This window comes from Enterobacter sp. PGRG2, assembly GCF_030291195.1.
In the GTDB taxonomy this organism is placed as follows: domain Bacteria; phylum Pseudomonadota; class Gammaproteobacteria; order Enterobacterales; family Enterobacteriaceae; genus Enterobacter_D.
The window spans coordinates 3,849,594-3,951,581 of sequence record NZ_CP127837.1; the positions used below are offsets into that span (position 1 = coordinate 3,849,594).

85 protein-coding genes, 2 pseudogenes and 1 other annotated feature are annotated in these 101,988 nt (G+C 55.0%); of the genes and pseudogenes, 24 read left to right on the forward strand and 63 right to left on the reverse strand.

All coding sequences use genetic code 11. The features are described 5' to 3' along the window. Nucleotides 1–3: 3 nt before the first annotated feature. Nucleotides 4–2,103: an elongation factor G gene (gene fusA / locus QRD42_RS17205; RefSeq protein WP_321987705.1), complete on the reverse strand. Its 2,100-nt coding sequence runs from the start codon at nt 2,101–2,103 to the stop codon at nt 4–6. Between the two features lie 210 nt (nt 2,104–2,313). Here fusA and QRD42_RS17210 point away from each other — a divergent pair, with 210 nt between their 5' ends. Further along, on the forward strand, nt 2,314–2,619 hold the full coding sequence (locus QRD42_RS17210; RefSeq protein WP_072568998.1) for an ArsR/SmtB family transcription factor: 306 nt from the start codon (nt 2,314–2,316) through the stop codon (nt 2,617–2,619). A gap of 41 nt (nt 2,620–2,660) precedes the next feature. On the opposite strand, the gene QRD42_RS17215 is transcribed toward QRD42_RS17210, so the two are convergent. From QRD42_RS17215 to dacD, 11 genes are all read right to left on the reverse strand, one after another. After that, the gene (locus tag QRD42_RS17215) at nt 2,661–2,963 is read right to left on the reverse strand and encodes a helix-turn-helix domain-containing protein (protein WP_321987706.1); all 303 of its coding nucleotides are present in this window, start codon (nt 2,961–2,963) and stop codon (nt 2,661–2,663) included. A gap of 4 nt (nt 2,964–2,967) precedes the next feature. After that, complete coding sequence (locus QRD42_RS17220) at nt 2,968–3,321, reverse strand: type II toxin-antitoxin system RelE/ParE family toxin (RefSeq protein ID WP_318363950.1); 354 nt, start codon at nt 3,319–3,321, stop codon at nt 2,968–2,970. Between the two features lie 209 nt (nt 3,322–3,530). After that, nucleotides 3,531–4,586 (reverse strand): nicotinate-nucleotide--dimethylbenzimidazole phosphoribosyltransferase, encoded by a 1,056-nt coding sequence (cobT, locus tag QRD42_RS17225; protein WP_321987707.1) that lies wholly within the window; start codon nt 4,584–4,586, stop codon nt 3,531–3,533. 20 nt (nt 4,587–4,606) lie between these two features. After that, the gene (gene cobS, locus QRD42_RS17230) at nt 4,607–5,347 is read right to left on the reverse strand and encodes an adenosylcobinamide-GDP ribazoletransferase (protein ID WP_321987708.1); all 741 of its coding nucleotides are present in this window, start codon (nt 5,345–5,347) and stop codon (nt 4,607–4,609) included. After that, complete coding sequence (gene cobU, locus QRD42_RS17235) at nt 5,344–5,889, reverse strand: bifunctional adenosylcobinamide kinase/adenosylcobinamide-phosphate guanylyltransferase (protein ID WP_321987709.1); 546 nt, start codon at nt 5,887–5,889, stop codon at nt 5,344–5,346. The genes cobS and cobU overlap by 4 nt, the downstream gene beginning before the upstream one ends. Then, complete coding sequence (locus QRD42_RS17240) at nt 5,886–7,421, reverse strand: cobyric acid synthase (RefSeq protein WP_321987710.1); 1,536 nt, start codon at nt 7,419–7,421, stop codon at nt 5,886–5,888. The genes cobU and QRD42_RS17240 overlap by 4 nt, the downstream gene beginning before the upstream one ends. Further along, the gene (gene cbiB, locus QRD42_RS17245) at nt 7,418–8,380 is read right to left on the reverse strand and encodes an adenosylcobinamide-phosphate synthase CbiB (protein ID WP_321987711.1); all 963 of its coding nucleotides are present in this window, start codon (nt 8,378–8,380) and stop codon (nt 7,418–7,420) included. The genes QRD42_RS17240 and cbiB overlap by 4 nt, the downstream gene beginning before the upstream one ends. Nucleotides 8,381–8,512: 132 nt before the next feature. Continuing rightward, nucleotides 8,513–8,848 carry a DUF496 family protein gene (locus tag QRD42_RS17250; protein ID WP_072569006.1) on the reverse strand — a complete coding sequence of 112 codons (336 nt, stop codon included), beginning with the start codon at nt 8,846–8,848 and terminating at the stop codon, nt 8,513–8,515. Between the two features lie 166 nt (nt 8,849–9,014). Further along, on the reverse strand, nt 9,015–10,073 hold the full coding sequence (locus tag QRD42_RS17255; RefSeq protein WP_072569007.1) for an FUSC family protein: 1,059 nt from the start codon (nt 10,071–10,073) through the stop codon (nt 9,015–9,017). A gap of 159 nt (nt 10,074–10,232) precedes the next feature. Then, nucleotides 10,233–10,706, reverse strand: coding sequence for a DNA gyrase inhibitor SbmC (gene sbmC / locus QRD42_RS17260; protein ID WP_321987712.1), 474 nt, complete (start codon nt 10,704–10,706; stop codon nt 10,233–10,235). Between the two features lie 123 nt (nt 10,707–10,829). After that, on the reverse strand, nt 10,830–11,993 hold the full coding sequence (dacD, locus tag QRD42_RS17265) for a serine-type D-Ala-D-Ala carboxypeptidase DacD (protein ID WP_321987713.1): 1,164 nt from the start codon (nt 11,991–11,993) through the stop codon (nt 10,830–10,832). Nucleotides 11,994–12,189: 196 nt separating this feature from the next. On the opposite strand from dacD, the gene sbcB reads away from it, so the two are divergent. Then, the gene (gene sbcB, locus QRD42_RS17270) at nt 12,190–13,626 is read left to right on the forward strand and encodes an exodeoxyribonuclease I (protein ID WP_415877722.1); all 1,437 of its coding nucleotides are present in this window, start codon (nt 12,190–12,192) and stop codon (nt 13,624–13,626) included. A gap of 88 nt (nt 13,627–13,714) precedes the next feature. Here sbcB and QRD42_RS17275 read toward each other — a convergent pair whose 3' ends face one another. The 3 genes and pseudogenes from QRD42_RS17275 to QRD42_RS17285 all read right to left on the reverse strand — a co-directional run bounded on the left by QRD42_RS17275 (nt 13,715) and on the right by QRD42_RS17285 (nt 17,123). Continuing rightward, on the reverse strand, nt 13,715–15,076 hold the full coding sequence (locus QRD42_RS17275) for an APC family permease (RefSeq protein WP_072569010.1): 1,362 nt from the start codon (nt 15,074–15,076) through the stop codon (nt 13,715–13,717). A 289-nt stretch (nt 15,077–15,365) separates the two neighbouring features. Further along, nucleotides 15,366–16,253, reverse strand: a pseudogene (locus QRD42_RS17280) (LysR substrate-binding domain-containing protein); the annotation flags it as partial. Between the two features lie 27 nt (nt 16,254–16,280). Continuing rightward, nucleotides 16,281–17,123 carry an SDR family oxidoreductase gene (locus QRD42_RS17285; RefSeq protein WP_321987714.1) on the reverse strand — a complete coding sequence of 281 codons (843 nt, stop codon included), beginning with the start codon at nt 17,121–17,123 and terminating at the stop codon, nt 16,281–16,283. Nucleotides 17,124–17,297: 174 nt separating this feature from the next. Here QRD42_RS17285 and hisL point away from each other — a divergent pair, with 174 nt between their 5' ends. From hisL to hisIE, 9 genes are all read left to right on the forward strand, one after another. Then, entirely contained in the window at nt 17,298–17,345 is a 48-nt protein-coding gene (hisL, locus tag QRD42_RS17290) for a his operon leader peptide (protein WP_100396937.1), read from the forward strand. Then, nucleotides 17,321–17,444: a sequence feature (His leader region), on the forward strand. (Overlaps the previous gene by 25 nt.) 35 nt (nt 17,445–17,479) lie before the next feature. Beyond that, nucleotides 17,480–18,379 (forward strand): ATP phosphoribosyltransferase, encoded by a 900-nt coding sequence (hisG, locus tag QRD42_RS17295; protein WP_072569013.1) that lies wholly within the window; start codon nt 17,480–17,482, stop codon nt 18,377–18,379. A gap of 5 nt (nt 18,380–18,384) precedes the next feature. After that, the gene (gene hisD / locus QRD42_RS17300) at nt 18,385–19,689 is read left to right on the forward strand and encodes a histidinol dehydrogenase (RefSeq protein WP_321987715.1); all 1,305 of its coding nucleotides are present in this window, start codon (nt 18,385–18,387) and stop codon (nt 19,687–19,689) included. Continuing rightward, nucleotides 19,686–20,747: a histidinol-phosphate transaminase gene (hisC, locus tag QRD42_RS17305; protein WP_321987716.1), complete on the forward strand. Its 1,062-nt coding sequence runs from the start codon at nt 19,686–19,688 to the stop codon at nt 20,745–20,747. Before hisD ends, hisC begins: the two co-directional genes overlap by 4 nt. Further along, entirely contained in the window at nt 20,744–21,811 is a 1,068-nt protein-coding gene (gene hisB, locus QRD42_RS17310; RefSeq protein WP_321987717.1) for a bifunctional histidinol-phosphatase/imidazoleglycerol-phosphate dehydratase HisB, read from the forward strand. The genes hisC and hisB overlap by 4 nt, the downstream gene beginning before the upstream one ends. After that, nucleotides 21,811–22,401 (forward strand): imidazole glycerol phosphate synthase subunit HisH, encoded by a 591-nt coding sequence (hisH, locus tag QRD42_RS17315; protein WP_072569017.1) that lies wholly within the window; start codon nt 21,811–21,813, stop codon nt 22,399–22,401. Before hisB ends, hisH begins: the two co-directional genes overlap by 1 nt. Beyond that, the gene (gene hisA / locus QRD42_RS17320) at nt 22,401–23,138 is read left to right on the forward strand and encodes a 1-(5-phosphoribosyl)-5-[(5-phosphoribosylamino)methylideneamino]imidazole-4-carboxamide isomerase (protein ID WP_321987718.1); all 738 of its coding nucleotides are present in this window, start codon (nt 22,401–22,403) and stop codon (nt 23,136–23,138) included. The genes hisH and hisA overlap by 1 nt, the downstream gene beginning before the upstream one ends. Continuing rightward, the gene (hisF, locus tag QRD42_RS17325) at nt 23,120–23,896 is read left to right on the forward strand and encodes an imidazole glycerol phosphate synthase subunit HisF (protein WP_072569019.1); all 777 of its coding nucleotides are present in this window, start codon (nt 23,120–23,122) and stop codon (nt 23,894–23,896) included. Before hisA ends, hisF begins: the two co-directional genes overlap by 19 nt. Next, entirely contained in the window at nt 23,890–24,501 is a 612-nt protein-coding gene (gene hisIE / locus QRD42_RS17330; RefSeq protein ID WP_321987719.1) for a bifunctional phosphoribosyl-AMP cyclohydrolase/phosphoribosyl-ATP diphosphatase HisIE, read from the forward strand. Before hisF ends, hisIE begins: the two co-directional genes overlap by 7 nt. A gap of 50 nt (nt 24,502–24,551) precedes the next feature. Here the strand turns inward: hisIE and wzzB are convergent, their stop codons facing one another. Then, nucleotides 24,552–25,532 carry an LPS O-antigen chain length determinant protein WzzB gene (wzzB, locus tag QRD42_RS17335; protein WP_321988788.1) on the reverse strand — a complete coding sequence of 327 codons (981 nt, stop codon included), beginning with the start codon at nt 25,530–25,532 and terminating at the stop codon, nt 24,552–24,554. Between the two features lie 199 nt (nt 25,533–25,731). Here wzzB and QRD42_RS17340 point away from each other — a divergent pair, with 199 nt between their 5' ends. Further along, nucleotides 25,732–26,736, forward strand: a complete 1,005-nt coding sequence (locus QRD42_RS17340; protein ID WP_321987720.1) for an NAD-dependent epimerase — start codon at nt 25,732–25,734, stop codon at nt 26,734–26,736. A gap of 31 nt (nt 26,737–26,767) precedes the next feature. Here the strand turns inward: QRD42_RS17340 and ugd are convergent, their stop codons facing one another. The 36 genes and pseudogenes from ugd to QRD42_RS17520 all read right to left on the reverse strand — a co-directional run bounded on the left by ugd (nt 26,768) and on the right by QRD42_RS17520 (nt 67,007). Then, a complete protein-coding gene (ugd, locus tag QRD42_RS17345; RefSeq protein WP_321987721.1) occupies nt 26,768–27,934 on the reverse strand; it encodes a UDP-glucose 6-dehydrogenase in 1,167 nt (388 codons plus the stop codon). Nucleotides 27,935–28,193: 259 nt separating this feature from the next. Next, a complete protein-coding gene (gndA, locus tag QRD42_RS17350; protein WP_072569024.1) occupies nt 28,194–29,600 on the reverse strand; it encodes an NADP-dependent phosphogluconate dehydrogenase in 1,407 nt (468 codons plus the stop codon). Nucleotides 29,601–29,818: 218 nt separating this feature from the next. Next, complete coding sequence (locus QRD42_RS17355; protein WP_321987722.1) at nt 29,819–30,709, reverse strand: glycosyltransferase; 891 nt, start codon at nt 30,707–30,709, stop codon at nt 29,819–29,821. Continuing rightward, entirely contained in the window at nt 30,699–31,517 is an 819-nt protein-coding gene (locus QRD42_RS17360; protein ID WP_321987723.1) for a glycosyltransferase family 2 protein, read from the reverse strand. Before QRD42_RS17360 ends, QRD42_RS17355 begins: the two co-directional genes overlap by 11 nt. Before the next feature lie 53 nt (nt 31,518–31,570). After that, the gene (locus tag QRD42_RS17365; protein WP_321987724.1) at nt 31,571–32,608 is read right to left on the reverse strand and encodes a glycosyltransferase; all 1,038 of its coding nucleotides are present in this window, start codon (nt 32,606–32,608) and stop codon (nt 31,571–31,573) included. A gap of 56 nt (nt 32,609–32,664) precedes the next feature. Next, on the reverse strand, nt 32,665–33,693 hold the full coding sequence (locus tag QRD42_RS17370) for an EpsG family protein (RefSeq protein ID WP_318372603.1): 1,029 nt from the start codon (nt 33,691–33,693) through the stop codon (nt 32,665–32,667). A 57-nt stretch (nt 33,694–33,750) separates the two neighbouring features. Beyond that, nucleotides 33,751–34,803 carry a glycoside hydrolase family 99-like domain-containing protein gene (locus QRD42_RS17375; protein WP_321987725.1) on the reverse strand — a complete coding sequence of 351 codons (1,053 nt, stop codon included), beginning with the start codon at nt 34,801–34,803 and terminating at the stop codon, nt 33,751–33,753. A 212-nt stretch (nt 34,804–35,015) separates the two neighbouring features. Beyond that, a pseudogene (locus QRD42_RS19635) lies at nt 35,016–35,157 on the reverse strand (DapH/DapD/GlmU-related protein); the annotation flags it as partial. 366 nt (nt 35,158–35,523) lie between these two features. Then, nucleotides 35,524–36,792 (reverse strand): glycosyltransferase, encoded by a 1,269-nt coding sequence (locus QRD42_RS17385; RefSeq protein WP_321987727.1) that lies wholly within the window; start codon nt 36,790–36,792, stop codon nt 35,524–35,526. Nucleotides 36,793–36,799: 7 nt separating this feature from the next. Beyond that, nucleotides 36,800–38,317 carry a lipopolysaccharide biosynthesis protein gene (locus tag QRD42_RS17390; protein ID WP_321987728.1) on the reverse strand — a complete coding sequence of 506 codons (1,518 nt, stop codon included), beginning with the start codon at nt 38,315–38,317 and terminating at the stop codon, nt 36,800–36,802. A gap of 34 nt (nt 38,318–38,351) precedes the next feature. Beyond that, nucleotides 38,352–39,482 (reverse strand): dTDP-4-amino-4,6-dideoxygalactose transaminase, encoded by a 1,131-nt coding sequence (gene rffA / locus QRD42_RS17395; RefSeq protein ID WP_321987729.1) that lies wholly within the window; start codon nt 39,480–39,482, stop codon nt 38,352–38,354. A 9-nt stretch (nt 39,483–39,491) separates the two neighbouring features. After that, a complete protein-coding gene (gene rfbC, locus QRD42_RS17400) occupies nt 39,492–40,034 on the reverse strand; it encodes a dTDP-4-dehydrorhamnose 3,5-epimerase (protein WP_072569034.1) in 543 nt (180 codons plus the stop codon). Between the two features lie 2 nt (nt 40,035–40,036). Then, on the reverse strand, nt 40,037–40,915 hold the full coding sequence (gene rfbA, locus QRD42_RS17405) for a glucose-1-phosphate thymidylyltransferase RfbA (RefSeq protein ID WP_072569035.1): 879 nt from the start codon (nt 40,913–40,915) through the stop codon (nt 40,037–40,039). A 21-nt stretch (nt 40,916–40,936) separates the two neighbouring features. Continuing rightward, nucleotides 40,937–41,836 carry a dTDP-4-dehydrorhamnose reductase gene (gene rfbD, locus QRD42_RS17410; RefSeq protein ID WP_072569036.1) on the reverse strand — a complete coding sequence of 300 codons (900 nt, stop codon included), beginning with the start codon at nt 41,834–41,836 and terminating at the stop codon, nt 40,937–40,939. 2 nt (nt 41,837–41,838) lie between these two features. Beyond that, nucleotides 41,839–42,921 carry a dTDP-glucose 4,6-dehydratase gene (gene rfbB, locus QRD42_RS17415; RefSeq protein WP_321987730.1) on the reverse strand — a complete coding sequence of 361 codons (1,083 nt, stop codon included), beginning with the start codon at nt 42,919–42,921 and terminating at the stop codon, nt 41,839–41,841. Nucleotides 42,922–43,300: 379 nt separating this feature from the next. Further along, nucleotides 43,301–44,191: a UTP--glucose-1-phosphate uridylyltransferase GalF gene (gene galF / locus QRD42_RS17420; protein ID WP_072569038.1), complete on the reverse strand. Its 891-nt coding sequence runs from the start codon at nt 44,189–44,191 to the stop codon at nt 43,301–43,303. A gap of 172 nt (nt 44,192–44,363) precedes the next feature. Further along, a complete protein-coding gene (gene wcaM / locus QRD42_RS17425) occupies nt 44,364–45,758 on the reverse strand; it encodes a colanic acid biosynthesis protein WcaM (protein WP_321987731.1) in 1,395 nt (464 codons plus the stop codon). Between the two features lie 11 nt (nt 45,759–45,769). After that, a complete protein-coding gene (wcaL, locus tag QRD42_RS17430; protein WP_072569040.1) occupies nt 45,770–46,990 on the reverse strand; it encodes a colanic acid biosynthesis glycosyltransferase WcaL in 1,221 nt (406 codons plus the stop codon). Next, nucleotides 46,987–48,267, reverse strand: coding sequence for a colanic acid biosynthesis pyruvyl transferase WcaK (wcaK, locus tag QRD42_RS17435; protein ID WP_321987732.1), 1,281 nt, complete (start codon nt 48,265–48,267; stop codon nt 46,987–46,989). Before wcaK ends, wcaL begins: the two co-directional genes overlap by 4 nt. Before the next feature lie 45 nt (nt 48,268–48,312). Then, nucleotides 48,313–49,791, reverse strand: a complete 1,479-nt coding sequence (locus tag QRD42_RS17440; RefSeq protein WP_072569042.1) for an MOP flippase family protein — start codon at nt 49,789–49,791, stop codon at nt 48,313–48,315. A gap of 11 nt (nt 49,792–49,802) precedes the next feature. After that, nucleotides 49,803–51,197 (reverse strand): undecaprenyl-phosphate glucose phosphotransferase, encoded by a 1,395-nt coding sequence (gene wcaJ, locus QRD42_RS17445; RefSeq protein WP_072569043.1) that lies wholly within the window; start codon nt 51,195–51,197, stop codon nt 49,803–49,805. Nucleotides 51,198–51,258: 61 nt separating this feature from the next. Then, the gene (gene cpsG, locus QRD42_RS17450) at nt 51,259–52,629 is read right to left on the reverse strand and encodes a colanic acid biosynthesis phosphomannomutase CpsG (RefSeq protein ID WP_321987733.1); all 1,371 of its coding nucleotides are present in this window, start codon (nt 52,627–52,629) and stop codon (nt 51,259–51,261) included. 195 nt (nt 52,630–52,824) lie between these two features. Continuing rightward, nucleotides 52,825–54,261 (reverse strand): mannose-1-phosphate guanyltransferase, encoded by a 1,437-nt coding sequence (gene cpsB, locus QRD42_RS17455; RefSeq protein WP_318363985.1) that lies wholly within the window; start codon nt 54,259–54,261, stop codon nt 52,825–52,827. A gap of 3 nt (nt 54,262–54,264) precedes the next feature. Then, nucleotides 54,265–55,488, reverse strand: coding sequence for a colanic acid biosynthesis fucosyltransferase WcaI (wcaI, locus tag QRD42_RS17460; RefSeq protein WP_321987734.1), 1,224 nt, complete (start codon nt 55,486–55,488; stop codon nt 54,265–54,267). Then, nucleotides 55,485–55,961 carry a GDP-mannose mannosyl hydrolase gene (locus QRD42_RS17465; protein ID WP_072569047.1) on the reverse strand — a complete coding sequence of 159 codons (477 nt, stop codon included), beginning with the start codon at nt 55,959–55,961 and terminating at the stop codon, nt 55,485–55,487. The genes wcaI and QRD42_RS17465 overlap by 4 nt, the downstream gene beginning before the upstream one ends. 2 nt (nt 55,962–55,963) lie before the next feature. Continuing rightward, a complete protein-coding gene (gene fcl / locus QRD42_RS17470) occupies nt 55,964–56,929 on the reverse strand; it encodes a GDP-L-fucose synthase (RefSeq protein WP_072569048.1) in 966 nt (321 codons plus the stop codon). A 2-nt stretch (nt 56,930–56,931) separates the two neighbouring features. Next, nucleotides 56,932–58,053, reverse strand: a complete 1,122-nt coding sequence (gene gmd, locus QRD42_RS17475; RefSeq protein WP_321987735.1) for a GDP-mannose 4,6-dehydratase — start codon at nt 58,051–58,053, stop codon at nt 56,932–56,934. Further along, nucleotides 58,050–58,619: a colanic acid biosynthesis acetyltransferase WcaF gene (gene wcaF, locus QRD42_RS17480; protein ID WP_318363990.1), complete on the reverse strand. Its 570-nt coding sequence runs from the start codon at nt 58,617–58,619 to the stop codon at nt 58,050–58,052. Before wcaF ends, gmd begins: the two co-directional genes overlap by 4 nt. Nucleotides 58,620–58,634: 15 nt before the next feature. Next, nucleotides 58,635–59,381, reverse strand: a complete 747-nt coding sequence (wcaE, locus tag QRD42_RS17485; protein ID WP_072569051.1) for a colanic acid biosynthesis glycosyltransferase WcaE — start codon at nt 59,379–59,381, stop codon at nt 58,635–58,637. A gap of 10 nt (nt 59,382–59,391) precedes the next feature. Beyond that, nucleotides 59,392–60,615: a colanic acid polymerase WcaD gene (gene wcaD / locus QRD42_RS17490; RefSeq protein ID WP_072569052.1), complete on the reverse strand. Its 1,224-nt coding sequence runs from the start codon at nt 60,613–60,615 to the stop codon at nt 59,392–59,394. Beyond that, nucleotides 60,590–61,807 (reverse strand): colanic acid biosynthesis glycosyltransferase WcaC, encoded by a 1,218-nt coding sequence (gene wcaC / locus QRD42_RS17495; protein WP_321987736.1) that lies wholly within the window; start codon nt 61,805–61,807, stop codon nt 60,590–60,592. Before wcaC ends, wcaD begins: the two co-directional genes overlap by 26 nt. Further along, nucleotides 61,804–62,295 (reverse strand): colanic acid biosynthesis acetyltransferase WcaB, encoded by a 492-nt coding sequence (gene wcaB, locus QRD42_RS17500; RefSeq protein ID WP_072569054.1) that lies wholly within the window; start codon nt 62,293–62,295, stop codon nt 61,804–61,806. Before wcaB ends, wcaC begins: the two co-directional genes overlap by 4 nt. Then, entirely contained in the window at nt 62,295–63,137 is an 843-nt protein-coding gene (wcaA, locus tag QRD42_RS17505; RefSeq protein ID WP_072569055.1) for a colanic acid biosynthesis glycosyltransferase WcaA, read from the reverse strand. The genes wcaB and wcaA overlap by 1 nt, the downstream gene beginning before the upstream one ends. Nucleotides 63,138–63,252: 115 nt before the next feature. Further along, entirely contained in the window at nt 63,253–65,415 is a 2,163-nt protein-coding gene (wzc, locus tag QRD42_RS17510) for a tyrosine-protein kinase Wzc (protein WP_321987737.1), read from the reverse strand. A gap of 2 nt (nt 65,416–65,417) precedes the next feature. After that, a complete protein-coding gene (wzb, locus tag QRD42_RS17515) occupies nt 65,418–65,861 on the reverse strand; it encodes a low molecular weight protein-tyrosine-phosphatase Wzb (RefSeq protein ID WP_072569057.1) in 444 nt (147 codons plus the stop codon). Nucleotides 65,862–65,864: 3 nt separating this feature from the next. Further along, nucleotides 65,865–67,007 carry a polysaccharide export protein gene (locus QRD42_RS17520; RefSeq protein ID WP_072569058.1) on the reverse strand — a complete coding sequence of 381 codons (1,143 nt, stop codon included), beginning with the start codon at nt 67,005–67,007 and terminating at the stop codon, nt 65,865–65,867. 701 nt (nt 67,008–67,708) lie between these two features. Between QRD42_RS17520 and QRD42_RS17525 the strand changes: the two genes are divergently transcribed. Beyond that, the gene (locus QRD42_RS17525) at nt 67,709–69,292 is read left to right on the forward strand and encodes a TerC family protein (protein ID WP_072569059.1); all 1,584 of its coding nucleotides are present in this window, start codon (nt 67,709–67,711) and stop codon (nt 69,290–69,292) included. A gap of 47 nt (nt 69,293–69,339) precedes the next feature. Here the strand turns inward: QRD42_RS17525 and asmA are convergent, their stop codons facing one another. The 3 genes from asmA to udk form a co-directional block, all read right to left on the reverse strand. After that, nucleotides 69,340–71,196, reverse strand: a complete 1,857-nt coding sequence (asmA, locus tag QRD42_RS17530) for an outer membrane assembly protein AsmA (protein ID WP_321987738.1) — start codon at nt 71,194–71,196, stop codon at nt 69,340–69,342. A gap of 25 nt (nt 71,197–71,221) precedes the next feature. Beyond that, a complete protein-coding gene (dcd, locus tag QRD42_RS17535; RefSeq protein ID WP_072569061.1) occupies nt 71,222–71,803 on the reverse strand; it encodes a dCTP deaminase in 582 nt (193 codons plus the stop codon). Between the two features lie 104 nt (nt 71,804–71,907). Next, complete coding sequence (gene udk / locus QRD42_RS17540) at nt 71,908–72,549, reverse strand: uridine kinase (RefSeq protein ID WP_072569062.1); 642 nt, start codon at nt 72,547–72,549, stop codon at nt 71,908–71,910. Nucleotides 72,550–72,893: 344 nt separating this feature from the next. On the opposite strand from udk, the gene QRD42_RS17545 reads away from it, so the two are divergent. Next, entirely contained in the window at nt 72,894–76,223 is a 3,330-nt protein-coding gene (locus tag QRD42_RS17545; RefSeq protein WP_321987739.1) for a diguanylate cyclase, read from the forward strand. Here the strand turns inward: QRD42_RS17545 and alkA are convergent. Beyond that, nucleotides 76,194–77,060, reverse strand: coding sequence for a DNA-3-methyladenine glycosylase 2 (alkA, locus tag QRD42_RS17550; protein ID WP_072569064.1), 867 nt, complete (start codon nt 77,058–77,060; stop codon nt 76,194–76,196). The genes QRD42_RS17545 and alkA overlap by 30 nt on opposite strands. Nucleotides 77,061–77,183: 123 nt before the next feature. On the opposite strand from alkA, the gene yegD reads away from it, so the two are divergent. Next, complete coding sequence (gene yegD, locus QRD42_RS17555) at nt 77,184–78,548, forward strand: molecular chaperone (protein ID WP_321987740.1); 1,365 nt, start codon at nt 77,184–77,186, stop codon at nt 78,546–78,548. 4 nt (nt 78,549–78,552) lie between these two features. Then, nucleotides 78,553–79,407: a class A beta-lactamase gene (gene bla, locus QRD42_RS17560; RefSeq protein WP_321987741.1), complete on the forward strand. Its 855-nt coding sequence runs from the start codon at nt 78,553–78,555 to the stop codon at nt 79,405–79,407. A gap of 94 nt (nt 79,408–79,501) precedes the next feature. Here bla and QRD42_RS17565 read toward each other — a convergent pair whose 3' ends face one another. After that, a complete protein-coding gene (locus QRD42_RS17565) occupies nt 79,502–81,475 on the reverse strand; it encodes a PhoX family protein (protein ID WP_321987742.1) in 1,974 nt (657 codons plus the stop codon). Between the two features lie 215 nt (nt 81,476–81,690). Between QRD42_RS17565 and QRD42_RS17570 the strand changes: the two genes are divergently transcribed. From QRD42_RS17570 to yegS, 8 genes are all read left to right on the forward strand, one after another. Then, nucleotides 81,691–82,908 (forward strand): MdtA/MuxA family multidrug efflux RND transporter periplasmic adaptor subunit, encoded by a 1,218-nt coding sequence (locus QRD42_RS17570; RefSeq protein ID WP_158684901.1) that lies wholly within the window; start codon nt 81,691–81,693, stop codon nt 82,906–82,908. After that, nucleotides 82,908–86,030: an MdtB/MuxB family multidrug efflux RND transporter permease subunit gene (locus tag QRD42_RS17575; protein ID WP_321987743.1), complete on the forward strand. Its 3,123-nt coding sequence runs from the start codon at nt 82,908–82,910 to the stop codon at nt 86,028–86,030. The genes QRD42_RS17570 and QRD42_RS17575 overlap by 1 nt, the downstream gene beginning before the upstream one ends. Further along, nucleotides 86,031–89,108 (forward strand): multidrug efflux RND transporter permease subunit MdtC, encoded by a 3,078-nt coding sequence (gene mdtC / locus QRD42_RS17580; protein WP_321987744.1) that lies wholly within the window; start codon nt 86,031–86,033, stop codon nt 89,106–89,108. It begins immediately after the preceding gene. Then, nucleotides 89,109–90,518 (forward strand): MFS transporter, encoded by a 1,410-nt coding sequence (locus QRD42_RS17585; protein ID WP_321987745.1) that lies wholly within the window; start codon nt 89,109–89,111, stop codon nt 90,516–90,518. Nucleotides 90,519–90,520: 2 nt separating this feature from the next. Beyond that, nucleotides 90,521–91,924: a two-component system sensor histidine kinase BaeS gene (gene baeS, locus QRD42_RS17590; RefSeq protein WP_321987746.1), complete on the forward strand. Its 1,404-nt coding sequence runs from the start codon at nt 90,521–90,523 to the stop codon at nt 91,922–91,924. Further along, complete coding sequence (gene baeR, locus QRD42_RS17595; RefSeq protein ID WP_321987747.1) at nt 91,921–92,643, forward strand: two-component system response regulator BaeR; 723 nt, start codon at nt 91,921–91,923, stop codon at nt 92,641–92,643. The genes baeS and baeR overlap by 4 nt, the downstream gene beginning before the upstream one ends. A gap of 136 nt (nt 92,644–92,779) precedes the next feature. Next, on the forward strand, nt 92,780–94,141 hold the full coding sequence (gene yegQ / locus QRD42_RS17600; RefSeq protein WP_072569073.1) for a tRNA 5-hydroxyuridine modification protein YegQ: 1,362 nt from the start codon (nt 92,780–92,782) through the stop codon (nt 94,139–94,141). Between the two features lie 243 nt (nt 94,142–94,384). Continuing rightward, complete coding sequence (yegS, locus tag QRD42_RS17605) at nt 94,385–95,284, forward strand: lipid kinase YegS (RefSeq protein ID WP_321987748.1); 900 nt, start codon at nt 94,385–94,387, stop codon at nt 95,282–95,284. Nucleotides 95,285–95,393: 109 nt separating this feature from the next. Here the strand turns inward: yegS and QRD42_RS17610 are convergent, their stop codons facing one another. From QRD42_RS17610 to QRD42_RS17635, 6 genes are read right to left on the reverse strand one after another with little or no spacing between them, the layout of a single operon-like run. Then, nucleotides 95,394–96,167 carry an ABC transporter ATP-binding protein gene (locus tag QRD42_RS17610; RefSeq protein WP_321987749.1) on the reverse strand — a complete coding sequence of 258 codons (774 nt, stop codon included), beginning with the start codon at nt 96,165–96,167 and terminating at the stop codon, nt 95,394–95,396. 10 nt (nt 96,168–96,177) lie between these two features. Next, nucleotides 96,178–97,041, reverse strand: a complete 864-nt coding sequence (locus QRD42_RS17615; RefSeq protein WP_072569485.1) for an ABC transporter ATP-binding protein — start codon at nt 97,039–97,041, stop codon at nt 96,178–96,180. Next, nucleotides 97,013–97,918 carry an ABC transporter permease gene (locus tag QRD42_RS17620; RefSeq protein ID WP_072569076.1) on the reverse strand — a complete coding sequence of 302 codons (906 nt, stop codon included), beginning with the start codon at nt 97,916–97,918 and terminating at the stop codon, nt 97,013–97,015. The genes QRD42_RS17615 and QRD42_RS17620 overlap by 29 nt, the downstream gene beginning before the upstream one ends. Beyond that, the gene (locus QRD42_RS17625) at nt 97,915–98,952 is read right to left on the reverse strand and encodes an ABC transporter permease (protein ID WP_318364004.1); all 1,038 of its coding nucleotides are present in this window, start codon (nt 98,950–98,952) and stop codon (nt 97,915–97,917) included. Before QRD42_RS17625 ends, QRD42_RS17620 begins: the two co-directional genes overlap by 4 nt. Further along, complete coding sequence (locus QRD42_RS17630; RefSeq protein WP_321987750.1) at nt 98,949–100,580, reverse strand: ABC transporter substrate-binding protein; 1,632 nt, start codon at nt 100,578–100,580, stop codon at nt 98,949–98,951. Before QRD42_RS17630 ends, QRD42_RS17625 begins: the two co-directional genes overlap by 4 nt. 36 nt (nt 100,581–100,616) lie before the next feature. Continuing rightward, nucleotides 100,617–101,771, reverse strand: a complete 1,155-nt coding sequence (locus QRD42_RS17635; protein ID WP_318374749.1) for a mandelate racemase family protein — start codon at nt 101,769–101,771, stop codon at nt 100,617–100,619. Nucleotides 101,772–101,988: the final 217 nt, after the last annotated feature.

Consider the following 101,988-nt stretch of genomic DNA (forward strand, 5'->3'; position numbering starts at 1 on the left):
CCATCACTTCGCGCGGCTGGCGATGATCGCCTCCGCCACGTTGCGCGGCGCTTCAGCATAGTGGTGGAACTCCATGCTGTAAGTCGCCCGTCCCTGTGACATCGAGCGCAGCGTGGTGGCGTAGCCGAACATTTCCGCCAGCGGCACATCGGCGCGGATGATCTGGCTGCCGAAACGCTCTTCCAAGCCCTGCACCAGACCGCGCCGGGAGCTGAGATCGCCCATGATATTACCGGCGTACTCTTCCGGCGTTTCCACCTCGACATGCATCATGGGTTCGAGGATCGCCGGATCAGCGCGTTTCGCCCCCTCCTTAAAGCCGAAAATCGCCGCCATGCGGAACGCCATCTCCGAAGAGTCGACGTCGTGATAGGAGCCAAAGGTCAGCGTCACTTTCACGTCCACCACCGGATAGCCCGCCAGCACCCCATTATTCAGCGCTTCACGGATGCCCTTTTCCACCGACGGAATGTATTCCCGCGGTACCACGCCGCCTTTGGTGGCGTCTTCAAAAACGAAGCCCTTGCCCGCTTCCTGCGGCTCGAGCGTCAGCACCACATGACCGTACTGGCCTTTGCCGCCGGACTGGCGCACGAATTTGCCTTCCACCTCTTTAACCGTTTTGCGCAGCGTTTCGCGGTAGGTCACCTGCGGGCGACCGATGTTCGCCTCAACGCCGAATTCACGTTTCATGCGGTCAACAATGATCTCGAGATGCAGCTCGCCCATACCGGAAATAATGGTCTGCCCGGACTCTTCGTCGGTGTGCAGACGGAACGACGGATCTTCCGAAGCCAGTCGTTGCAGGGCAATACCCATTTTTTCCTGATCCGCTTTGGTCTTCGGCTCAATGGCCAGCGAGATCACCGGGTCCGGGAACTCCATGCGCTCAAGAGTGATCACCGCCGCCGGATCGGTCAGGGTATCGCCGGTGGTCACGTCTTTAAGCCCGACGCAGGCGGCGATATCGCCTGCCCGCAGCTCGTCCACTTCCAGCCGGTCATTGGCCTGCATCTGCACGATGCGGCCGATGCGCTCTTTTTTGCCTTTCACCGGGTTGTACACCGCGTCGCCTTTTTTCAGCACGCCGGAATAGACGCGGATAAAGGTCAACTGCCCGACGTAGGGGTCAGTCATCAGCTTGAACGCCAGCGCCGAGAAGGGTTCATTGTCGTCCGCATGACGTTCGATGGTGTCGCCCTTCTCATCCACGCCTTTGATAGCAGGAATATCCAGCGGCGATGGCATCAGCTCAACCACCGCATCAAGCATGCGCTGTACACCTTTGTTTTTAAAGGCGCTGCCGCAGAGCATCGGCTGGATCTCACCTGCGACGGTGCGGGCGCGCAACCCGGCGATGATCTCCGCTTCGCTGAGATCGCCGGTTTCCAGGTAGCGATCCATCAGGGTTTCAGTGGCTTCCGCCGCCGCCGAAACCATTTTTTCCCGCCACTGCTGCGCGGTTGCCAGTAAATCGTCCGGCACCGGCGCATAGCTGAAGGTCATGCCCTGGGTGGCGTCGTCCCACACAATGGCGCGCATTTTGATCAGATCGACCACACCGCTGAAGTGCTCTTCGCTGCCGATGGGGATAACAATGGGCACCGGATTGGCTTTCAGGCGGTCGATCATCATCTGCACCACGCGGAAGAAATCCGCGCCGGGGCGGTCCATTTTGTTGACGAAGGCCAGCCGCGGCACATGGTATTTGTTGGCCTGCCGCCAGACGGTTTCCGATTGCGGCTGTACGCCGCCCACCGAGTCATAGACCATAACCGCACCGTCGAGCACGCGCATGGAGCGTTCCACTTCTATGGTGAAATCAACGTGCCCCGGGGTGTCGATAATATTGATGCGATGCGGTTCAAAGCTGTGATCCATGCCAGGCCAGAAACAGCTGACCGCCGCTGAGGTAATGGTGATCCCGCGCTCCTGCTCCTGCGCCATCCAGTCCGTAACTGCAGCGCCATCGTGAACCTCACCCAGTTTGTGGCTCACGCCGGTGTAAAACAGGATACGTTCGGTAGTGGTGGTTTTCCCCGCATCGATATGGGCAGAAATACCAATATTACGATAGCGTTCAAGGGGGATGGGTCGGGGCATGATGCGTCCTTAGTCAGTTTGACAGTAAGCGACCGGCATGGTCGCGGGAGTTAACCAGGATCATCATAGTCCAACTGTACGAGTATATTCGAACTATTTTAGCTATAGTTATAGTTGATAATCTGGTGCGCCTGGCGCGTGGTATTGCCCGCAGCCTTCCAGTATATTACCCGGCCTGCTGTACCCTTTGTCTGACCATTACGGAGCCCTATGATCGCCAATCACCCTGAACGTGAACAAATCCGCCTTGAAAATGTGCTTTTCGCGCTGGGCAATCCCCTGCGGCTGGACATTGTGAAAACCCTGGCTGATGAGGGCGAACAGGCGTGCGGCGCGCTGCGCAGGGATGTGGCCAAGTCCACCATGACTCACCACTGGCGCGTACTGCGCGACAGCGGCGTGATCTGGCAGCGCCCGCAGGGGCGGGAGAATTTAATTTCCCTGCGCCGCGAGGATCTGGATGCGCGCTTTCCCGGCCTGATGGATATTTTGCTGAACGTGATGCATACGGAATAAACAATCATGACGGGCACAGACGCCCGTCGGCAGGCCGGTAATCAGAGACTGAAGCCATAATGAGAACCGTCGGGCAGCTCAATATCCAGACGCAGCTTACCGCCCGCCGCCTCAACATAGCGTTTTAACGATGAAAGTTTTAAATCGCGACCTGGTTTTTCCATGCCCGCCACCGTTGGCTGTTTGACGCCCAACGCCTGTGCCATGTCATTCTGGGTTTTGCGCACTTTTTCACGCAGCTCAGCAAGATGAATATTAAGCAGAATGTCCGCCGCCTGCGCTTCGGCGTTTGCCACGACGGCAGGATTTTCTTGCGCCAGAATTTGCGTCAGCGTTCTTCCCATCAGATTACCCCTTACGGTTAATTTTTTTCAGATGTTCGGCATACTCTTGTTCGGCAAGCGGCAGCATCACATCATAAAAGCGTTTCTCATTGCCCACCTTACTGCCTGCGCACAGGACGATCCCGGTGCGCATAACATCGAAGGCAAAAAAAGCACGGATCGGATCGCCGCGACTCTGGATACGCAGCTCCTTCATATTGGCGTAGCGTGAACCTCTGATGGTGTCTGCATAAGGCCTGGGCAGATGCGGACCTTTGGCCCTCAATACCAGCAGCGACGCCAGAATGCATTCCCGATCGGTATCATTTTGCATGCTGTACCAGGTATCGAATCTGTCCGTTGTTTCAATTACCCACATCTGCGCCCCTCAATAATATAGGTCAAAAGTTATATAGGTGCAAACCTATAAAAGAGAATGTGCACAATAAAATGCCGCATTACAGCCAGACAGTTGTCACGCCGGAAGGCGCCTTCAGAAAAATCGATGGTTGTTGCAGAGCATGCGGAATAAATGCGGTGAGGATCGGAAAGACGGATGCCGGGCGGCATATGCCCGGCGCTCGTATATCAGGTTTCCGGCAGCTCAATATGGCTGTCAGCGAGCGTACCCATCTGGTGATGCATGGCACAGGCGGCGTCGATAAGGGGCATCGCCAGCGCCGCGCCGCTGCCTTCGCCGAGCCGCATTCCCATATTCAGATACGGCTCCAGCCCCAGCTGCGCGAGGGCGATTTTCGCGCCCTTCTCCGCCGATAAATGCGAGGGTATGAGATAGGGCTTCACCGCTGGTGCGATACGGCAGGCCGCCAGCGCCGAGGCGTAAGAGAGATAACCGTCGAGCACCACCGGCAGGCCGCAGGAGGCCGCGCCGAGCATGACGCCGGTCATGCCCAGCAGATCGTAGCCCCCCAGTTTCGCCAGCACGTCCAGTCCGTCCTGCGCATCAGGCTGATTCACTGCTATTGCCCGCCTGACCACCTCCGCTTTATGGGGCAACTGCGGGGGCGGCAGATTCGCGCCTATGCCGACCACGTCTTCAGGCTGCGCGCCGGTAAATACGCTGACCATCGCCGCGGCTGGGGTGGTATTCGCCATACCCAGCTCGCCGACGCCGAACACCGTCACGCCCCGGGCCGCCAGTTCGCGGGTATAACGGATGATGTCAAGCAGCAGCGCCTGCGCCTGTTCGCGGGGCATTGCCGGGCCAACCGCGATGTTGCCGCTGCCGCGCGCCATTTTCATATTGAGGATGCCGGGAATGGGATCGCTGTCGATCCCCACGTCCACCACCAGCACTTGTGCCCCCGCCTGCGCTGCCAGTACGCAGACGCCGGTATTGTTGCGTGTCATGTTGGCGGTCTGGATTGCGGTGACAAACTGCGGCGAGACGGTCACCCCTTCCTGCCAGACCCCGTGATCGGCGCACATCACCACAATGGCTTTATCCGGCAGCGCGGTTTTGCCTTTCAGCCCCGGCAGACCGGCGAGCTGTACCGCCAGCGCTTCCAGCCGCCCGAGGCTGCCCGGTGGTTTAAGCAGCCCGTCGATATGCCGTTGTGCGGCGACCATGGCCGCGTCATCAGGAGCCGGGATCGGCGGGAATAGATCGATCAGTGTCTGCATGATGGTTCTCAGTGTGCGGGCTAGCGAAGCAGCGCCAGCATAAAAATGACTTCACCCAGTTCGATGGCGGCACCGAGCGTGTCCCCGGTCTGCCCGCCAAGCGTGCGTTTGAGCATCAGGCCGAGCAGGTAAATGGCGACGAGCGTTATCGCCAGCGCCAGCAGTCCCGTTATGCCCAACAGCATCGCCGCCAGTAAAGCGGTGATACCCAGCGTGATCAACGTCTGCGCCAGACTGATTTTGCCGATAAACAGGTTGCCGAGTCCCTCCTCGCGGGCATAGCGATGCCCGTACATCAGCAGCACGGAACCACCGCGTCCGGCGGCGCAGGCGGCGATCAGCACCGTCAGCACCGGCATATCGCGCAGGGCCAGTTCGGCGATGACCAGCACTTTCGCCAGCAGCACGACGATCAGCGCCAGGCCGCCGTGGGTGCCCAGCCGACTGTCGCGCATGATCGCCAGCATCCGCTCCCGCGTACGGGCGGAAAATACGCCGTCACAGGTGTCCGCCAGCCCGTCGAGATGGAAACCGCCGGTGAGCAGCGCCAGCGCCAGCACGCTGAACAGCGCCGCCAGCGGGATGCCGCACCAGCCGTCGAGCAGGATAAACACCAACCCGCCGAGCGCGCCGAGCACCACGCCCACCAGCGGAAAGGTGACGATGCCGCGTACGTACTGCTCTACCGCCAGTCCCTGCAGAAAGCGTTCCGGCACCGGGATGCGGCTCATAAAAGCAAGAGTGGCGAGAAAGAGTTTCATTTGATTTTGACTCCAATACCGGACACCACCAGCCAGACGTCATCGGCGGCCTGCGCCAGCCGCTGATTCACCCGCCCGGCGATATCACGAAAATGCCGCGCCAGCCGGTTTTCCGGCACAATTCCCATCCCCACTTCGTTAGTGACCAGTACCACCGACGACGGGCAGCGCTGACAGGCGACAATCAGCGCCTCGATCTGCTGCTGCACGCTGGCTTCCAGCGCCTGAAAATCCCAGCTGTCGGGATCGCTGTCGCCGCCCAGGGCAAACAGCTGGTTGGTGATGAGCGTGGTGATGCACTCCAGCAAGATCGCCTCCTGCGGATCGTTATCCGGGGTGATGATGTCGTCCAGCTGCTGCCAGCGCTCCTCGGTGCGCCAGTGCGCCGGGCGGCTATCACGGTGATGCTGGATCCGGGCGGCCATTTCCTCATCAAAAATCTGCGAAGTGGCGATATACAGCACCCGTGGTGATGCGCTGACCAGCGTTTCCGCATGACGGCTCTTGCCGCTGCGCGCGCCGCCGGTGACAAGGGTGATCATGCTGGCTCCTTATGCTCGCGCATAATCTGGTAGATTTTTTCGATGTCGATATGGCTGCGCATGGCGTCCGCCAGCCGGTCAAACTGCTGCGCTTTGTGATCCTGCCAGCTGAAGCCTGACGCCAGCGGCGGCAGATTTTTGCGCTGGCGCAGGCCGTTGATCACCGCGCGGGTAAAGGCATCGCTGTCGAACAGGCCGTGCAGGTAGGTGCCAAACACCAGACCGTCGTCGCTCACCGCGCCATCTGCCACGCGTTGCCCCTGTTTTTCCAGCCACAGCGCCGGGCGGCAGCCTTCGTGCCGCGTGGTGTCGCCCATATGGATTTCATAGCCGCTGAGCGGAATATCGCGGGCTCCCGCCAGCCAGCCGGGAAGCGCTGTGCCGCTGCGCGCCGTCACTTTTGTGGTGGTTTTCTGCGGCGCAAAGATCGTCTCCACCGGCAGGAAGCCTAAGCCCGGTTGCCTGCCCATGTGTGACTCCACGTCATCGGTGATGGTTTCGCCGAGCATCTGATAGCCGCCGCAGATGCCGAACACCGGCACCCCGGCGTGATGTAACTGCACCACCGCCTGCGCCAGCCCGCTCTCCCGCAGCCAGTGCAGATCGCCCAGGGTATTTTTACTGCCCGGCAGGATCAGCAGATCGCAGTGTTCCAGCTCATCGGAATGACGCACGTACCGCAGCCGCACGTCCGGCTGTGCCGCCAGCGCGTTAAAATCAGTGAAGTTAGAGATATGCGGCAGTTGCACCACGGCGATGGTGATCTCCCGTTCGCCGGTATGCCGGTATTTGCCGCGTTGCAGGGCCACGCCGTCTTCATCTTCCAGATCGATGTCCAGCCACGGCATCACGCCCAGCACAGGCACGCCGGTTAAGGCTTCGATTTGCCGCAGGCCGGAGGTCAGCAGCGCCACGTCGCCGCGAAATTTATTGATGATCACCCCTTTCACGCGCCAGCGTTCGTGCTCCTGCAACAGCGCGAGGGTGCCGTAGATGGCGGCAAAGACGCCGCCGCGATCGATGTCCGCCACCAGGATCACCGGGCATGCGGCCATTTCCGCCATACCCATGTTGACGATATCACGGTCGCGCAGGTTGATCTCCGCCGGGCTGCCCGCGCCTTCCAGCACCAGCACCTCGTACTCCTGCGCCAGGCTCCGGTAAACCTCGATAATCTGCTCACGCAGTTGCGGCTTGAAGTCGTGATAGCTGACGGCGTCCATGTGGCTGGCGACTTTACCCATCAGCACGATCTGCGCATGGCGGTCGCCGGTGGGTTTTAACAGCACCGGGTTCATGCGCACATCAGGCTCGATACCTGCCGCCTCCGCCTGAAAAATCTGCGCGCGGCCCATTTCGTGGCCGTCCGGCGTGATGCCGGAATTAAGCGCCATGTTCTGCGATTTGAACGGCGCGGTGCGCAAGCCGTCCTGCCAGAAAATCCGGCACAGCCCGGCGACCAGCATACTTTTACCCACATCCGAGGCGGTGCCCTGCACCATAATGGCTAAGGGTTGCGGTGATTGATTCATGATAGCCATCCGGAAAACGCCAGATGCACCAGCGCGAAAAGCACCAGCGCCAGGGTGGAGGCGACCCACATCAGTTGTACGGTGCGGGGAATGTCATCGACATGGATCTCACGGCGCGCGTCGCCAATCCAGGGTTTATCCACCCGCTGTCCAAAATAGTTATTCGGACCGCCCAGGCGAATGCCCAGCGCACCGGCGACCGTGGCTTCCGGCCAGGCGCAGTTGGGGCTGCTGTGATTACGGCGATCGCGGAAACCGATCCGCAGGGCGCGGGCGGCATCCTGACGACACAGCCAGGCCGCGACGCTGAACAGCAGCCAGCTGAGCCTGGCGGGAATAAAATTCGCCACATCGTCCATGCGCGCGCTGACCATGCCGATGGCACGGTATTTTTCGTGCTTGTAGCCGACCATCGAATCCAGGGTGTTCACCGCTTTATAGGCCATCGCCAGCGGCGCGCCGCCGAGCAGTAAAAAGAACAGCGGGGCTATCACGCCATCGACGGTATTTTCCGCCACGGTTTCCACCACCGCGCGCTGGATTTGCGCAGGCTGGAGTGCGGAGGTGTCGCGCCCGACGATCCATGACAGTTTTTCCCGGCTTTCTTCCAGCGTGCCGTGACGGAGGGCCTTTTCCACGGCGCGGGCGCTGTCGTCGAGGCAACGCGTCGCCAGAATGGTGTAGATCATCCACACCTCCACCAGCCAGCCGACCCACGGGTGCAGCGCCGTTGCCAGCGTGATGACGCCAGAGGCAACGCCCCAACTTATCCCCACCACCAGCAGCCACATGATGCCGCCGCCGATGCGCAGGGTAATATCCTGCCTGCAAAGGCGGCGCACCTGCCGCTGGACGATCGTAATGAGCGTGCCGATCCAGCGTACCGGATGCGGCCAGTGCGGCGGATCGCCAAGCCAGCGGTCAAGCAGCCAGGCGGCGCACCAGGCAAGCAGCGTCATGGCCTTTGCCTTAGGGAAAGGGAAAACTGAACGATCATAGATAGCCGGTAAAAGTGGAGGTTTGTCATCACTTTACACGGATGCGCGACGGGGGAACAGAACGGTGAGGGAGAGTCCCTCACCGCAAAGGAATTACTCGGCTTTAGGTTCGTGGGTTTTCATTTCACCCATGGTCTTGAGCTTTTTGGAGATCTCGCGACGCTCTTTGGAGATCTCGGCGTTTTTGATGATGTAGTCATCAACGCGATCTTCGTAATCGCTTTTCATGCTGGCGATGATGCCCTGGATGGCTTCAACGCTCATGCCCGGCTTGATGTAATCGCTCAGGTTATCCAGCAGCAGCACGCGTTTCTGGTTATCACGGATCTTTTTCTCAACGTCCTGGATTTCACGCTGGAGTTTGTTTTTACGACGGAACAGACGAACAAATTCCAGAACATCCTGAAACGAAGGCTTAGTAGTTTCCATTTTTACACCCCTGCTAATATAAGATTCGGATTCGTAAAAGCACCCACCCCGGCTCAACACTACTTTCAGCGGCTGCTAATGACAATGCTTTTGTGCCTGCGGGTATCATAACCCTAATTTATGCTGAATCGAAACAACACGCACGCATCCCCTGCACAGGTGGAGCTTATTTGCGCAGTGCGCGACAAATCAAATGCGACAGCAGTTCAAGCTGACGCGCCAGTTCCATACTTAACCATACATAGCCGTGCATCGGCGTTTCCGCCAGGGTTTCCCCCTGATGCGCCTGAATAAGCTCCCGCAGTTCACGGGTGATGTCGTTAAGCTTTTCGCTGTTCGCCACTATCGGCTGCGGGTTACCCTCGTAGAGCGCATGGGCAATGGTCAGCAGAGTCTGCTGCGTCATGTTTTGCATGTCACGCAGGGTATGGGCATTCAGCATCACCATATGGCTGGCGCGCGAGGCCCAGTGGGCATTGATTTGCAGCTCCAGTATGCACACCATATTGCGGCTCACCGTCTGGATCGCCTCAAAGATGGATTTTTGAATACGCGTCTCTTTGCTGGCGGGCGTGATAAGCCCGCGCATTTTCACCACGTCGTTAAGGATGGTTTGCAGGTGCTTTTCCAGCCGCGGACGTTCCACCAGGTTCGGTGAAAACCCCGCCTGATAGACGCGGTTAAAGGCGGTGACATAATTCGCCATCTGAATGCGCCAGTGGATAAAGGCGCGCTGCGGCCAGATACTGGTAAAAAGCATCGCCAGCAGGGAACCGAGAATGACATCGCCCCCGCGCCACAGCGCCGTATGCATATCCCCCGCGGGGGCACCCACCACCACCGCCAGGGTGATGCCGATCAGCAGCGCCTGATAGGGCTTTTTGCCGAGCGCCAGCCAGCCGCAGAGGAACATGGCCGCTGCGCACCACAGCAACATCACCGGCAGCGAAATCAACTCCAGCTTTAACGCCACCAGCCCCAGCGCCGAGCCAAAAATAGTGCCGCCGATGCGCTCCCAGGCGCGCGGTACCACGTTGCCCAGAAAAGAGATCGGCCCCATGATCACCACCAGCGTGATCAGCGGCCATGTGCCTTCGGGAACCTGAAGTAAGCGCACCAGTAAGAACGTCAGAATAAACGCCAGCGCGATCCGCACCCCGTGGACAATACGATAGTGACGGTAGAGACGAATTTCAAAAGGGCTGAGTGATTTGTCGGGGCGCACACCCGTTCTCCGGCTAAAACAACAAAGGCGCAATTGTAGCGGCTTTTTACCAGGCGATTTCCGCGTTATGGCCTGAATGATGGCAAAAATGACGATTTACTCGCCAGTCGCGCCATAAACGCCTCCAGGATCAATTCTGAAGGCTGGGCCAAAACGCCGTCAGAGCACTTTTGGCTCGACGGGGATATGCATGTCGATCTCCCAGTGCCCTTCGCCGCTGTCGGCATTGAGATAGATCTCAAAGCACGGACCCCGTGCAATCTGGTAATTCTGATCCGCTAACAGCGTGTCGAAGAATCCGTCCCAGGCCTGCTGGAAATCCTCGTTTTCAACGCGTGCGCGGGCTACCGCATAAGCGCCGCCGGGCAGTTCGGTGAGCATCACGCCTTCGCTGTTTTCCGGCAGGGCAAAGTCTTCATCCACCGCGATCACCACATCAGCACGCAGCTTTTCCGCCGGTACTTCATCGGGGTTGTCGTAATAGGCCGCGATCCACGCCCGCGGCAGCAGCTGCTTACTCTTAACCCACAGGGTCAGCTGTTCGAAGCCCTGCTTTACGGTTTTTTCCCACGGCCCCACCAGATGAAAACCGGCAATCTTACGCGAATCAACGTCTTTGATTTGATAGTCCATTGCTGCCTCCGACGAATTTAACTGTATGGATATACACTATAAATGACGCAAAATCACTATACACCCACTAGTTTGTCAGTATGCGAGCAGGCTCGCATACTCGCCACTCAGGCAGCAAAATGCTCAGGCTTTATGATGGAACCAGTCGTTGAGGCGCGAGAATACACCGCCCTTGCCGACGCTCTCCAGCGTGTACAGCGGCCAGTGGGCGATGACTTTGTCGCGATCGTAAAGCGCGATCTCCCCCACCTGCTGATGCGCCGCTATCGGCGCCTGTAAATCTTTGTTGGTCAGGGTGTATTTTGCCTTAATATAAGGCACTTCTGATTTGGGCAGCGCCAGCCAGAAATCCTGCCCGGTGCCAACCGCCACCTGTTTTTTATCGCCGAACCAGATGCGCTCGCTGCCGACCTTCTGACCCTGGCGCAGCACCTGCACCGTATCAAAATTCTGCTGGCCCCAGTGCAGCAGTTTACGCGCCTGGTCTTCGCGTCCTTTCGGACTGTCGGCACCCATGATCACTGAAATCAGGCGGCGCTGGCCGTCGACGGCAGAAGCGACAATGTTGAAGCCTGCGCCGGAAGTGTGGCCGGTTTTCAGCCCGTCCACATTGAGCGTTTTATCCCACAACAGGCCATTGCGGTTCTGCTGGGTAATCCCGTTCCACGTCAGGCTTTTCTCACTGTACATATGATAAAACTGCGGTTCCCCGTGGATAATAGCGCGGGAGAGCACCGCCAGATCCCAGGCGGAGCTGTGCTGCCCCGGCGCATCGAGGCCGTGCACGGTTTCAAAATGGGTGTCGCGCAGGTGCAGCTTCTGCACGTAATCGTTCATCATCTTCACAAACTGCGGCTGGCCGCCCGCCACATGATCCGCCAGCGCCACGCAGGCGTCATTGCCGGAATCGACGATCAGCCCGCGGCTGAGATCGCGCACCGTGACGCGGTCGCCCGGTTTGATAAACATCAGCGAGGAGCCGTCAAACACCGGATTGCCTTTCGCCCAGGCGTCCGGACCGACCGTTACCACCTCGTCCGGGGTGATGCGGTGGCTGTCAATGGCGCGATCGACAACGTAGCCGGTCATCAGCTTGGTCAGGCTGGCCGGGTTGCGCTGTTGATGTTCATTGCCCGCGGTTAATACCTGGCCGGTGGTGTAATCCATTAAAACCCAGGACGCGGCCTGGATTTGCGGTGGCTGAGGGGTGACGGGTAAATCGGCAGCCAGCGCAGAATTCACGCAAACAGCAATACATGATGCGGCAATAAACAAACGGCGTTTCAACGGGAGATCCTCTGATTCAGGTAAATGGCTGACCTTTTTACGGAATTTCTTATGTCGTTACTCCGTTTAATTGCAAAGAAATGTGACAGTGGCGCGCGGAGTCTGGATGATTGCTCGCAAAATCAGCAGCCGGATGGCATTTATGTCGGAAGAAGCGGCGGGATGGTTTACCATAGACAGGTCACTTCAAAACAGGATGAACTCACTGGTGTCTGATTCCGCTCCGCAGCCAACTTTTTTATTTCACGATTACGAAACCTTCGGCACCAGCCCGGCGCTGGATCGCCCCGCGCAGTTCGCCGCTTTGCGAACCGATGCGGATTTTAACGTTATCGGCGAGCCGGAGGTCTTTTACTGCAAGCCGGCTGATGATTACCTGCCCCAGCCGCAGGCGGTGCTGATCACCGGGATCACACCGCAGATCGCGCTGGCGAAAGGCGATAACGAAGCCACCTTCGCCAGGCGTATCCACGCCCTTTTTACGGTGCCGGAAACCTGTGTGGTGGGCTACAACAATGTGCGCTTCGACGATGAAGTGACGCGCAATATTTTCTATCGCAACTTTTACGATCCCTATGCCTGGAGCTGGCAGAATCACAATTCCCGCTGGGATCTGCTGGATGTGATGCGCGCCTGCTATGCCCTGCGTCCCGACGGCATCAACTGGCCGGAAAACGACGACGGGCTGCCGAGCTTCCGCCTGGAGCACCTGACCCGCGCCAACGGCATTGAGCACAGTAATGCCCATGACGCGATGGCGGACGTCTACGCGACCATCGCCATGGCGCAGCTGGTGAAGGCGAAGCAGCCGAAGCTGTTCCAGTATCTTTATGAGCATCGCAGTAAACATAAACTGACGGCGCTGATTGATGTGCCGCAGATGACGCCGCTGGTGCATGTCTCCGGGATGTTTGGCGCGTGGCGCGGCAATACCAGCTGGGTGGCCCCGCTGGCCTGGCATCCTGAGAACCGCAATGCGGTGATTATGGTTGATCTCGCCGGGGATATGTCGCCGCTGTTAACCCTTGAGGCCGATGCGCTGCGTGAGCGGCTTTACACCGCGAAAGACGATCTTGGCGATGACGCCGCCGTGCCGGTGAAGCTGGTGCATCTGAATAAGTGCCCGGTGCTGGCGCAGGCCAATACGCTGCGCGCCGCCGACGCTGACCGACTGGGGATTAACCGCCAGCACTGTCTCGACAACCTTAAACTACTGCGTGAAAACCCGCAGGTGCGGGAAAAAGTGGTGGCGATCTTCGCCGACGCCGAGCCTTTTGTGCCGTCGGAAAACGTCGATACCCAGTTGTATAACGGGTTTTTCAGCGATGCCGATCGCGCCGCGATGAAGATTGTGCTGGAAACCGATCCGCGTAATCTGCCGGCGCTGGATATTACTTTTGCTGATAAACGCATCGAAAAGCTGCTGTTTAACTACCGGGCGCGTAACTACCCCGGCACGCTGGATGAGGCGGAGCAGCAGCGCTGGCATGCGCACCGGCAGAGTATCTTCACAGAGGAATTTTTGCAGGCGTGGGTGCAGGAGCTGGAAATGCTCTACAGCCAGCATGAAGGAGACGCTGAGAAGCAGGCGTTACTGAAAGCGCTGTTCCAGTATGTGCAGGACATTGTCTGACCTCCCTCTTCTGAGGGCGGTACAGAAAGCAAAAAACCGGAGGCGTTAACCTCCGGTTTTTTTATACGTCATTTAGCGGGTGCTGCTTTTACTGCGGGATATCTTCGTACTGCGGAACCGGATTGCGGAAGCTTTTAGTCACGCAGGCCAGATACAGCAGACCGATAGCGCCCCAGATGAGGCCAAGGATCATGGAGCTTTCTTCCAGATTCAGCCACAGTGCGCCTACCGTCAGCGCGCCACACATTGGCAGCACCAGGTAGTTGAAGTGATCTTTCAGCGTTTTGTTACGCTTTTCACGGATCCAGAACTGGGAGATCACCGACAGGTTAACGAAGGTGAAGGCCACCAGCGCACCAAAGTTAATCAGCGCCGTCGCGGTCACCAGGTCGAAGTTAATCGCCAGCAGCGCAATCGCGCCCACCAGCAGCACGTTCCATGCCGGAGTACGCCATTTCGGGTGCACGTAACCGAAGAAACGGGTCGGGAACACGCCGTCACGGCCCATCACGTACATCAGACGGGATACGCCAGCATGCGCTGCCATACCGGATGCCAGTACGGTGATGGTGGAGAAAATCAGCACGCCGAACTGGAAGGTTTTACCCGCCACGTAGAGCATGATTTCCGGCTGTGACGCATCCGGATCTTTAAAGCGCGAGATGTCCGGGAAGTACAGCTGCAGGAAGTAAGAGGCCACGATAAACACCAGGCCGCCAATCAGCGCGGTCAGGAAGATGGCACGCGGGATCACGCGCTCGGCGTCTTTCGTTTCTTCAGACAGCGAAGAGATACCATCGAAGCCCAGGAACGAGAAGCACAGGATGGTTGCGCCGGTGATCATCGGCACCACGTGCGCGCCTTCGGACCAGAACGGACGGGTGCTGGTCAGCGTACCTGCGCCTTCACCGTGCGCCACGCCATAGACGATCAGGCCAATGATAGCCGCCACAATCCCCATCTGCAGGATCACGATCAGGGTGTTGAAGTTCGCCACTGATTTGATGCTGCGCAGGTTGGAGATGGTCATAAAGGCTACCAGCGCGACCACAAAAATCCAGGATGGCACGCTCGGCACCAGCGCTTCGAAATAGATTTTCGCCAGCAGGATGTTGATCATCGGCATGAACAGGTAGTCCAGCAGCGATGACCAGCCCACCATAAAGCCAACAGCCGGGCTGATGGATTTCTGGGCGTAAGTATAAGCAGAGCCCGCAGACGGGAAACGGCGAACCAGTTTGCCGTAGCTGAGCGCAGTGAACAGGATCGCCACCAGCGCAAAGGCGTAAGCCGTCGCGACGTGACCATCAGTCAATCCAGAGACAATGCCGAACGTATCGAACAGCGTCATCGGCTGCATATAGGCAAGACCCATCATAACAACCGGAATCAGCGTAAGGGTTTTACGCAATTCCACGCGAGAGGTTTTTGGAGTAACGTTATGCGACATGGTGAACCCCCATTACGGCAGATGCCATCGCAAATGCAAAAAATTGCCCCATCTGTTTTCTTTCCTCAGCGACAACGACTGTCGTTTTTTAAATGTGTATCTATCCGGTACGAAGCCCGGCCTCTTTGATTAAATGACGTTTTTATTGCAAAAAAAATAACCGACGCGTTTAACGTCGGTTAGTCTCATTTTTTGCAGGCGGCGTATTTTGCCCCAAATCCGGGCGCGATGACAAGACTGTGAAAGGCCTGTCATGCGAATATTTTTACGATTGCCCGCCGTGACGGGCATCAGCAAAATTGTAAACGCCGGTAATAGCACTATTTGCCACTATTTCCCTGCACCACCACGCGCTGGCGAGGCCTGCGGTTTGCTCATTCCAGCCCAGCCAGACGGGTTCCGCAGACACCTCGTCAGTGACGCGCTTTTCAATCAGCGCGCCGCTGTCGAGAAAGCGCTGCGCCAGATAGCGCGGTACCCAGCCACAGCCGAGACCGCCCCGTAATAACTCAAGTTTAGTCTTAAAATCGAAAACCGCGATCGCTTCATGATCGTCCGGCATGGCCTGCCTGCCGCTGCTCACCACAATGGCGCGATGGCGTTTGATGTCATGACGGGGTATGGGCTCTGCTGCTTTCGCCAGCGGATGATGCGGGGCAACGGCGAAAACCTGTTCAAGGCTGCCCAGTCGGGTAAAGCCAAAGCCGCTGAGATGAGGAGGTTCATGCAGCGCGCCGACGATGATATCGGCCTCGCCGTTAATGAGCGCCTGCCAGGAGCCTGACAGCACGCCATTGATAAACTTCAGACGGGTGACACTATGATCCCGATAAAAGGCGTCAATAAGCGGTAACAACAAGGAAAACGGGAAGGTGTCGTCAACGCCTATCACCAGCTGGCTTTCCCAGCCCTGATGAAGCTTCACCGCCTGCTTTTCCAGCTCCCGGACGGCGTGCAGCACGTCGCGCCCTTTCTCCAGCAGCATCTGTCCGGTGCGGGTGAATTTCGCCCGATGCCCGCTGCGATCGAGCAACTGAATATTCAGATCGCTCTCCAGCTTATGCACGGTGTAACTCAGCGCAGAGGGCGTTTTATAGAGCTTTGCGGAGGCTGCTGCAAAGCTGCCCTCTTTTTCCAGCGCATCCAGGATCACCAGCACATCCAGCAATGGTTTCATGCTCGCCCCCTCAGGGTGTGCGACCAGTCAATCCCTGCCAGTCGCCGTGTCCATCGGCATGAGCAGCGGATCGGGGTATTGATAGTCAAATCCCAGCTCTTTGGTGATGCGGCTGCCGTCAACGATTTTGCCTTTGTCAGCAGTCGGCGCATCATGAAACTGCGGCACCGGCAGATCCAGCTGCCGCGCCATGGCGGGATAAAATGTCGATCGCGCCGGGTGGGCAGGCGCACAGATATTATAGATGTGCCCGCCTTTTGGAGCCTGCAACAAAAGGGTGATTGCGGCCACGACATCATCCAGATGGGCGAGATTGACGCCATGCTGACCGTTTGGCGCGGTTTTACCGGCAAAGAAGCGGCCAGGATGACGCCCCGGCCCCACCAGCCCCGCCAGACGAAGGATGTCCACCGAGGTGCCCGGCAGATTATGCAGCCAGTCCTCCAGATCTTTGAGAACGCGCCCGCTGGCGGTCACCGGCTGGCGAGGACTGTCCTCTTTTACCGTACCGGCAACGTCGCCGTAGACCGAGGTGGAGCTGGTAAAGATAATACGCGGGATGCGGTGCGCCAGCGCGCTGTCGACAATTTCCTGCATCGCCTGCATATAGAATTCGTCCCCTGGCCCGCTGCGGCGGGCAGGTAGTGTAATAACCAGTGCGTCGACGTTCATCAGGGCGTCGAGATCGTCGGTGTCGCATATCAGCTCCGGGGTGAGTTGCAGCAGATAGCTGTCAATGCCGCACATGCGCGCGGCCTCAACGCCGTCCTGAGTTGTTTTACTGCCGGTTACCTGCCAGCCCCGCGCCGACAGCGCTAATGCCAGCGGCATCCCCAGCCAGCCCAGTCCGACAATTGCCACCTTCTTCATGCCTTTCTCCTGACGTTCACGCATCTGCAGTAAGGCTACGCCAGCGTGAGAGAACTGACAATTCATAGAATCAATATGAAATGATTTAATGATGGAAAAAAGCCCTTGCCTTACAGGGCTAAACTGGTTTAGGTTAATCGCAAGCAGTTGAATATTCATTCATCGAGAAAATTTATGACACGCGTTCAATTTAACCACCACCATCACCATCATCCTGACTAGTCTTTCAGGCGATGTGTGCTGGAAGACATTCAGATCTTCCAGTGGTGCATGAACGTATGAAAAAGCCCCCGGAAGATCATCTTCCGGGGGCTTTTTTTTGAACCAAATTCAGGCAGGAACAGAGGATAATCCGAATGTTAGACAATACCCGTTTACGCATAGCTATTCAGAAGTCCGGGCGCTTAAGTGATGATTCACGCGAACTGCTCGCCCGCTGCGGCATTAAAATTAACCTGCACACGCAGCGTCTGATCGCGCTGGCAGAAAACATGCCGATCGATATTCTGCGTGTGCGTGACGACGACATTCCGGGCCTGGTAATGGACGGCGTGGTCGATCTGGGCATTATCGGCGAGAACGTGCTGGAAGAAGAGCTGCTCACCCGCCGCGCCCAGGGCGAAGATCCGCGTTACTTCACCCTGCGTCGTCTGGATTTCGGCGGCTGTCGTCTGTCGCTGGCGACCGCGGTGGATGAGGTCTGGGACGGCCCGGCGGCGCTCAACGGTAAACGCATCGCCACCTCTTATCCGCACCTGCTGAAGCGCTATCTGGATCAGAAAGGCGTTTCTTTTAAATCCTGTCTGCTCAATGGTTCTGTTGAAGTGGCGCCGCGCGCCGGTCTGGCCGATGCCATTTGTGACCTGGTCTCCACCGGCGCCACCCTGGAAGCTAACGGCCTGCGCGAAGTGGAAGTGATTTACCGCTCCAAAGCCTGTCTCATCCAGCGTGATGGTGAGATGGACGATGCCAAACAGCAGTTGATCGACAAACTGCTGACCCGTATTCAGGGCGTGATCCAGGCCCGTGAATCCAAGTACATCATGATGCACGCGCCAACCGAGCGTCTTGATGAAGTGATCGCCCTGCTGCCCGGCGCGGAACGCCCGACCATTTTACCGCTGGCAGGCGATCAGCAGCGCGTGGCGATGCACATGGTGAGCAGTGAGACGCTGTTCTGGGAAACCATGGAAAAACTGAAAGCGCTGGGCGCCAGTTCGATCCTGGTGCTGCCGATTGAGAAGATGATGGAGTGACGGCGATGAGCTTCAATACTGTAATCGACTGGAACAGCTGTAGCCCGGAACAGCAACGTGAACTGTTGCAGCGCCCGGCGATCTCCGCATCAGAAAGCATCAGCCGTACGGTTGCCGGGATCCTGGATAACGTGAAAGCCCGGGGTGACGACGCGCTGCGCGAGTACAGCGCGAAGTTTGATAAAACCGAGGTTGGCGCGCTGAAAGTCACCGCGCAGGAAATTGACGACGCCAGCGCCCGTCTGGGAGAGACTCTTAAACATGCTATGGCCGTAGCGGTCAAAAATATCGACACCTTTCACATGGCGCAGCAGCTGCAAACCGTGGATGTCGAAACCCTGCCGGGCGTGCGCTGCCAGCAGGTGACCCGTCCGATCGATTCGGTCGGCCTGTATATTCCGGGCGGCTCCGCTCCGCTGTTCTCGACAGTATTGATGCTGGCGACACCGGCGCGCATCGCCGGTTGCCGGAAAGTGGTGCTCTGCTCACCGCCGCCGATTGCCGATGAGATCCTTTATGCGGCGAAGCTGTGCGGTGTGCAGGACGTCTATAAAGTGGGCGGCGCGCAGGCGATTGCGGCCATGGCTTTCGGCACCGATTCCATCCCGCAAGTGGATAAAATTTTCGGCCCCGGCAACGCGTATGTGACCGAGGCCAAGCGTCAGGTCAGCCAGCGTCTTGATGGCGCGGCCATAGATATGCCTGCCGGGCCTTCTGAAGTGCTGGTGATCGCCGACAGCGGCGCGACGCCGGATTTCGTGGCCTCCGATCTTCTTTCCCAGGCCGAACACGGCCCGGACTCGCAGGTTATTCTGCTGACGCCGGACAACGCCATGGCGGAAGCGGTGGCGCAGGCCGTTGAGCGTCAGCTGGCGGATTTACCGCGTGCTGATACCGCCCGCCAGGCGCTGGCGGCCAGCCGTCTGATTGTGGCGCGGGATCTGGCGCAGTGCGTGGCGATTTCAAATGCCTATGGCCCGGAACACCTGATCATCCAGACCCGCGAAGCGCGTGCGCTGGTTGACGACATCACCAGCGCCGGTTCGGTATTTCTGGGTGACTGGTCGCCGGAATCGGCGGGGGATTACGCCTCCGGCACCAATCACGTGCTGCCGACCTACGGTTATACCGCCACCTGTTCCAGCCTCGGGCTGGCGGATTTCCAGAAACGCATGACCGTGCAGGAGTTGTCCCGCGACGGCTTCGCCGCCCTCGCCTCCACCATTGAAACCCTGGCCGCCGCCGAACGCCTGCACGCGCACAAAAATGCCGTGACGCTGCGCGTTAACGCCCTTAAGGAGCAAGCATGAGCATCACCGAACTCGCGCGTGAAAATGTGCGCAACCTGACGCCCTATCAGTCTGCGCGCCGTCTGGGCGGTAAGGGCGATGTCTGGCTGAATGCCAATGAATTCCCGACGCCGGTGGCGTTTCAGTTTACACAGCAGACGCTGAACCGTTACCCGGAGTGTCAGCCGAAAGCGGTGATTGACGGCTATGCCGCTTATGCCGGACTCAAACCGGAGCAGGTGCTGGTCAGCCGGGGCGCTGATGAAGGTATTGAACTGTTGATCCGCGCCTTTTGCGAGCCGGGCAAGGATGCGGTGCTGTTCTGCCCCCCAACCTACGGTATGTACAGCGTCAGCGCCGAAACCTTCGGCGTGGAAACGCGTACCGTACAGGCGCTGGACGACTGGCAGCTCAACGTGCCCGCCATTGCTGAAAAGCTCGACGGCGTGAAGCTGCTATACGTATGCAGCCCGAACAACCCGACCGGGCAGATCGTCAACCCGGCGGATCTGCGGGCGCTGCTGGAGATGACCCGCGGTAAAGCGCTGGTTGTCGCTGATGAAGCCTATATTGAGTTTTGCCCGCAGGCGACGCTCACCGGCTGGCTGGCGGAATATCCGCATCTGGTGGTGCTGCGTACCCTGTCTAAAGCCTTTGCGCTGGCGGGTCTGCGCTGTGGCTTTACGCTGGCCAATGAAGAAGTCATTAGCCTGTTGATGAAGGTGATCGCCCCCTATCCGCTTTCCACGCCGGTGGCGGACATCGCCGCGCAGGCGCTGACCCCGCAGGGCATTGCCGCAATGCGCGAGCGCGTGGCGCAGATCCTGGCGGAACGTCAGTATCTGGTGGAGAATCTGCGCGATATTCCCTGCGTCGAACAGGTTTTTGATTCGGAAACCAACTATATTCTGGTGCGCCTCACCGCCTCCAGCGCGGTATTTAAATCGCTCTGGGATCAGGGCATTATCTTACGCGATCAAAATAAACAACCCACTTTGAGCGGCTGCCTGCGCATCACTATTGGCACCCGGGAAGAAAGCCAGCGCGTCATTGACGCCTTACGTGCGGAGCAAGTATGAGCCAGAAGTACCTCTTTATTGACCGTGATGGCACGCTGATTAGCGAGCCGCCGAGCGACTTTCAGGTCGATCGTTTTGACAAGCTGGCCTTCGAGCCGGATGCCATTCCGGTTTTGCTAGCCTTACAAAAAGCCGGTTTCAAACTGGTGATGATCACCAATCAGGACGGACTGGGCACGGCGAGCTTCCCGCAGGCCGATTTCGATGGCCCGCACAATCTGATGATGCAGATTTTTACCTCTCAGGGCGTGGTCTTTGACGAGGTGCTGATTTGCCCGCACCTGCCGGCGGACGAGTGCGACTGCCGTAAACCGAAAACCCGCCTTGTGGAAAACTATCTGGCGGAACAGGCGCTGGATAAAGCCAACAGCTATGTTATTGGCGATCGCGAGACAGATATTCAGCTTGCCGACAATATGGGCATCACCGGCCTGCGCTATAACCGCGAGACGCTGAACTGGACGATGATCGGCGAGCAGCTGACCAAACGCGATCGCTACGCGCACATTGAACGCAATACCAAAGAGACGCAGATCGACGTTAAGGTGTGGCTGGATCGCGAAGGCAGCAGCAAGATTAATACCGGCGTCGGCTTCTTCGACCACATGCTGGATCAGATCGCCACCCATGGCGGCTTCCGCATGGAAATCGCCGTGAAAGGCGATCTCTATATTGACGATCACCACACGGTGGAAGATACCGGCCTCGCGCTGGGCGAAGCGCTGAAGCTGGCGCTGGGGGACAAGCGCGGCATCAACCGTTTCGGCTTTGTGCTGCCGATGGACGAATGCCTGGCGCGCTGCGCGCTGGATATTTCCGGCCGCCCGCACCTCGAATACCGCGCGGACTTTACCTATCAGCGCGTGGGCGATCTGAGCACTGAGATGGTCGAGCACTTCTTCCGCTCCCTCTCCTATACCATGGCGGTGACGCTGCACCTGAAAACCAAAGGCAAGAACGATCACCACCGCGTGGAGAGCCTGTTCAAAGCCTTTGGCCGCACGCTGCGCCAGGCGATCCGTGTGGAAGGCGATACCCTTCCCTCCTCTAAAGGGGTGCTGTGATGAACGTGGTGATCCTTGATACCGGCTGCGCCAACCTGAATTCGGTGAAATCCGCAGTGATGCGCCACGGTTATACGCCGCTGGTGAGCCGCGATCCGGATGTGGTTCTGCGCGCCGACAAACTGTTTCTGCCAGGCGTGGGCACCGCCCAGGCAGCGATGGATCAGATCCACGAACGCGAGCTGAGCGATTTGATCAAAGCCTGTACCCAGCCGGTGCTGGGGATCTGTCTGGGCATGCAGCTGCTTGGCAGCCGCAGCGAGGAGAATAACGGCGTCGATCTGCTGGGCATCATTGAGCAGGACGTGCCGAAAATGAAAGATGTCGGGCTGCCGCTGCCGCATATGGGCTGGAACCGCATCTACCCGAAAGCGGGCAATCGCCTGTTCCAGGGCATTGAAGACGGATCTTATTTCTACTTCGTGCACAGCTATGCCATGCCGGTGAATACCTGGACTATTGCCCAGTGCCATTATGGCGAGGCCTTTACCGCCGCGGTGCAGAAAGATAACTTTTATGGCGTGCAGTTCCACCCGGAACGCTCCGGTGCCGCAGGCGCGCAGCTGCTGAAAAACTTCCTGGAGATGTAATGATTATTCCGGCATTAGATTTGATCGACGGCACGGTAGTGCGTCTGCATCAGGGTGATTACGGCCAGCAGCGCGACTACGGTAACGATCCGCTGCCTCGTTTGCAGGAGTATGCCGCGCAGGGGGCAGAGGTGCTGCATCTGGTGGATTTAACCGGCGCAAAAGATCCGCAAAAAAGACAGATCCCGCTGATTAAATCGCTGGTGGCGGGCGTGAACGTCCCTGTGCAGGTGGGCGGCGGCGTGCGAAGCGAAGATGACGTGGCGGCGCTGCTGGAGGCTGGCGTGGCGCGGGTGGTGGTGGGCTCCACGGCGGTAAAATCCCCGCAGCTGGTTAAACAGTGGTTCAGCCGTTTTGGCGCTGATGCGCTGGTGCTGGCGCTGGATGTGCGCATTGACGAGGCGGGCAACAAACAGGTGGCGGTCAGCGGCTGGCAGGAAGACTCCGGCGTGTCGCTGGAAGCGCTGGTGGAGATGTATCTGCCGTCAGGCCTTAAGCATGTGCTGTGCACTGATATTTCCCGTGACGGTACGCTGGCAGGCTCGAACGTCTCTTTATATAAAGAAGTCTGCGCCCGTTATCCGCAGGTGGCGTTCCAGTCATCCGGCGGCATTGGCGATCTGGAAGATATTGCCGCCCTGCGCGGCACGGGCGTGCGCGGCGTGATTGTCGGGCGTGCGCTGCTGGAAGGTAAATTTAACGTAACGGAGGCCATCCAATGCTGGCAAAACGGATAATACCCTGCCTGGACGTACGTGACGGCCAGGTGGTGAAGGGCGTGCAGTTCCGTAATCATGAGATTATCGGCGACATCGTCCCGCTGGCAAAACGCTATGCCGAGGAAGGCGCGGATGAGCTGGTGTTCTACGATATTACCGCCTCCAGCGATGGCCGCGTGGTGGATAAAAGCTGGGTGACGCGCGTGGCGGAAGTGATCGACATCCCCTTCTGCGTGGCGGGCGGGATTAAATCCGCAGAAGATGCGGCGCGCATTCTCACCTTCGGCGCGGATAAGATTTCCATCAACTCCCCGGCGCTGGCGGATCCGGAGCTGATCACCCGTCTGGCGGATCGCTTTGGCGTGCAGTGTATTGTGGTGGGTATTGATACCTGGTTTGATGACGCCAGCGGCAAATATCACGTTAATCAGTATACCGGCGATGAAAGCCGCACGCGCGTGACGCAGTGGGAAACCCTCGACTGGGTGCAGGAAGTGCAGAAGCGCGGCGCGGGAGAAATCGTCCTTAATATGATGAACCAGGACGGCGTGCGTAACGGCTACGATCTTGCGCAGCTGAAAAAAGTCCGCGAGGTCTGCCACGTACCGCTCATTGCCTCGGGCGGCGCGGGCACCATGGAACATTTCCTCGAAGCCTTCCGCGACGCCGATGTGGATGGCGCGCTGGCAGCCTCGGTGTTCCACAAACAGATTATTAATATTGGTGAATTAAAAGCGTACCTGGCAGCCCAGGGCGTGGAGATCAGGGTATGTTAACAGAGCAACAACTGGCCCGACTGAACTGGGAAAAAACCGACGGACTGCTGCCCGCCGTGGTGCAACATGCGGTATCCGGCGAAGTGCTGATGCTGGGCTATATGGATAAAGCGGCGCTGGCGAAAACGCAGGAGAGCGGCAAAGTGACGTTTTATTCACGCACTAAGCAGCGCTTATGGACCAAAGGTGAAACTTCAGGACACTTCCTGAACGTGGTCAGCATCACCCCTGACTGTGATAACGATACCCTGCTGGTGCTGGCCAATCCCATCGGCCCTACCTGTCATAAGGGCACCTCAAGCTGCTTCGGCGAAGCGAGCCATCAGTGGCTATTTCTGTACCAGCTGGAACAATTGCTGGCGGAGCGTAAGACAGCGGATCCTGAAAGTTCATATACCGCGAAGCTGTACGCCAGCGGCACCAAGCGCATCGCGCAAAAAGTCGGTGAAGAAGGTGTGGAAACAGCGCTTGCCGCCACGGTTAACGATCGTGAAGAACTGACCAACGAAGCGTCGGATCTGATGTATCACCTGATGGTGCTGCTGCAGGATCAGGAACTGGATATGACGGCGGTGATTGAGAACCTGCGTAAGCGGCATAAATAAGACGAAAAAAAACCGGGCTGCTGAGTGCCCGGTTTTTTTGTGCCTGAATTTTAGTATTTAGGCTGGTAGTTACGGATGGCGTTGCGGGCCAGGACGGCGCCAGCGCCAACCATGGCACCCAACAATGCCGCGATCAATACCGTCAGAGAGCGTTTTGGGCTGTCGCGGAACAGTGGTTCCGTTGGTTTCATGACATAACGATAGGCATGCATATTTGCCGGATCGGGTTTGATACGCTGAATATCTAACAGATTTTGTCGTGTACGGTAATAATCCCCGGAAAACACCAGCGGTCGTGAGGCTTCATTCTTGATCATGGACTCCAGCGCATCACTCCCCAGCAGGAATAACGTATCCTGTGTGACATCCTGGGTTTGCTGCACCTGAGGTTGGTTAACACCAGCATCTTTAGCAAAAGTCAGCGCCTGCGTGATCTGCTTGATGCGCAGATTTTTTTGCTCCTGAGCCACTTTTTCCTGAGTCGCCAGCGAGTCCTGCAGCTCTGTAAGACGTGATTTGATGTTGATTGCCAGATCCTGATCCAGCTCATCAGCTATTTGCTCATCAACCTGTTGAATATATTTCGCCAGTTGCTGCTGCGCATGTTTGGCTGAATCGCCCTGATAGGTGACCTTAAGCGGTAAGGGCTGACCTTTTACCGCAGAGTCAATGGTCAGGGCCTCAGGCGCCGACTGATTTTTAAGCGTTTCAGCCAGTGCAGAAAACGCCCCGCTAAAACGAGTGATCACTCGCTGTTGAATGTCAGGATTGTCGACTTTTCCATCACCATAAATCAGCGCCATTGCATTGGTGTAACCTGCTATCTGACCGGCATCTGGCATAGTGATAACAGCCGTTGAAGTCCATTTCTCTTTTACTAAGGACACATAGATTCCGGCGACCACAACTGCAATCATAATGAAAATGGCAATAAGCCACTTCCCACGCCACAGCTGCATAAAAATATCAATTAGATCAATTTGTTCAGAATTATTATTACTTCTGACAAAATTATTATCGTTGTGCGTCATAGCAACCTTAAGAAGAAGATTCCAGTCTAAGATTAAAAATTCAGTGTAGTGTACACTTTCCATAAAATCCTGGAATCAGAATCCGTTTAATTTTGTTACTGTCTGAAACTACAGATAAAGGTCACCTGCACCGGTAGCCTTGCTGATGGCATCAGCATACAATAGCGGGCATGTTGCACCGCAGGTGAAAAGGACAAGTATGAAATTTTTAGTGACTGGCGCTGCCGGTTTTATTGGTTATCACGTTAGCGAGCGCCTGTTGCAGGCGGGTCATCAGGTTGTCGGTATTGATAACCTCAATGATTATTACGATGTCAGCCTCAAGCAGGCACGTCTGGATCGACTACAGTTGCCAGGCTTCCAGTTTAAAAAGCTGGATCTTGCCGATCGGGAAGGTATGGCGCAACTCTTTGCCGACGAGAAATTCGATCGCGTGATCCATCTCGGCGCCCAGGCTGGCGTACGTTACTCGCTGGATAATCCCCTCGCCTACGCTGATTCTAATTTGATCGGTCATGTCAACGTGCTGGAAGGTTGTCGTCATAACAAGGTGAAACATTTGTTATATGCATCCTCAAGCTCAGTATATGGCCTGAACCGCAAGATGCCATTTTCAACGGACGATTCCGTGGATCATCCGGTGTCGCTCTACGCCGCGACGAAAAAAGCCAATGAGCTGATGTCTCATACTTATTCACACCTGTATGGTTTGCCGACTACCGGCCTGCGCTTCTTTACGGTATATGGCCCATGGGGTCGTCCGGATATGGCGCTGTTTAAATTCACCAAAGCGATGGTGGAAGGTAAAAGCATCGACGTTTATAACTACGGCAAGATGAAGCGTGATTTCACTTATATTGACGATATCGCCGAAGCCATCATCCGTTTACAGGACGTGATCCCGGAAGCTGATACCAGCTGGACAGTGGAATCAGGTTCACCGGCGACCAGTTCTGCGCCGTATCGCGTTTATAATATCGGCAACAGCTCACCTGTAGAACTGATGGATTACATCACTGCTCTGGAAGAGGCTCTTGGCATCGAAGCGCAAAAAAATATGCTGCCGATCCAGCCGGGTGACGTACTGGAAACCAGCGCGGATACCAAAGCGTTATATGATGTTATCGGCTTCCGTCCGCAAACCTCAGTTAAACAGGGCGTGAAGAACTTTGTTGACTGGTATAAAGCATTTTATAAAGTGTAAAAATAAGGCCCTCATCTGAGGGCCTTATTTATCAGTCGCTGCCGAACAGGTCGCGGGTATAAACTTTATCCGCCACATCCGCCAGTTCTTCCGCCATGCGGTTTGAAATGATGACATCCGCTTCTTTCTTGAACGCATCCAGATCGCGCACAACGTGGGAATGGAAGAATTCATCTTCTTTCATGACCGGTTCGTAAATAATAACCTGCACGCCTTTCGCTTTAATACGCTTCATGATCCCCTGAATAGAAGAGGCGCGGAAATTATCTGAGCCGCTCTTCATAATCAGACGATAGACACCGACGACTTTAGGCTTGCGGGAAAGAATGGAATCCGCGATGAAATCTTTACGCGTACGGTTTGCATCAACGATGGCTGAGATCAGGTTGTTGGGAACGGACTGATAGTTTGCCAGCAATTGTTTGGTATCTTTCGGCAGGCAATAACCGCCATAGCCAAAGGACGGATTGTTGTAATGGCTGCCGATACGCGGATCGAGGCAGACACCTTCAATGATCTGACGGGAATCCAGACCAAGGCTTTCGGCATAGCTGTCCAGTTCGTTGAAATAGGCCACGCGCATTGCCAGATAGGTATTAGCGAAAAGCTTAATGGCTTCGGCTTCAGTCGAGTCCGTAAACAGCACTTTAATATCTTTTTTGATGGCGCCTTCCTGCAACAGGGACGCAAAACGCTCCGCGCGTTCTGAACGCTCGCCAATGACAATACGTGACGGGTGCAGATTGTCGTAAAGTGCCTTCCCTTCACGGAGGAACTCCGGAGAGAAAATAACGTTGTCAATACCCAGTTCATCCCGGATTGACTGCGTAAAGCCAACCGGCACCGTGGATTTAATGATCATCACGGCCTGCGGGTTGATTTCCAGCACGTCGCGGATCACCGCTTCCACGCTTGAGGTATTGAAGTAGTTCGTTTTTGGATCATAGTCAGTTGGCGTGGCAATAATCACAAAATCCGCATCGCGATAGGCATCCTGCTTGTCGGTGGTTGCACGAAAATTAAGCGGTTTTGTCTGCAGATATTCCTGAATCTCTTTATCAACGATAGGAGAGATTTTCTGGTTAAGCATATCGACTTTGGCCTGGATGATATCCAGCGCAACCACTTCGTGATGTTGGGCGATCAAAATACCGTTCGAAAGACCAACGTAACCTGTACCGGAGATTGTTATTTTCATTCGCTAAGTAACTTCTTCAAGTTTGAGTGTCTGGAGATGGCAAGACCACCACCACTGAAATTTGTTAACTGAGGGGGTTTTACCTCTTACCTTTATCGCCTGTCAAGACGACCACCGGAACCTGGTTTTGTCCGGAAAAAAGCTTTTAGGAAATTACTTACCCCTTCAAACGGGACTATGCCCGTAACAGGTGCATTCCGCATAAAAAAACGCCCGGTGTTGCAGACCGGGCGTTTAGTAGTTTTCAGGTTAAATCAGATTAATCCAGCCATTCCGTATGGAAAACGCCGTCTTTATCGGTGCGCTTATATGTATGCGCACCGAAGTAATCACGCTGTGCCTGAATCAGGTTAGCTGGCAGGACGGCAGCACGGTAGCTGTCGTAATAAGCCACAGCCGCGCCGAACGTCGGCACCGGAATACCGTTCTGTACGGCATAAGCAACCACATCACGCAGTGCCTGCTGATAGTCATCGGCGATTTGTTTGAAATACGGTGCCAGCAGCAGGTTTGCGATGGCCGGGGTTTCCGCATAAGCATCGGTAATCTTCTGCAGGAACTGTGCGCGAATAATGCAGCCTGCACGGAAAATCTTCGCGATTTCACCGTAGTTCAGATCCCAGTTGTACTCTTCGGAAGCCGCGCGCAGCTGTGAGAAGCCCTGAGCATAAGAGACGATTTTACCGAGATACAGTGCACGACGTACTTTCTCAATAAATTCTGCTTTATCGCCAGCCGGTTTAGCCTGCGGGCCAGACAGCACTTTCGATGCTGCAACACGCTGCTCTTTCAGAGAGGAAATATAACGCGCGAACACGGATTCAGTGATCAGTGACAGCGGCTCGCCAAGATCCAGCGAGCTCTGGCTGGTCCATTTCCCGGTGCCTTTGTTGGCTGCTTCGTCCAGAATCACATCAACCAGGTATTTACCCTCTTCATCTTTTTTCGTGAAGATGTCTTTAGTGATGTCGATCAGGTAGCTGCTCAGTTCACCTTTGTTCCATTCGGTAAAGGTCTGCGCCAGCTCTTCGTTGGACAGATTCAGACCGCCTTTTAACAGCGAGTAAGCTTCAGCGATAAGCTGCATGTCGCCGTATTCAATGCCGTTATGAACCATCTTAACGTAGTGACCTGCGCCATCGGCGCCGATGTAAGTCACACAAGGCTCGCCATCTTCAGCAACGGCAGCGATTTTAGTCAGGATCGGCGCAACCAGCTCATACGCTTCTTTTTGACCACCAGGCATGATTGACGGGCCTTTAAGTGCGCCCTCTTCGCCGCCAGACACACCGGTACCGATGAAGTTGAAACCTTCTGCAGAAAGTTCGCGGTTACGACGAATAGTGTCGTGGAAGAAGGTATTACCGCCATCAATAATGATGTCGCCTTTGTCCAGATACGGTTTCAGGGAGTTGATAGCAGCATCTGTACCCGCGCCTGCTTGCACCATTAACAGGATACGACGAGGCGTTTCAAGGGATTCAACAAACTCCTCAACGCTGTAAAAAGGAACCAGATTTTTGCCCGGATTTTCAGCAATGACTTCCTCAGTCTTTTCGCGGGAGCGGTTGAAAACGGAAACGGTATAGCCACGGCTTTCGATGTTCAGCGCCAGGTTGCGCCCCATCACGGCCATACCAACAACGCCGATCTGCTGTTTGGACATTACATACTCCTGTCAGGTGTGGTCACCGCGTCATGTGCGCGGCTTGAAAATGTGTCTTAGATGTTAACTCAAAAATATTAAAAACAATAGTTCATGAATTGTCAGGTCTTTACACAGCAAATAAGCATTTTTTGATAAAATCTCATAAACCTGAAAATAGTTTCTATTTATGAAAAAATAACTACTAACAAAAGTATTTTTAACGACTATAACGTCTATTAAAAGAAATTAAGCGCCAGCGCCATGGCTAAGAGCACCCGGTCCCGGGAGCGTCTTCTTAACCTGCAAACATGGAACATTAATTTCAAGTTACCGACATAACCTGAATGGATATTTTTGTGTAAAAATCTGTCATTACTTAAAGGGAATAGCTCAATTATTTTTTCGATTTCAGCCCGATACCATTTGTTTTTCACCAGGCTAAGTCTTTTGAATATTGAGCGTAAGCTATTGTTAGCACCAACCTGGTTACTTGCATGCTGACGATAAAGCATCCCAGAATTGTTGTCGATGTACCATTTGTAATTTCCGGAACGAGCGAAAGCATATATAAACCAATCATGCAAAGCAATATTACAAACCGGCCCCTGGTTATCTATTATAAACTTTCTAAGTTCAAGATAGGCCGCTTTTTTTATAACATAAGTACATCCAGGGCCAGCAGCCTCGAAATAATAATCGTAATCAACAAAAGGCTGTGATTTGACAATTTCACATTGCATGCCATTTTCCCAGAATGCTGTCACATTACTGGAATAAAAATCATTCTTGTCCAGGTTAGCAATAGCGCGACATAACTTGTCATTTTTCCAGATATCATCCTGATCTGACAACGCGATATACTCGTCGTCTTTAATATCGGCATCCATAATGAGACGATAAAAGTTTCTGGCCGCGCCACCAAACTTCTTACCCATTGGTAAAAATTCAACATTGGGGTGTTTAGCGGCCATGGACTGAACAAGTTCTTCAGTACCATCGGTTGAAACGTCAACGCTGATAACAATTCTTACATCGACGTTAGACTGTTTTAATATTGACTCAACCTGCTCTTCAATCCATTGTTTGCCATTGTAAGCAGCTAACAAGACGAGAACTTTATCTTTCATTACGGTCACCATTCTTCATGCGTAACTTGTATATTTTTGAAATGAATAAACGCCTAAAGAACTTTAATAGTGAAAAAGCTACCAGAAAGAAATACTTTGGCATTGTTATAAGCTTTTTATCCATTAATTCAGTATAGTTACTTAATTCGCCTGATTCCATTTTCCATAGCTTTGAGCCAAGTCCTGCACCAGAGGCATATGGATGTTTATCATCTGCATAATTTATTACATTATCACGTAATACAGCGCTTTTAAATTGATGTGTTACGTAATAAAAAAAGAGGGCATCCTCACTGTACCTTCGACCTTCAGAAAAACCATCAATGTGGCTGAATACTTCTTTTCGCAGAATCACAGTCGAAGGCTGGAAGTACTGTTTCATTAACTGCATTTGATACGTGACATGTATATGTTCGTCACGACCATCAGCACTAATAAATCTATTCTGATACCCGCCACCAACAACAAAATAGTCACTGTTTGCCAGAAAAACCATTTGCTTACGAGTTTTATCACTACGCCACTCGTCATCAGCATCCAGAAAAGCAATATATTGCCCGCTACTACGCCTGATGCCGGCATTTCTTGCCGACGCTACGCCTGCATTCGCTTGCCTGACCAGGTCAATATCGATATTCTGTTCATGAGCAAATCTCGAAACTTTATCGGCTGTGCTATCAGATGAGCCATCATCAATGACAATTATTTCAAAATTGAATGCACCTTCTTGTCGGATAACGGAAAGTAAGGCTCGTTCAATAGTACCCTCCGCATTATAAGCCGGAATGATGACGCTTATTTTATTCATAATGATATATTCTTATAATAACCAGGCCATGCATAATAAATACAATTCAAATTTTATGAGTGCATGGAGAATACTTTTTTCCAGGAACTTACCACTGCATCTGGATAATATTTTTTACTGCTAGCGACAGCGTTCTTCGAAATAGACTCGCAAAGCTGCTCATCATCTAATAACGCCAGACATTTTTCCTGAAGCGCCTCTAGATTTCCATTTTCAATCAAAAATCCATTCACAGCATTCTCAATAAGTTCAGCAGGACCAGTAGGACAGTCATAACTCACTACTACACACCCGGCTGCCATGGCCTCTATAATAACCATTGAAAAACTTTCACGCTCAGACGTCACAATAAGAAATTTTGACTTTTGAAAATCCTTGAAAATATCACTTGATTTACCGCACAATATCTCTGTGGCAGACGGAGAAGATGATAATAAACTCTCATATTCTTCGCCGTGGCCAAATAATTTTGACGTAATGTTTCGGTGACTCTTGATATAATCGTGCAACTTCAAAAAATGGGTAAATCTTTTGATTTCGTGTAGTCTGCCGGCTGCAACAAAGTCAACAGGACGGGTTGCAATTGGTTCATTAACTGCGCCCGTTGCAAAATTAACATCTAAAATGTTAGGGATTGTATATACCTTAGTAAACCATTTTCTGTAGTATTCATTATCTTGTTTTGTCAGACAGACTATGGCGTCACATCCTAAACGGTAAGAGTATTTACGTAACAATCTTACTCGTGGTCTATGGGCATAATAATCAGCGTGCTGATGAGCAATTAGCATGAATTTCTTTTTACTGAATTTCCTTAGCAGCGAAAGGAAAAACGAAATGCGATCATAAGCTGATATAAGTACGGCATCAGGGGGAAGTGATTTCAAGAAGTTCCATAACTTATGAATTTCATTTTTACCCGTCAGTAATCGATACTGCTCATTTGCATCAATATGAATTTCAGCATTTTCATGTAATGAAACAATTTCAGCATCATAGCCAGAATGCTTGAGAGTATTCACTAAGGTAAAAGAACTTCTTTCTATTCCACCTAAATCACAAGCATTAAGTACCAGTACATATATTTTCATAGATCGCAGAATCTCTTTGCATACTAAATTTTAATGATCAACTTTTATGACCAGCACTAAAGTATGTTATGGTAGATATAACCTTCCATGGTCGTATAACCATTAATCTTATAAGCTGTCACCAGGAGTAACACACTGAAGAACGCTATTTTCTGTATTAAATGTTTGCAGTTATAAAGGATTAGCCCATAAATAATCATATCATAGACTAAAAAGTATAAACTTAACCGAACAGCGATATCCGGGAAAGAGGGATAAAGTGCAAGGTAGCAAAACATACCTACTAAATAAAGTTTCAAGAAAATGTTATCGCGTACTTGTCGTAATGGAACAACCATTAGCAAAAGTATTACTGGCAATACCCTTTTTATACACCCAAGCAGATAGTCCATAGCTGAGTATGTTGAGTTGTACGCACTGTCAGTATAAAGCTCAACATTACGGAAATATCCCAAACCACTCAAATACTCTGACAATGTTAAAAATGAGCCAGCAATGATAAATGAACAAAGAGAAGCAATTAATATATTTCTGTATCCAACTTTGAAATAGTTAACTATATATGCTAAAGAAAATACAATCGCGGTTTTATGGAATAAGCAGGCGATGAATATAGTAATGGCAAAGAAAAAAAGTTGTTTTCTTACAACAAAGAATATTGAAATCAGCGAGATTGATAAAGCAATACTTTGACGCATCCCACTTAAATTCAGATAAAAAAACAAATCCGAAAAGAAGACTAATAAGGCGACATTCTTATAATATGAAAACTTATCAAGAAAGCATATCAATAAAGTAAAATTAAGGATATTAATTATCATTAATACCCAAGGATAACTTAATCCATCCAATAGTCGATAGATACTCGCAAATCCAATTTCAATATTTTGACTAACAAGTTCATACTGGTTGATATACATATTTTCATAAGCATACCAATCAAGGCCTACATTGCTGCGTGTTGCCGCAAAAATCACAAGCACTACTACAATAAAGAAGGTCAGAAGATCTTGGTAGGCTTTTCGGTGATAAAAAGCATCTGAAAAAGCTATTATCGCCAGCAAAAGATATAGTAAAAAATACATTTAGCACCTTAATCAGGTTATTACGCAATATACCAATTGCCGTAGCACTTGTGAAAACTACTTAGTAGTAAAATACTTAGAGATTATTTTTAAATATGAATCACCATTCACATTGCAAGGCTCAATATAATTACCTTCAGCCCATTCGTTCCATGATTTTACCATCAACATTTTTCTTTTCATTTTACTAACTATGTTAGCAGTATTTTTAACATGTTCTTCAAATAATTCAGGGGAGTTATTTTTCAGTATGACCCCTTTTTTACCATGCCTGATACTCGAATCCCATCCCGGAAAAATAACAGGTATTTGTAACGAATTAGGATCAATATCCATGTTCATTTTTCTTGCACATCGTTCGTATTTGTAGATGCGAGGTATAAAAATATTATACCGTTGAAGTTTAACGATCAGCAAATCGAAACATTTCCTTATAAAGGTTCTATGTTTCATAAAATCACAACTATTCAAATACTGGTTTACCAATTTAGTTTCTGGATCCCCAGGCAACATGTTTTCGCCAATAAAGTAGATGCCATCAAAACCTTCTGCCTGCGCCCTTGCAGTAAAATACTCGATAAGCTCTTTGCCATTTAATGCATTTTTAAGATCATAAATAAAGAACACTGGCTTGTTATCGATTTTGGTATATCGCTTATCTTTAAAAAATGGCAGCAAATAATTAAAATATGACTCCAAAGAAAAATCATAATGTTGTTCTTTGAGGAGTTTATTTTCTGTTTTATTCCACCAGGTGTGGTTTGCCCACGCAAAACAGAATTTAACGTCAATATCACTTTTTAACAATAACTCTGCTGGTTTCTCAAGCAACATATCATGATCGTTAAACCAGTAATGCCAAAAACAAAAGGACGTAATGCCATTTTCTTTAGCAATTTTATATTGTTTCTCAATCACCGAAACGTCATTCAAATCATAGTAACCCAAAGGCTCTATGGGTTGGGGGATTACGTGGTCCTTATAAATTTTCTTAGCACTTTTGAGCTTGACCCATTCAGTAAAACCCTTTCCCCACCACTGATCGTTTTCGGGAATAGCATGGAACTGTGGTAAATAGTAAGTAAAAATCTCTTCAACTTCAGTTTTCATAAAAATCCAGGAATAAAATGAATGACTTGGAAACGGCCAAAATTGTTTTTAATTTTTGAACACACGCTGATTAATGGCGGAAAGCACTTCTTCGTCCGGACGTGTATAAAATAAACTGACATCATCATCAGCGATGTTATTTAAATCAAGTTTGGAAAAATCAATTTGTTTAGCATATTCAATTTCTTGAGGTGATAATCTCATACTAATTGTCTTTGCCGGATTTCCCCCTGCGACCGCATAAGGAGCTACATCTTTTGTTACCACAGAACCAGCAGCGATGACCGCTCCACGGCCAATCTCGACTCCTGAAAGAATGGTTACATTGCACCCTATCCACACATCATCGTTGATGATTATGGGTCCCTTGGTACCAGCATCAATATTTTTATTTAAATTCTTTTTTGCTGATACAGGGAATGAAGTGATTCCTATAGTCGAATGGTTACCACCTAAAACAAAAGTGACATTTCCTGCAATTGAAACATAATGACCAATTTCAAGCCGTTCAAGCGGATTACCCCATTCCAGTACATATAGGGAACCATAGGTCATTTTACCGACCTGAACTTTATCAAAATCAAAATCGTTTATAATGGCTGTATCATTGTGTTTATTTCTTTTTCGCCATGCATGCTTACGCATTAATAATTTCAGATTTCTTTTTACAAAAGCTACTAGCATTTCTTTTTCCTGACGGTTGGAATCTTTTCATTTATATTATGCTAAAGGAGATTGATTGCTTACCAGTGACTCGATAGCTTTAACCTGGCATTGTGAAGTACATCGCTGTAAAGCCATTTGACGGCTACTTTCTTTTAGAGCGGCTAAAGAAGGATCGTCCAATTTTAAAAATTCCATGATGGAATTGGCTAAAGCTTTTGTAGTAATACTATCCGCAAGGAAACCGCTGATTCTGTCGACGATGAGATCCTCTGCAACTCCGACTTTGAAAGCCATGACTGGAACACCTGACATCAGTGCTTCGTTTATCATCATAGGCCCGGCATCCTCTATCGAAGGGCAAATAAAACCATCTGCCAGATTGTAGAGATAAGGATACTTATCTTTGTCATGAATAAAACCAATATTCACAAAGGAAATCCCTTCAGGGAGAGTAGCCTGGGCTTGATCACCGACCGTTAAAATCGATACGCCTGTTAGCAGATTGGGAAAGTTCTTTCTGATAAACGCCAAAGCATCAAGTACATACTTTACACCTTTCCTCGGGTCACTTAAGGATTGCGCGCCTAAGAAGATAACCCTATTCCCGGCAGGTATTTGCACATCAATAATATCGTTGGCAACTACCTTTGTACGGGGTTTGAAAATCTGCTCATCAATACCGATTATAGCTTTCTTGATGCCCAGTTTCGCTTTAATCCCACTTGACTCGCAACGGTCATCTAACCATTTACTTGCCGAAAGAAAAAAACAATCCATTTGCATGTAATACTTCTTACGCTTATGGAAAATATTTTTCGGTAGTTTGATCAGCTCAGGGTATTTCATTGCAGGGCAGTTGTCACAATCAACCTTATAACCCTCACAATGCCATGGATAATGACAACCGCCGGTAAACATAGCTGCATCCATTAAATAGAACGCAACAGGACATCCATAATGCTTTTGTATTTTTAGAATATCATGATCAGAAAGATAATCGGCAACGAAATAAACTATAATCAGATCAGGTTTAGTTCTGTATTTTTTAAAAATTTCACTGACACTGAAAGTAGTATTGTAAATTAAATAAATTTTATCTTCCGGGCCACCTCGACGCACAAAAAATCGTCGCATCAGTCTTCCAAAAATACTAAATATCTTTCGCTTATTTTGTGAAAGCTCAATTACATCTTTATCGTGTGATGTTTTTTCCACTACACACATGCTTGATTCGTGTCCGTACTTTTTAAGATTAGTGTGTGTACGATACGCACCAAAGAAAGCACCCTTACTATCACCAGTGGACAAATGTAAAATTTTCATATTTTTTCTACCATTTTTTTATTTTAAAATTATGGATGGCTGTTAAGAATTGATTTTTGAACATATATATAAAACCACAAATAATCACCAGGTTAATTATTGGCGGGCATAAAATATAAAGTAATTTATTGCCTGAAAATAATTCATAGCTTTGCGTGATTTTGAAAGCCACATAAGAAACCATGAGGATCAGCATCGTCAATAAGGGGATGATGCGGACATAGCCTGTCATCTCCTTATGTACACAGTGACCGCCCCATAACAACATAAACATAAGCGTCTGAATAAAATAGAATATGCAGGACCAGTGTGGCCCAAAATACTTGGCAATAAGCACTGTTAAGGGAATTGTTAATGCGGAATATAATGCATAGGCGTAAAAGTGAAACTTCAACTGGCCAGTAGAATACAAAAGGATAAAGACAAAATTCATCATCCCAGCAAAAAAGGCAGCGGAAACCAGCCATTTAGCATATTCATTAACAGTGAAGCCAAGTTCTCTGTTTTTTAGCCACAATGAAATTAAATCACCTCCGTATAAATACATATACGGAACCAGAGGCGCGAGACATACTATATAACCTATTGAACTAAGGCTAAATAGTTCAACAAATTTGGTATGATCTTTCTCTTTAACCAGCGCGCTCATTCTTGGCAAAAGCAACTGTGATAAAGGCGCAGCTAATGTAAGCACTACTGTACTCAGCTGTGCACCAATCTGATAGTGCGTATAGCTTGTGAGATCGGTATAGGTTGAGAGAGATATCTTATCTACCTGGCTGGCTATAACCCATATCATTGACAGGCCAGATAATTGCAGGGAAAACTTAATTACGCTTCTGAAAGAAATAATCTCATGAACCGCTTGATCATTATTATCATGATATTCATTCAAGGTTTTTCGCTGCATCATGATGACGTATGCGACACCTCCCGCAGTGGCAATAATATCAACAATTGCTAAAGCCAGAAGAGAAGTAAAGAAAGCAATCAATGTATTAGAATAATAAACTAATACGAGATACGAACCGCCATAAAAGAACGTAGTATAGAACATACTCCATATGGCTATTAAATCCTGACGCTCCATGCCATTAACAAAACTCTGGAGGTACGAGCGTAGATATAATAATGCTAGTATTACGCCAGTAAGTTTAATACATATTATTGTTTCATCGTTCGACAGGTTGGTCTTCAACCAGTCATTAGCTATATAGTCTGCATAGTTGTTAAAGATGAAAACAAGAATACCGGCGACTACAACAAAACCACAAAAAACCTTGAGAAATAAATTTACAACTCTTGTGAAATTAACAAGCTGATTTTTATTGGTTGCAATTAATTTAATGAACGTACCGCTAATGCCTGCATCTAACAGACCCATTAGCATGATAAGCATAGTAAAGAATGATACTAATCCATAACGTTCCGTTCCCAGCATGCCAATAATTAACGGTACTAATAGCAGTGGAAATGCGGCTCTGTACAACTGCGAGGCATATAATACTATTACTTTCTTAAACATAACCGCTCACAATAAAAACCAGCCAATCCTGACATTACATGTTTTTGAAGAAGTCAGATATTTTGGAGCAAATTGAGTCTACCTGTTCCAGACTGAGCTCATAATACATAGGTAGTCTGAGTAAACAATCTGTAAAGCGGTCACTGTATTCAAGATCTACAGGCTCATTTTTCTCAAGGAAAAAATCACTCTTATTAAGTGATAAATAATGGAATACAGAGTGGATACCATTTTCTTTCAGATAAGCAATAAGCGATGAACGGGTTTCTATGTCGTTACAAACAATATAATACATATGAGCATTGTTTGTAGCATAAGACGGAACATCTGGTAATTTAATAATGTTTGCAGCCGCTAAGCTGGCAAGATTCGCATTATAACGATTCCACAGCGCCTTACGTTTACCCTGAATGTCATCTAAGCTTTCAAGCTGTGCATACAAGTAAGCTGCAATAATGTCTGAAGGTAAGAAAGAAGAACCGATGTCAACCCAACCGTATTTATTTACTTCACCTCTAAAGAATGAAGCGCGGTTAGTACCCTTTTCACGAATGATCTCTGCGCGTTGAATATATTGCTCATCATTTATGACAAGCATTCCGCCTTCACCAGAAATAATATTTTTTGTTTCATGAAATGAAAACGTGCCAAAAGTGCCAATACTACCTAATGGTTTATCTTTGTAGTATGAGTCAATTGCCTGAGCAGCATCTTCTACAACCGGTATATTATACTCCCTGGATATAGACATAATCTCATCCATATCACAGGCAATACCCGCATAATGCACAATTACAATAGCTCTGGTTTTATCTGTAATGCTGTTACGGATAGCAACTGGATCAATATTTGGATTGTCGCTGCAACTATCGACAAATACTAATTTTGCACCGCGTAATGAAAATGCATTAACAGTAGAAACAAAAGTATAGGATGGAGCAATCACCTCATCCCCTGGCTGGATATCAAGTAAAATAGCAGCCATTTCGAGAGCATCCGTGCACGACGTAGTCAGAAGGACTTTTTTGAAACCGTATTTTTTCTCAAAAAACTCATGGCACTTTTTAGTAAATGCACCATCACCTGAAATTTTACCGTTACTCACTGCCTGGGCAATATAATTTAGCTCATTTCCCTGCATATACGGTTTATTAAACGGAATCATTTTGCTGCCTTATTTAAGATCATTAAAATAGTTAGCATCCGCATCCTTCGCGGAAAGGATCACTTTTTCTGCCGATATTGGCCAGGTAATGTTGAGCGTTGGATCATTCCAGACGATGCTACGCTCCGCTGAGGGGTTATAGTAATTTGTCGTTTTGTATAAAAACTCTGCTGTTTCGCTTAGCACTACGAAACCGTGAGCAAAACCCTCGGGGATCCATAACTGACGTTTATTTTCGGCTGAAAGCGTGACGCCCACCCATTTACCAAAAGTGGCAGAGTCACGTCGTATATCCACCGCAACATCAAATACTTCTCCTACTGCACAGCGTACTAACTTACCTTGCGCATAGGGTTCGGCCTGGTAATGTAATCCACGCAATACGCCTTGCGTAGATTTTGAATGATTATCCTGAACAAATGACAGCGTTGTACCAACATGCTCCTCAAGTGCTTTCTGGTTAAAGCTCTCGAAGAAAAAACCCCGCTCATCGCTGAAAACTTTAGGTTCAATAATTAAGACATCAGGGATTTCAGTTTTAATTATATTCATCATTAATAACCTTTAATCATTTTCAGCAAATATTGCCCATAAGCATTTTTCGACAGCGGCGCAGCCAGTTTTTTCACTTGTTCTGCATCGATAAAACCTTTGCGGAAAGCAATTTCTTCAGGGCAAGATACTTTCAGACCCTGTCGTTCTTCTATTGTTTCGATAAAATTACTGGCTTCAATAAGGCTCTGATGCGTTCCTGTATCCAGCCACGCGAACCCACGTCCCATCATGGCGACAGAAAGTTTGCCTTTTTCCAGATAGAGGCGGTTAATATCTGTAATCTCCAGCTCACCACGTGCTGATGGCTTAAGATTTTTAGCCATTTCTATGACATCGTTGTCATAAAAATATAACCCGGTAACCGCATAATTACTTTTTGGTTCAGCAGGTTTTTCTTCAAGGCTAATTGCGGTGCCTTGTGAATCAAATTCTACAACGCCGTAACGTTCAGGGTCGTTGACATGATAAGCGAAGACAGTTGCACCGTTTTCCCTGGAAACTGCGCCATCAAGCAGTTTCGGTAAATCGTGACCATAGAAAATATTATCGCCCAGAACCAGCGCGCAGTTATCATCGCCGATGAAATCTTCACCAATAATGAAAGCCTGTGCTAATCCATCAGGGCTTGGCTGCACTTTATACTGCAGGTTTAATCCCCACTGGCTGCCGTCGCCGAGTAACTGCTCGAAGCGCGGGGTATCTTGTGGCGTGCTGATGATCAGAATATCGCGGATACCCGCCAGCATTAACGTTGACAATGGATAATAAATCATCGGCTTGTCATAGATTGGTAACAGCTGTTTACTCACTACCATCGTTACGGGATAAAGACGTGTCCCGGAACCGCCAGCTAAAATAATGCCTTTCCGTGTTTTCATTTTACTATCTCAGACAATGAGTTAATGTGCAGTTGTGGTAAACAACTCTGCGAGCATACGCTTAACGCCCTCTTCCCATTTCGGAAGCACCAGACTAAAGGTGTGCTGAAATTTTTCGGTATTTAGTCGCGAATTCAGAGGACGCTTTGCCGGTGTGGGGAAACTCTCGGTGGATACCGCAGCCAGTTCATTAAGAGAAAGCTCGATGCCCGCTTTACGCGCCTCTTCAAACACAAGCGCCGCATAGTCATGCCAGGTCGTGGTGCCTGAAGCCACCAGATGATACAAGCCCGCGACTTCCGGCTTTTGCAGCGCAACGCGAATGGCATGTGCCGTGCAATCGGCCAGCAATTCAGCGCCGGTCGGCGCACCAAACTGATCGTTAATTACCGACAGCGTCTCACGCTCTTTCGCCAGTCGCAGCATGGTTTTCGCGAAGTTGTTGCCTTTGCCGGCATATACCCAGCTGGTGCGGAAGATAAGATGTTTTTCGCAGTTCTCTGCAACAGCCTTCTCCCCTGCCAGCTTGGTTTCGCCATAAACATTCAGCGGCGCCGTTTCGTCAGTCTCTTTCCACGGCGTCTCGCCGGTGCCCGGGAAGACATAATCGGTGGAATAATGGACTACCCATGCGCCCAGTGCCTGCGCTTCTTTAGCAATAGCGGCTACGCTGGTCGCATTCAGTAATTCGGCGAAATCGCGTTCGGATTCCGCTTTATCGACGGCAGTATGCGCCGCCGCGTTAACGATCACATCCGGACGCACACGGCGCACGGTTTCAGCCACGCCTTCAGGATTACTGAAATCGCCGCAATACTCCTGCGAATGCACATCGACTGCCGTAAGTTTGCCCAGCGGCGCCAGCGCGCGTTGCAGTTCCCAGCCCACCTGACCTGTTTTACCGAACAGAAGAATATTCATGATTAACGGTTCTCGTAGTTCTGTTCAATCCAGCTCTGATAAGCGCCGCTTTTGACGTTGGCCACCCACTGCTGGTTATCCAGATACCATTGAACGGTTTTACGGATCCCGGATTCAAAGGTTTCCTGCGGTTTCCAGCCCAGCTCGCGGCTGATTTTATCCGCATCGATAGCATAACGGCGATCGTGTCCCGGACGGTCAGCCACGTAAGTGATCTGATCGCGGTAAGAGGAGTCTTTTGGCACGATTTCATCTAACAGATCGCAGATGGTGTGCACCACATCGAGGTTCTGTTTTTCGTTATGACCGCCGATGTTGTAGGTTTCGCCCGGCTGACCTTGTGTTACCACGGTGTAGAGCGCGCGAGCATGATCTTCAACATACAGCCAGTCGCGGATCTGATCGCCTTTGCCATAAACCGGTAAGTTTTTACCTTCCAGCGCATTGAGGATCACCAACGGGATCAGCTTCTCGGGGAAGTGATAAGGACCGTAGTTGTTGGAGCAGTTAGTCACCAGCGTCGGCATACCATAGGTACGACGCCACGCACGCACCAGATGATCGCTGGAGGCTTTGGACGCGGAGTACGGGCTGCTTGGCGCATAGGCCGTTTGCTCGGTAAAGAGCGGCAATGCCTCGCCTTGTGGATGCTCGTCCGGATGCGGCAGGTCGCCATAGACTTCATCAGTTGAAATGTGATGGAAGCGAAACGCGGATTTTGCCGCGTCCGAAAGAGCTGACCAGTACGCGCGGGCAGCTTCCAGCAGCACATAGGTGCCAACAATATTGGTTTCGATAAAAGCGGCAGGGCCAGTGATTGAACGATCTACATGGCTTTCGGCCGCCAGATGCATGACGGCATCCGGCTTATGCTGATCAAAAATACGCGCCATCGCTGCGGCATCGCAAATATCAGCATGTTCAAAATGATAGCGCTCGCTGTCAGCGACATCACTGAGCGATTCAAGATTACCGGCGTACGTTAATTTATCAACATTCACAACTGAATCTTGAGTGTTTTTAATAATATGTCGGACAACTGCAGAGCCAATAAAGCCAGCGCCACCGGTAACAAGAATTTTCACGCTATCCATTCCGTTTAGTAAATTGAGAGGAAGTTCGACACGACAGAATTGTCGCGGCTTTAGCCCGCAGGCACGCTACCGCCCCTGGCTCAACAGCTACCAGTGGACTGAGTAAGGTCATTTTGTAGGGCAACTGCGAAATGTAGCGGGCGTACGCCCGTTTTCAACCGCTAATTGTCATCCTTATTTCACATTGAAACAAGGAAAATTCTTATAGATCACCGGCCTTCGCATATTTTTTAAGCCGTTGATCTACAAGAACTTGTAGTTGAAAATAAAAAAAGCAGCAGATAATCATCAGAGGCAAATATTCGCCTCTGAGATCATCTACTGCTCTGTGTTCACTTACTCGTAAACCGTCCGGAACATCAGCCAACCGTTAACGTAATAGTTTAGCAATGCTTTCGCGGAATTTTTGACCTTCTTTCAGATTACGCAGACCATAGCTGACAAATGCCTGCATATAGCCCATTTTTTTGCCGCAATCGAAGCTGTCGCCGGTCATCAGCATCGCGTCTACCGACTGTTTTTCTGCCAGTTTAGCAATGGCATCGGTCAGCTGGATACGCTCCCAGGCGCCCGGTTCGGTTTTTTCCAGTTCCGGCCAGATGTCGGCAGACAGTACATAGCGCCCCACAGCCATCAGATCGGTATCCAGCGTTTGCGGCTGATCCGGTTTTTCGACGAAGTTAATAATGCGGCTGACTTTACCTTCGCTGTCCAGCGGCTCTTTGGTCTGGATCACACCGTATTCAGACAGATCGCCCTTCATACGTTTCGCCAGCACCTGGCTGCGGCCGGTTTCTTTAAAACGTGCCACCATTGCGGCGAGGTTATAACGCAGCGGATCGGCGCTGGCGTTATCAAGAATAATATCCGGCAGCACAACCACAAACGGATTATCGCCGACGATAGGTCGCGCGCAGAGAATGGAGTGACCCAGTCCCAGCGGCTGTGCCTGACGTACGTTCATAATGGTTACGCCCGGCGGACAAATAGACTGTACTTCTGCCAGCAGCTGACGCTTAACACGCTGTTCAAGCAGCGCTTCCAGTTCGTACGAGGTGTCGAAATGGTTCTCAACGGCGTTTTTTGAAGAGTGGGTTACCAGAACGATTTCTTTGATCCCTGCAGCAACAACCTCGTCAACGATGTACTGAATCATTGGCTTGTCGACGATCGGCAGCATTTCTTTTGGAATGGCCTTGGTGGCAGGCAACATGTGCATCCCAAGTCCGGCTACCGGAATAACTGCTTTCAAATTAATCATTATTAATTCCACCTATAAATGGTTGATGAATTATAGCTATTTAGCCTGCTTTATCCAGCAGGTTTTCACCCTCTGGCTGAGGCAAATCATGTTACGCCGGTTAATATCCGTATGCAGTAGATGTAATCCGAAGCTGCCTCCTGGCGCACCAGGAATGTTCGCAAACTTGTTTTTATGTGCGTTTATCAGGCAGACGGAAGTTCAGTTTATCGGTATTGACCACATGCTGATCCACCCGGTCGATGTCCACCGAGCTTTGGCCTTTTTCATTTACCGCATGAATATTGGCCAGTGAAAGCAGCGTGTCCTGCTTCGCCATAAAGCGACCGCGCACGTCTTTGCGCAGATCAAACTGCATTTTCAGCGCCGGTCCGGTGGCGGCTTCCTGCATGATATTAATGTTACGCAAGAACAGGTGCTGCGGCTTATTGTGCAGGGCAAGGGTGGCGCGCTTCATCGTCAGATTGGTGATCGCCACAAAGGATGTCGCGTTGCCGGATGAGATCTGTATACCACGCAGTTTCAGTTCACTGTTGCTGTTATCCAGATGCACGTCGTTGAGCTTGAAATTTTGCGGGATAGAGAGGTAATTACCTTTGATCACGCCGTAACCAATCAGCATACCGGCGCTGTTGGTCATGCTGACGTTATCAATCACGAAATTATCGCAGCCGTAAATCGCCACGGTGGCGTTATCGATACCGGCTTTCTTGCTGTATTCAGGGGTGATGTCAGTGGCTTTGATATTACGGATGACAAAATGTTTGCCGTTTTCCACATGCACCAGCTGGCGGCAGTGGCTGCCGGTAATGTTCGCCACGACAAAGTTTTTTACCGCCTGATGTTCCGGGTAATCATTGTCATAGGTGCTGCCCGCGAGGCCAATACCAATGCCCCAGTTGATCTTGCCGTTGGTACAGTCAATATGGTCGATGACGTGATCGGAGATAAGAATATTGCTGTCGTTGATCGCCACGTTCCACTCAATGGCGTCGCCCTGCAAATAGCTGAAGCGGCTGTTGGTGATACGCGCGCCGTCGATACGATTATGGAAGCCCTGACGCAGGATCGCATAGTTGGCTTTGGTGACCGTGATGTTATCGATGAGCAGATTACGCATTACACGTTTGTTCTTACCGCCGATGTAGATTTGCGTCACCGGCCCGTAGCCGCTCATCGCCAGTCCCTTGATCACACAGTCCGATCCCCGCACGTCGAGGGTGATGTTATACAGGCTACCGCCCTTCTCACCTATGACCTTACTGCCATCCTGTAACACAAAACGTCCGCGACCATTTCCCTTAAGGGCACCACGCACCAGCAGGGTTTTCCCTTCCGGGATAAAAATGCCGGTATTGATGTTTTCACAAACGAGATCGGCAGGTACTTCCACCGTCTCGCCGTCGGCGAACGCCTGTTTAAACGCGGCGATCCAGTCGTTTTTCTGGTAGTCGCGTACATCTACGGTGGATTTACTGCCCTGTGCGAAAGCGGCGGCAGGCAGAAGCGGAAGCGAGGCCAGTACGGAACCGGCCTTAATAAAGTGTCGACGGGAAAATGCTGTCATAAAACCTCAGTTCAGAGCGTCTGGAGCAGCGTCGCCAGACGCTGATTGATTTTCTGCTGATTAAAGTCCGTTTCGACTTTTTCACGCGCTCGGGTAACCACCGGCACCAGCTGCTGGCTCTGCATGCTGCTAAAGGCGGCCAGTTTGTCAGCCAGCGCCTGGGGATCGTTCTCAGGGACCAGCCAGCCGGACTGGTCAGCGTCGATCAGTTCCGGAATACCGCTGTGCACCGTGGAGACCACCGGGATCCCCACCGCCATCGCTTCCATCAGCGCTACCGGAATGCCCTCCATATCGCCGTCAGCACCGGTTACGGACGGCAGCAGGAACACGTCGGCCTCATCGAGCATCGCCTTCACTTCATGGCTGGGCTTAAAGCCCGGCATCTCGATCACGTCCTCAAGCTGGAACTGTTCGATCAGAGTGCGCAGACGGCGCTCCCAGGGTCCGATGCCGAGAATGCGATAGTGGAAATTAACACCGCGCGCCTTCAGCAGACGACAGGCTTCGATGGCGACATGCAGCCCTTTTTTCTCAGTCAGGCGCGCCACGGAGATTATCTGCAAGGGTTGTCCGGGCGCTTTCACCTCGCGCAGGGTAAAGCGCGACATATCCACGCCCATACGCGAAACGGCGATCTTCTCCGGCGGGCAGCCCATATTTTGCAGGCGACCGGCCCACAGATCGCTGATGGGCAACATCAGATCGCCGCGGCGGAACAGCTGCTGATACTCCGGCGTATAGTGCGCCAGTACGTCCCGGTGCGAGACGTCGATACCGTGGAAGACGGTGGCGATTTTGCCGCGGATCACCCCCAGTTCACGCAGTTTTGCTGCCGTAACGCCTGCCGGACCAAAGTGGGCGATAAACACATCGGCGCTGAAAGTGCGTGGCGCCAGGCCACAAATGGCGGCGAGGATCAGGTTACGGGCTTCATCGCCGTAGCGGCGCATATTCAGCGCCTTCCAGGTGGATGCGCGCCCCGCGCCCCGCAGGATCGCCTGCGCCCGGTAGCGCAGTTTTGCGGCTTTGCCCTGCGGCTCATCCAGCAGCCAGTGAGTTTTCTCCGCCAGCTTGTATTCGGTATAGGCCGCATGGGTATTGCTGAGATCGCCCTTATGCAGGGCGATAATCTCCACGTCAAACCCCATATCGATAAACGCCGTGATCTGGTTTAACACGAAGGTTTCGGACGACAGCGGAAACTTCAGCAGGAAAAAACTGACCTTCATTGCTTACCCCGCACTCTGTCCATCACCGATTTCACCATCTGCAATCCGTTATTCCGTTCTGCGGCCACCGCCGTTGCCAGTTGCTGATTAATAGCGGGCAGCTGGCCGAGGGTATCCGCCACCATCGCGGCAAGCGAGCCGTCGAGCAAATGACGAATATCAATCGCCATCTCCGGCATGCCGAGCTGCTGCATGATGCCTGCGGATTTGTGCTCGTAGTTAATGGCGATGGCCGGTGTGCCGAAGTTCATGGAGATGATCGCTGAATGCAGACGGGTGCCGACGGTCAGATCACAGGCGGCAAAGATTTTGCCCATCTCCAGATCGTTAAGCTCATCCATCACCACGTGATAGCGGGACGGATCGCTGACATGCTGACGCAGATTGAGCGCCACCATGCGGTCATCTTTGTTATAGCTGTCGATGCCGGTGCAGGTGGAGAGCGCCAGCACCTGCCAGCCCGCATCCAGAATACGGTTAACCACTTCGGCGAAGGCTTTTTCGTAGGCCTGCTGCGTGGTGCCGAGGCGTTTATCGAAGGGCGCCAGTTCGCGCAACGTAATGGCGACGGTTTTCTGCGAGGCCGCCACGTCCAGCCAGTGCTGCACCGCATAGCTGGGGGTAAAATCGCTATAATGATGATCCACCAGCCAGGCGGTGTCCACGCCCTGCTCCACCTTATCAGTGTTGATCTGGCTCTTTTTCATCAGATCAAGACTTACGCGCTCACGCAGGATCAAGGCATCGCAGTGTCCGAACACATAGTTCGCCAGCTGGTTAAACTGCGCGTCCTGGAACGGCCCAACGCTGTGGCCGATCATGTACAGCGGTTTTTTCGCCATAAAGGTGCACAGGGCATGCTCAAACTGCGGCACGCCGTAAAGATCGACAAAGAAAGATCCGCCCACCTGGATGATGGCGTCATAGCCTGACAGCAGGCGGACGAAATCGGTAAAGCCCTGGGCAATAGCGATATTGCGCAGCTTGCCGCTGTCGGTCACGCGGGATAACAGCACCTGGTGCTGATAACGGCGACGCAGGACTTTTTTCACCCGCCCGACCAGACCGGCGGCGGTGTTGTGCTGTTTCATCTGACTGTACAGCGGATCGCCCATCACCGGACGATTTAACAGCCAGGAGGAGCTCACCGGATAGCGGCTCATGACATCCACTTCAGCGTCAGGCTCAAGCACCGTAATGGCATCCAGTAAGCCGCGTAAAATCGCGCTGTCCCCACGGTTTCCACAGGTATGGTTACCTAAAATAAGTAGTTTCATTACAGTTTCACCTGAATTATTGATGTCGTAAATTTGTGAATAAAATCAACCTGCGCGCAGCAGCATTCTTAATTTTTCATTGCGGCAAAACTGACGTTTCAGCTCCACCACCAGCGCATTACGCGACAGCACAATCATCACCGCGAACGCCAGCCCACCGGCCAGGATCTGCACAGCCAGCAGCGTGGCGAGGGAGAGATGCCCGTCCAGCGCCAGTCCCAGGCCGTAGCTCACCACCAGCGTCGGCAGCGACAGGTAAAACGGCAGCCACAGGCTCAGAATGTACTGGCGATAGCTGGAGCCGAGCACCGGCTTAATCATCACGAAGTAGCTCAGAATGGTGTTGATAATCTGCACCAGCAGGAAGCCCAGCGTCACGCCCAGCGCGCCGCCCATGTGCCCACCCGCGATAATCGCCGGGACGAACAGGCAGGTTTTAAAGACGTTAAATTTGAAGCTGATGTCGACACGGGCTTTCGCCATCAGCAGCGATCCAATGGGATTGCCCACCGCGCGCAGCAGGCCGACGATGCACAGCAATTGCAGAATGGGGATGATGCTGTTCCACTTCTCGCCAAACACCAGCGGCACCACGTTATCGGACACCACCATCAGGCCGAGCAGGATCGGGAAGTTGATGATCCCCACCACCGACAGCAGTTTGTAGAAGTTGAGCCGCAGCTTTTGCGTGTCGTCCTGAATTTTGGCGAAGGCCGGGAACAGCACGCGGGTGATAATCGGGTTGAGCTTCATCGGCGGCACCACCGCGACGTTGTAGGCCAGGTTATAGCCGCCCGCGACGCTGGCGCCAAGAATACGCGCCAGCACCAGCGTGGAGAGGTTAGTGTTGACGTAGTTGATCACGCTGTCCGCCGTCAGCCACGCGCCAAAGCGCAGGTTGGAGTTGACGGAAGCCAGCGAAAAGCGCAGACCCGGACGGTAAATTTTGCGGCCGAAGAAGCCGAACAGCAGCGTACGCACCGCGGTGTTGACCAGATAACCAAGGATCGCGGTCATCGCCAGCGGCCAGTACCAGGCGCTGATCACCGTAAAGGTGAAGCCCGCCATCACCGATACGGTTTCAATCATGCCGATCTTGCTGAACTCCAGCTCTTTCTGCATCAGGGCGCGGAACTGCTGTCCGTGGGGGATCAGCACAAAAGCCACCGACAGCGTTTTGATCAGCGGCGCCAGATCCGGGTTATTCAGTACTCCGGCAATCACGTCGCTTAACAAAAACATCGCCGCGCAGACCACCAGCCCCAGCCCGACGTTCAGCCAGTAGAGGGTGGTCAGTTCGAGATGGCCGATCTCTTTGCGCTGAATAATGGAGTTGGCGATGCCAAAATCCGACAGCGTATCCGCCAGGGCGATGATCACCAGCGACACGGTGAGCAGGCCGAACTGGTGATTATCGATGATGCGCGCCAGCCAGGTCATCTGCACCAGCCCAAGGCCGATGATGATCAGGGTGGCCATGGCTGACCACTTTGCGCCGCTGATGGTTTTTTCTCTCAGGCTCATGATGTGCTCGCTTAATACGCCGCTTTGTTCACAAAGCCTTTAAAGATGGTGAGAAAAACAATCTTGATATCGAACCAGAGGCTCCATTCACGGATGTACTCCAGATCGAACTCAATACGTTTTTCCATTTTTTCCAGCGTGTCCGTCTCGCCGCGCCAGCCGTTGATTTGCGCCCAGCCAGTGATGCCCGGTTTCACTTTATGCCGCAGCATGTAGCCCTGGATCAGGGTGCGATACTGTTCATTGTGCGCCACCGCGTGGGGACGCGGGCCGACAATCGACATGCCGCCGGTCAGCACGTTGATAAACTGCGGCAGTTCGTCAAGTGAGGTACGGCGCAGGAAGTTGCCCACTTTGGTGACGCGGGGATCGTTCTGCGTCGCCTGGGTGACCACTTCGGCGTTTTCCATCACCTTCATGGAACGGAATTTCCACACCTTGATCGGCTTACCGTCCATACCGTAGCGGGTTTGACGGAAAATAATCGGGCCAGGAGAACTGATTTTCACCGCCGCCGCGATGCACAGCAGCACCGGGGAGATAAGCAGCAGGATCAGTGAGGAGAGCACAATGTCTTCCAGACGCTTCAGCACGCGGTTCATGCCGGAGAGTGGTGTGTCATACAGCGGCACTACCGGCACGCCGTTCATCTCTTCGATGCGCGAATGCAGGATGTTAAAGGTAAACACATCAGGGATGAGGATCACCGAGCAGGTGGTATCCGCCAGCTCACGCACCAGGCGTTTGATGCCGGACTCTTCGCTCATCGGCATGGCGATGTAAACGTTATGAATTTTGCCCGCTTTCGCGTCTTCCAGCAGTTGGTCGTAATTGCCCGCCCAGTCAGCGGTCACGCCGCCCGGTCTGGCATCGTGATAGACGCCCACCACTTCAAAGCCCAGCCAGGGCTCATGGCGGAAACTGTCCAGCAGCACCTGGCCTACCGGCAGATCGCCTGCCACCGCCACCCGGCGGGTGTTATAGCCATGATGACGCAGCCAGCCCGCGAAAAAGCGGATCAGCGTGCGGCAGGTCACCAGCCCCACGCTGCTTAATACGTACCAGGCAAAGAAAACGCTGAAGGTATTATCAAAATCGGCGTTGAAGGCCATCAGTCCGGCGCTGAAAATCAGGCTCAGCGTCCAGTTTTGCAGCAGCAGCGCCAGCTCGGTCGAGATCTTCACGCCACGCCAGGAACGGTAGAAATCGGTCATACCACCGATCATCTGGAACACCACCAGCGTGATCAGGGCCATCAGCAGATGCAGGTAAAAAAAGGGTAACGCGTGTAGCTTGCAGACGATCCATAGCCCACCGAACATGATGGTGATGTCTGAAAAACGCTGCACCATAGAGATTAACGATGCATTCGTTTTAGCTCGCTCGCGCTTTTTTAGATTTATCATCGTTGTTCCTGTTCTTAAGTCCCCTCGCCCCTTCCCGCGGGCGAGGGGAAACCAAGCTCGACTACTGGTTCAACAGCGCCAGGATGTCCTGTGTTCGTGCCTCCATCAGCGCCACGTCACCCCGTGATTCGACGTTCAGGCGCACCACCGGCTCGGTATTGGACGAGCGCAGGTTGAAGCGCCATTCCGGGAACGCCATGCTGATGCCGTCGGTATGGTCGACTTCCAGCGCGCTGGCGGCATAGTGCTGCTCCACGCGGGCAATAGCGGTGGCCGGATCCGCCAGCTTGCTGTTGATTTCGCCGCTGGCCGGGAACGCCGTCATGCGATCGCGTACCAGTTCCGCCAGCGACTGCCCTTTCACACACAGCAGTTCCGCCACCAGCAGCCAGGGGATCATGCCGCTGTCGCAGTATGCAAAGTCGCGGAAGTAGTGGTGGGCGCTCATTTCGCCGCCGTAGATGGCGTCCTCTTCGCGCATACGCTCTTTGATGAACGCATGGCCGGTTTTCGACATCACCGGCTTACCGCCTGCCGCCTTCACCACATCCACGGTGTTCCAGGACAGACGCGGGTCGTGAATGATCTTCGCGCCAGGGTGTTTTTCGAGGAAGGCTTCTGCCAGCAGGCCGACAATGTAATAGCCTTCGATAAACTGGCCGTTGCCGTCGAACAGGAAGCAGCGGTCAAAGTCGCCGTCGAAAGCGATACCCATATCGGCCTTATGCTCGATCACCGCATTGCGGGTGTCATCGCGGCATTCCGGCAGCAGCGGGTTAGGAATACCGTTCGGGAAGTTGCCGTCCGGGTTGTTGTGCACCTTGATAAAGGTCACCGGCACGTTCAGCGCCTTAAAGCGCGCTTCGATGGCGTCCACCACCGGCCCTGCCGCGCCGTTACCGGAGTTGATGACTAACTTCAGCGGGGTGAGGTTGGTGGTGTCGATGTAACCGAGCAGGTGGTCGATATAAGCATCGCGCAGATCGATCTGCTTATAGCTGCCGCGTTTTTCCGGGTTCACCGGCGGGAAGTCATTGGCTTCCGCCAGACGCTGCACGTCGCGCAGGCCGGTATCGCCGCTGATGGGGCGCGCGCCCTTGCGCACCAGCTTCATACCGTTATAGTCCATCGGGTTATGGCTGGCGGTCACTTCGATACCGCCGTCCACGCCGAGATGGAAAGTCGCAAAATAGATCTCTTCGGTGCCGGAAAGACCGATGTCCAGCACGTCAACGCCCGCGTCCTGTAACCCTTTCGCCAGCGCCAGCTTAAGTGCTTCGCTGGTCAGACGCACATCACCGCCGAGCACAATGGTCTGCGGCTTCAGGTATTCGCCGTAGGCGCGACCAATGCGCCAGGCGATGTCTTCGTTCAGCTCTTCTCCGAGCTTGCCGCGAATATCGTAGGCTTTAAAACAGGTTAATTTTTCCATGATTACCTCGTTTTCAGGCGACACACAGCCTGGAGCCCGTTGGGGCAAATTTGTTATTTGTTCCAGCCCGGTGGCGTTTTGCTTACCGGGCCCGGTGATGCGAACTTTCCTTGCCCGGTGGCGCTTCGCTTACCGGGCCTACAATCATTCATCTGTAGGCCCGGCAAGCCTGCGCCGCCGGGCAACGTTCATTCACTACACCCGACCGTAACGATCCTCAAACCGCACGATGTCATCTTCTTCAAGATACGAACCGGAGCGGACTTCAATCAGATCCAGTGGGATCTTGCCTGGGTTTTCCAGGCAGTGCGTGGCACCGAGTGGGATATAGATCGACTCGTTTTCGCCCAGTAACTTGATCTCGTCGTTAATGGTCACTTTGGCGGTGCCCGCCACCACGATCCAGTGCTCGGCGCGGTGATGATGCATCTGCAACGACAGCCCTTCCCCCGGCTTCACGGTGATACGCTTCACCTGATAGCGTTCGCCGGAATCAATGGAGTCATACTTACCCCACGGACGGTACACTTCCCGGTGAATGTGATGCTCGTGACGGCCTTCAGCTTTAATTTGCTCGACCACTTTTTTCACGTCCTGCACCGCATTACGATCGGCGATCAGCACCGCGTCTTTGGTCTGCACCACCACCAGATCCTTCACCCCCACGGTGGTGACAAGACCGGATTCGGCATAGACATAGCTGTTTTCGGTTTTATGGCTGATCACATCGCCGTGATGCACATTGCCTTCCGGCGTATGAGCGCTGATTTCCCAAAGCGATGACCAGGAGCCGACATCGCTCCAGCCCGCGTCCATCGGCACTACCACCGCATCGGCGGTTTTTTCCATCACCGCGTAATCCACCGACTCTTCCGGGCAGGCGAGAAAGGCTTCTTCATCCACGCGGATAAAATCGAGATCCGGATCGACGCCGTCCATCGCTTTGGTGCAGGCCTGCAAAATATCCGGACGGAATTTTTTCAGCTCTTCCAGGTAACGACCGGCGCGGAACAGGAACATCCCGCTGTTCCAGTAATACTCGCCGCTGGCAACGTAAGCCTGAGCAGTATCGAGATCCGGTTTTTCAACGAACTGCGCCACTTCGAAAGCCACTGCGTCCACCTGCCCCTGGCTGACCGCGCCGCGGCGGATATAGCCATAGCCGGTTTCCGGCAGATCCGGCACGATGCCGAAGGTCACCAGTTTGCCGCTCTCGGCGTACGGCATGGCTGCACGCACCGCCTCGCGGAAGGCTTCTTCGTTCTGGATCACATGATCCGCCGCCAGCACCAGCATCAGCGGATCGCTGTCCGGACTGTTGCGCTGCGCCGCAAGGGCAGCCAGGGCGATGGCCGGGGCGGTGTTACGCCCGGCGGGTTCAAGAATGATGTTCTCCGTCAGCTTGTTGAGCTGGCGCAGCTGTTCGGCCACGATAAAGCGGTGCTGCTCGTTACAGATCACCACCGGGCTTTCGCACTGCACGCCGTTCAGACGACACACCGTCGTCTGCAACATCGTCAGTTCGCCCTTCAGGCACAGAAACTGTTTTGGATAGAGTACGCGGGACAGCGGCCACAGGCGGCTGCCGGAGCCACCGGCCATTACTACCGGATAGAGCGTTGGTTGACTCATTATTTAATCCCGAATATCTGCAATAAATTGGCTTAACACGTTCTCTTTTTCGAGCGTGCGTTCGGCATATTCACGTGCCACCGTGTTGAATTTGGGCATCAGCAGGGCCTGGCCGATGCCGTCGATCAGCGCGTCCACCGATTCCGGCTCCACGCAGACCGCGATCCCCGGACAGGTGTCGCACAGTTGCCCCAGTTCGGTGTGGCGCTCGGCGGTGATCACCGCATTGCCGCCCACCGCAAGAATATTGGTCAGCTTCGACGGCAGTACCGCGTCGGCCGCGCCGCGTTTCTGGATCACCAGATGGCAGTCCGCCAGTTTCAGCAGCGCCGGCAGCGCGTCGTAAGACTGCAACGGATGAAAAATTACGTTGCTCAGGCCACGCTCGCGGGCCATTTTTTCCAGTCGCGCTTTGCCGCCGCCCTGGCCGACAATCACGAACAGCCACGGCTGGTCGCGCAGACGATCTGCGGCGTCAATCACGCTCTCCAGCCCCTGCTTCTCGCCGATGTTGCCGGAATAGAGAATGATTTTTTTATCCGACGGCAGGCCGAGTTGCTGGCGAAGCGTTGATGCATCGGCGTCGGTGACGTCGCGAAAACGCGCCACTTCCGACCAGTTGGGGAAGAAAATCACCCGCTCAGCCGGTACGCCTTTTTCCTGCGCTTTATTCATCATCGAGCGCGAAATCGTCGAGACGTTATCAACATTGAGCAGGCCGCTGCGCTCAAAAGCGCTGGCAAGACGGGCCACACGCCCGCCCTTACCTTTACCGGCCATGCCGAGGCCAAGCATGGCATCGACTTCATAATCCTGAATGTGCAGTACGGTGCGGGCGCCGGAGAGTTTTGCCAGCAGGCGCATGCCCGGCGTACAAAACAGCGTCGGCACCACGCCGATAATGCGGTCCGGCTTCCAGCGACGTTGCGCCATCAGCGGGAAAAAGCTGCTCAGCGCAAAGCTGCCGAGATGGATCAGGCGCTTTAAGGTGGTCGGGGTTTTAGGCACATACAGCGGGCAGCGCCAGACGGTCGCCGCCCCCTCTTCCCGACGCCAGCGCCAGGCCGAGTAAGGCTCGCCCACTTTCCATTCCGGGTAGTACGGCGGCGCGGTAATGACGCGAACGTCATGGCCCTGACGGGCCATCCATTCCACCATCTCGCCGGTGTACTTACCGATCCCGGTCAGCTCCGGCGAGTAGTTAATTCCGTACACCAGAATTCTCATAAGCCCGGCACTCCGGACTTATCAGTACGGAAGTAGGCGCGGCTGTTGTCGTGCACGTTCTCGCTGTTCACGATGGCGTCAGGCGTCATCCAGCGCCACGCCCCATGCTGCTCGGCGGGCAGCGTCAGGGTGCTTTCATCCACACGGACACGGAAACCCAGCACGATGTAGTGCGTGGAAAAATCGCGTCCGGAGAAGTTGTCGTCATAGAAGTGCTGCCAGACGCCGTAAAACTCGCCTGCCGACATCGGCAGACGGGTTCCCAGTTCCGCCAGGGTCAGGCGCTCGAAGGCGCTGGCCAGCGGCTCATCCTTTTGTACGCGTCCGCCAGGGACAAACCAGTATCCCTGTGCCGGACGGTTGGTGCGTTCTCCCAGCAGAAACTCACCGCGCGAATTTTCCACGATTAGATCGATGGAGATCAGCGGCGTTGAGCGCACTACCGTGGCGAAGTCTTCTTGACTCAAAAACATGCTTACCCCCGGAACCGGTGCTGGTTTTCAAGGAACCACTGATAGGTGCTTGCCAACCCCTGCTCCAGTGACACCTCGTGATACCAGCCAAGCTGATGCAGACGCGTCACATCAAGCAGCTTGCGCGGGGTACCGTCGGGTTTGCTGGCGTCGAACACCACGCGGCCTTTAAAGCCGGTGACCTGCGCGAGGGTTTGCGCCAGTTCGCGAATGGTGCAGTCCACGCCGGTGCCGACGTTAATATGCGACAGCATCGGTTCGGTGTTTTCCTGCCACACTTCCGGATCCAGTTCCATCACATGAATGCTGGCAGCCGCCATATCATCCACATGCAGGAATTCGCGCATCGGCGTACCGCTGCCCCACACCACCACATCCGTGGCGTTTTCCTGGGCCGCTTCATGGAAGCGACGCAGCAGCGCCGGGATCACATGGGAGTTGCTCGGGTGGAAGTTATCGTTCGGGCCGTACAGGTTAGTCGGCATCACCGAACGATAATCACGTCCGTACTGGCGGTTGTAAGATTCACACAGCTTGATACCGGCAATCTTGGCAATCGCGTACGGCTCGTTAGTCGCTTCAAGCGTGCCCTGCAACAGCTCGCTTTCCGCCATCGGCTGCTTCGCCATTTTCGGGTAGATGCAGGATGAGCCGAGGAACAGCAGCTTGTTCACGTTGTGCGTATGCGCCGCGTGAATGATGTTGCTCTCGATCATCAGGTTCTCGAAAATGAACTCCGCCGGGTAGGTATTGTTCGCCACAATACCGCCCACTTTCGCCGCCGCCAGATACACCTGATCGATGGATTCAGTGGCGAAGAAATCATTTACCGCACGGGCATCCAGCAGATTGAGTTCATCACGGGTACGCAGGACGAGCTCAACGTCCCCGCGTTGCTCAAGCTGTCGTACGATGGCCGAACCCACCATTCCACGATGGCCGGCCACAAAGATACGTTGTTTGCTCATGCTTACGACTCCAGCGCGATGGCGACCTCGAAGCCATGAGCTTTCAGCAGCGAGTGTTTCTTAGCCGCTTCCAGATCTTTGGCTACCATTTCAGAGACCATCTCCTGCAGGGTGGTTTCCGGTTTCCAGCCCAGTTTTTCGTGCGCTTTGGTCGGGTCGCCCAGCAGGGTTTCCACTTCCGCCGGACGGAAGTAACGCGGGTCAACGGAAACAATCACATCGCCTGGTTTCACGCCCGGCGCATCGTGACCGGTTACGGAGACCACAATGCCCTTCTCATCCACGCCTTCGCCTTCAAAGCGAAGTTTGATGCCCAACTGAGCCGCCGCCATTTCCACGAACTGACGTACGGAGTACTGCACGCCGGTGGCGATCACGAAGTCTTCCGGCTGATCCTGTTGCAGCATCATCCACTGCATTTTCACGTAGTCTTTCGCATGGCCCCAGTCACGCAGGGAGTCCATGTTGCCGAGGTACAGGCAGGATTCCAGACCCTGCGCGATATTGGCGATAGCGCGGGTAATTTTACGGGTCACGAAGGTTTCGCCACGACGCGGGGATTCGTGGTTGAACAGGATGCCGTTGCAGGCATACATGCCGTAGGATTCACGGTAGTTAACGGTGATCCAGTAAGCGTACAGCTTGGCCACAGCATAGGGAGAACGCGGGTAGAACGGCGTGGTCTCTTTCTGCGGGATTTCCTGCACCAGGCCATACAGCTCAGAAGTGGAGGCCTGATAAAAACGGGTTTTCTTTTCCAGACCGAGGAAACGGATCGCTTCCAGCAGACGCAGGGTACCCATGGCGTCAACGTCGGCGGTGTATTCCGGCGATTCGAAGGAAACCGCAACGTGGCTCATCGCGCCCAGGTTGTACACTTCATCCGGCTGCACTTCCTGAAGAATACGCGTCAGGTTGGAGCTGTCGGTCAGATCGCCATAGTGCAGGTGGAATTTCGGGTTGCTGGTATGCGGATCCTGATAGATATGGTCCACACGCTCGGTGTTAAAAGAGGAAGCACGACGTTTGATGCCGTGAACTTCATAACCCTTCTCCAGCAGCAGTTCCGCCAGATAAGAACCATCCTGTCCGGTTACGCCGGTGATGAGAGCGACTTTACTCATAATTTATTTTCCTCAAAAAGTGCCGTTTCGACGCGTTTGCGCGTCACCACTGCGGGATTACCCCGGCAAATCACGTTCGCCGGAAGCGTCTTAAAAACACTGCTACGGGCACCAACGACGGTGCCATCGCCGATTTTTACGCCAGGGGCGACGAAAACATCCGTGGCCAGCCAGCATTTATCGCCAATCACTATCGGGGCGGCATTAATATCGAAATGCGCGCTCTGATAATCGTGACTGCCGGTACACAAATAACACTTTTGTGACACCACGGAATTCGCGCCGATGGTGATGTCGCCCAGCGTATATAACACCGCGTCATCACCCACCCAGCTATAATCACCGAGCGTTAATTTCCATGGGTACGTAATTTTCACTGACGGGCGGATCACCACGCCTTTACCAATTTTTGCGCCAAACAGACGCAATAAAAATGCGCGCCAGCGGTACATGACCTGTGGGGACCAGGCAAATAATGTTGCCTGTACTGCCCACCAGAGCTGAACTTTGAGCGCACTGGCCCCGCGGAAGCCGGCGGGTACCGTGAATCCGTTTAATTCCTGCATCGTATTTCCTTATATTCAGGCTTTGTTATATAAGGCTTTTGTTTTACCGGTTGTGCGTTTGCGCAGCAGGTAAGAAAGCTCTGCCCAGAATGCCGGTACGCGTAATATTTTACGCTGCACATTTTTAGCATCCTGGCATAATTCCAGATTATTCGAGGTTGACACGCCACCCATCGAAAATTCAGAAACCAGTCCTTTCAGGCGCTTAAAGGCATAGCCAGCTTTAAACATACGGGCGGCCAGCGCGTAATCGGAAGAGACTTTATATTGTAAATCGTAGGGGTAGGTTTTCAGACCGCTTACCGGGAAGAATATGGCCTGATGGCTGGCCGGTAAGCTGTGGTAGATATACCATCCATGTTTCGCACTGCGGCGAATTTTTTTCCCGTCACCAAAATCGAGTAATGCATCGCCAATATACATGGCGCTTTCCGGGGCGTTCTCCAGCTGACGCACGACATCTGCGGCGTCAGCATGGAAAATATCGCCAGAATTCAGGAATAATGCGAAGCGCCCTTCTGCCATCGCAATGCCTTTATTCATGGCATCGTAGATGCCTTTATCTTTTTCGCTGATATAACGTAAGTTGTACTGTCCGTTGAGGTTTTCCAGGAATTCTGCGGTGCCGTCCTGGGAGCCGCCATCCACCACGATCCATTCGAAGGTGATGTCCTGTGCCTGTGCCAGATGCGCCAGGGACGCATAAGTTTTCGCCACGCCGTCATAATTCCGAAACGCGACCGTAATGACACTTAGAAGCATGTGAACCACCTCATCTTGAATGCGTAATATTCAGCGCTTTGCGCAAAATAAAAGGGCAGACGATTAAAAAAGCATATTCAGGACTAAAAATCGAACCGGTAAAAAACAATGACACCGGGGTAAAAAGAAAGAGTTGAACGCGATAATTCTGATTATTACCAAACGCGTTGATCATCATTTTTACCACTTTCGACATGTACCATATCGTCAGTAACACTGCGAACCATGAGAAATAAATGATTAGCAGATACAACCCATTGTCTATTGTTTTTCCGACGTCCGCACCGTTAAAGATTCCGAATGATGCAACATATTCGTAAAGTGAACCGAAGCGCACCACGCCGTCGATATTGGTTAATGAATAACCCACCATCGCCAGCGGCCCGATGATACGGTAATAAGAAGACGATCCTTCCGTACCTAAATCACCCAGGCGTTCCGAAATATAAGGAAAAGCGAATACCACACCGACGAGAAAGACTGCGAGCGAAATTATCGCTAAAGGCAGCTTTTTCTTAATCGCCTCTTTATTCAGATACTGGAATGCCCATTCCAGCAGGTAAAAAAGGATAAATGTCATTACTCCAGAGAAGGAACCGGAGAGGACTATCCCTGCCAGAATCATAGCATCGGTCTTGGGCGTTTTGATACCAAACTGTTTGATGCTGAGCCAAATTGAGATTAATGCCAGAGCAAAAAATGCGGGTTCGAAATACATCGCAGTGGTTCGCTTACCACCAAACTTAATGAAATTCAGAACATAGCTGTTACTGTAAATCAGATATTTCGAAATATTCTCCATCAGGCTACTACCGCCGGTAAGAATAATCTGCGCCATTTCGGCGGCGGCGAGTATTACCACAAAACCCACCACCAGCCAGAAGAAACGTAAAATCTTGCGATAGTTGTGCGGCGAAATGGTTTTAAAGCGAATACTCCATACCATGCCGATGATGATCACCAGGTAGACAAACAGCAGCGTCGAGGTGACATACTTTCCGGCATTCAGCGACTGGCCGAAGATGTAGTTAAAGATCGTCAGGCCCGCGCCGATGCCCAGCGCTATCATCAGCTTTTTCACGCTGATCTTATCGACGTACAGCAGCAGCAGTACCGGCAAAAAGGTCACAATGGTTATCGGGAAGCTCTCCCCTATCTGGGCGATCTTCACATTCACCAGCAGATAGATGAGCGGCAGCAGCAGATAACTACAGACTCTGATAGAACGAGACATACTCCTCCAGCATCTGTTCGCCACTGTAGGCCTGGCGGCTGCGGGCGCGGAACGCGTCCAGCGTGGTGCCAAACACCGCCCGGGCAATCTCCGCTTTCGGACGCTGCACCAGGGAAACCGCCTCCGATTCGGCAAAAGTTTTGCCGCCGGATTTATGCAGCACTTCCTGCGCCGCGTCGCTATGTGTCGCAATGACCGGCACGCCGATGGACAACGCTTCGCAGAGGATCAGCGGATAGTTATCCACCCGCGAGCTGAACACCAGCGCATCCATCTGATTCAGCTCGCTCATCAGCTGGCGCTTATCGGTCATAAAACCGTGGTTCACGACGTTCGTGCCCTCAAAAGGCGAAAACTTGCCGAAGGTGTGCAGCTCGATTTTGTCGCCGAGCGCCATCATGTCGCGCACCAGCCGTTGATTGGTTTTGCCGTCGTAGCGTAAGTCGTGCGCCACAATGGCGATTTTCGGTACGCCTGCGGTTTCGCTCACCGGGGTCAGCTCCGCAAGGATCGCTTCGGTCGCCACATCAATACCATTGTTGATAATGCGGCAGCGCCCCTGGCCGTAAATACTGTTAAAAGCATCGGCGACGTGCTGGCTCGGGGAGATAAAGGTACAGCCCAGCGCCAGCATGGCTTTAAACAGCTGGCGTTTGCCTTCCACCAGCTGATGCGCGCGGTCGATTTTCACCGGCGGATAGTTGCTCAGCGTCGGGCATTTCTGGCAGTTGGTTTTCCAGCCTTCGCAGCCGTCGGTAAAGGCGCAGCGCCCGGTCACGCTCCAGTGATCATGCAGCGTCCAGACAAAGGTGACGTCCGGCTTGTGGGCTTTCACTTTCTGGCAGAAGGCCACCAGATCGTGCAGCTTCAGCCAGTAGCTGTGCATGACATGAAAGTGCAACACCACCGGGCCAGGCGTGCGGGTGACGGTGCGGTACAAATTGTTCAGGTTGCCAAAAACATCGCGGTTAAACAGACGAAACAGCGCCAGATTGGCCATCGACGTCAGACGCGGCGTCTGTTTGATCACCTGCGGATAGTGGTCGTGGCTGACGCTTTTTTTGCCGCCCTTGCCATAGCCGTACACAAAACGGGAAGGCAGTCCTTTTTGCAGCGCGCGCTGATGCAGATCCAGCGCCACGCCCGCTGCGCCGCCCTCGGCGAGACGCACATTAAATTGCAGAATGTTCATTTAATTACCTTCACGCGCGCTTTCTCACCCACCACCAGCGCGTTATCCGGCACGCTGTCCAGTACCACACTGCCCGCGCCGATGGTCACGTTATTGCCGATAGTAATATCGCCGATCATCACCACGTTAGCGCCCAGCTCCACGCCGTTGCCAATCACCGGGCAGGCGAGGCTGTCCGCGCCGCGGTTGCCGATGGTGACGCCATGACGAATAGTGAAATCATCACCTGCCACGACGTTTTTATTGATCACCACCGCATAGCCATGATGAATAGTGAAACGTCGCCCGATGGTGGCCGCCGCCTGAATTTCGTAACCGAACAGGCATTCGGTAATAAAGCGGTACAGCACCAGCACCGGGGCGGCCCAGATATTGTTGAGAACATGTTTTTTACGCCACACCGAGCAGAAATGCGCGATGCGGTAGGCCATGACCATGCAGCACGGACGCAGGCTCCAGTGGTTGGCGCGAAAATCTTCCAGTCGCATTATTTCCCCCGCAGCCCGTCAGCAAGGCGTTTGCCGTTACGCACGGAAAGCAGCGTTAACAACGTGCGCCAGTTCATGCGCTTGTTGCGGATCTGGTAGAGCGTGAACAGCTGATACTTTTTGCTGGCGCGGTCAAACTTGTCTTTGTGCTTACGATAGAAATGAAAATACCCGGAGAACTTTTTCGGCGATGCAGTGATCTGCATCTCGCCGTGATTCACGTGCAGGATCTGCGTGGCTTCTTCCACTTTCCACGGCTCGCCATACTCCACCACCATGCGCAGGAAAATGTCGTAATCCTGGGCGGCTTTCAGTTCGGTATCGAACAGGCACTCTTTGAAACGCCAGGCAAAGGTAAACACCTGATTGCCGATGATATTGCGTTTGTAGAACAGCGTGCGGGAGTACGGGGATTTCGGGTACAGCGGCAGGCTGGCAGGCTGGGCATAGACTTCGCCTTCGCAGATATAATCGTTGGCGTATAAAAATGCGTGCGTCACCAGCTGCTGTTTATGGGCCAGGAAGACCGACAGGCGGTTCGGCGTCCATTCGTCATCATCGTCAATGCCGGTAATAAATTCGCCGCTGGCCTGTAAAATGGCCTGATTACGTACCGCGCAGGCACCGGTATTGATCTCGTTGTGGGTATAGCGCACGCGCGGATCGTTAAGTCCCTCGACAAACTGCTGCAGCTGCTCATAAGACGAAGAGCAGTCATCCACAATGATCATCTCCCAGTTGCTGTAGTCCTGGCGCAGGACCGACTTAATCGCCCGGATCGCCAGCTGTTGCCTGTTCCAGGTTGGCATGTAAATTGAGATCAGCGGATTATCTGTTGTCATTCTTATTTCCCCGGATAGTACCGACTCATTTGCCGGATGGCGGTGCGGGCACCTTATCCGGCCTACATGGAAGCAGGTCGGATAAGCGCAGCGCCATCAGGCACCTTTCGGTGATTTATTTTGAATCAGACTTGTACTCGTACTCGTAGTAGCCGTAGTCCTGATAACCCGTCGCGCGGCGGAAGATGGAGTTGAGGATCACCCCTTTCACCTCGATGCCGTTCTGTTGCAGACGGTTCAGGCTGGTTTCCACCTCTTTAAGCGTGTTCACCGCGTAACGCGCTACCATCAGCGTGGTGCCCGCATGGCGGCCCACGATAGCGGCGTCGGTGACCGCGAGGATTGGCGGCGTATCGATCAGCACCAGGTCATAGTTCTTGCTCGCCCAGGCCAGCAGCTGGGTGAAGCGTTCGCTCATCAGCAGTTCTGACGGGTTCGGCGGCACCTGCCCACGCGGCACCAGGTCAAAGTTCGGCACCGAGGTCGGTTTGGCGCAGGCGGCAATGTCGCCGGTGCTGGAGAGCACATTCGACAGACCGTTCACGTTGTCCGTGCCGAGCAGTTCGTGGGCGTAGCCTTTACGCATATCACAGTCAATCAGCAGCACGCGCTTGTTGGTCTGGCTTACCACTGCCGCAAGGTTGGCGCAGACGAAGGTTTTACCGATGGACGGGCTGACCCCGGTCATCATCAGCACATTATTGTTGGCCTGCATCATGGCGAAGTGCAGACTGGTACGCAGACTACGAATAGCTTCGATAGCGAGATCGGTCGGGTTACCCACCGCCAGCAGCTGGCTCTGCTTGTAACGCTTCGCCCCTTTGACGGTTTTGACGTGGTCGCGGGATTTCTGCCATTCGGACAGCGGAATGCTGGCGTAGACGTTGATGCCATGCTCTTCCAGCACCTGCGGGCTTTCGATACCGCGATTAAACAGCGAGCGCAGCAGCACGCCGACAATCGACAGCATCAGGCCGAGGATAATGCTGCCCAGAATGATCAGCGCTTTCTTCGGTTTCAGCACGCCAGGCTGGGTGATCGCCGGGTCAACGATACGCACATCGCCGACGGTACTGGCTTCGGTGATCTTCAGCTCCTGCTGTTTGTTGAGCAGCGCCATGTACACCTGCTGGCCGGATTCCACATCGCGGGTCAGACGCACAATTTCCTGCTGGGTTTTCGGCATCGCGGTAACGCGGCCGTTCAGCTTGGCTTTTTCATCTTCCAGCGCTTTACGTTTTTCCAGCAGCGTGCGGTAGGCCGGGTGCGCTTTGGTATAAAGCTTGGAAATTTCCGCTTCTTTAAAGGTCAGCTCGTTCAGCTGGGCGTCGATATTGACCATCGAATCCAGCACCGCTTTCGCTTCCAGCGGTAAATCCACGGAATCTTTATCCTGACGGAAGGCGTTCAGTTTGTTTTCCGCTTCATCCAGATTACGGCGCACTTCCGGCAGCTGTTTGGCGAGGAAGGCGAGGCTTTTGGCCGCTTCTTCCGATTTACGCGCCACGTTCTGCTCAAGATAGTTGCGGGTAATGCTGTTGAGGATGGCACGGATCTGCTCGCGATCTTCACCGGTAAAGGACAGGCTCAGCACGCCGGTGTCTTTACCGTTTTCGGTGACGGTCAGGTTGTTTTGCAGATTGTTGATCATGCCGAGGGTGGAAAACTTAGTAATGGTGAACTCGCTGTCGGTAGAGGAGTGGATCTCGCTCACCTCAAGCGTGACGCCATCTTTTTCCAGCAGCTTACCCACTTCACCTCTGGCGCTGAAACCCGCGTCGCTGGTCAACTGGTACTGCGTCGGGCTGAGCACGCGCAGCGTGAAAACCTGCTCCCCTGCCCCTTTCGGAATAGTAAAGGTCGTCACCTTCACCGTTTCGTTCTGGCGACCCATCAGCCGTTCCCAGCCGGCGCCGATGATCGGCATGGTGTTTTTGGTGACGGCAATATCTAAATCGAGATCGTCAACGGTTTTTCCCAGCACCAGACGGGATTTGATCAGCTGAATTTCCGCGTCAGACGCAGGGGGCTTGTTCGACAGCGCGCTGTTAATGTTCTGCACCAGCGAGTTGCCGGTATCCTGCTCGATCTGGACCAGCGCATCCGCGCTGTAGATCGGCGTGGCGAACAGGGTATAGATCACCGCCGCCACCGCAAAGGCTGCCGTAATACCGAGCACCCACCAGCGGGCTTCAATCACCGTCCCGATCAGGCGGCCGATGTCGATTTCATCGCTGCCTGTCTGGGAGGCGGCAGAATGCTGTAGTTTTTCTGTCATTGTTATCCCTGCTGAACGTTCAATGCCTGCGCCCACTGGCGGGCAGACCTTTCGAGTAAGGTGTAAACGGCCTCAAAAGCTTCACGGCTTTTACGGTATGGATCGGGAATTTCCCGCTCATTATCCCAGTGACCAAACAGCATCACTTTGCCGCGCATTTCCGGTGCGATTTCACATAGCGAGGCAATGTGACGCTTTTCCATCACCAGGATCAGATCGTATTCGCGGCACATGCGCGCGGTGATCTGGCGGGCGCTGTGGCCCGCAAGCGAGATGTCATGCTGTTCCGCCACGCTGGTTGCCGTGGCGTCAGCCCCTTTCCCCACCAGCGCGCCCAATCCTGCCGATTCAACGGTCAGGGCGGGATTAAACGCTTTCAGCAACCGTTCCGCCGTCGGGGAGCGGCAGATATTGCCTACGCAAACCACGAGAATTTTATTAAACATCGCTTATTCCCAGTTCCGTAAGTCGCTGGCCGTGTCGGTCATGTAGCGAACGCCACTGATGGTCGGCAACAGCTGGTTGATCAGACGGTTCCAGCGGGCAACCGGTGCGGTTGTAACGTAGACCACGTCGTACGGCTGGAGGCGGAATTCCGTCGCCATTACCAGAGAGGTGGCGTCAGACATATCAAGCTGGTAAATGTTGGCGATCTTGCCGCCGCGTCCACCCTCGCCTTTCAGCGGACGGATCACGAAGATACCGCTGGCGTTGGAGGTGTTCAGATCCAGACCTTCTGCCTGACCAAGCGCTTCGGTCAGCGTCATGCCGCTGAAGTCCATTTTGAGCGTGCTCTGTTTTTTCACTTCGCCCATTACGAACACTTTCAGATCGTCATTGCGCGGCACAAAGAGAATGTCGCCCGGATAAAGCAGGCGGTTCTGGCTCAAATCGCCGTTTTGCATCAGCGCCTGCAAAGAGATGCGTTGTTCGCGGCCTTCGTGGGTCAACACGACGTTGCGCCAGTCGGCGTTATCGGTCAGCCCGCCGGCGGCGTTAATGGCGTCCAGCACCGTCAGCGGCACGTTAGTGATCGCCTGCTGACCGGATTTATTCACCTGCCCGGAGATATAGGCTTTTTGCGAGCGGAAGCCAGCGATATTAACGTCCACCTGCGGGTCAGCAATGTACTGCGCTAAACGGCTGGTAATATCACTACGGATTTCTGCCAGGGTTTTGCCCACCACGTGGACTTTACCGATATAGGGATAGAACATAGTGCCGTCCGGCTGTACCCAGTTACCGGCTTCGCTGGAACTACGATACTGGCCTGCCGGCGTCGTCAGTTCCGGGTGATCCCAGACGGTCACGTTCAGGACATCGCCAGGACCGACACGGTACTGATAACTGGCGATTTCCTGATCCAGCGACATATTGGGTTGGGCGACATTTGGACGGGGACGTAACTGCTCGACCAGTCGGGGGGTCAAAGGATAAACATTCACCATGCGGTCAAGATCGAAGTCAGCATCTTGCTGCTTAATGACATCCTTTCCCATGGTTGACATATTGCTGCCGGGAAAAACCGTGCAACCACTCATCAAGGTCACAGACACCAATAATGGCATCAATTTCATTTTGGATTTCATCATTGATTATTTATCACTTTGGCAGAGTAATTATCCTGTGCGGTATAAATAAGCGCGTAGCCTGTTCACATTCAGCATGCAGTTAATTGCCGCTAAATATAACTGGCATCAGTCCTAAAAATCGCTTATTCAAACGCGGTTTGTTGACAGAATAATCGGAGCTGATTCACACGCTTCCGGGCACGCTACCGCCCCTGGCTTCCAGTTACCAATTCACTGATAAAACAGTAAGTTATTGATTACAGCCTGACTCTTTACATTATTTACAGGAAATAATGAAAACCTCGGCAGTGGCTGTCAGAAAAAGAAGAACATAACCCATCATGACGTTAGAAATATGACATACAAAAGAACGCCATGATGCGCTGGAGGAATTGTTGCAGCTAACGGAATACCAGGCAAGGTAACTTGTCCGGGGTAAGGTCTTTTTAAGATTAATATTAACCTCAAAAATATCGGCTTTTAGGAGTTTCTTCATATTGACAAAATTTATATATAGATTTATGCGTACGATAATTCCTAATTTACAGCATAAAAAAACCCATAATATATAAGCGCATTACAGTCATGAGGAGCGCGAAATATCACTTAAACCTATGGTGCGATTATTCGGATAAATCGCAGAGGAATATTGCATTTTGGGCGCAATGTACCCATGATCAAAACGTGACAATCGTCATATTACACAAGGTACGACATTTACTATGGAATGGATTGCCGATCCCTCTATCTGGGCGGGACTGTTTACCCTGATCGTTATCGAGCTGGTGCTCGGCATTGATAATCTGGTGTTTATCGCCATCCTTGCGGAAAAACTTCCCCCTGCGCAGCGCGACCGCGCACGCGTCACGGGCCTGATTCTGGCGATGCTGATGCGGCTGGTGCTGCTGGCCTCAATTTCCTGGCTGGTGACCCTCACCACCCCGCTGTTCAGCGTGCGCAGCCTGAGCTTCAGCGCCCGCGATCTGATCATGCTGTTTGGCGGTTTCTTCCTGCTGTTTAAAGCCACGGTGGAACTGAACGAGCGGCTGGAGGGGAAAGACAGCGATAACCCGACGCAGCGGCGCGGGGCAAAATTCTGGGCGGTGGTGACGCAAATCGTTATTCTTGACGCCGTCTTCTCGCTGGATTCCGTGATCACCGCCGTCGGTATGGTGGAGCATCTGGCGGTAATGATGGCGGCGGTGATCATCGCCATTTCGCTGATGCTGCTGGCGAGCAAAGCCCTGACCCGCTTTGTGAATAATCACCCGACTATCGTCATCCTCTGTCTCAGCTTCCTGCTGATGATAGGCTTCAGCCTGATCGCCGAAGGCTTTGGCTACCACATCCCGAAAGGGTATCTGTATGCCGCCATCGGCTTCTCGGTGATGATCGAAGCGCTTAATCAGCTGGCGATTTTCAACCGCCGCCGCTTCCTGTTCGCCGACAATACCCTGCGTCAGCGCACCACCGAGGCGGTGATGCGCCTGCTCAGCGGCCGCAAAGAAGATGCCGAGCTGGATGTTGAAACCGCCTCCATGCTGGCCGACCATGATAATGCGCAGATCTTTAAACCGCAGGAGCGGCTGATGATCGAGCGCGTACTCAACCTGAACCAGCGCACCGTCAGCAGTATCATGACCTCCCGCCATGACATCGAACATATCGATCTCACCGCGCCGGAAGAGGTGATCCGCGAGCTGCTGGACAAGAACCAGCATACCCGCGTGGTGGTCACCGGCGGCGATGCGCAGGAAGATCTGCTGGGCGTGGTGCATATTCTTGATCTGCTGCAACAGGCGCTGCGCGGCGAGCCGCTGAACCTGAACGTGCTGGTGCGTCAGCCGCTGGTGTTCCCGGAAGGGTTGCCGCTGTTACAGGCGCTGGAGCAGTTCCGCAATGCCCGCACGCACTTTGCCTTTGTGGTGGATGAATTTGGTTCCGTGGAAGGGGCGGTCACGCTCAGCGACGTGATGGAAACCATCGCCGGTAATCTGCCGAACGAAGTGGAAGAGATCGACGCCCGCCACGATATTCAGAAAAACGCCGACGGCAGCTGGACGGCGAACGGCCATATGCCGCTGGAAGATCTGGTGCAGTTTGTGCCGCTGCCGCTGGACGAGAAGCGCGAATATCACACTATCGCCGGGCTGCTGATGGAGTATCTGCAACGTATTCCACAGGTCGGGGAGGAAGTTGAGGTGGGCGATTATCGGGTGATCACTTTGCAGGTGGAAAGCCATCGCGTACAGAAAGTGCAGATCGTGCCGTTACGCACAAAAAGCGAGCTGGATTACGAAGTCTGATCCCGTTTCTGCCCTCTCCCTGCCGGAGAGGGCTAATCACTGGGCCGCTACATCTTTTCCAGCAGCTTCTTCACATCTTCGCTGTATTTACTGTCCTTATTGCGATCCGCCCACTTGTTAAGGCGGCGCTTCGCCTCGCCCTGTAAATGGTCGCGCAGCACCTGATCGACTTTCAGGCTGTATTGCAGCGCATCCCATTTGCCGTATACCCGCAGCGGGATCGGCGTCTCGCGCAGGAAGGCGATCAGCTCGCTGTTGCCACCGTTCCAGCCGGAGAGTACGCGCACGTTAAACTGGGTGTCGCTCTCTTCTTTGATCAGATCCAGGGTTCCCTTGCCGTCCAGCGCCAGCAGCGGCGACTGCCCCTGCATATCGCTCAGCGTTACGCTGCCGTGATCCAGTTCCAGATCGGTGCTCAGCGCATCCAGACGGGTGCTGTTGTCATAATCCTGCTCCACCTTCACATCGCTGCTGCGCGCCACGGCCTGCTGGATCAGCTGCTGGAAGTTAAGCCCTTCCATGCGTACATTCGCCATTTCCAGATGCGCGTTGCCCTGCCAGTCGCGGCGGAACGCCTCCGCATCCACCAGACCGCCGGAAAAATCACCGCTCATGGAGAGCGCGCCGGTCAGGGCAATAGGATAATTAAAGGCTTTCAGGATGGTGCCGATCTCCACGTTCTCAAGCTTTGGCTGGAACAGGCTTTTCGGCGTTCTGCCCCGCACGTCGAGACGGCCGGGCAGCGAAAGCGTACCGTTGCCCATTTTGCCCTCTAAGGTGGTGAGGGTTAACAGTCCCGCCTGGTTGGTCATCTGGCTTTTGACGTCGGTGAAATCCATCCCGCGCCAGCGGATCTGCCCGGCGCTGAGCGCCACCTGAGCGCTAAACCCACGCAGGCTGTTGTACTCCGGCTCGCTGCTGTCGCGGGCGATCACCGGACGCGGCAACAGCTTAGGCTGCGCCTGGGCTTTCTGCGCCGTATCGCTGCTGGCGGCGGCCATAGTCGCGCCGCTGAATAAGTTTTCCAGATTGAGCTTGTCAAAATGCAAATCGAGCGCCCATTCCGGGGCGTCGTTAAGCACCACGCTGCCCTGCCCGCTCATGGCGCTGTCGTTGGCAGTGACATTAAGGTTGCTGAAAGACAGGCGTTTTTGCGCCTCCTGCCACTGGGCGTTTAGCGTCGCCGTACCGCTGATCCCCTGCGGGGACACATCACCGCCCTTCAGCTGCCAGTCGAACTGCTCAATGGCGGCGGTCAGGCTGTGCGGGTAATCCGCGGCGTCAATTTTTGCTTTCATCGCCAGCGTCAGATCGCGCTGATCGCGGTTGATACGTCCGGAAAAATCGAGCGTGGCGTGGTAAGACGCGTCCTGATCCATCTTCAGACGGATATCGCGCACCGTTACCTGCTCTTCGTCTTCATGCTGGAACACCAGCACGCTGTCGGCGACCTCAAGGCGGGAAATGGCGTAGGACCAGCCTTTATCGGCTTCTGCCTGCGGCATTGGATTATCATCCGGCGCAACAGGCTCGTCTGGCTTGCGCGCGGCTTTGGTTTGCGGCGTTAACTGGATCACCGCCCCTTTCAGCATCACCTGTTTAACGTGCAGTTGATGCGAAAGCAGCGGCCAGAGTTCCACGTCAAGGCGCATATTCGCCGCCGACACCAGCGGCGTGGTCGCCCCCGGCGCGGTTAACGACATGCGCCCGGAGAGAATGCTGAGCTGCGGCCAGACATGCCAGCGCAGCGGCTCGTCCAGCTCCAGCTGATAGCCGCTTCGCGCCTCCACCTGTTGCACCATATAGGCACGGAAATCGTTGGGGTTGACCAGCAGTACCAACGCAGAGATGCCGGCAACAAGCACGACAAGCAGAATCATCAGCGTGGTTAACACTCTTCTCATGGCATCCTCAGCGAGCGGTTAATACTCAATCTTTATCAATACGGCTGGCGACCGCGCCCTGCTGGTCACGATATTTCGCGTCCTGGCGACGGTTGTAAGGACGGGCTGCCGGGCCGGAGAGCGGTTCAAAGCTCAGCGCGCCGATAAGCATCCCCGGACGCAGCGCCAGCGGCAGTTTGCCAGAATTATAGAACTCCAGCACGATACAGCCTGACCACCCGGGATCGATACGGTGCGCGGTAACGTGCACCATCAGGCCCAGACGCGCCAGCGATGAGCGACCGTCCAGCCAGCCCACCAGATCGGCAGGCAGGGTCACGGATTCATAGGTAACCGCCAGCGCCAGTTCGCCCGGATGCAGGAAAAAGGCATCGCCGTCCGGCAGAACGATTTCATCGCTCATCACGCGCTCAAGAGAGGCGGCGACTTCATCCTTCGGACCGCTGAGATCGATAAAGGCCGCAGTATGACCGCGGAAGGTGCGGAATTTATTCCCCAGACGGACATCGACGGTGGCGCCATTGATGCGTTCAACGGGTGGACGCGGGGTAATAGACAGACGGCCTTCATCCAGCCAGGCTTCAATATCTCGGTCACACAAACGCATGCGTTTTCTCCTTAGATACAGCATCCCCCGGCAAGTGTTCTCGCCGGAGGTTAAGCATACTACTTTGAACGGTACACAATTCGCGCAGATTATTCAAAAGCAGACTATTCAAAGAACTGGCTGATTTTGGCTTTCAGAATGTCGATCGCAATTCGGTTTTTGCCGCCGCGCGGCACAATGATATCGGCGTACTGTTTGGACGGCTCGATAAACTGCAGGAACATCGGGCGCACCGTTTTCTGGTACTGCGCCATCACGGAATCCATAGAGCGGCCGCGCTCGTTCACGTCACGCTTAATACGGCGCATCAGGCAGATGTCCAGCGGGGTATCAACGAAAATAGAGAAATTCAGCGCGTCGCGCAGACGGGCGTCGGTCAGCAACAGGATGCCTTCAAGGATAATGACTTTCTTCGGCTGAATATGAATGGTTTCCTGCGTGCGGGTATGTTCTACATAACTGTAGACCGGCAATTCAATGGGGCTGCCGTTTTTTAAGGTTTGCAGGTGCTCGAACAGCAAGCTGTGATCCATCGCGCTCGGATGGTCATAATTGGTCTTTACCCGTTCTTCCATGGACAGATGACTTTGATCTTTGTAATAGCTGTCTTCCGGAATGACGCCAATATGCTCATCACCAACCTGTTCGCGCAGCTCGCGATAGAGGGTGCTGGCGATGAGACTTTTACCTGAAGCGGATGCACCGGCAATGCCGATAATGACGCACTGATGAGACTTATCAGTCATAAATTTTTGCGACCTGGTTAACCTGGATGTTAAGGAAGGACGACGCCGAAACGCCAAACGCGGCAATTATAGGGATTTCGCCGCCGTGATACCAGTTGAATAGGTCATCGCGCAAATCCTGCGGTCATAAAGAGGAATATCGCCTTTACGCAAATTAAAATGCTCACTTTTGCGGCGATGATCGGGGATTTAGCATCAGGTAAGTAATTAATAACACTGTGATGTCAAATTATGAGCGCCCACGATAGGAATTGTAAATTGTTTGTACTAGCATAATCCAAATTTCAAATTTAACTCGCCCCGTGAATGTATCGGGCGGCTCAGGGTCTGCGGATAAAGCGGTAATGAATAAACAATACCAGCGCGTTTTGGTGGCTACCCCGAATCCTTTACTGCGATTAATCAGTTTAGGACTGGTCACCTTTATCTTTACCCTGTTCTCCCTTGAGTTAGCTCGTTTCGGCAACATTCTGGCCCCGCTGTGGTTCTCCACGTCCATTATGATGGTGGCGTTTTATCGTCACGCAGGCCGCCTGTGGCCGGCGATTGCGCTGGCCTGTTCGCTGGGCAGCATTGGCGCGTCACTGGTGTTATTCCCGCCCGAGGCCATCAATCTCTGGTACCCCGGTATTAACGTTATTGAAGCGCTGATCGGGGCCATACTGCTGCGTAAAATGCTGCCCTGGTACAACCCGCTGCAAAACTTAAACGACTGGATCCGTCTGACTATCGGCAGCGCCGTGATACCGCCGGTGATTGGCGGCCTGCTGGTGTCTCTGCTGGTCGGGAACGACAACCCGCTGCGCGCCTTTACGCTCTGGGCGCTCTCGGAATCCATTGGCGCGATGGCGCTGATCCCGCTGGGTCTGCTGTTCAAAATGCATTATCTGCTGCGCCACCGTAAGCCGCAGTTGCTGCTGGAAACGCTGCTGACGCTGGCGGTTACGCTGATGTTAAGCTGGCTGTCGATAAAATACCTGCCGTGGCCCTTTACCGCGGTGATCGTGCTGCTGATGTGGAGCGCGGTACGCCTGCCGCGGCTTGAAGCCTTTCTGATATTTCTCTCCACCGTGATGATGGTGTCGCTGATGATGGCAGCGGATCCCTTTGCGCTGACGCCGCACAATACGCCCGTCATGCTCAACGCGCCCTGGCTGCCCTTTATGATGATGCTGCTGCCGGCCAACGTCATGACCATGGTGATGTATGCTTTTCGCACCGAACGCAAACACATCACCGAGAGTGAAGCGCGCTTTCGTAACGCCATGGAATATTCCGCCATCGGCATGGCGCTGGTGGGCACCGAAGGCGAATGGCTGCAGGCCAACAAAGCGCTGTGTAAATTCCTTGGCTATACGCAGGAAGAGCTGCGCTCCCTCACTTTTCAACAGCTGACCTGGCCGGAAGATCTCAACAGCGATCTTGAACAGCTGGAGATGCTGGTGCGCGGCGAGATCAACAGCTATTCCATGGAAAAGCGTTACTACACGCGCAATGGCGACGTTGTCTGGGCGCTGCTGGCGGTATCGCTGGTGCGGCACGGTGACGGCACTCCGCTCTATTTCATCTCGCAAATCGAAGACATCAACGATCTCAAACAGACGGAGTGGGTTAACAAACGCCTGATGGAGCGTATTACTCTCGCCAACGAAGCGGGGGGCATCGGCATCTGGGAGTGGGAGCTGGCGACGGACATTATCAGCTGGGACAAACGGATGTTTGAGCTGTATGAGATCCCGCCGCACGTTAAACCGACCTGGCAGCTGTGGTATGACTGCGTGATACCGGAAGACCGCGCGATGACCGAGCAGGTGGTGCGCGATTCGCTGGTGTCGCGCCTGCCGTTTAAGCTGGAATTCCGCGTGCACGTGAAAGAGGGCGTGCGTCATATCCGAACCCTCGCCAACCGGGTGCTGAACAAAAATGGCGAAGTGGAACGCCTGCTCGGCATCAATATGGACATGACCGAGGTGAAGCAGCTTAACGAGGCGCTGTTCCAGGAGAAAGAGCGTCTGCATATTACTCTGGACTCCATCGGCGAAGCGGTGCTCTGCACCGATGTGAATATGAACATCACCTTTATGAACCCGGTGGCGGAAAAAATGAGCGGCTGGCCGCAGGAGCAGGCGATGGGCCAGGCGCTGCTCAATGTCCTGCACATTACCTTCGGCGATAACGGCCCGCTGATGGAAAACATTCACAGCGGCGATATGTCCCGCTCCGCCATTGAACAGGATGTGGTGCTGCACTGTCGCAACGGCGGCAGCTACGATATTCACTACAGCGTGACGCCGCTCAGCACGCTGGACGGGCAAAACATCGGCTTTGTGCTGGTTATTCAGGACGTGACCGAATCGCGCAAAATGCTGCGCCAGCTCAGCTACAGCGCCTCCCACGACGCCCTCACCCATCTGGCCAACCGCGTCAGCTTCGAAAATCATCTCAAACGCCTGTTGCAGGGCGTGCAGGAAACCCAACAGCGGCATGCGCTGGTGTATATCGATCTCGATCGCTTTAAAGCGGTGAACGACTCCGCCGGACATGCGGCGGGGGATGCGCTGCTGCGGGAAATTTCATCGCTGATGCTCAGCATGCTGCGCACCACCGATATTCTGGCGCGGCTGGGCGGCGATGAGTTTGGCCTGCTGCTGCCGGACTGCAATATCGAAAGCGCCCGCTATATTTCGGGGCGGTTGATTGCCGCGATCAACGATTACCAGTTTATGTGGGAAGGCCGTCTGCACCGCATCGGGGCCAGCGCGGGCATTACGCTCATTGACGAAACCAACTATCTGGCGTCAGAAGTGATGTCGCAGGCGGATATCGCCTGTTATGCCTCGAAAAACGGCGGACGCGGCATGGTCACCGTCTATGAGCCGGAGCAGGACGACATGCATGAAATTCGTCTGCAGATGTCCCCGGAAGAGCAGTCGCGGATGATCAATGACAATCCGCTGCTGCTGATTGCCCGCGGCGTGGCCTCGCCCCGYGTGCCGGAAACCTGCAATTTCTGGCTGCTGTCGCTGCGGCTGTGGACCAGCAACGGCGACATCATGGAAGAGCACGCGTTTCGCGCCTCCCTGAGCGATCGCAAACTTATTCGCGCCCTTGACCGCCGCGTGTTCCAGGAATTTTTCCGCAACAGCGCCGCAGCCGTCACCCGTAAAGGCTTAGGGGTTGCCCTGCCGCTCTCCACCACCGGTCTTGCCAGCAAAACCCTGGTCAGCGAACTGCTGGACAGCCTGGCGCAGAGCCAGATGCCCGCCCGCCTGCTGCATCTGGTGATCCATGCGGATGCGCTGATGCGCGACGACGCCAGCATCAACGACGGGCTGCACAAACTGCGCGAAGCGGGCTGCCAGGTGATCTTAAGCCACGTGGGCCGCGACCTGGAGCTGTTCAGCCATCTCACCCCGTACGTTGCAGATTACATTCTGCTCGACCAGGAATTGATTGGTAACGTACACGGCAACCTGATGGATGAAATGATGGTCACTATTGTGCAGGGCCACGCCCAGCGTCTGGGCATGAAAAGCATCGCCGGGCCAACGCACCAGCCGATGGTGATGGACACCCTCTCCGGCATCGGCATTGACTACATCTACGGCGATACCATCTCTCCGCCGCAGCCGCTGGATCTGATGCTAAACACCAGCTATTTCGCCATCAACTGACGGCTGCCAGCCGTCGGTATACCAGATATGCAGCAGCGCGTAAGAGCGCCACGGCTGCCAGCGGGCGGCGTAGTGACGGATTTGCGCGGGCGTCATGCCGCTAAAACGCTGCTTGATCAGATAATCGTCCGCCAGAAAGACATCTTTTGCCTGCCAGCCGCGCAGGGCCAGATAGTTCGCCGTCCAGCGCCCGATGCCCGGAAAGGTCTGTAAATGCTTCACCCCCTGTTCCACATCCGCCGGGGCGATGAGGGGAAAGCGCCCGTCGAGGGTCGCCCGGGCAAAATGCACAATGGCCTCCCCGCGTTTTAACGGCATGCCCAGCGTTTTTAACTCTGCCGGATCGGCATTCACCAGCACTTCCGGGCGCGGAAAACAGACAAAACCTGGTTCGCCGTTCAGCGGCTCGCCGTAACGGTTTGCCACATAGCCGGTGAGCTTTGCCGCCATCGCCACGCTCACCAGCTGGCCTAAAATCGCGCGGATCCCCTGCTCGAAGGCATCCATTGATCCCGGCAGCCGCAGCCCCGGACGCGCCGCGCCCAGATCGCCCAGCGCGCCATTAATCATCTGCGGATCGCAGGCCAGATCGAACAGCCGCCCGACGCGCGCCAGACATTCATCCGCCACCGGCAGCAGGCCATCGCTGAGCGTCACCCGCAGGGTATGTTCCTGCTCATCCGGTTCGGCGGTGATAAGTCCATGGTGCCCGCCGAGCGCCAGGCTACGCACATAGCGCCCCTCGCTGACGACTTCCACCCCGCTTACGGCACGGGCGCGAAGAAAGCCCAGCATCCACGCCCAGTCATAGGGCGGTTGCCAGTGAAGTGTGTACATAGCCTCTCCTGCTGTAATTAACTTTCTTATAACAGACTAACCGCCCCCGGCACTTTTTGCTTTGCTTTCAAATCCCATTCCGCTAAAGTCGCCCCCCTTCTGCACCGGCCCGGGGAATTCAACATGTTTATTGGTTTTGACTATGGCACCGCCAACTGCTCTGTGGCAGTAATGCGTGACGGCTCGCCGCAGCTGTTAAAAATGGAAAACAATAGCTCGCTGCTGCCCTCCATGCTGTGCGCCCCGACGCGCGAAGCGGTCAGCGAATGGCTGCACCGTCACCACGCCGTTCCGGCGACAGAGGGGGAAACCCAGGCGTTGCTGCGCCGGGCGATGAATTACAACCGCGATGAAGATATCGAGGTGCTGCCGGGCAGCGTGCAGTTCGGCCTCAGTTCCCTGCATCAGTATGTGCAGGATCCGGAGGAGGTCTATTTTGTTAAATCGCCCAAATCCTTCCTCGGCGCCAGCGGCCTGAAGCCGCAGCAGATCGCGCTGTTTGAAGATCTGGTGTGCGCCATGATGCTGCACATCCGTCTCCAGGCGCAGACACAGCTGCCGGAGGCGATCGACCAGGCGGTGATTGGCCGTCCGATTAACTTCCAGGGTCTCGGCGGGGATGAGGCTAACGCCCAGGCGCAGGGGATACTTGCGCGCGCGGCAAAACGCGCCGGATTCCGCGATGTGGTGTTCCAGTATGAGCCGGTAGCAGCGGGTCTGGACTTTGAAGCGACGCTCAGCGGCGAAAAACGCGTGCTGGTGGTGGATATCGGCGGCGGTACCACCGACTGCTCGCTGCTGCTGATGGGGCCGCAGTGGCATCACCGCAGCGACCGCGATTCAAGTCTCCTCGGGCACAGCGGCTGCCGCGTCGGCGGTAACGACCTCGACATCGCGCTGGCCTTTAAAAACCTGATGCCGCTGCTCGGCATGGGCGGCCAGACCGAAAAAGGCATTGCGCTGCCGATCCTGCCGTGGTGGAACGCTGTGGCAATTAACGATGTTCCGGCGCAAAGCGATTTCTACAGCACCGCCAACGGTCGGCTGTTAAACGATCTGGTGCGCGATGCCCGCGATGGCGATAAAGTGGCGCTGCTGACCAAAGTCTGGCGTCAGCGCCTGAGCTACCGGCTGGTACGCAGTGCCGAAGAGAGCAAAATCGCCCTGTCGGAAACCGATGAGGTCACGGCGCGTCTGCCCTTTATCAGCGAAGAACTGGCGACCGCCATTACCCGCGACGGCCTGGAAGCGGCGCTCAGCCAGCCGCTGGCGCGTATTCTTGAGCAGGTGCAACTGGCGCTGGACAGCAGCAATGAAACACCGGATGTGATTTACCTCACCGGCGGTAGCGCCCGTTCGCCGCTCATCAAACGCGCGCTGGCGGAAAAACTGCCGGGCATTCCGATTGCCGGCGGCGATGATTTCGGCTCGGTTACCGCCGGTCTGGCGCGCTGGGCGCAGGTACAGTTCGGACCAACAGGGAAATAACGCTATGTCACGGTTTCATCTGATCGTCATGCCATTAATTATTGCGCTGGGTCTGTGCGGTTTTGCCCGCGCCGACACGCTCTCTGCCGTCAAACAGGCGGAAACCACGCTCGCGGCACGCGTGGGCTATGCGGAGCTGGATCTGGCTTCCGGCAAGGTGCTGAACAGCTATCGTCAGGATGAGCGTTTTCCGATGATGAGCACCTTTAAGGTGCTGCTGTGCGGCGCGGTGCTGGCGCGCGTTGACGCCGGGCAGGAGCAGCTGGATCGCCGCCTGACCTGGCAGAAAGCCGATCTCATCACTTACTCTCCGGTAACGGAAAAGCATCTGGCGGACGGCATGACGGTGGCGGAGCTGTGCGATGCCGCCATCACCCTGAGCGATAACACGGCGGCCAATCTGCTGCTCTCAACGCTGGGCGGCCCGCAAAAGCTGACAGATTTCATCCGCAAAACCGGCGATGAGACGACGCGTCTTGATCGCGTGGAGCCGGAGCTGAACGAAGCCCTGCCGGGGGACGTGCGTGACACCACCACCCCGGCGGCGATGGCGAAAACCCTGCGTCAGCTGTTAACGGGCGATACCCTGACGGCGGCTTCACGGCAGCAGTTAGCGCGCTGGATGGAAGAAGATAAGGTCGCCGGGCCGCTGCTGCGCTCGGTCCTGCCTGCGGGCTGGTACATTGCCGATAAAACCGGGGCCGGTGAACGGGGATCCCGTGGCATTGTTGCAGCCCTGGGGCCGGACGGCACGCCGTCGCGCATTGTGGTGATTTATGTGACGGGCAGCAAGGCCACCATGGATGAACGTAATAAAGCCATCGCGGCGATTGGCGAAGCGGTGATCAGGCAGTGGTGATATGCCCATTGCCCGGCGGCGCTACGCTTGCCGGGCCTGGAACGGCATATTACCCAGGCCGGGTAAGCGTCAGCGCCACCCGGCACAAACATACTCAGGATCCGATCACTCCGCCGTCCGCTTTGGTGATCACCACTGTTGACGAGCGTGGACGTCCGTCCGGGCGGTTATCCGGCCAGTTCGACACCGCGCGCGGATTCGCCGGATCGGTCACATCATCTCCGCCTTCTCCCGGATGCTGAATATTAATAAACAGCGTGCGGTTGTCCGGTGTAAAAGCGATGCCGGTGATCTCACAGCCGCGCGGCCCGGTCAGGAAACGGCGATAATCATTGGTGCCGGGAATGGTCGCCAGCATCTGGTTATTGCCCATCCCCTCGTAAGCTTTCTGGTTGATGGTGCTGGAGGAGACGTCCGTCTGGATCCACAGCACGCCCTGATGGTCGAATGACAGGCCGTCCGGGCTGCCGAAGGCCGCGCCCTGCATATTGCCTTTCGCGTCCGGCTTATCGCCATCGTTACGCCCGGCGAGCACCAGAATATCCCATTTAAAGCGGGCCGCTGCCGGATCGGCATTGTCTTCGCTCCAGTGCATAATATGTCCATACACGTTATTGGCGCGCGGGTTCGCCGCATCCACCGGCGCTTTGCCCTCTTTGCCGCGATCGCTGTTATTGGTGAGCGTGCAATAAACGCTGCCGGCAGCGTGAGGATCGACGGCGATCCACTCCGGACGGTCCATTTTCGTCGCGCCCACCGCGTCCGCCGCCAGACGGGTTTTGATCAGCACATCGCCCTGGCTTTCAAAGCCCTTGCTTTGATCCAGCCCGTTCTGTCCGAAGACCAGCGGCAGCCAGTCGCCGGTGCCGTCTTCATTAAAGCGGGCGACATACAACGTGCCGGACTCCAGCAATTGCATGCTGGCGTCACGGTTGCCCGCATCATATTTTTTGTCCGAGACGAACTTATAGATGTATTCGAATTTCTGATCGTCGCCCATATAGACCACGACGCGTTTGTCCGCTGCCAGCGTCACCGCCGCGCCTTCGTGCTTGAAGCGGCCCAGCGCGGTGTGTTTGCGCGGTGTGGAGGTCGGATTGTACGGGTCGATTTCCACCACCCAGCCAAAGCGGTTCGGCTCGTTCGGGGTTTTATCGACGTTAAAGCGTTCGTCCACTTCGCTCCAGCGGTAGGACTCGTCGCTGTCGGCGATGCCGTAACGTTTTTCCAGCGCGTTGCGGTCGGCTTGTTTAACGAAAATATCTGACCAGTTTTCTTCACAGGTGAGATAGGTGCCCCAGGGCGTATGGCCGTTGGCGCAATTCTGCATGGTGCCGAGCACGCGCTCGCCCTGCGGATCGGCGGCGGTTTTCATCAGCATGTGATGACGCGCCGGGCCGGACAGCTCCATCGGCGTGTTAACGGTGATGCGGCGGGCATAGTTTGACGGGCGCACTACCTGCCAGTCGCTGCCGCTCTTTTTCACTTCAATGACCGACACGCCCATGGCGTTCTGCCCTTTGCGGACTTTATCGGCGTTCCAGTCTGCGGTGCCGTCTTTAAACAGCATGCCGTTATCGATGTATTCGTGGTTCATCGCCAGCAGGCCGTGGGCGGCATTGTCTTCGCCGCGCGGCAGGCTGAACCAGGCCATGCCGTCATGGTGCATACCTGCCTGCGCCGCCTGCTCATCGGTGGTATTGCTGGCGTCGAATTTGAATTCCGGCATCATCCCTTTGATGCCGGTGGCGTCGCCCCAGCGATAGAATGGACGTGCGATGTAGCCTTCCGGCACCGTTACGGTGTCCGCCGTGGAAACAGGAATGCTGGTAAAGCCCAGCGACACCGCTTTCGCCAGCGCCGTCGGCTGCGTCATGGCCGCAAAAGCGCTTTCCGCGCGCATCAGCGCCGGGAAGGACACCGCCGCGCCCGCGACCGCCCCCATCTGCAAAAAGCGACGGCGTGACAGAAAGACGTCTTTGACGTCCGAAAATACCGGGTTGGCGCTGGTGTTACTGATCTCTTCACTGTGTTCTTGTTTGAAGACGGATTTTAATGGCCTGCTCATAATGACTTCCTGTTACCAGAGGACGGGAAAATAACAATGCTGAGCAGTCTATAAACTATTTATTACATTTTTATAACAGTCGGAGGCAGAGCGTCCGTCCCTTGTCATTCGGACAAATCCACACAGTGTTTCATATTTCCTCCATTTTTCTGCGGCCTGGCATTACTAAACTAGTATCATTCTGCTTAATGTTTCAGGAAGAGATACGAATAACGATGAAAGGCCGTAATAATACCCGCTGGATGCTTCTCGCAGGACTGGTCATCGCCGCCCTTGCCGCTGCCTGGTACTGGCACGCTCATTCTGCCGCCCCCGCCGGACAGCAGCGCCAGGCCGGAGCCGGACGTCACGGCGCGGGCATGCGCGGCCCTTCCCTTGCGCCGGTGCAGGCGGCCACCGCCACCCGCGAGGCCGTGCCCCGTTATCTGAGCGGGCTTGGCACCATTACGGCCGCGAATACCGTTACCGTGCGCAGCCGCGTCGACGGTCAATTGCTGGCGGTGCATTTCCAGGAAGGCCAGCAGGTGAAAAAAGGCGATCTGCTCGCCGAAATCGATCCCAGCCAGTTTAAGGTCGCCCTTGCCCAGGCCCAGGGGCAACTGGCCCGCGATAAAGCGACGCTGGCGAACGCCCGCCGCGATCTGGCCCGCTATCAGCAACTGGTGAAAACTAATCTGGTGTCCCGTCAGGAGCTGGATGCCCAGCAGGCGCTGGTCAGCGAAAGCGAAGGCACCATCAAAGCCGATGAAGCCGCCGTCGCCAGCGCGCAGTTACAGCTGGACTGGAGCCGCATCACCGCGCCGATAGACGGTCGCGTTGGCTTAAAACAGGTGGATGTCGGCAACCAGATTTCCAGCGGTGATACCACCGGTATTGTGGTGATCACCCAGACGCACCCCATCGATCTGATCTTCACCCTGCCGGAAAACGACATCGCCACTATTGTGAAAGCGCGCAACGCCGGGCAGACGCTGAGCGTCGAAGCCTGGGACCGCACCAACAAGCAGAAGCTGAGCACCGGCACCCTGTTGAGTCTGGATAATCAGATCGACGCCACCACGGGCACCATCAAACTCAAAGCCCGCTTTGAGAATCAGGACGACGCCCTGTTCCCGAACCAGTTCGTGAATGCGCGCATGCTGGTGGATACCGAACAGGACGCGGTGGTGATCCCGGCCGCCGCCCTGCAAATGGGTAACGAAGGCAATTTCGTCTGGGTGCTGAACGATCAGAACACCGTCAGCAAACACACCGTCACGCCGGGCATTCAGGACAGCCAGAAAGTGGTGATCGCCGCCGGGCTTTCCGCCGGGGATCGCGTGGTCACCGACGGTATCGACCGTCTGACCGAAGGGGCGAAAGTGGAAGTGGTGGACGCGCACGATGCCAGCGCCGCACCGGCCAAAAGCACCGCTAAAGGAGCGAAATCCTGATGCAGGTGTTACCGCCCAGCCGCACCGGCGGCCCGTCCCGCCTGTTTATTTTACGTCCGGTCGCCACCACGCTGTTGATGGTGGCGATTTTACTCGCCGGGATCATCGGCTATCGGTTTCTTCCCGTGTCCGCCCTGCCGGAGGTGGATTATCCGACCATTCAGGTGGTGACGCTCTATCCCGGTGCCAGCCCGGATGTAATGACCTCTGCGGTGACCGCGCCCCTTGAGCGCCAGTTCGGGCAGATGTCCGGCTTAAAACAGATGTCGTCGCAAAGCTCCGGCGGCGCGTCGGTGGTGACGTTACAGTTCCAGCTTTCGCTGCCGCTGGATGTCGCCGAGCAGGAGGTGCAGGCCGCCATTAACGCCGCCACTAACCTGCTGCCGTCGGATCTGCCGAACCCGCCGGTCTATAACAAAGTGAACCCTGCGGATCCGCCGATCATGACGCTGGCGGTGACTTCCAGCGCCATGCCGATGACGCAGGTGGAAGACATGGTGGAAACCCGTGTCGCGCAGAAAATTTCCCAGGTGGCCGGCGTCGGTCTGGTGACCTTATCCGGCGGGCAGCGTCCTGCGGTGCGGGTAAAACTCAACGCCCAGGCCATTGCCTCCCTCGGCCTGACCAGCGAAACCATTCGCACCGCCATCACCAGCGCCAACGTCAACTCCGCCAAAGGCAGTCTCGACGGCCCGACGCGGGCGGTGACGCTGTCAGCCAACGACCAGATGCAGTCCGCCGAGGAATATCGCAGGCTAATCGTCGCCTACCAGAACGGCGCGCCGATCCGCCTGGGCGACGTCGCCACCATCGAACAGGGGGCGGAAAACCGCTGGCTGGGGGCATGGGCCAACGAAGAGCAGGCGATTGTCATGAACGTGCAGCGCCAGCCGGGGGCCAATATTCTTGATACTGCCGACAGCATCCGCGCCATGCTGCCGCAGTTAACCGCCAGCCTGCCGAAGTCGGTGGAGGTGAAAGTCCTTTCCGATCGCACCACCAATATTCGCGCCTCGGTATCCGACACCCAGTTTGAGCTGATGCTGGCCATCGCGCTGGTGGTGATGATCATTTATCTGTTTTTGCGTAACGTTCCGGCGACCATTATTCCCGGCGTCGCGGTGCCGCTGTCATTAATCGGCACCTTTGCGGTAATGGTGTTCCTCGATTTTTCCATCAATAACCTGACGCTGATGGCGCTGACCATCGCCACCGGCTTTGTGGTGGATGACGCCATTGTGGTGATCGAAAACATCTCCCGCTATATCGAAAAAGGCGAAAAGCCGCTGGCGGCGGCGCTGAAAGGCGCGGGGGAGATCGGCTTTACCATCATCTCCTTAACCCTGTCGCTGATTGCGGTGCTAATCCCGCTGCTGTTTATGGGGGATATCGTCGGGCGGCTGTTCCGCGAGTTTGCCGTCACCCTGGCGGTGGCAATTCTGATTTCCGCCGTGGTGTCGCTGACGCTGACGCCGATGATGTGCGCGCGCATGTTGAGCGCCGAATCGCTGCGCAAGCAGAACCGCTTCTCCCGCGCATCGGAGCGCTTTTTTGAACGGGTGATCGCCGCCTACGGGCGCGGGCTGGCGAAAGTGCTCAACCATCCGTGGCTGACGCTGGGCGTGACCTTCGCCACCCTGCTGCTGTCGGTGTTGCTGTGGGTGATGATCCCGAAAGGTTTCTTCCCGGTGCAGGATAACGGCATTATTCAGGGCACCTTACAGGCGCCGCAGTCGGCGTCCTTTGCCAGCATGGCTGAACGCCAGCGCCAGGTGAGCGATATTGTGTTGAAGGATCCGGCGGTGGAAAGCCTGACGGCCTTTGTCGGCGTTGACGGCACGAACCCGTCGCTGAACAGCTCCCGTCTGCAAATCAACCTTAAACCGCTGGACGATCGCGACGACCGCGTGCCGGAAGTGATCGAGCGGCTGCAAAACGCGGTGGCAAAAGTGCCTGGCGTGGCGCTCTACCTGCAACCGACCCAGGATCTGACAATCGACACCACCGTCAGCCGCACGCAGTATCAGTTTACGTTGCAGGCAACGTCGCTGGAGGCACTCAGCACCTGGGTGCCGCAGCTGATGAGCAAGCTGCAAACGCAGCCGCAGCTGGCGGATGTGAGCAGCGACTGGCAGGACAAAGGCCTTGCGGCTTATATCAACGTCGATCGCGACAGCGCCAGCCGCCTGGGCATCAGCATGGCGGATGTGGATAACGCGCTCTATAACGCCTTCGGGCAGCGGCTGATCTCCACCATCTACACCCAGGCGAATCAGTACCGCGTGGTGCTGGAGCACGACACCGCCCAAACGCCAGGGCTGGCGGCGCTGGACACCGTGCGGCTGACGGGCAGCGACGGCGGCGTGGTGCCGCTCAGCGCCATTGCGAAAGTGGAACAGCGCTTTACCCCGCTGTCGATCAACCATCTCGACCAGTTCCCGTCCACCACCATCTCCTTTAACGTGCAGGACGGCTATTCGCTGGGCGAGGCGGTGCAGTCGATTCTGGACACGGAAAAAACCATCAGCTTCCCGACGGACATCACCACCCAGTTCCAGGGCAGTACGCTGGCCTTCCAGGATGCCCTCGGCAGTACGGTGTGGCTGATCGTCGCGGCGGTGGTGGCGATGTACATCGTGCTCGGCGTGCTGTACGAAAGCTTTATCCATCCGATCACTATTCTCTCCACGCTGCCCACCGCAGGCGTTGGTGCGCTGATGGCGCTGATGCTGGCAGGGGCGGAACTGGATGTCATCGCCATTATCGGCATCATTTTGCTTATCGGCATCGTCAAGAAAAACGCCATCATGATGATCGACTTTGCGCTGGCCGCCGAGCGCGAACAGGGCATGACCCCACGGGAGGCGATCTATCAGGCCTGCCTGCTGCGTTTCCGGCCGATCCTGATGACCACCCTCGCCGCCCTGCTCGGCGCGCTGCCGCTGATGCTCAGTACCGGCGTCGGCGCGGAGCTGCGTCGTCCGCTCGGCATCGGTATGGTGGGGGGTCTGCTGGTGAGCCAGGTGCTGACGCTGTTTACCACGCCGGTGATTTACCTGCTGTTCGACCGGCTGGCGCTGTCGCTGCGCCGCCGTTTCCCGGCGCGTAATGAGGAGGCGTAAGTGAAGTTTTTCGCCCTCTTCATTTATCGCCCGGTGGCGACCATCCTGATTTCGCTGGCCATTACCCTGTGCGGCATTCTCGGTTTCCGTATGCTGCCGGTCGCGCCGCTGCCGCAGGTGGATTATCCGGTGATCATGGTCAGCGCCTCGCTGCCAGGCGCGTCGCCTGAAACCATGGCCTCGTCGGTGGCGACGCCGCTGGAGCGCGCGCTGGGCCGCATTGCCGGCGTCAATGAGATGACCTCCTCCAGTTCGCTGGGCAGCACGCGCATTATTCTGGAATTCAAATTCGACCGCGACATCAACGGCGCGGCGCGGGATGTGCAGGCGGCGATCAATGCCGCGCAAAGTCTGCTGCCGAGCGGAATGCCGAGCCGTCCCACCTATCGCAAAGCCAACCCGTCCGACGCGCCTATCATGATCCTGACGCTGACCTCGGACACCTGGTCGCAGGGGCAGCTGTACGATTTCGCTTCCACCCAGCTGGCGCAGAATATTGCGCAGATCGAAGGCGTGGGGGATGTCGACGTCGGCGGCAGTTCGCTGCCCGCGGTGCGCGTCGGTCTTAATCCGCAGGCGCTGTTTAATCAGGGCGTATCGCTGGATGATGTGCGCAGCGCCATCAGCGATGCCAACGTACGCCGTCCGCAGGGGGCAGTGGAAGACGGCACCCACCGCTGGCAGTTGCAGACCAACGATGAGCTGAAAACGGCGGCGGAATACCAGCCGCTGATCGTCCATTACAACAATGGCGCGGCGGTGCGGCTCGGCGATGTCGCCAGCGTCACCGACTCGGTGGAGAACGTGCGCAACGCCGGGATGACCAACGCCAAACCGGCGATTTTGCTGATGATCCGCAAGCTGCCGGAAGCCAATATTATTCAGACCGTCGACAGCATCCGCGCGCAGCTGCCGGAGATGCAGAAAAGCATTCCCGCCGCCATTGATTTACAGATCGCCCAGGATCGCTCGCCGACCATTCGCGCCTCGCTGGAGGAAGTGGAACAGACGCTGATTATTTCGGTGGCGCTGGTGATCCTCGTGGTGTTCCTGTTCCTGCGATCCGGGCGCGCAACGCTGATCCCGGCGGTGGCGGTGCCGGTATCGCTGATCGGCACCTTCGCCGCCATGTATCTGTGCGGATTCAGCCTTAACAACCTGTCGCTGATGGCGCTGACCATCGCCACCGGTTTTGTGGTGGATGACGCCATCGTGGTGCTGGAAAATATCTCCCGCCACCTGGAAGCGGGCATGAAGCCGTTGCAGGCAGCGCTTCAGGGCACGCGGGAAGTGGGCTTTACTGTGCTGTCGATGAGCCTGTCGCTGGTGGCGGTGTTCCTGCCGCTGCTGCTGATGGACGGGCTGCCGGGCCGTCTGCTGCGTGAATTCGCCGTGACGCTGTCGGTGGCGATCGGGATTTCGCTGGCGGTATCGCTGACCCTGACGCCGATGATGTGCGGCTGGTTGCTGAAAAGCGCGAAACCGCGCAGCCGCCCGCGCGAGCGGGGTTTTGGTCGCCTGCTGGTGGCCATGCAGCAGGGTTATGGCCGTTCGCTGAAATGGGTGCTCAGGCACACGCGGCTGGTGGGCGCGGTGCTGCTCGGCACTATCGTGCTCAACGTCTGGCTCTATATCTCGATCCCGAAAACCTTCTTCCCGGAGCAGGATACCGGCGTGCTGATGGGCGGCATTCAGGCGGATCAGAGCATTTCCTTCCAGGCGATGCGCGGCAAGCTGGAGGATTTCATGAAGATCATCCGTGACGATCCGGCGGTGGATAACGTTACCGGTTTTACCGGCGGTTCGCGGGTGAACAGCGGCATGATGTTTATCACCCTCAAATCCCGCGATGAGCGCCATGAAAGCGCCCAGCAGATCATTGACCGGCTGCGTGTGAAGCTGGCGAAAGAGCCGGGGGCGAATTTGTTTTTGATGGCGGTGCAGGATATTCGCGTCGGCGGACGCCAGTCTAACGCCAGCTACCAGTACGCCCTGCTGTCGGATGATTTAAGCGCCCTGCGCGAGTGGGAGCCGAAGATCCGCAAAGCGCTGGCGGCGCTGCCGCAGCTGGCGGACGTGAATTCGGATCAGCAGGACAACGGCGCGGAAATGAACCTGATCTACGATCGCGAAACCATGTCGCGGCTTGGCATCAGCGTGCAGGCGGCTAATAGTCTGCTGAATAACGCTTTCGGCCAGCGGCAAATTTCCACCATCTATCAGCCGCTGAACCAGTACAAAGTGGTGATGGAAGTCGATCCGCGCTACACCCAGGACATCAGCGCGCTGGATAAGATGTTCGTCATTAATAACGATGGCAAGGCCATTCCGCTGTCCTATTTTGCGAAATGGCAGCCCGCCAATGCGCCGCTGTCGGTGAACCATCAGGGGCTGTCGGCGGCGTCAACCATCGCCTTTAACCTGCCCACCGGCGTGTCGTTGTCAGAAGCGAGCGACGCCATTAACCGTACCATGACGCAGCTCGGCGTGCCCTCCTCGGTGCGCGGCAGCTTTGCGGGAACGGCGCAGGTGTTCCAGGACACCATGAGTTCGCAGGTGATCCTGATCCTTGCCGCCATTGCCACGGTGTATATCGTGCTGGGGGTGCTGTATGAGAGCTACATTCACCCGCTGACGATTTTGTCGACGCTGCCGTCCGCTGGCGTCGGGGCGCTGCTGGCGCTGGAGCTGTTCGGCGCGCCCTTCAGCCTGATCGCGCTGATTGGCATTATGCTGCTGATTGGCATCGTTAAGAAAAACGCCATTATGATGGTGGATTTCGCCCTTGAGGCGCAACGTAACGGCAATATGACGCCGGACGAAGCCATTTTCCAGGCCTGTCTGCTGCGTTTTCGGCCGATCATGATGACCACCCTGGCGGCGCTGTTTGGCGCGCTGCCGCTGGTGATCTCCGCCGGGGATGGTTCGGAACTGCGCCAGCCGCTGGGCATCACCATCGTCGGCGGGCTGGTGATGAGCCAGCTGCTGACGCTGTACACCACACCGGTGGTGTATCTGTTCTTTGATCGTCTGCGGCTGCGCTTTACGCGTAAAAACCAACAGCTGATAAGTGAGTAAATGACCGACCTGTCCAGGAACGTACGCTGGCAATTGTGGATCGTCGCCGTGGGCTTTTTCATGCAGGCGCTGGATACCACCATTGTGAATACCGCCCTCCCCTCGATGGCGCAAAGCCTCGGGGAGAGTCCGCTGCATATGCATATGGTGATCGTCGCCTATGTGCTGACGGTGGCGGTGATGCTACCCGCCAGCGGCTGGCTGGCGGATAAAGTTGGCGTGCGTAATGTTTTTTTCAGCGCCATCGTGCTGTTCACGCTTGGCTCACTGTTCTGCGCCCGCGCCGCCACCCTGGATGAGCTGGTAATGGCCCGCGTATTACAGGGCGTCGGCGGGGCGATGATGGTGCCGGTCGGACGGCTGACGGTGATGAAAATCGTGCCCCGCGCGCAGTATATGGCGGCGATGACCTTCGTCACCCTGCCCGGCCAGGTGGGGCCGCTGTTAGGCCCGGCGCTCGGCGGCGTGCTGGTGGAGTATGCCTCCTGGCACTGGATCTTTTTGATTAATCTGCCGGTGGGCATTCTCGGCGCCATCGCCACGCTGTGGCTGATGCCGAACTACACCCTGCAAACTCGCCGTTTCGATATGTGGGGGTTTGTGCTGCTGGCCCTCGGCATGGCGGCGCTGACGCTGGCGCTGGACGGACAAAAAGCAGACGGACAGTCTCCGCTGTTGCCGATCCTGCTGGTGGCGGCAGGCGTGGTGGCGCTGCTGCTCTATCTGCGTCACGCCAGAAACAATGAGCGCGCGCTGTTCCGGTTAACGCTGTTTCGCACCCGCAGTTTTTACCTCGGCCTGCTCGGCAGCTTCGCCGGACGCATCGGCAGCGGCATGTTGCCCTTTATGACGCCGGTGTTTTTGCAGATTGGCCTCGGTTTTTCGCCGTTTCACGCCGGGCTGATGATGATCCCGATGGTGCTCGGCAGCATGGGAATGAAGCGGATTGTGGTGCAGGTGGTCAACCGTTTCGGTTATCGCCGGGTGCTGGTGGGCAGCACGCTCGGGCTGGCGCTGGTCAGCCTGCTGTTTATGACCACCGCGCTGCTCGGCTGGTACTACCTGCTGCCGGTGGTGCTGTTTATGCAGGGCATGATCAACTCGATGCGCTTCTCGTCGATGAACACCCTGACGCTGAAAGATCTGCCCGACGAGCTGGCGAGCAGCGGCAACAGCCTGCTGTCGATGGTAATGCAGCTGTCGATGAGCATCGGCGTCTCCGTCGCCGGGCTGCTGCTCGGCCTGTTTGGTCAGCACCATCTGACGGCGGACAGCGGCGTGGCGCATCACGTCTTTATCTATACCTGGCTGTGCATGGCGGCGATCATCGCCCTGCCCGCGCTGGTGTTTGCCCGCGTACCCAACGACGCCAGTAAAAACATACTGATTGCCCGGCGCAAAAGGAGATAACAATGAAACTGTGGCGGCCGGGTATTACCGGCAAACTGTTCCTCGCGATTTTCGCCACCTGTATTGTGCTGCTGATCAGTATGCACTGGGCTGTGCGCGTCAGCTTTGAGCGCGGCTTTATCGACTACATCAAGAACGGCAATGAGCAGCGGCTACAGATGCTGAGCGATGCGCTGGGGGAGCAGTATCAGCTGCACGGCGACTGGCGTTTTTTACGAAATAATGACCGTTTTGTGTTCCAGATCCTGCGCTCGTTCGAGCACGATGGCGACGATGACCGGCCAGGGCCGGGAATGCCGCCCCACGGCTGGCGCACCCAGTTCTGGGTTATCGATCAGGACAGACATGTGCTGGTCGGCCCGCGCTCGCCGGTGCCGCGGGAAGGCACGCGCCGGGCGATTGTGGTGAACGGCGCGAACGTCGGCTGGGTGGTGGCCTCGCCGGTTGAACGCCTGACGCGCAATACCGACATTAACTTTGATCGCCAGCAGCGGCGCACCAGCTGGCTGATCGTCGGCCTGGCGACCCTGCTGGCGGCGATGGCGACCTTTTTACTGGCGCGCGGCCTGCTGGCGCCGGTCAAACGGCTGGTGGAAGGTACACATAAACTCGCCGCCGGGGATTTCTCCACCCGCGTCACCCCCACCAGCCCGGATGAGCTGGGCAAACTGGCGAACGACTTTAACCAGCTCGCCAGCACGCTGGAGAAAAACCAGCAGATGCGGCGGGATTTTATGGCGGATATTTCCCATGAACTGCGCACGCCGCTGGCGGTGCTGCGCGGCGAGCTGGAGGCGATCCAGGACGGCGTCCGCCAGTTCACGCCGGAGTCGGTGGCCTCTTTGCAGGCGGAAGTGGGCACCCTGACCAAACTGGTGAACGATCTGCATCAGCTGTCGATGTCCGACGAAGGCGCGCTGGCCTATCAGAAAGCGCCAGTGGACGTCATCACCCTGCTGGAGATGGCGGCGGGCGTGTTCCGTGAACGCTTCGCCAGCCGTCAGTTATCCCTCAACGCCTCCTTAACTGAATCCGCCACCGTGTTTGGTGACCGTGACCGGCTGATGCAGCTGTTTAATAATCTACTGGAAAACAGCCTGCGTTATACCGACGCGGGCGGGCAGTTGTTGATCAGTGCCCGCACCAGGGGCAATGCCGTACTGCTGACCTTTGCCGACAGTGGGCCGGGCGTCACCGACGAACAGCTCGCCCGCCTGTTTGAACGTTTTTACCGTACCGAAGGCTCCCGCAACCGCACCAGCGGCGGCTCGGGACTGGGGCTGGCGATCTGCGTGAACATCGTCGAAGCCCACGGCGGCGCCCTTCATGCTGCCCATTCGCCTTTTGGTGGGGTAAGCATTACAGTTGAACTACCGCTGGAACGCGACAAAACGAGAGATGTATGACTGAGTTACCGATAGACGAAAACACCCCACGCATTCTGATTGTCGAAGACGAGCCGAAGCTCGGCCAGTTGCTGATTGATTACCTTAAAGCTGCGGGCTACGCGCCGACACTGATCGGTCACGGCGACCAGGTGCTGCCTTACGTGCGCCAGTCGCCGCCGGATCTGATGCTGCTGGATTTAATGCTGCCCGGCACCGATGGCCTCACGTTGTGCCGCGAGATCCGCCGCTTTTCCGATCTGCCGATTGTGATGGTCACTGCCCGCATCGAAGAGATCGACCGTCTGCTGGGACTGGAAATTGGCGCAGATGACTATATCTGCAAACCTTACAGCCCGCGTGAAGTGGTGGCGCGGGTGAAAACCATTCTTCGCCGCTGCAAACCGCAGCGTGAATTACAGACGCTGGATGCGCAAAGCCCGCTGGTCATCGACGAAGGCCGTTTTCAGGCGAGCTGGCACGGCAAAATGCTGGATCTCACGCCAGCTGAGTTCCGCCTGCTGAAAACCCTCTCCGGCGAGCCGGGAAAAGTCTTCTCACGCGAGCAGTTGCTGAACCACCTGTATGACGATTACCGCGTGGTGACGGATCGCACCATCGACAGCCATATCAAGAACCTGCGCCGCAAGCTGGAGGCGCTGGACGAAGAACAGTCGTTTATCCGCGCGGTATACGGTGTCGGCTATCGCTGGGAAGCGGATATGTGCCGCGTGGCCTGAGCCTTCACGGGGCGGGGAAACACACCGGTTTACTCCCCCGCCCCACAGCGCTACAATTCCCGCCCTAAAATTAAGGGATCTCCCCAACCGTCTCACCCCGTGAGCGGATCTGACCTGTCATCAGAACGAGAAAATCATGTTTAAACCGGAACTCCTCTCCCCGGCGGGAACGCTGAAAAATATGCGTTACGCCTTTGCCTATGGCGCCGATGCGGTATACGCGGGCCAGCCGCGCTACTCCCTGCGCGTGCGTAATAACGAATTCAACCACGAGAATTTACAGCTGGGCATCAATGAAGCCCATGCCCTTGGTAAAAAATTCTACGTGGTGGTGAATATTGCGCCGCACAACGCGAAGCTGAAAACCTTTATTCGCGATCTGACGCCGGTGGTGGAAATGGGGCCGGACGCGCTGATTATGTCCGATCCGGGGTTAATCATGCTGGTGCGCGAGCACTTCCCGCAGATGGATATTCACCTGTCGGTGCAGGCGAACGCCGTCAACTGGGCGACGGTGAAATTCTGGAAAAGCATGGGCCTGACGCGGGTGATTTTATCCCGTGAGCTGTCGCTGGATGAAATCGCCGAGATCCGCGCCCAGGTGCCGGATATGGAAATCGAAATCTTCGTGCACGGCGCGCTGTGCATGGCCTACTCCGGGCGTTGCCTGCTGTCGGGCTATATCAACAAACGCGATCCGAATCAGGGCACCTGCACCAACGCCTGCCGCTGGGAATATAACGTCCAGGAAGGCAAAGAGGACGACGTGGGTAATATCGTGCACGTGCATGAGCCGATCCCGGTGAAAAACGTCGAGCCGACGCTGGGCATCGGCGCGCCGACCGACAGCGTATTTATGATCGAGGAAGCCAAACGTCCGGGGGAATATATGACCGCCTTCGAAGACGAGCACGGCACCTACATCATGAACTCAAAAGATCTGCGGGCCATCGCCCACGTGCCGCGTCTGACGGAAATGGGCGTGCACTCGCTGAAAATCGAAGGCCGTACCAAATCCTATTACTACTGCGCCCGCACCGCGCAGGTGTACCGTAAAGCCATTGACGACGCCGCCGCCGGTCTGCCGTTTGATGAAAGCCTGATGGATACGCTGGAAGGCCTGGCGCACCGCGGCTATACCGAGGGTTTCCTGCGTCGTCATACCCATGATGATTACCAGAATTACGAATACGGTTTTTCCGTTTCCGAGCGCCAGCAGTTTGTCGGCGAATTTACCGGCGAGCGCAACGGCCATCTTGCCGCCGTACAGGTGAAAAACAAATTCAGCGTCGGCGACAGCCTGGAATTAATGACGCCGAAAGGGAACGTCAATTTCACGCTGGAGCATATGGAAAACAGCAAAGGCGAAGCCATGCCGGTCGCGCCTGGCGACGGCTATACCGTCTGGCTGCCGGTGCCGGAAGATATGGCGCTGGAGTATGCGCTCCTAATGCGTAATTTCAACGGCGAAAACACCCGCGCGCCGCACGGTAATTAGTTCAGCGGAGTTATTTTTTCGGGAGATTAGAATCGGATCACATACCGCTTCGTTCTTTATGGGTAATATCGCGCCTGCTGAAAAACATAATCCATAAATGCTAGCTGTACCAGGAACCACCTCCTTAGCCTGCGTAATCTCCCTTACGCAGGCTTATTTTTTCCCCGCCTTTCAGTTTCTTCTTACGCGCTCTGCTTCCGCCTGAGATACACTCTTCTCATTGGTTCTTTTCGAGGTAGCAGGATGAGCACCTATACATCCAGTTTGATGATTTTGAATGGCAAAAACGCCGGTGACGAGACGCTGCGCGAAGCCATCACCTTATTGCGCGATGAAGGCATCGATATTCAGGTCAGAGTCACATGGGAAAAAGGCGATGCGGAGCGCTATGTGCGTGAGGCGGTGCAGCTTGGCGTGGCGACGGTGATCGCTGGCGGCGGCGATGGCACCATCAACGAAGTGGCGACGGCGCTGTATAAAAACGGCGGCGAAAACGCCCCGGCGCTGGGTATTCTGCCGCTCGGCACAGCAAACGATTTCGCCACCAGCACCGCGATCCCCGAATCGCTGGACAAAGCGTTGCAGCTGGCGATTATCGGCAAGGCGGTACCGGTGGATCTGGCGCAGGTTAATGAGGATACCTGTTTTATCAATATGGCGACCGGCGGCTTTGGTACGCGGATCACCACCGAAACGCCGGAAAAACTGAAAGCCGCCCTCGGCGGCGTTTCTTATCTGATCCACGGTCTGATGCGCATGGATACGCTGAAGCCGGACCGCTGCGAGATCAAAGGCGATAACTTTCAGTGGCAGGGCGATGCGCTGGTGATCGGTATCGGTAATGGCCGTCAGGCAGGCGGCGGACAACAGCTCTGCCCGGACGCGCTGATTAACGATGGCCTGCTGCATCTGCGCATTTTTACCGGTGAGGAACTGCTGCCTGCGCTCTTCACCACCCTCACCCAGCCGGAAGACAGTCCGAATATTATCGACGGTAAATCGGCGTGGTTTGAAGTGAACGCCCCGCACGATATTACCTTTAACCTCGACGGCGAGCCGCTCAGCGGGCAGCGTTTCCGCATTGAAGTATTGCCCGGCGCACTGAAGTGCCGTTTGCCGCCGGATTGCCCGTTATTACGTTAATGGCGTTGATAATGCCGGGTGGCGGCTGCGCCTTACCCGGCCTACAGCGCGAATAGCGAGTAGGCCCGGCAAGCGTAGCGCCGCCGGGCAAGGAGCAAGGAGCAAACCATTAATACGCCGCCACCTCACGTGCCATCTCCCGGCTGTACTGCTGGCTGGCGCTGACCAGCATCTGCGTGTAGTCGGTTTTCGCCCCGCCGCTCACCAGCTCGTCCACCGTCAGGGTTTCGAGGATCTTACCGTACTGCATCACCGCCACCTTCTGGCACAGATGGGCGATCACCCCCAGATCGTGCGTCACCATCAGATAGGTCAGCTTCGACTCCTGATGCAGCTCCGCCAGCAGATTGAGAATTTCCGCCTGCACTGACACATCCAGCGCCGAGGTGGGTTCATCCAGCAACAGTACCTGCGGTTCAAGGATCAGCGCCCTTGCAATGGCCACGCGCTGGCGCTGGCCGCCGGACAGCTGATGCGGATAGCGGTCACGGAACGCGCGGTTCAGCCCGACCTTATCCAGCAGCGAATTAATACGCCGGTCGCGATCAGGAATGCTATGGATTTGCAGCGGCTCTTCCAGAATATCGCCAATGGTGTGACGTGGATGCAGCGAACCGTAGGGATCCTGAAACACCATCTGTACCAGCCGACAGCGCTGCTGGTTAATACGGTGATCGAGCGGCTGGCCGTTAATTGCCAGCTCTCCCTGCCAGTGGGTAAACAGGCCCGCCAGGCATTTCAGTACCGTGGTTTTTCCGGATCCTGACTCCCCCACCAGGCCGTAAATCTCCCCCGGCTGCACGCTGAAATTGACGTCAAACAGCACCTGATTGCGCTTGTCGCCTTCGCCGAACTCCAGACTTAAGTTTCTGACATCGATCATAATGTGTCCTTTATTCGTGAAGCCAGCTGGCCTGGCGCTGTAACACCGGCAGCACCGGGCGGCGATGGTGAATTTCCGGCAGCGCGTTGATTAACCCCTGCGTGTAAGGGTGCTGCGCGTTATCGAGATCTTTCGCGGCGATGGATTCCACCACCCGCCCGGCGTACATCACCAGCACGCGATCGCAGAAGCTGCGCACCAGATTGATGTCGTGGCTGATAAAAATCAGCCCCAGCCCGCGGGAAGCCACCAGATCGTCCAGCAGCCCGAGCACCTGCAAACGCACCGACACGTCCAGCGCGGAGGTGGGTTCGTCGGCGATCACCAGTTCCGGATCGGTGATCAGCATCATGGCGATCATGATGCGCTGCCCCTGGCCGCCGGAGATTTCGTGGGGATAGAGGCTGTATACCCGCTCCGGCTGGCGAATACGCACCACATCCAGCATCTCCATCACTTTCACTTTCGCCTCGGCTTTGCGCCCCGGATGGTGCGTCAGCCATGCTTCGGCGATCTGATCCCCGACGCACACCACCGGGTTGAGGGAGTATTTCGGATCCTGCATGATCATCGAAATACGTTTGCCTCGCACGGTGCGCATCTGTGCTTCGCTGACGTTGCGCAAATCGATATCGCCAAAATGCATGCGTTCGGCGGTAATACGCGCTTTAGCCGGATGCAGGCGCATCAGCGCGCGCCCGACGGTGGATTTACCTGAACCGGACTCGCCGACAATCGCCAGCTTTTCCCGGCCCAGCTGGAAGGAGACGCCGCGTACCGCGTTAGTCACCGTGCGCCCGTTGACAAAATCGACGTGCAGATCGCGCACGTCAAGCAGGGGCGAATTATTCGCTGCGAGGATCGAGGATGTCACGTAGGCCATCTCCTAAGAAGTTGAACGCCAGGCTGTTGATCAAAATCGCCAGCCCCGGAATAGTCACCACCCACCAGCACTCCATCATGTAGGTACGACCGCTGGAGATCATCGCGCCCCACTCCGGCTCCGGCGGCTGTGCGCCCAGGCCGAGGAATCCCAGACCGGCGGCGGTCAGAATGATGCCCGCCATGTTCATGGTGATACGGATGATCACCGACGGCAGACACAGGGGCACCACATGACGCCACAGTACGCGCACCGGCGAGGCCCCCTGCAAACGCACCGCCGAGATAAAATCGGCCTGCCGCAGCGACAGGGTTTCGGCGCGGGCCAGACGGGCAATCGGCGGCCAGGCGGTGAGCGTAATGGCGATCACCACGTGCTCCAGCCCCGGCCCGAGGGCGGCGACAAAGGCCAGCGCCAGCACCAGGCTCGGGAAGGAGATGAAAATATCGGTCACGCGCATCAGGACCATATCCACCTTGCCGCCGAAATAACCGGCGCAGACGCCGAGCAGCAGACCCAGCGGGCCAACGGTGACGGATACCAGCAGCACGATGTACAACGTGATGCGCGAGCCATAGACCAGGCGGCTGAAAATATCGCGGCCAAACTCGTCGGTGCCGAACCAGTGCTGCGCCCCCGGCGGTTGCAGGGCGTTATTCAGATCCTGCACCAGCGGATGATACGGCGCGATCCAGGGCGCGAACGTCGCCACCACCAGCAGCAGGAAGATGATGCCGCCGCCGATGGCGGTAAGCGGATTACGCGCCATTTTGCCAATAAAGCCTCCGGTGCGGCTGAACAGGCGTTTCACACGCGCGCCCTGCTCGCTGGCTTTGCCACCGACAGGCGGATCCAGATAAACCGTCATGATTTCGTCCTCGGATCAAAGAGTTGATAAAGCATGTCGGAGAGCAGGTTGAGCATGACGAAGATCACGCCCACCACTAACACGCAGCCCATCACCGCATTCATGTCACCCAGCAACAGGCTGCTGGTGAGATAGGAGCCGAAGCCCGGCCAGGAGAAGACGGTTTCGATCAGCACCGCCCCTTCCAGCAGCGAGCCGTAGGCCAGCGCCACCACCGTCAGCAACTGCACGAGGATATTGCGAAACGCGTGGTTCCAGATCACCTGCCGCTCGGTTAAGCCTTTCACCCGCGCAGTGATGATGAACTCCTGGGAGAGCTGCGCCAGCATAAAGCTGCGGGTCATACGGCTGATGTAGGCCAGCGAGTGAAAGCCGAGCAGCGAGGCGGGCAGCACCAGATGATTAAGCGCATTCCAGAACACCTGCATATTGCCTGCCAGCAGCGCGTCTATGGTCATCAGCCCGGTGCGGCGCGGCACAATGCCGTCCAGCCCCAGGTCAATGCGACCGGCGCCGCCCACCCAGCCAAGCCAGGCGTAGAACAGCAGCAGGCCCATCATGCCGACCCAGAAAATCGGCGTCGAATAACCCGCCAGGCTGATAATACGCACCACATAATCAGAGACGCTGTTACGTCGTGCCGCCGCCAGCACGCCCAGCGGAATGCCAAGACCCGCGCCGACGATAATCGCCATGGTCGCCAGTTCAAGGGTGGCCGGGAAGACGCGGATAATGTCGTCCAGCACCGGTTTGCCGGTCAGCAGCGCGTTACCCAGATCGCCGTGCAGCAGATTGCTGAAGTAGATGCCGAACTGCGACAGCAACGATTTATCAAAGCCCAGCTGCTGATAGACCTGGTTATAGGTGCTCTGATCGGCATCCGGGCCGACAATCGCCAGCACCGGATCGATGGGCATCACCCGGCCAATAAAAAAGGTCAGCAGCAGCAGGCCGAACAGCGTGATCAGCACCTGGGTCAGGCGTTTCGAGAAGCGCCGGGCGCGGGAGCCGGGCGCTAAAATTGCCGTACTCATCCTTTATCTCCTTCGCTTTTCAACGGGGCTTTCCAGACTTCCCGCAGGTGCGTGGTGGCGGAGGGATGCGACTGGAAGTTTTTAACTTCATTACGCACCACTACTGAATCCACCATCTGGGAAATCGGCATCAGGGCGGGAATAAGCTGGTCGTAACGGGTCTGGATCGCCTGATACTCCGCCTTTTGTTTTTCCGGATCGCGCTCCAGCAGGGCGCTGTCGATCATCTCGTTCAGCGCTTTGTCATAAAAGCCGGTGCGCCAGCCCTGGAAGTTGGTCAGCCGCGCTTCGTCGCTGTTGTCCGGGTTATAAACCAGCGCGCGCAGGCTGGAGTGCGGGTGCGGCTCGACGCCGCTGCCGCCGCGCCCGACCAGCAGATCAAATTTACGCTCGCGCATCGCGCCGTAGATCTGGTTGCCGGTGCCGGTGATAATTTTGGCGTTAATGCCCGCCTGCATCAGGGTGGACTGCACAGCAATGGCGATATTAAGGAATGGCTGGTCGGCCAGCACGCGCAGGGTGGTGTCAAAGCCGTCCGGGTAGCCCGCTTCCGCCAGCAGCTTTTTCGCCCGCGCCACGTCAAGCTTATAGCCCGGATCCGGCAGCGTGGACGGCATTCCCGCCTTGATAGGGCGCTGGTGTAGCACGCCGTAGCCCGGCATCAGCGCTTTATTAATGCCCTGGTAATCCACCAGATAGCGTACCGCTTCCCGTACTTTCGGGTTAGCGAAGTGCGGCTCTTTCATGCTCATCGCCACGTAGTAGACCGTGCCCTTCTGTACCGCTTCGACGGTGAGATCGGGATCGCTACGCAGCGCGTTGATGTCTGAAACCGCCATATTATTGGCAATATCCAGATCGCCTTTGGCGATCATCAGGCGCAGGGTTTGCGACTCCTGGAAATGGCGCAGCACCACGCGGTTCATTTTCGCCGCGTCGCGCCAGTAGTCCGGGTTGCGCTTCATGCGCAGTACGTCTTTGGCCTGCCAGGTTTCCAGGGAAAACGGCCCGGAACCCGCTTCATTGGTGGTCAGCCAGCGGTTGCCCCAGTCGTTATTCACTTCGTGGCTTTGCACGGTTTTGCGATCCAGCACGCCGAGATTGCCAAGCGCACCCAGGGAGTAGATGACCAGCTGCGGATCGTTGGCTTTCGGCAGACGAATTTGCACGGTGTGGTCATCCGGCGCGCTCACCTGCTCATCAATATTTTTCTTACTGAAGCCGTAGGATTTCCATACCGACGCCTGCGCCAGATTGAGGTGCAGAAGGCGGCGCATCGACCACACCACGTCGTCGGCGGTCAGCGGGTTGCCGGAGTGAAATTTGACGTTTTTGCGCAGATGGAAGGTGAGCGTTTTACCGTCGGGGCTGATGTCCCAGGACTCCGCCAGCGCCGGTTTAACGTTGGTCAGCTGATTGGGATCCAGTTCGACCAGCGAATCATAAAGATTCACCACGATGCCCACCACCTCGTTGCCGGTCATCGCCGCCGGATCGAGGCTCAGCAGGTTATTCATATTCATGCCGATGATGAGCTGATCGGGGGGCGTTTTGGCTGTCGCCGCCCCGCTCCCCATCAGCAGCGACAGCGCCAGCAGGCACGCTCCCGCCAGTGAGGTTTTTTTCATGTATATATCGCCTGTAGGGTAAGAAGTTTTTATAGGTCAGTCATGGCTGACGGTATTGGCTTCGATATATGCAAAATTAATGTCTTCACCCAGCCCCGGGCCTTGTGGCAAATGAACAAATCCCTCTTCATCCATCGGATCGACAATGCTGTGCAGATAGGCCGCCGGGACGTCGTAATCCAGGAACGGGTGCAGCAGGCCGCGTTCATACCAGCGACAGTTTTTGATCGCCCCGACCACCGCCAGGCTGGCCGCGCCGTTGCCGTGCACTTCGCAGTCCATGCCAAAAGATTCCGCCAGGCTCGCCACTTTCATGGTCGGCCAGATACCGCCGACGCCATTGGAACCGGCGCGCAGAATGTCGCAGGCCCCCGCTTTCACCCAGTCGGCGCGGCTGTGATGTTTACCGCCAAGGCTTTCCGGCCCGACAACGGGAATGGAGAGGTTTTCTGCCAGCCAGGCGTAAGAGGCCATGCTCTCTTCTTCCATCGGCTCTTCAAACCAGGCGAAGTTGAGTTTTTCCAGTTCCTTACCGATGTACAGCGCTTCGCTGCGGCTGTACCAGTGGTAGCCGTCGATCATCAGATCGATGTCCGGGCCGACCGCTTCGCGCACCGCGGCGCAGGCTTTGACATCCATTTTCGGGTTCGGCGCAAAGGACACCGGCGGCATCCAGGTGTGCAGTTTGATGGCCTTATAGCCGCGCGCCACCAGCTTTTCCGCAAAGTCGGCGTACTCCTGCGGGGTGGAAAGACCGCCTTCCAGATCGTCGCCGCACATGGTGCTGCCGTAGGCGGGCACTTTGTCACGAAAACCGCCGAGCAGCTTGTAGACCGGCATGTTGAGTTTGCGGCCCATCAGATCCCACAGCGCCTGCTCCACAAAAGAGAGCGCGCGCTCGGTCAGCTGGTGCGCGCTGCCGCGCTGCCAGTGCGCCAGATCCTGCCAGATACGCTCCCGGTTAAAGGCGTCCTGACCGATCATCACCTTGCGGAAGAAGGTGTTCACCACAAAGGGACGCACCACTTCCGGCGGCGCGAATGAGTACCCTTTGGTGCCATCGTCTGCGGTGATGGTCAGCATCGCCATTTTCGCGAGGCTCTCCGGGCCGGGGTGCGAATGCCCGGCAGTATCGGATACCCGCCGCGTGGGATACTGAAAGACGGTGACGTTTACGGATTCAATTTTCATGACAAGTCCTTGAGGCAGAGGTGAAGTAAGCTTTTGAAAAGCTGTTTCAGTAATCAATGTATGCAGAAAAAACAGCCAGTGCCTCGGACAAATTACGTTAAGCAGAGGTTAAATGTTGTGCATGTGCACGAAGGGATGTGAGGTTTTCCACAAAAGAATGGTGAAATGTGAAGTGGATCTCCCCTCACCCTAACCCTCTCCCCAGGGAGAGGGAACG

What these genes read in the sequence shown, in the direction of transcription:
- asmA (WP_321987738.1), bottom strand. Translation starts at nt 71,196, where the DNA reads ATGAGAAGAGTGTTAACCACGCTGATGATTCTGCTTGTCGTGCTTGTT.
- QRD42_RS17365 (WP_321987724.1), bottom strand. Translation starts at nt 32,608, where the DNA reads ATGAAAATATATGTACTGGTACTTAATGCTTGTGATTTAGGTGGAATA.
- QRD42_RS17520 (WP_072569058.1), bottom strand. Translation starts at nt 67,007, where the DNA reads ATGATGAAATCCAAAATGAAATTGATGCCATTATTGGTGTCTGTGACC.
- gndA (WP_072569024.1), bottom strand. Translation starts at nt 29,600, where the DNA reads ATGTCCAAACAGCAGATCGGCGTTGTTGGTATGGCCGTGATGGGGCGC.
- udk (WP_072569062.1), bottom strand. Translation starts at nt 72,549, where the DNA reads ATGACTGATAAGTCTCATCAGTGCGTCATTATCGGCATTGCCGGTGCA.
- wcaB (WP_072569054.1), bottom strand. Translation starts at nt 62,295, where the DNA reads ATGCGACTGGAAGATTTTCGCGCCAACCACTGGAGCCTGCGTCCGTGC.
- fcl (WP_072569048.1), bottom strand. Translation starts at nt 56,929, where the DNA reads ATGAGCAAACAACGTATCTTTGTGGCCGGCCATCGTGGAATGGTGGGT.
- rffA (WP_321987729.1), bottom strand. Translation starts at nt 39,482, where the DNA reads ATGATTCCGTTTAATAAACCGTATATGCAGGGAAATGAGCTAAATTAT.
- wcaF (WP_318363990.1), bottom strand. Translation starts at nt 58,619, where the DNA reads ATGCAGGAATTAAACGGATTCACGGTACCCGCCGGCTTCCGCGGGGCC.
- bla (WP_321987741.1), top strand. Translation starts at nt 78,553, where the DNA reads ATGTCACGGTTTCATCTGATCGTCATGCCATTAATTATTGCGCTGGGT.
- wcaL (WP_072569040.1), bottom strand. Translation starts at nt 46,990, where the DNA reads ATGAAGGTCAGTTTTTTCCTGCTGAAGTTTCCGCTGTCGTCCGAAACC.
- fusA (WP_321987705.1), bottom strand. Translation starts at nt 2,103, where the DNA reads ATGCCCCGACCCATCCCCCTTGAACGCTATCGTAATATTGGTATTTCT.
- cobS (WP_321987708.1), bottom strand. Translation starts at nt 5,347, where the DNA reads ATGAAACTCTTTCTCGCCACTCTTGCTTTTATGAGCCGCATCCCGGTG.
- rfbA (WP_072569035.1), bottom strand. Translation starts at nt 40,915, where the DNA reads ATGAAAACACGGAAAGGCATTATTTTAGCTGGCGGTTCCGGGACACGT.
- sbmC (WP_321987712.1), bottom strand. Translation starts at nt 10,706, where the DNA reads ATGGACTATCAAATCAAAGACGTTGATTCGCGTAAGATTGCCGGTTTT.
- hisG (WP_072569013.1), top strand. Translation starts at nt 17,480, where the DNA reads ATGTTAGACAATACCCGTTTACGCATAGCTATTCAGAAGTCCGGGCGC.
- QRD42_RS17240 (WP_321987710.1), bottom strand. Translation starts at nt 7,421, where the DNA reads ATGAATCAATCACCGCAACCCTTAGCCATTATGGTGCAGGGCACCGCC.
- rfbD (WP_072569036.1), bottom strand. Translation starts at nt 41,836, where the DNA reads ATGAATATTCTTCTGTTCGGTAAAACAGGTCAGGTGGGCTGGGAACTG.
- wcaD (WP_072569052.1), bottom strand. Translation starts at nt 60,615, where the DNA reads ATGTCTCGTTCTATCAGAGTCTGTAGTTATCTGCTGCTGCCGCTCATC.
- wcaI (WP_321987734.1), bottom strand. Translation starts at nt 55,488, where the DNA reads ATGAGAATTCTGGTGTACGGAATTAACTACTCGCCGGAGCTGACCGGG.
- QRD42_RS17340 (WP_321987720.1), top strand. Translation starts at nt 25,732, where the DNA reads ATGAAATTTTTAGTGACTGGCGCTGCCGGTTTTATTGGTTATCACGTT.
- yegS (WP_321987748.1), top strand. Translation starts at nt 94,385, where the DNA reads ATGAGCACCTATACATCCAGTTTGATGATTTTGAATGGCAAAAACGCC.
- QRD42_RS17570 (WP_158684901.1), top strand. Translation starts at nt 81,691, where the DNA reads ATGAAAGGCCGTAATAATACCCGCTGGATGCTTCTCGCAGGACTGGTC.
- ugd (WP_321987721.1), bottom strand. Translation starts at nt 27,934, where the DNA reads ATGAAAATAACAATCTCCGGTACAGGTTACGTTGGTCTTTCGAACGGT.
- QRD42_RS17285 (WP_321987714.1), bottom strand. Translation starts at nt 17,123, where the DNA reads ATGAAGAAGGTGGCAATTGTCGGACTGGGCTGGCTGGGGATGCCGCTG.
- QRD42_RS17625 (WP_318364004.1), bottom strand. Translation starts at nt 98,952, where the DNA reads ATGAGTACGGCAATTTTAGCGCCCGGCTCCCGCGCCCGGCGCTTCTCG.
- QRD42_RS17575 (WP_321987743.1), top strand. Translation starts at nt 82,908, where the DNA reads ATGCAGGTGTTACCGCCCAGCCGCACCGGCGGCCCGTCCCGCCTGTTT.
- hisIE (WP_321987719.1), top strand. Translation starts at nt 23,890, where the DNA reads ATGTTAACAGAGCAACAACTGGCCCGACTGAACTGGGAAAAAACCGAC.
- baeS (WP_321987746.1), top strand. Translation starts at nt 90,521, where the DNA reads ATGAAACTGTGGCGGCCGGGTATTACCGGCAAACTGTTCCTCGCGATT.
- wcaA (WP_072569055.1), bottom strand. Translation starts at nt 63,137, where the DNA reads ATGACAACAGATAATCCGCTGATCTCAATTTACATGCCAACCTGGAAC.
- QRD42_RS17610 (WP_321987749.1), bottom strand. Translation starts at nt 96,167, where the DNA reads ATGATCGATGTCAGAAACTTAAGTCTGGAGTTCGGCGAAGGCGACAAG.
- baeR (WP_321987747.1), top strand. Translation starts at nt 91,921, where the DNA reads ATGACTGAGTTACCGATAGACGAAAACACCCCACGCATTCTGATTGTC.
- wzc (WP_321987737.1), bottom strand. Translation starts at nt 65,415, where the DNA reads ATGACAGAAAAACTACAGCATTCTGCCGCCTCCCAGACAGGCAGCGAT.
- wcaE (WP_072569051.1), bottom strand. Translation starts at nt 59,381, where the DNA reads ATGCTTCTAAGTGTCATTACGGTCGCGTTTCGGAATTATGACGGCGTG.
- QRD42_RS17355 (WP_321987722.1), bottom strand. Translation starts at nt 30,709, where the DNA reads ATGAAAGATAAAGTTCTCGTCTTGTTAGCTGCTTACAATGGCAAACAA.
- sbcB (WP_415877722.1), top strand. Translation starts at nt 12,190, where the DNA reads ATGAACTCACTGGTGTCTGATTCCGCTCCGCAGCCAACTTTTTTATTT.
- wcaJ (WP_072569043.1), bottom strand. Translation starts at nt 51,197, where the DNA reads ATGATAAATCTAAAAAAGCGCGAGCGAGCTAAAACGAATGCATCGTTA.
- hisD (WP_321987715.1), top strand. Translation starts at nt 18,385, where the DNA reads ATGAGCTTCAATACTGTAATCGACTGGAACAGCTGTAGCCCGGAACAG.
- QRD42_RS17370 (WP_318372603.1), bottom strand. Translation starts at nt 33,693, where the DNA reads ATGTATTTTTTACTATATCTTTTGCTGGCGATAATAGCTTTTTCAGAT.
- wcaC (WP_321987736.1), bottom strand. Translation starts at nt 61,807, where the DNA reads ATGAACATTCTGCAATTTAATGTGCGTCTCGCCGAGGGCGGCGCAGCG.
- gmd (WP_321987735.1), bottom strand. Translation starts at nt 58,053, where the DNA reads ATGAGTAAAGTCGCTCTCATCACCGGCGTAACCGGACAGGATGGTTCT.
- yegQ (WP_072569073.1), top strand. Translation starts at nt 92,780, where the DNA reads ATGTTTAAACCGGAACTCCTCTCCCCGGCGGGAACGCTGAAAAATATG.
- QRD42_RS17620 (WP_072569076.1), bottom strand. Translation starts at nt 97,918, where the DNA reads ATGACGGTTTATCTGGATCCGCCTGTCGGTGGCAAAGCCAGCGAGCAG.
- QRD42_RS17220 (WP_318363950.1), bottom strand. Translation starts at nt 3,321, where the DNA reads ATGTGGGTAATTGAAACAACGGACAGATTCGATACCTGGTACAGCATG.
- QRD42_RS17635 (WP_318374749.1), bottom strand. Translation starts at nt 101,771, where the DNA reads ATGAAAATTGAATCCGTAAACGTCACCGTCTTTCAGTATCCCACGCGG.
- wcaM (WP_321987731.1), bottom strand. Translation starts at nt 45,758, where the DNA reads ATGACAGCATTTTCCCGTCGACACTTTATTAAGGCCGGTTCCGTACTG.
- QRD42_RS17210 (WP_072568998.1), top strand. Translation starts at nt 2,314, where the DNA reads ATGATCGCCAATCACCCTGAACGTGAACAAATCCGCCTTGAAAATGTG.
- QRD42_RS17440 (WP_072569042.1), bottom strand. Translation starts at nt 49,791, where the DNA reads ATGAGCCTGAGAGAAAAAACCATCAGCGGCGCAAAGTGGTCAGCCATG.
- rfbC (WP_072569034.1), bottom strand. Translation starts at nt 40,034, where the DNA reads ATGAATATAATTAAAACTGAAATCCCTGATGTCTTAATTATTGAACCT.
- wzb (WP_072569057.1), bottom strand. Translation starts at nt 65,861, where the DNA reads ATGTTTAATAAAATTCTCGTGGTTTGCGTAGGCAATATCTGCCGCTCC.
- galF (WP_072569038.1), bottom strand. Translation starts at nt 44,191, where the DNA reads ATGATTAATTTGAAAGCAGTTATTCCGGTAGCCGGACTTGGGATGCAC.
- QRD42_RS17360 (WP_321987723.1), bottom strand. Translation starts at nt 31,517, where the DNA reads ATGAATAAAATAAGCGTCATCATTCCGGCTTATAATGCGGAGGGTACT.
- QRD42_RS17565 (WP_321987742.1), bottom strand. Translation starts at nt 81,475, where the DNA reads ATGAGCAGGCCATTAAAATCCGTCTTCAAACAAGAACACAGTGAAGAG.
- alkA (WP_072569064.1), bottom strand. Translation starts at nt 77,060, where the DNA reads ATGTACACACTTCACTGGCAACCGCCCTATGACTGGGCGTGGATGCTG.
- QRD42_RS17375 (WP_321987725.1), bottom strand. Translation starts at nt 34,803, where the DNA reads ATGAAAACTGAAGTTGAAGAGATTTTTACTTACTATTTACCACAGTTC.
- dcd (WP_072569061.1), bottom strand. Translation starts at nt 71,803, where the DNA reads ATGCGTTTGTGTGACCGAGATATTGAAGCCTGGCTGGATGAAGGCCGT.
- cpsB (WP_318363985.1), bottom strand. Translation starts at nt 54,261, where the DNA reads ATGAGTCAACCAACGCTCTATCCGGTAGTAATGGCCGGTGGCTCCGGC.
- wcaK (WP_321987732.1), bottom strand. Translation starts at nt 48,267, where the DNA reads ATGAAACTACTTATTTTAGGTAACCATACCTGTGGAAACCGTGGGGAC.
- QRD42_RS17275 (WP_072569010.1), bottom strand. Translation starts at nt 15,076, where the DNA reads ATGTCGCATAACGTTACTCCAAAAACCTCTCGCGTGGAATTGCGTAAA.
- QRD42_RS17465 (WP_072569047.1), bottom strand. Translation starts at nt 55,961, where the DNA reads ATGTTTTTGAGTCAAGAAGACTTCGCCACGGTAGTGCGCTCAACGCCG.
- hisF (WP_072569019.1), top strand. Translation starts at nt 23,120, where the DNA reads ATGCTGGCAAAACGGATAATACCCTGCCTGGACGTACGTGACGGCCAG.
- hisC (WP_321987716.1), top strand. Translation starts at nt 19,686, where the DNA reads ATGAGCATCACCGAACTCGCGCGTGAAAATGTGCGCAACCTGACGCCC.
- QRD42_RS17630 (WP_321987750.1), bottom strand. Translation starts at nt 100,580, where the DNA reads ATGAAAAAAACCTCACTGGCGGGAGCGTGCCTGCTGGCGCTGTCGCTG.
- cobT (WP_321987707.1), bottom strand. Translation starts at nt 4,586, where the DNA reads ATGCAGACACTGATCGATCTATTCCCGCCGATCCCGGCTCCTGATGAC.
- QRD42_RS17585 (WP_321987745.1), top strand. Translation starts at nt 89,109, where the DNA reads ATGACCGACCTGTCCAGGAACGTACGCTGGCAATTGTGGATCGTCGCC.
- wzzB (WP_321988788.1), bottom strand. Translation starts at nt 25,532, where the DNA reads ATGACGCACAACGATAATAATTTTGTCAGAAGTAATAATAATTCTGAA.
- hisA (WP_321987718.1), top strand. Translation starts at nt 22,401, where the DNA reads ATGATTATTCCGGCATTAGATTTGATCGACGGCACGGTAGTGCGTCTG.
- hisH (WP_072569017.1), top strand. Translation starts at nt 21,811, where the DNA reads ATGAACGTGGTGATCCTTGATACCGGCTGCGCCAACCTGAATTCGGTG.
- QRD42_RS17525 (WP_072569059.1), top strand. Translation starts at nt 67,709, where the DNA reads ATGGAATGGATTGCCGATCCCTCTATCTGGGCGGGACTGTTTACCCTG.
- QRD42_RS17390 (WP_321987728.1), bottom strand. Translation starts at nt 38,317, where the DNA reads ATGTTTAAGAAAGTAATAGTATTATATGCCTCGCAGTTGTACAGAGCC.
- cbiB (WP_321987711.1), bottom strand. Translation starts at nt 8,380, where the DNA reads ATGACGCTGCTTGCCTGGTGCGCCGCCTGGCTGCTTGACCGCTGGCTT.
- QRD42_RS17385 (WP_321987727.1), bottom strand. Translation starts at nt 36,792, where the DNA reads ATGAAAATTTTACATTTGTCCACTGGTGATAGTAAGGGTGCTTTCTTT.
- cobU (WP_321987709.1), bottom strand. Translation starts at nt 5,889, where the DNA reads ATGATCACCCTTGTCACCGGCGGCGCGCGCAGCGGCAAGAGCCGTCAT.
- hisB (WP_321987717.1), top strand. Translation starts at nt 20,744, where the DNA reads ATGAGCCAGAAGTACCTCTTTATTGACCGTGATGGCACGCTGATTAGC.
- yegD (WP_321987740.1), top strand. Translation starts at nt 77,184, where the DNA reads ATGTTTATTGGTTTTGACTATGGCACCGCCAACTGCTCTGTGGCAGTA.
- QRD42_RS17250 (WP_072569006.1), bottom strand. Translation starts at nt 8,848, where the DNA reads ATGGAAACTACTAAGCCTTCGTTTCAGGATGTTCTGGAATTTGTTCGT.
- cpsG (WP_321987733.1), bottom strand. Translation starts at nt 52,629, where the DNA reads ATGGAAAAATTAACCTGTTTTAAAGCCTACGATATTCGCGGCAAGCTC.
- QRD42_RS17215 (WP_321987706.1), bottom strand. Translation starts at nt 2,963, where the DNA reads ATGGGAAGAACGCTGACGCAAATTCTGGCGCAAGAAAATCCTGCCGTC.